Below are 92942 nucleotides of genomic sequence, written 5' to 3' on the forward strand. Positions count from 1 at the left end.
GTAAGCGGTCTTTTAAGGGCGCCCCTTGCGGCCGCCGGCGGTATCCGCTAGACGGTTGAGGGCTTGAGCCTCCAGGGCAGCAGAGCCTCGTAGTCGTCGGCGGTCTGTGCGTGTGGCAACGCCTTGAACAAGGCAACGAGATACTGATACGGATCGACGTCGTTGGCCTTGCAGGTTTCCACCAGCGAGTAAAGACTTGCGCTAGCGTTGGCACCGGCCACGGTGTCGCAGAAGAGGAAGTTTCTCCGTCCGATCACGAATGGCCTAATCGCGTTCTCGCAGGGATTGTTCGAGATCGGCCAGGTTCCGTTCTCGATGTAGCGCACGAGCTTTGGCCACTGCCCATGCAGGTAGTGCAGCGCCTTGCCGAACAGGCTTTGCGGCAGCACGGTATGCAGATGTTGCAGCAGCATCGTTTCGATCTCGGCCAGCAGCGGCTGGCTTTGTTCGGCGCGAACCTGCTGCCGTTGTTCCGGCTTCATCTTGAGCGTGTGGCTTTCGATGGCAAACAGCTTGCCGATGCGCTGCAGGAATCCGGTGACCGGGTGGTCGGGGCGCTTGTCCTTGGGCAAGGCTTGCTCCGCCTCGACCAGGTAGCGGCGCGCGTGTGCCCAGCATCCGAGATGCACCAACTGATAGGTGTTTGCGACGTCGTCGTATGGTGCATAGCCGTCGGTCATCAACACCGCCCCAGGCTTGATGCCGGCATAGAGAGCCGTAGCCTGCTTTGTCTCGCGTGTCGGGCTATAGGCAAACAACCGTACCGGCGGCCCTGTGCCATTCATCTGCGCCCATAGGAAGCTCTTTCTCTGGGCAGGCCTGCCGGGCTCCTTGAGCACCTGTACCGTTGTCTCGTCACCGTACACGACGTCTGCTTCCAGCAGATGGTCACGCAGCAGGTTGATGATTGGCTGCACCGCCTGGCCTACTCGCACTATGCTTGCGGCCAGGGTGCCGCGAGAGAGGTCCCCGCCGAAGCGATGCAGCAGCGCTGCCTGGCGGTACAGCGGCAGGCCATCCTGATACTTCGAGGTGATGCACCAGGCCAGCGCCGATTCGGTAAGGAGTCCCTTGGGAATAATGCGCGCCGGTGCCGGCGTCGTCTTGATGCCGCCGTCGCAGCATGGGCAGGCGTACTTGACCCGCTGGTGCTGGATCACGCGGACCTGCTGCGGCACGATGTCGAGCTGTTCGCTGACCTCGACGCCAATCTCGACCAGAGCCTGGCCATCGAGGGGGCAGACGCGTTCCGATTCGGGTAGTTCGTGACGAACCTCGACACGGGGCAGCGCCGGGTCGAGCGGCTTGCGGCCGCGCTTCTTGCGTTTGTGTCCGGCCACTTCGGTCTCGGGCGTACCTTCTTCTTCCTGCGCCGGCTGCGCGGCCGCCGTCGCCAAGGCCTCGGCCTCATTGAGGAACAAGTCCTTCTGCTCCGAGCCTCGCGCCTCGCTCTTTGCGGCGAACAGCTTACGCTGAAACGCCTTGAGCTGTTCCAAGAGCAGGTCTCGCTGGACCGTCATCACACGCAGTTCGCCCTTGATTGCCTCGCGTTCCGCGAGTATTGCCTTGAGCTCGCGCTCGGCGTCTCGCAACAGTTGCAGCTCGGCGGCGGTAACGGTGACGGGCGTGGATGGCATGGCGGGTTAGACCGCTGCCGCCAAACAGCGTTCACGCAGCGCGATGGTATTCTCGGTGCGGGTGCCGGCGCATCGCCTCGATGTCGATTCCCTCGAGCAGCCAGTGCAACTGTTCGACCGTCAGCGTAGCCACAGCCGCCTCGCGTGGCCAGGCAAACCGGTCCGCCTCCAATCGCTTCAACAATAGCCAGAAGCCGTTGCGATCCCACCCGAGAATCTTGATGCGATCGGCCCGCTGGTTACGGAACACAAATACAGCCGATGCAAACGGATCCAGCCCGAGCGTCTGCTCGACCAGCAGTGCCAGGCCGTTGATGTTCTTACGGAAGTCCACTGCGTCGCGATGCAGATACACCCGCAGCTCAGCGTCGAGCCGAAACATCAACGGTCTCCACTCAGTGCTTCGATCATTGCCTTTACGAGCCCAACGTCTCGCTCGCTGCATTCGAGCTCAAGTGATACACCGTTGGGCAGCTTTGCGCTCAAGAGCGCCAGCGGTTGCGCTTGCCGCGGTGGCGGATCGCCAGTCGCTGATGCCGCTTCGTGACGCGGCACCGCAACCTTTGCAAGTGTCTCGATTGGCCGCGAATCCTGAACCTCCTGGACAACCGGCACGAATGCCGGCAACGCACCTCGCGCCTGCACTGAATCTCGGTAGTCCCGAATCCATTTGCGCAACTGGTTAGCGTTGATACCGGCCTTGAGCGCCGTGCCCGAGACCGATGCTCCCGATTGAAGACAGAACTCAATCAGACGCCGCTTGGCCGCTGGCTCGTAGTCGCGCTTCCCATTGGAGCGGACTCGCACCGCCTGCAGCGGAAATAGGTCAATCTCGTCTTGGATCATGTTTGCGTCCGCAAAGTCTTTGCGGACGCTAGCCTGCCAACGTTCAGCCTTCAATACCAGACGTCGTCAATTGAGCGCTTACGAATCATCCGTTGCTACGAGCCGGACTTGCGCAGTTGCTCGCGCATCCCACCCTTGGCCTGGAGGTCGTCGCCCCGGCATTGCCTGCGGGCATCCCCGGCGAACTGCACGCGTTCGATGAGCGAGCCGATCTGCTCGTCATCGGGCTGGACGAGGCCGAGGGCCCGATCAACGCTGGTCAATTCGCTGCCCAATTGCGCGAGGCCATCGATGCCAGCGAGGCCAGCCGCGTGGTGCTGCTCGCCGCAAGCCTGTCTGCTGAAGAAGCGCACGTCGCCATGACGTGCGGTGTGGACGCCTACTGCGCCAAATCGCAATCGCCCGAAGTCTTGCTGGCCACGCTGCGGCTGGTGCTGGCCGGCGGCCAGTCGTATCCGGCGTTGATGCCGCGTGCGGCGAATGCAGTCATGCCGATGCTCTCGCTGGATGCATCGGAAGCGGCGCAGCGGCTGAATGTTTCGCTGCGACAGTACGAAGTGCTGGTGTTGCTGTCGCGCGGTCACTCCGTCAAGGGTGTCGGCCGCCTGCTGGGCATTTCGGAGGCCACCGTCAAGACGCACGCGTGCACGCTGTATCGACGCCTGAACGTGCGCAACAAGAGCGAAGCGGTGTACGCCGCCATGCGCCTGGGGATTCCACTGGAACTGCAGGGCGGGGCTGCCGCCACCATCAGCGCTGCATCTGCGCACACATCGGTCCAGGTGTCTGGAGATGCGCAAGACGCAGATGTGTTCGTGCAAACCGCTGCACGCACACCGACTCCGCTCCAGGCCGGCGCACCGGCCCGAGACGCGGTGATGGCGTCTTCATCCCCCCAGCCGGGAGCGTCCGAGCGGACCACCACATCGGTGACTGCTTCGGGCGCTGAACTGGGCGCCGAATCGCGCTGGGCCGCCATGACACGGGCCTTTGGGGGCGTGACGCCTGCCAAGCCGATGCGCGCCCCGGTGCGCACCGCCAACGGTACGGCCCGCCTCGGCTGACTCAGCCCGGTCAACTCTTCATGCAATGCGGATGGCGTGCGCCCGCACGCGCCGCCCACTGGACATGACAACAATGACAACCCACGAGCCAATCTCCTGGAGCCTGCCGGCCGAGCGCAACAGCGCGGCCGCGGCATGGCATCCTCGCCGCTGCGCGATTGCTGCCGCCACCGTTGTGGTGGTCGGCACGGTGCCGATGATCGCGCACGCCGCGACCGACGATGCTTCCAACGCGGCCACGCGCCGCTTGATCGATACGCAACTGACCGACGCCGCGGCCAAGGGCCCGGCCACGTTTGCATCCACGACCGTCATCGCCGGCGGTGATGGCGTGCCGGCGTCTCCGGCCAACACGCTCCTTGTTGCGCAACAGGCGGTGCCGCCTGCGGATTCATCCGTCACGACATCGCCCGCGTCAACCGCGCCGGCTGCCACGTCGCCGATGCCTGCTGTTGAGGCGGCGCCCCCGGCGCCACCATCTGCGCCGCCGTCGCCCACGGTGATCCTGCCGCCAGGCGCCCCCGCACCGGATACGGCTGCACAGGCGCCCGCCGTGCCTTCGGGCCCGAGCGCTCAAGGCCCCGGCGCACTCGAACCGCTGCCGGTGTCGCCAGAAGCGGCCAATGCAGCAGCGACCCACGCCGCCGGCAATGCGCCTGACAATGCGCCCGTCGGCCCGATGCCGACCGACCGCCAGGCCTTCCACGATGAGGTCATGCGCGAGTCGCGCGAGGGCGCTGCCACGTTGGCGCAAGAGCACCTGCGCCAGCACCCGGACTGGTTCAAGGAAAGCGAATCGTGGCACGTTGACCATGCCGCCGCCGCGCAGCGCATCCGCTGGGGGCGTCAGCAGTTGAAGGTCATCAACGGGCCGGAACGCTTCGTCATCATCGATCAGGCTGTGGCCGAGATCGAGGCGCTGCTCAAGAAGGTGCCCGATACGCCGGAAAACGCAGAGTTCCGCCAGCAGATCGTGGCGGACGAAGTGGTGGCACTGGCTTCGCGCGGGCGCATGAAAGATGCCGTCAAGCGCTACGAAGCCATGTCGCAGACGGGCAAGGTGCCCGCCTACACGCGCGTGGCCGCGGGGGATGCCTATGCGTATCTCGATACGCCCGACAAGGCCGCAGATGCCTACGCCCGCGCGCTCAAGGATGCCAGCCCTGGCGAGATCGAAACCGGCGACGTTCAGGAAGGCCTGTTCTACGCCATGCTCGACACCGGGCGTTTTGAAGAGGCTCGCGCGCTGCTCGACAAGATGAAGGCCGACAACCCGGAATACGTGCGCCTGGCGCCCGAAGCCGGTACGCCCAATCCCGATTACTCGCGCATCAAACGTCTGGAAGCGCAGTACCTGATCCTGACGGGCCGCACGCACCAGGGCATTGCCGAGCTGGACAAGTGGCGCCACGAAGCACCGTTCGCCGCATCGCTCGTCAGCGCACGTGCCGACGGCGCGATGGTGCAGACCGAGCCGTATCGCTCGCGCGACATGTACAAGACCGCGCTGGCCGAGCACCCGGATGACCTGAGCGTGGTAGCCGGCTATGGCCGTGCATCGCTGGCAGTGGACGACCTGAAGACCGCCAAGGATGTCGCCAACGGGCTGGACGAGCGCTTTCCGGAGAACGGCTCGGTGCGTGCGCTGCGCAGGGATCTGGACGTCTATCAGAGCCCGCAGCTCATCATTCAGTCAACGGCGGACAAGGGCAATTCGGCGTTCGCCAACAACGAGTACGGTATCGACACCAAGGCCTACAGCGGCCCGTTTGCCGATCACTATCGACTGTTCTTCCACAACTTTGCCGGCCGCGCGCAGTTTGACGGCGCATCGCAGAGCCGTGTGCGCAACGGCGCGGGCCTGCAGTGGTTCGACACCGGCGTCGAGGTGAACGGCGAGGTGCACCAATCGGTTGGCGCGGTGGGCAAGACCGGCGGCACCCTGGATGCAGCGTGGATTCCGAGCGACCACTGGAAGGTGTCGGGCATGGTCACCAACGACGACCTGGAAGTGCCCTACAAGGCGTACCAGGTGGGCGTGACCGGCAAGACCGTCAGCGGCAACGTGCGCTACACCTGGGACGAAACGCGCTACGCCTCGCTCACGTATGGCGTGTCGCGCTACACCGACGACAACCTGCGCCAGCGCGTGGGAGCCAACTTCTATCAGCAGGTGTTCACCTCGCCGCGGCACACCATCGGCGTGCTGTTCGGGGCCGATACCAGCCGCAACACGATGACGGGCCTGAACTACTTCAGCCCATCGCGCGACTACAGCGGCCAGGCCACGGCCATCTGGTCGTGGACGCCCTGGCGCTACGCCGACAAGTCGTTCACGCAGCGCGTGTACCTGACCGGCGGCATGTACAACCAGCAGTCGTTCGGCAGCAGCCCGATGTACGAAGCGCGGCTGGAGCACGTGTGGCAAATCAATCGCAAGACGCAGGTGTCTTACGGCATCGGCTTTGGTCGCCATAGCTATGACGGCCAGCCTGAGAACCGCAAGTTCCTGTACCTGAACCTCAACATTCCGCTGTGATGCCCATGCAAGCTCTCCGACAACCGTCATTGCGACGATTCTTCGCCTGGATGGCACCGAGACTGGCGCTGGCCCTGACGTTGGCTTTCCTTGCTGCCGTTCGGCCTGCCGCCGCCGTTCAGGTGGACTTCCTGCCCAAGCCCGATCCGGACGATGGCAAGACGTTCCGCGTGCTGTGCTTTCACGACATCCGCGACAACCTGCGCGCCAGCTTCGAGACGTTGCCCGATGGGTTTGCCGTCGACACCAAGATGCTGACGAACATGTTCAGTTGGATCCAGGCCAACGGCTACCACCCGGTCACGCTCGCGCAGATCGACGAGGCGCGCCATGGCGGCAAGCCGCTGCCCAAGCGCCCGCTCCTGCTGACGTTCGATGACGGCTATGAAAGTCACTACACAAAGGTCTTCCCGCTGCTCAAGCAGTTCCGCTTTCCGGCGGTGTTCGGGCTGGTAACGGAGTGGACCAACGCACCCCAGGGATCGAAGGTCAAGCTGTCGGACAAGCAGATCGTGCCGCGGGACTTCTTCATGAACTGGAACCAGATCCGCGAGATGCAGGCCTCCGGCCTGGCAGAGTTCGCCACCCACACGGCAGATATGCACCACGGCGCGCTGGGCAACCCCCAGGGTAACGAGATGCCGGCGGCGACCACGCATGAATATCTGCGCAATCTGGGCCGCTATGAGACCGATGACGAATACCGCAAGCGTGTGCATGATGACCTGCAGCGCAGCATCGACCTGATCCAGAAGAACACGGGTACCAAGGTGCAGACGGTGGTGTGGCCGTATGGCGCCCACAACCTGATGGCTGACCAGGAGGCCGCCAACGTGGGCCTGAAGTACATGCTCACGCTGGAGCCGGGTCCGAACACGCCGGACGTGCCGCTCACCGCCATCCGCCGAAGCCTGATGGGCTACGACACCAACACCGGCGATCTGGAGCGTTCGCTGCGCGAGCCCGTGACTCATCACGGCGAGATCAACCCCGTGCAGCGCGTGGTGCAGGTTGACATGGATTACATCTACGACCCGGACCCGAAGCAGCAGGAAGCGAACCTCGGCAAGCTGATCGACCGCATCAAGGACTTGGCGCCGCGTGTGGTCTACCTGCAGGCCTTCGCCGATCCGAAGGGCAACGGCGCCGTGGACGCTGTGTACTTCCCGAACCGGCACATGCCGATGCGTGCGGACCTGTTCTCGCGCGTGTCGTGGCAGTTGAAGACGCGAGCAAAGGTGGAGGTGTACGCCTGGCTGCCGATGCTGTCGTACAAGCTGCCGGCCAACAACCCGGCCGCCACGCACCTGGTGCAGTCGTTGCCGGGCGCGCCGCAGAAGCCGGGCACCGTCAAGCCGCCGCGACTGTCGCCGTTCGATCCGCAGGCACGCCAGATGATCCGCGACATCTATGAGGACCTGGCCAAGAACTCGATCATCGACGGCGTGCTCTTCCACGACGACGGCGTGCTCGACGACTACGAAGATGCCAGCCCCGCCGCGCTCAAGGCCTACGAGGCCATGGGCCTGCCCGGCGATATCAACAAGATCCGCCAGTCGCCGGAGTTGATGCAGAAGTGGTCGAAGGCCAAGACCGCTGCGCTGATCTCGTTCTCGAAAGAGCTGATCGCGGTGGCGCAGGGCTATCAGAACGGCCGCGACATGCTGACCGCGCGCAACATCTTTTCGGGGCCGGTGCTTGATCCGAAGGCCGAGGCCTGGACGGCGCAGAACTATGACGACTTCCTGGAGGCGTACGACTACGTGGCGCTCGAAGCCATGCCGTACATGGAGGAAGCCAAGGACCCGAAGGATTGGATGAAGAAGCTGACCGCCGCCGTGGCCAAACACAAGGGTGGGCTGAAGAAGACCATCTTCGAGCTGCAGGCGGTGGACTGGCGCAATCAGGACAAGCCGATCCCGACGACCGAACTGCGTGACCAGATGCGCGCGCTGCGCTCGGCAGGGGCTCTGAATTACGGCTACTACCCGGATGATTTCATTGCCGGCCGGCCCGATACCGAGGTGCTGCGTGATGTGATGTCGCTCAAGACGTATATCGAGACGCGCAAGCCGCCCGGCGGCAATACGCGCAGCGTCGAGAAGCTCGACAGCAGTGCTGCCCCGCAGAGCCAGCCGCCGAAGGCCAGCGCGACGGGCGCAGACAAGCAGCCCGGGACGACCGAAGCGGCAGCGCCGTCCCACACCAACAAGGCGGGAGGCTGACATGGTGGACGCACTCGCCGCTAAGCGCTGGATCTCGGGCTTTGTCTTTTACTACCCGTTCTTCATGTCGTATTTCTGGATGATCGGCGGGCTGCTGCATTACTTCCTGCTCGAGCGGGGCACGCAGAACGTGCGGCATCCGCTGGCACTCCTGGGGGTGAAGAGCTATCCCAAGGTGTCGATCATCGTGCCCTGCTACAACGAAGAGGCCAATGTGCGCGAGGTGATCAGCCACCTCGCACGCATGCGGTATCCGAACTACGACATCATCGCCGTGAACGACGGCAGTTCTGACCGCACCGGTGAACGCCTGAACGAACTGGCGGCGGAATACCCGCAACTCGTGGTGATCCACCAGTCGTCCAACCAGGGCAAGGCGATTGGCCTCACCACCGCGGCGCAGGTGACCGACGCCGAGTACCTGATGTGCATCGATGGCGATTCGATCCTGGATGTGGATGCGATTGCCTGGATGATCCGCCACCTGATGGAGAACCCGACCATTGGCGCGGTGACGGGCAACCCGCGCATCCGCACGCGCTCGACCTTGCTGGGGCGCATGCAGGTGGGCGAGTTCTCGTCGATCGTGGGGCTCATCAAGCGCACGCAGCAGGTCTATGGCCGGCTGCTGACGGTGTCGGGCGTGGTCGTGATGTTCCGCAAGCACGCCATTGAAGATGTCGGCTACTGGAGCAACGACATGCTCACCGAAGACATCGACATCAGCTGGAAGCTGCAGGTGGGCGGCTGGATGATCCGTTACGAGCCGCGCGCGCTGTCATGGATCCTGATGCCCGAGACCTTCCGCGGCCTGTACAAGCAGCGCCTGCGCTGGGCCAAGGGCGGCATCCAGGCGCTGATCAAGTACGCGCCGGCCATGGTGAGCCTACGGCAATCGATGATGTGGCCGATCTTCTTCGAGTACGCACTGTCGGTCGTGTGGGCGTACAACATGCTGATCGTCATCACGTGGTCGGTGCTCGGCTTCTTCATCACCCTGCCACCCGAATGGCGCATGGAAGCCTTCCCGCGCTGGCACGGCACGCTGCTTTTCATCACATGCGTGCTGCAGTTGCTGATCGGCTGCTTTATTGATCGCCGCTACGACGACAACATCCTGCGCTACTTCATCGACACTGTCTGGTATCCGGTTGCGTTCTGGATCCTGAACCTTGTCACCACGGTGGTCGGCTTTCCGGCCGTCGCCTTCCAGCGTACGCGTGCCCGTGCCCGCTGGACCAGCCCTGACCGGGGCATCCAACAACAACAGGGGAATTCGCCATGACCATGCTTGTCATTGATGTTTCGCGAAACTCGATCCGACAGTCGTTCTCAGACAAGGGTGTCGTCGGCACCTTGCACCACGTGCTTTGGTTCCGCATCTTCCGGCCGGTGCTCGTGATTTCGATCTGGGGCCTGCTGGGCCTGTATGTGGGGTACTCCATCAGCAGCGTGGGCCCCAGCGGCCTGCCATTCGAGCAATTGCGCATGTACGGCAACATCATCGCCGGCATGGGCGGGGTGCTCGTGGTGTGGATGATCCTGTCGCGGTTGGACCGCGCCATTCGCCGCAAGCTTGTACGTGCGCCGGCGGTGCCCGCTCCATCCGTCGGGGCTTCCGCCCGCGCGTCGCGGGGGGCGTTGCATGGGCAGCAGCAACCGGCCTGGCAGCGTCCGCGCAACACGCGCCTGCTGGTGGTCGACCACGACGATGACGGCGATATCACCCACGTGCGCTCGTGGCAGGAGTGGGCGGGTCGCCCGGCACCTGCCGGCACCGCCACACCGCCCACGCCGTTCATCCGCAGCCCCGAATACGACCCGGAAGAGCCGGTACTGGGCATGCGCCCCGTCAGCGAGGCGATCGTGCTGGAGAACCTCGACCGCGAAGAGCCTTCGCTGGCACGCGTTGATGCACCTGCACAGCAACCGCGCGACGTGGTGAAGGCCGTGGATGCGGTGACGGCCGATGCCGCCGGCTTTCATCGCTTTGGCTATCGCGGCCGTCTGGGCCGTAACGATTGGGTCGAGCCGCAATCGGCCCAATCGCCAGCCCAGACGTACGCGATGCGGCCCGGTATGGCCCGCCATTACGGCAGCGTGACCGCCGTGGTGCATGGCCGTGCTGCAGTGCACGCAGCGGACCGAGCCACCGAACGCCATCGCGCGCTGCATGCATTTGGTGCGCATGCACAACTGGATGATCCGTACGCGCGACTCCAACGCGTCGAACGCATTGACCCGCTGCACGGCTTCGGCCGCCGTGCCAACATCGTCGACGACGACCTGTAAGGTCGCCCCCCAGCGCAGCACTCAGCGCCCCGGTGATGTGAGTCACCGGGGCGCGTTCTTTTGGGCAATTGATTTAGCGCAAACGGAGGAGGACGGACTTTTCTGTGATGCGCAATCGTTGCCGCCGGTGCGCAATACAGCACGGCAAACGGTTGATGCACCGTCATCGCCCATGCGGCCGCAGGCGCCGACGGAAGAAGGATGGAATTGCCCTCTTGAATGCCGCTGCGAGGGTGCCTATGCTGGCTTCTCCTGCAAGCCCAGCTGCTCTCTCCCGGTGTTCTTGGTGGCTCTTGCAGTGCTCATGGTGTCAGTGAAAACCAAGCCCACCCACCGTCACGCATGCCGTGGCCAACAGACAAGCTGGAGCCAACTGTGCTGAGTCCCCATGAATTTGCCGTCCTGCTTCTCGTCAACGACGGCGCCGAATCCGACGACCTGGATCGCGCCGATGTCGAAGCGCTCATCGAGCGACAGCTCGTGACGCTGGAACGCCGTGGCCCCGACCACAGCTATGCCCGGGTAACCCTCCAGGGCTACGTTTTGCTCAAGGCTTCCGGACACGTTCGCACCAGCGGCCGCCGTTCGATGGCCGCGTCTCACTAGACGATCCTTCCTCATTGCAGTGCAGCAAGTCGTTGCCTGGGCGCAAAGTCCAGGACGGCGAGTGATGTGCCTGCGATCGATACAGACAGAAACGCGCTGTTCGTGGCCCAAGCGCACCCGATGCGAGCTTGGCTACTTCCAGTACGGAGGATCGACGTACTGCATGTTTTTCCAGCCCGGTGTGGTGGATGCCTTCGTCATTCAGCCGCCGTTCTCGCACGACACGCCACCAGTGCGCGTCAACGCCGCACTGGCGCGTGCCCGATAGCGGCGTTGATCAAGCGTCGACCTCTGCCAGTGCCTTGAGACCCACCGACAGCATCGCCAGATCAGCCGAGCCGGCCGCGACCTGATCGGCAATCACGCGGTTGTAGCGCGCCAGCGCCTCCTGTCGCGTGCCGCGCCATGTGTCGATGAGGGCATCCGCGCTCGTGCCGGGCGCCGCATCCTGCAAGACGGATTGCGTGAGCCGCCGCCGCAGTTGCCCCAGTTCTTCGAGCAGCGTTGCGCGCGCCAGCATCTGCCAATGCGTTTGCGTCGGCAGGCCGAGGATGCCGCCTTGCAGCCACCCGTAACCCAGCGGTTGGTCGAGGGCAAAGTACACGCGTGCGGCGAGCCGTGCATCGCAGCCGCCGGCGGTCGCAACCTCGGCGATATCGAGCAATGACACACGCGCCGGCACGCCAGTTGCCACGCGCGCCAGTGCTTCCGGCACGCCGGCATCGGTAAAGACCTGCAGCTGCTGCACCGCAGCTTGCGCAGATTCCTCAGGCTGCAGCGCGTCAATCTCGGGTGCGAGCGCATCGACCGCAGACCTGAAGTGCTCGACTGCGGTTGGTACATCCGCCACGCGCCGCCGCAGGAACCACAACGTCGCGCGCTCATGCAACTGCGCGAGCGCCGTGAACAGGGCAGTTTGCGTTTCGTGCGGCACCTGGGCGTCCAGGGCATCGACTTGTTGCCAGAGCGCGTCGAGCCGGTAGACCGCGCGTGCGACGAGGCTTGCCCACACCACGGCAAGCGGCTCTGCGCCGGTTTCTTCGGCCATCCGGTGCACGAAGGTCACGCCGGCCCGGTTGACGAGCGCGTTGGCGTGCATCGTCGCCAGAATCTCGCGACGCAGCGTGTGCCGGGGGATCGATGTAGCGCAACGCGTGTGCAGCGGCTGCGGAAAATAGTCCGGCAGACCGTCGGCCACGAAAGGCTGGTCGGGCAGATCGCTGCCCAGCAGCACGTCGTACAGCCACATCTTGCTGTAGGCCATCAGCACGGCGCGTTCGGGTGTGGTCAGGCCGCCGCCGCTTGCCCGGCGAGCGTCGATCTCTTCATCGGCAGGTAGGAACTCGATTGCGCGATTCAGGCGCCCGCCGCGCTCCAGATACCGCATCAGCCGCGCCTCGGGGTCGAGCCACAGCGCCGTGCGCGTGCGCGCAAGTGACAGCGCCTGCGTCTGGAAGTAGTTGTCGCGCAGCACCAGTTCGCCCACCTCGTCGGTCATCTCGGCCAGCAGCGTGTTGCGCTGCTTGAGTGTCATCTCGCCGTCGGTCACGACCAGCCCCAGCAGGATCTTGATGTTGACCTCGTGGTCGGAGCAATCCACGCCGGCGGAGTTGTCGATGGCATCGGTGTTGATGCGCCCGCCATGCTGCGCGTACTCGATGCGGCCGAGCTGCGTGCAGCCCAGGTTGCCGCCCTCGGCCACGACCTTGCAGCGCAGCTCGGCGCCGTTCACGCGCAGGCCATCGTTGGCCCGGTCGCCCACCTGTGCATGCGTTTCGGTGCTGGCCTTGATGTAGGTGCCAATGCCGCCGTTGTAGAGCAGATCAGCAGGTGCCTTGAGGATGGCGTGCAGCAGGTCGTTCGGCGCCATCTCGGTGGCCGTCACATCCAGCATGGCGCGCACCTCCGGCGTGAGCGCGATCGACTTGACCGTGCGCGGGAATATGCCGCCGCCGGGGCTGATCAGTGCCCGGTCGTAATCGGCCCAGCTTGAACGCGGCAGGTTGAACAGGCGCTCGCGCTCGGCAAAGCTCGTGGCCGCATCGGGCGACGGGTCGAGAAAAATGTGCCGATGGTCAAACGCCGCGAGCAGGCGGATATGGCGCGAGAGCAGCATGCCGTTGCCGAACACATCGCCCGACATGTCGCCCACGCCCACGACGGTGAAGTCCTGCGTCTGCGTATCGACACCCATCTCGCTGAAGTGACGCTTGACCGATTCCCATGCGCCACGCGCGGTGATGGCCATCTTCTTGTGGTCGTAGCCCACCGAGCCGCCCGAAGCGAAGGCGTCGCCGAGCCAGAAGCCGTATTCGGCCGAGATGGCGTTGGCGTAGTCGGAGAACGTGGCCGTGCCCTTGTCGGCGGCAACGACCAGGTAGGGATCGTCTTCGTCATAGCGCACGACGTCGCGCGGCGGCACGACGCGGCCGTCGACGTAGTTGTCGGTCAGGTCGAGCAGCCCGCGCAGGAAGGTCTGGTAGCACGCCACGCCTTCGGCCAGATACGCGTCACGGTCGCTGGCCGGCGGCGGTTGCTTGACGACAAAGCCGCCCTTGGAGCCCACCGGCACGATGACGGTGTTCTTGACCATTTGCGCCTTGACCAAGCCGAGCACCTCGGTTCGGAAGTCTTCGCGCCGGTCAGACCAGCGCAAACCACCCCGCGCAACCTTGCCGCCGCGCAGGTGCACGCCTTCTACGCGCGGCGAATACACCCAGATCTCGAACATCGGCTTGGGCTCGGGCAGGCCCGGCACGCGCGCTGGGTCGAACTTGAACGACAGATAGGGCTTGGGCTGCCCCTGTCCGGCGTCCGGCAGGCTCTGAAAATAGTTCGTGCGCAACGTGGCTTCCACCACGCCCAGGAACTGCCGCAGGATGCGGTCTTCATCCAGGTTGGGCACGTCTTCGAGCGCCTCGTCGATCTGCTTGCGCAGCGTTTCGCTCGCGCGCGAACGTTCGGCCTCGGCAAGGGCAGGGTCGAATCGCACCAGGAACAGCCGCACCAGCGCCCGTGCAATCGACGGGTTGCCGTTCAGCGCGCTTTCCATATACGTATTGCTGAAGGTCGAACCGATCTGGCGGATGTAGCGCGCGTATGCACGCAGGATGCGGACCTCGCGCCAGGTCAGGCCGGCCTGCAGCACGAGGCGGTTGAGATCATCGTTTTCCAGCTCGCCGCTCCAAATGCGCGCGAAGGCGTCTTCAAAGCGTGCGCGGGCTTCGTCCAGATTGACTTCGCTGCCGTCGATGGTCTCCATGCCGAAGTCGTGCATCCAAATGGGGGCGGTATCGGCAGGTTCGATGCAGTAGGGGCGCTCTTCGTTGACGCGCACGCCCAAGTGTTCAAGCATCGGCAGGCTGTGCGACAGCGATGTTGGCTGGCCGGCGCGGTAGATCTTGAAACGCAGCGCGCCGGGTGGCGCTTCGAGCGGCCGGTAGAGCTGCATGGTCAGCACGTTGTCCGCGGCATTGGCGCCGAGCAGCGGCTCCATCAGTTCGATGTCGCGCACGGCAAGGCGTGCGGCGTAGTCCTCGCGGAAGCCCGCGGGAAACGCGCCGGCATAGCGGCGCAGCAGGCGATTGCCGCGCTCTTCGCCGCCGCGTTCGAGCAGCGCGTCGGCCAGGTCGTCCTGCCAGCGCCGGGCGGCCTGCACGATGCGGTCTTCGAGTTCGGCCACGTCCACGTCGGGCACGTTGCCTGGCTGCGTACGCACGGTGATGTGGATGCGCGCCAGCATCGATTCCGACAGCAATGGCGTGAACTCCACTGCGGTGCCGTGATACGCCGCCTGCAGCAGACCCTGGATGCGCACGCGCAGGTCCGTGTTGAACTTCTCGCGCGGCACGAACACGAGGCACGACACGAAGCGGTCAAACGGATCACGGCGAACGAACAGGCGCGTGCGCTGGCGCTCCTGCAACCGCAGGATGCCGAGTGCGATGTCGTGCAACGCTTCGGCGTCCATCTGGAACAACTCGTCGCGCGGGTATTGCTCCAGGATCGTGACGAGCGTCTTGGCCAGATGCCCGTCGGGAAGGAAGCCCGTGCGTCGGATGACGTCGGCCACCTTGCGGCGCACCAGCGGAATGTCTTCAGCCGGCACCATGTAGACGTTCGACGTGTACATCCCCAGGAAACGCCGCTGCCCACAGACACGGCCCTCGGCGTCAAACAGTTTGATGCCGATGTAGTCGAGATACCCGGGCCGGTGCACGGTGGCCCGCGAGTTGGCCTTGGTGAGGAAGATGGGCTCGGGTGCGTCGATGAACTTGGCCGCGCCCGGTGCCAGGCGCGTCGTGTCCGGCGTGGAGGTGTCGCGCAGCGCTTCACGCAGCACGCCCAGGCCGGTGCCTGGTATGCCGCGCAGGTAATGGCCATCGTCTTGCGTGATCAGTTCGTAATCACGGTAGCCAAGGAAGGTGAAATGCCGCTCGATCATCCAGGTGAGGAAGGCCTGCGTTTCGGCGATCTCGGCACGTTCCACGTCACCGGTGGAGGGCTGCGCGGCGCGTACGGCCAGCGCATCGATGGCGGCCTGGGCGGCCGTTTGCATGGGCTTCCAGTCTTCCACCGTGGCACGCACGTCGCCAAGTACACGCATGAGGCCGTCGTGCAAAGCCTGCAGGCGGTCCGGTTCGGAGAACCGATCGACCTCGATGTGGATGGTCGACTCGAAGCGGGCAACGCCGTGGGTTTCCCTGTCCGCATCGGCGGGTGTATCGGGCATGTCGCCCGCAAGGGCCGCCGGGCGCTGGACACCGCCACCAGCCGAGACCGCCACGCGCATGCCTGCGCCATCGCGCTGTACGCGGTAGACCGGATGGAAGGCGGAATGCAGCGCCAGCCCTTGCCGGTTGATCTCCATGGTCACGGAGTCGAACAGGAACGGCATGTCGTCGTTGACGATTTCAACGACCGTGTGACCGCAGTACCAGCCGTGCTGTTCGAGGCTCGGGTTGTAGACCCGTACGCGCGGTTGGCCCGACACGAATTTCTGGCCCAGTTGCCAGTGCGCCATCGCCGCGCCGTAGAGGTCGGCAACGCTGCGCGAGATCACGTCTTCGGGGTCTGCCAGGCCGTAGTAATGCCGCAGGAACGGCTCGAACAGGTCGGCAATATCGGGCGCACGTTCGCGCGCCAGGGCCACTGCATCCGCCATGTGCTGGCGGACCTTGTCTTCGTGCTGGGCAGGCATGAGGCGGCTCCCGAAGAAGGGCTGCCTCATGCTACGCCGCGTGCCCATGGCTGGCAATCAGCGTGCGCGGCGCGCGGCTTTTCAGATGCCGCTGTGTGCAGTGCAGCGAGAGAACAGGTGGTTCACTCGCTACTTGCCGCGCGCATCAGCGATGCGTCATCCAGCCTTTACGACGTTGATGCGCAGGGCCGGCTCACCCGCCGCGATGGCCAGCAGGCGGTCCACATTCGGGTGGGCGCCGGGGCGGTTGCGTGCATCGATGGTGTGCTCGGCAAACACGGCCAGGCCGTGCTCGGCGGCCTTGGCGTCGAGCTGCCCGAACGTCTGCTGCAGGTAGTGATACACCGCCACCGAACCTTGCTTGCCCGGCTTGTTTTCGATATCGGCCACCACTGCGCCCTGGCCGTCGACCAGATCGATGCGTTCGATGCCGTCAATGGCGGGCAGTTGGGCGAGGTTGTCCTTGAATACGCTGGTCGGTTGAATCACTGCGGTTGCTCCGTTGGTTGATCAGGCGGGCCGTATGTTAACGGCTCCGGCCCGACCCGCACGAGCTTGCGCGTTCTTCAGCGTTTGGCGCCGGCCTTGTTCACGGCAATGGCTGCCTGGATGAGCGCCTTCAACGCCTTCTCGTTCACCTTGTCGCCCTCGCGGAAATCGATGGCGCGGCGGGTGTTGCCGTCCAGGCTGGAATTGAACAGGGCGGAAGGATCAGGCACTGAGGCGCCCTTGGCAAACGTCATCTTCACCGTCTGCTTGTAGGCCTCGCCGGTGCAGATCAGGCCATGGTGCGACCACACGGGCACGCTCCATTTCCATTCCTCCACCACGTCGGGATCGGCCGCGCGGACGATGGCGCGCAGGCGGGCGAGCATCTCGCCGCGCCAGTCGCCCAGCTCTGCAATGCGTGCGTCGATCAGTTCGGATGCGGGTGCGGCGGTGTCCTGCGTGCTCTTCTTCATGTGTCTGCCTCCGTGGTGGGCCCAAGCAGAACATTCTGGCAGGAACATGGGCTGGTAGCCACTCGGCAACGGTGGGCGAGATGCCCCATCTGGCCGCGCGCTGAAAAACCGATAAATGCCGTTTTTTTTGCTTTTGGCATCAACAAAAAAATAATTCGCGAGGTAAAAAGAAAATAAAACGGCGCTCAGTTAACGGCGATGAGAAAAATAACTTGAGCGTTTCTGCGCAATTCCCCACTTGAGTGGGGGTGTAAAACGATTTCGCCGGGAATCCAAGTGCAGCAAGGGTAGGCGCCGCAATGCCTGTGCCACGAAAATTCAATGCCGCAATGCCCGGATGGTTGATGCGACAGTCATCGATTGGTCATCTTTCGACTTCAATAATTGCGCCTCCGGAGTTTAGGAAAACATATTGAGGCACCCTTCTTTCAGGGGGTGGCTGAATCGAGAGAATTTCAAATGACCATTCGTCATCGCATTACATTGCTGGTGGTGCTGATGTTTGCCGCGCTGGCGGCCATCGGCGGATACGCGGTCTACCAGACCCGGGGCAGCGCGGCAGAAGTCCGCCAAGTGACCGAGGGCGTGGTGCCAAGCGCGCTGGCATCGGCTGATCTTGTATCGCTCGTCAAGGATGTCCAGCTTGCGACGATGGTGCTGGTGTATGCCCCTGACGGTAACATCGTTGCGCAAGCCCGGGACGACCTGAAGGCCAAGGAAGCGGCGCTGCGCGCTGCGTTGGACGTGCAAGCCAAGCGCGCCAACAGCCACGCGCAGGAAGGCCTGGTTGCACAGGCCAAGGAAAGCGTCGACAGCTATGTCGAGGCCATCCAGCAGACCACCGACATGAAGCTCGCGGGCAAGGACGAGCTGGCACAGGCCTTCTTGTTTGCCAACGTGGCCAGCTACCGCGACGTGCTGGAAAAGATTGTCGAAACGCTGCGCATCGAGAAAAACCGTGAGAAGGACGAGGCCATCGCCGGCCTGAACGGCAAGCTTGCGAACACAGCCACCACCATCGGCGTGGTGAGCGGCGTGGCCATCGTGCTGCTCACCGCCATCGGCATGCTGCTGTATCGCCAGATCACGCGTCCGCTCACGCGCATGCAGGCTGAGATGAGCGAGATCGCCACCAGCCAGGACTTCACGCGCCGTGTGCCGGTGGGCCGCATGGACGAGATCGGCCATTCTGTTGTCGCGTTCAACCAGATGATCGAGAAGATCCAGGAGAACGCCGCGCTGCTCAAGCAGAAGACGGCCGACATCCAGGCGATGCTGCAGAACATGCAGCAGGGCATCCTGACCGTGGTCGATGGCGGCGTGGTGCACGAGGAATACTCGATCTACCTCGAATCGATTTTTGAGACGCAGGAGATCGCCGGCCGCAAGTTGATGGAGCTGATCTTTGCCGATACCAGCCTTGGCGCCGATACGCTGTCGCAGGTGGAGGCGGCGGTCGATGCCTGCCTCGGGCAGGACATCATCAACTTCGCGTTCAACCAGCATTTGCTGGCGAGCGAGGTGGAAAAGCGCATGCCGGATGGGCGCGTGAAGACGCTCGACCTGTCGTGGTCGGCCATTACCGACGAGAGCGACACCATCCTGCGCCTGATGCTGTGCGTGCGCGATGTAACCGAGCTGCGCAAGCTGGCCGCCGAGGCCAGCGAGCAGCGCCGCAACCTGGAGATGATCGGCGAGATCCTGGCGGTGAGCCAGGAGAAGTTCCAGCACTTCATCGACAGCTCCACGACATTTGTGCACGAGAACGAACGGATCATTCGCCAGTATTCGCAGGCGGACAGCGCGGCCATTGCGGCGCTGTTCCGCAACATGCACACCATCAAGGGCAATGCGCGCACGTACAACCTGCAGCATCTGACCAACGTGGTGCACGAGACCGAGCAGACCTACCACGCGCTGCGCGAACCTGACACCGAACACACATGGGATCAGGACTGGCTGATGGAAGAGCTGACGCGTGTGCGCGAGGCCATCGAAAACTACGCCCGCCTCAATGAGGTGAAGCTCGGCCGCAAGGGCGATGCGGTGTCAGGCCATGCCACGCAAGCCGCTCCCGACGCGATGCTGCGCATTCAAGAAAGCCTGCGCCTGCTGGAATCGGCCAACCCGGGCAGCCTGCACGAACTCGTGGCGATGCGCGATTCGGTCTATCAACTGCTGCGCCTGCTGGGCAGCGAGACGGTGGACGCGCTGTTGTCCGGCGCGTTGCAATCGCTGCCGTCGCTGGCGCAAGAGCTGGGCAAGGAGCCTGTGGCCGTGCGCATCGACGACAACGGCTATCGCGTGCGCACCGAGGCGCGCGGCATCCTGCAGAACGTGTTCATGCACCTGCTTCGCAACTCGATCGACCACGGCATCGAACCGGCGGAAGAGCGTATCGCCCACGGCAAGCCGGCTGCCGGCACGATCGATATCGACGTCGGTGTGGACCAGGGCATGCTCCAGATCACGCTGTGTGACGACGGCCGGGGCCTTGCGCTCGACCGCATCCGCAGCATCGCCATGGAGCGCGGCTGGATCGGCCCAGGCCAACACGCCAGCGACGAAGACATCGCGCAGTGCATCTTCCGTCCGGGCTTCTCGACCGCCGACAAGGTGACAGAAGTGTCCGGACGCGGCGTCGGCATGGACGCCGTGCTGGAGTTCCTTAAGCGCGAGCATGGCCGCATCGAACTGCGCTTTACCGACGACAACAAGGGTGCTGCGTTTCGCCAGTTCCAGACGGTGGTGTGCCTGCCCGAACGTTTTGCAGTCGACAGCGTGAACGCTGCGCTCGGCGCGCAACCGGCAGTGCGCATGGATCTGGATAAGGAAGCATCGTGATGGGGGCGATTGTTCTGGCCGTAATCACCGGCGGCTCCGTGGCTGGTGTGCTGGTGTGGCTGATCCGGCAACGGAAGGTGAGTGCGATGGCGCGCACCTTGGACGATGCCGATGGCCGCATCGCTGATCTGTCGGTCGAGCTTGCAAGGCACGCCGCGCTGGTGGAAACGGGCATGCGTGAGGTTGCCGCACTGGAAACCACCGTCGCCCAGATGCGCGATGCCGCTTCCGATCAACTGGAAGTCATCGAGCAACTGCGTACCGAACTGCAGTCGGCCACGGCAGCGAAGGAACAGTGGGCGAGCCGCGCCACGAAGATTGCTGAAGAAGCCGCACGCCTGCGGGGCCTGGCGCTGACGTTCGAGCGCTGGCATGAGCAGATGATCTCGCTCATGGAGCAGAACCACGACATGCACGCGAAGAACCAGGAGCTGCAGTCCATCGTGCGGCATGTCGTGATCGTCTCGCTCAATGCATCCATCGAGGCGGCGCGTGCGGGCACGGCGGGCCGGGGTTTTGCCGTGGTGGCCAGCGAGGTGCGCGCGCTGGCTGCGCGTTCGGAAGAACTGTCGAAGAGCTACCGGAACAGCCTGCACCTCAACGATCTGACCACCACCGCCACGTTCCAGGACATCCAGGCGGGCGGCAAGATGATCACCGCGTCGCTGTCGAGCGTCGAGGCGCTGGCTAGCCAGTTTCAACACCAGCTTCACTAGGCAGGCCCGACGTGATCCGCAGCAACGCACAAGACAGTTTCGATCGCATCTTCCGTAAGGCCGCACGTACGCGGCTCACGCGGCAGCCGGAAGACACCTGCCATATCAGCACCGCAGCCGAAGGTGACACCCTGAGTGGCGAGGACGCCCTCATCCTCACCATCTCGTCCATCGCCTTTCGCCTGCTGCTGGTGTTGCGCTTTGATGACTCCGACGCCACGCGCGCCTACTTCACTGGTGAAGGCGCGGGCCGTTCTTTTGAAGAGGCGCGTCTGGAAATCGGCAACCTGTGCTGCGGCGCGCTTAACCAGGAACTGCTGCAGGTGTTTCCCGACCTTGGCATGTCCACGCCCTATGTGGTGAGCGCGCGCTGCCTGCCGTATCTGGACGTGCTTAAGCCAGGCTACGTGGCCGCCTATGCGGTCACCATCAACGACACGGTGCGGGTGGACGCTACCGTGTGCGTGTGTGCCCATGCACCGCTGGATTTCGTGGCCGATGTGAGCGGCGAAGTGGAATCCGGCGGCGAGTTGGAATTGTTTTGATTGGATAGATTGAGAACGAGGAAAGCGTCATGAGCAAGATTCTGGTTGTCGACGATTCGAGCACCGTCCGCGATGAGGTGGCCGGTTTTCTGAAGAAGCACGGTCTGGCGGTGGACACCGCCGTGGATGGCAAGGACGGCCTGGCCAAGATCAAGGCCAACCCCGGCGTCAGACTCGTCATCAGTGACGTGAACATGCCCAACATGGACGGCCTGACTATGGTCGAAAAGGTGCGCGGTGAGCTGGGCAACAAGACGGTCAACGTCATCATGCTCACCACCGAAAGCAGCCCTGCCATGAAAGACCGTGGCAAGGCCGCCGGCGTGAAGGGCTGGATCGTCAAGCCGTTCAAAGGCGACGCAGTGCTGGAGACCTTCAAGAAGTTGGCAAGCTGAAAGACGGGGCGGCACGGCCGGGTGCTTCATGATCAACCCGGCGCTGGAGGGCATGGCGCCCGCGCGATTTTGGAGCCAAACTTGCTTGCCTGAAGCTGGTTTGGCCGAGGGAGCCATCATGCAAGAGCTCGCCTTTCGCACGCTGCTGTACCGCTACTTCTTCTTCGGCTGGCTGTTCAAAGACGCCAGCCGCGGCAACCTGTTCGAGCGCTCGGCCGCGTGGCGTTTCAATCAGGCGCACGCGCACTGGCTGCTGGCCTATATGCGGCGCTGGCTCTGGTGCGGGTTGCTTTTCTACGCCCTGGGCGGCGTGCTGGAACTGGGGCTCAACACGCCGGGCCTGTCGGTGCTGTTCTACGTGCCCAGCGCGTTGAGCGTGCCCGTCAACGTAGTCATTGGGGTGCTGTGGATTGGCCTGAAGGCACTGCCCGGCCCGCTGCGCGAGCGGTAGACGCGTGCGCGGCTAGACCGTGGCCACGAGCAGCTCTTCGGCATTGCGCGGCGGGCGCAGGCCGTCGGCGCGGCCTGCAAAATAGCGGTCCGTCAACATGTCTGCCGAAATGTGCTGGGCATCGCGAAAGCCGTTTTCGCGGGCCAGCGCGAATATTTCGGGCGGCGTGAAGAAGCTGATGAACGGCGTGCCGCTCGCGCGTGCACCTTTCTCCGCCATCTCAAGGCCAGGCCGGACGTCCGGGTCTGCCATCTCCAGCGGCAGCAGGAACGTCATCGCCAGCATCGAGCCCGGCGCAAGCGACGCCACCTGCCGCAGCGTGGCCGCATTCGCTTCTTTCGACAGATACATGCTCACGCCCGTGGACACCACAATGGCCGGCCTGCCCGTATCAAACCCGGCGGCGACCAGCGCATCCTGCCAGGATTCGCGCGCCTCAAAATCCACCGGAACGAAGCGCAGCCAATGCGGAACGCCGAAGCCCAGTTCTTCCAGGCGCTGCCGCTTCCAGGCCTGCGGCCCCGGCTGATCGACCTCAAACACCGTCATGCGCGATGCCACATCGGGCCGGCGCTGCGCAAAGCTGTCCAGTCCCGCCCCGAGAATCACGTACTGGCTCAAACCACGGGCTGCTTGTTCGATGACGAGGTCTTCGATAAAGCGTGCGCGCGCCACAATGGACGCGCGAAACGGACGCGTGAACTGCGGGTCCATGTCGCCGCGTTGTTGCCAGCCGGGTTCTGGATCCAGCAACTTCAAGCCCACCTCGTCTTCCAGCACGTGCGGCGGTGCATCGCTGTGCACATGCAAGGCGCGCCACAATGCGACGCGCGCTGCGGTGCTGTCGGGGGATGCTGTCTGTGGTTCGTTCATTGCACACACGCCTCCATCGATGGATCAGTCGATCAGGTGATCAATTCGGATGCTGATACTCGGGAAACACAGCAACGGCCTGCACGGGCTGCTTCGTCATGCAGACCTCGAACAGGCGGCTGCCGAGCCACTCGGCCAGCCAGGCCTGCACTGCCGACAAAGGCTGACCGGCAAACCAGTCCGGCTCTACCGCAGCAAACTGCCGCACGAACGGGAAGATCGCCAGATCCGTTGCGCACGGTGTCGAGCCGCCAAGATAGCGTTGATCCAGCAAGCGTGATTCCAGCGGTATCAGCAGGGCTTCTGTTGCCCGAGCACGGGCCGTCTCGCGGGGCGTGGTCTCGTGCGAATAGCGGTCGGGGTACTTGTAGCGATCGAGCTGGCGTTTGAACTCGCCGTCGTTGGTACGCAGCAGGGCGAGGTTGTCATCGGATTGCGCGCGGCTCCACCAGCCATCGGCGTCGCGTGCGTTGAAGGCCCAGCGCATGATGTCGAGGCTCTCTTCCAGCACGCTGCCGTCTGTCAAATGCAAGACAGGAACAGTGCCCTTGGGAGACAGCGCCAGCAGTTCGGCAGGCTTGTCGCGCATGACGATCTCAAACGTCCGGAAGCGCCGATTGGCCTGCAGCATCGCCAGGCGCGCACGCATGGCGTAGGGGCAGCGGCGATAGCTGTAGAGCAGGGGCAAGTCTTGGCGGTCGGACATCGGTGCGAATGCGAAGTGACGGATTTCAAGCGCGTCAGGGTAGCGGATGCATGGGCGCGGCGTGCTAGGCCACCAGGCGTGTGTGGCCCGATCGTCCCGATCGCCCGGAGCGCCCCGAGCGCCGCACCGATTGCGGCGGCTGCCCGAACACGCGGATGAACGCGCGCCGCATGCGTTCCGGATCGGCAAAGCCCACGGCGCGCGCGACCTGTTCCAGCGATTCATCGCCGGCTTCCACGCGCGGCCGGGCGATTTCTGCACGGAGCTTTTCGATGGCCTTGGCCGGCGTCTGGCCGGTCTCTGCCACAAAGGCGCGGTCGAACTGCCGGCGGCTCAGGTGGGCGACTTCGGCCAGGCGGTCGACATCGAGCGCTTCATGCAGGTGTTCGCGCGCATAGCCCAGCGCACGTGCAATGCGGCTCGATGCCGGGTCCAGCTCCAGCAAGGTCGAGAACTGCGATTGCCCGCCGGGCCGCCGGTGGTAGACCACCAGCTCGCGGGCCACGGCGCGCGATACGTCGACCCCCAGGTCTTCCTCAATGAGCGCCAGCGCCAGGTCGATGCCCGACGAGATGCCGGCCGACGTCCAGACCGGCCCGTCGTGAATGAAGATGTGATCGCTCTGCACCTGCACGCGCGGATAGCGCCGCTGCAGCAGCGCTGCCATGCGCCAGTGTGTGGTTGCGCGCCGGCCATCGAGCAGGCCCGCCGCCGCCAGCGCAAAGGCGCCGGAACACACGCTTGTCATGCGTCGCGAATGCTCGGCCGCTTCCCGCACGAAGGCGATCAGCCGCGGCGAGAACGCGTCTTCGCGCGGGCCGTTGCCGCCCGAGATGATCAACGTATCGAAGACTGGATCGTCCAGGCCCTGCGTCTGCATGACGAGGCCGGGCGCGCTCTGCACCAGCGTGCCGCTTTCGGACAGCACGTCGATGCGATATGCCGGCTGCGGCGCGAGTCGATTCGCCACGTCAAAGGCCGTCAGCGGGCCGGTGAAATCGAGCAGGCTGCAGCCCGGAAACACCAAAAAGCCGATTCTGCGCATGATGTCTTGAAATGAGGGATTAACGTCATTTAGGCCTGATGTTGCTCCGCCAGACTGCTGCTGTCAAACGCATTTCTGGAGAAACGATCATGACAACCGCGATGTGCTTACCGGCCACTTCGACGCCCATGTCGCGCCATCACCGCTGGAAGGTGCTGGGTGTGGGCGTGGCGGCCAATGCGAGCTTTTCGGCAGCGTTCTCAGGCATCCCGACGACTGCCGTGTTTATCCGCTCGGCGTATCACCTGGGCAATGCGGAGCTGGGCGTGGCACTGGGCGCGTTGGGACTGGGCATCGCCATCAGCGAGTTGCCGTGGGGCTTGCTGACCGACCGCTGGGGCGACCGCACGGTGCTGCTGACGGGGCTTGGGTTGACCGCGCTGGCGCTGTTCGTGATGGCATGTTGCGTGGCGCCGCTGCATGGCCACGTGCCGCCGCTGGCGTGGCTGGTGGGCGGCATGCTGAGTGTGGGCCTCTTGGGTGGCAGCGTGAACGGATCAAGCGGGCGCGCCGTCATGGGCTGGTTTCGCGAAGGCGAGCGGGGGCTGGCCATGAGCATCCGCCAGACCGCCGTTCCGCTGGGCGGCGGCATTGGCGCCCTGGTGCTGCCGAGCCTGGCCGCGCACGCCGGGTTTGCCGCCGTGTATGGGGTACTGGCGGCGGCGTGTGCGTTGACTGCGGCGCTGACGTGGTTGTGGGTGCATGACGCACCGGACACGGTGAATGCGGTTGCACACACAGCGGCGCCTGGCGGTACGGGCCCGCTGCGCGATCCGACGCTGTTGCGCATGGCCTTGGCCATTGGGCTGCTGTGCGTGCCGCAAGGGGCGGTTGTCGCCTTCGCCACGGTGTTCCTGCGCGACTTTGCGCACGCCAATGTGCTCACGCTCAGCCTGACCATGGCAGCGGTGCAGGGCGGGGCGGCCGTCATGCGCGTTTGGAGCGGGCGCTGGACCGACCGTCACGGCAATCGCCGCGCCTATCTGCTTACCTGCGCGCGGTTGAGCGCCGGGCTGTTTGTCGTGCTGGCCGGCGTGGCGTGGATGACGTCGGCGCTGTCGATCGATCTGTCGGTCATGCGCGTTGCGCTGGTAGCGGCCGTGGTGGCGGGCGGCATCTGCGTATCGGCGTGGCATGGCGTGGGCTATACCGAACTGGCCACCTTGGCCGGTGCGCAGCGTGCTGGCACGGCGCTGGGTCTGGGCAACACGGGCGCGTTTGCGGCGCTCGGGATCACATCGCTGTGCCTGCCGCAACTGCTGGCGTGGTCGTCGTGGCCCGTGGTGTGGCTGGTGACAGCGGGGAGCGCGCTGATTGCTTGGCGTGTGCTGCCGGCGGACCGTCGGTAGGCGCGCGCCACGCCAATCCCCTTCGTTTCTTCCTATAGTGACCCGCAGGGCGCCGCCCCGCGCGGGCCCGCAGAACGAAGCAACGCAACGAAACGAGGGGGCCGCCATGGCTGGCTTGGATGCAATCGAGCACGTGGTCGTGCTGATGTTGGAGAACCGGTCGTTCGACAACCTGTTCGGCACGCTGTATTCAAAGAGCGCGGAGTTCGACGGCCTGTCGGGCGAAGAGACGAACCCCGACGGCGGCGGCCAGCCCATCCGCGTATGGACATCGCCCGCGCCGCCCAACGTGATGACGCTGCCCAACCCCGACCCGGGCGAGCTGTTCACCGACATCAACCAGCAGCTCTTCGGTCAGCAGATGCCGCTGGGCCAGACGCCCACCATGCAGGGTTTCACCACCAACTACGCCAAGAACGGTGGCGACCCGCGCGACATCATGCATTTCTTCACGTCGGACCAGGTGCCCGCACTCAGCACGCTGGCGCGCAACTACGCCGTGTGCGATGCGTGGTTTGCCTCGGCGCCGTGCCAGACGTGGCCCAATCGGTTCTTTGTGCACACCGGTACCGCGCACGGTTATCCGAACAATTCGCCGGTGCACTTTCCGTATCTCATGCCGACGCTGTTCAATGTGCTCGACGGCGCGGTGCCCGACGATTGGGCCGTCTATTACCACGACTTCGCGCAGTCGCTCACGCTGACGCGGCTGTGGCTGCATCTGGACCACTTTCACCTGTTCGACGATTTTCTCGACGATGCGTCCAGCGGCAAGCTGCCCTCATACAGCTTTATCGAGCCCCGCTACTTTGCCGATCTCGACTGGCCCAACGATATGCATCCGCCGCACGACGTCGGCTACGGCGATGCGCTCGTCGCGCAGGTGTACAACGCGCTGCGCAGCTCGCCGCAGTGGCATCAGACCATGCTCGTCATCACCTTCGACGAGCACGGTGGCTGTTTCGACCACGTGCCTCCGCCCGCCGTGGTGCCGCCCAGCCCGCCGCAACCGGGGCAGCTCTTCGCGTTCGACCGGCTGGGCGTGCGCGTGCCGGCGGTGGTGGTGTCGCCGTGGATTCCCAAAGGCACGATCTTCCGCTCGACGGTGGCGCAGCCGTACGACCACACCGCCATCATCAAGACACTGCGCGTGCGGTACAACATCCGGACGCCGCTCACCGCCCGCGATGCCAGCGCGCCCAACCTGGGGCAGGTGCTGGAGTTGAGCGCGCCCGATGACAACCGCGAGCCCGTCGTCGCGCGTGCCATGGCTGCGAATCCGGCGGGCTTGCAGGCCGCCCGCAACGCGCCGCTCAATGACTTCCAATGGGCCATGCACGAATCGGCGGCGATGCTGGCGCCGCTGGGCACCGGCATCAGCATCGATGACCACGTGCGCAACTTGTCGACCGATCAACAGCCGCCCGTCCCCGCTGCGCAGAATGCCCAGCAGGCGGCACAGCACATCAAGGATGTGCTCGCGTCGATGGACATGCCGCACGCGGGGCAATGATCGTGAAAGCAGCGCGAATGTTTCACCCGTTGAGCGCGCGTACGTGCAGTGTGCGAAGTGCGTTCAGCAGTGCGCTGTATGCGCCGTATATTCAGTACAAACCCGGACATATTGATTAAAGAACGCTGAGTATCTGTCGTTAATTTGGCTAAAGTCGGCGCCCCGTCTGGGCTCGCGACGTTTTGTTCTTAGCAATCCACGGCAGATATGAAGACGCTCTCCATCAAGGCCCGGCTGGCGCTGGTCCTGTTTGTTTTGGCTGTATTCCTGGCGGGCGTCGGCGCGCTCGGGTTGTACGGCAACATGCGCTCCAACAACGCGCTGAAGGAAACCTATTCGAATCAGCTCGCATCCACACGTGCGCTGGGTCAGGCCATTTCGAGGCTGGTGCAAGTCCGTACGGCGCTGGATCGTGCCGTCTATGAAACGGATGACGCGAAGATCGCCGACTTGGTGAAGGCCGCCCGCGAACAGGTCAAGGCAAGCGACGACGGTTGGAATGCCTACAGCGCCCTGCCGTTTGCGACGCCCGAGGAAGAGCAGACCGCCGGCGAGGCCAAGCGCCTGCGCGATGCGTTCTTCAACGACGGCCTGAAGCCGGCTCTGGCGGCGTTCGACCGCCACGATTACGCTGCCGCGCGCCCGCTGGTGCTCGACAAGCTGTACGAACTGTTCGTCCCGTACGCCATCAAGGCCGATCGACTGAGCGCCATTCAAGCTGAGGTGGCCGCTTCGTCCTACGGTAAGGCGCAGTCGTTCTTCGACGGCCTGGTGTGGGCATTCATCATCGTGATTGCCGTGGGTGTGGCGCTGGCGGCTGCGTGCTACCTCGTGCTCTCGCGTGCCATCTCGCGCCCGCTTGAAGAGATGCTGGTGCACTTCCATGAGATCTCGGGCGGCAACCTGACCACCAACGTACGCATCCACTCGCGTGACGAGATGGGCCTGCTGATGGAAGGCCTGCAACAGATGCAAGCCAAGCTGAAGGAGACCGTGGTGACGGTGCGTCGCGGCAGCGAGTCGATCGCCTCGGCCACGCAGCAGATCGCAGCGGGCAACACCAATCTGTCGCAGCGCACGGAAGAGCAGGCCAGCTCGCTGGAAGAAACCGCCTCGAGCATGGAAGAGCTCACGAGCATCGTGAAGCAGAACGCCGACAACGCGCGTCAGGCGAGCACGCTGGCGGTCAGCGCCTCCGAGATTGCCGTGGAGGGCGGTGCCGTCGTGCAGGATGTGGTAACCACCATGGGCGAGATCAGCGAATCGTCGCGCAAGATCACCGACATCATCGCCGTGATCGAAGGCATTGCGTTCCAGACCAACATCCTGGCGCTCAACGCTGCGGTGGAAGCCGCGCGTGCAGGCGAACAGGGCCGCGGCTTTGCCGTGGTGGCCGGTGAAGTGCGCACGCTGGCGCAGCGCAGTGCGGGTGCCGCGAAGGAGATCAAATCGCTGATCGAAGACTCCGCCACGCGTGTGGAGTCGGGCTCGACACTGGTGGCGCGTGCAGGCAAGACGATGGAAGAGATCGTCGTGGCCGTAAAGCGCGTGACCGACATCATGGGCGAGATCAGCGCGGGCTCGGCTGAGCAAAGCACCGGCATCGAGCAGATCAATGAGGCGGTCACGCAGATGGACGACGTGACGCAGCAGAACGCGGCGCTGGTCGAGCAGGCCGCAGCCGCTGCACAGGCACTGGAGGAACAAGCGGACGAGCTGCGCCGCGCTGTGGCGGTGTTCCGCGTGGCGATGTAACGCACGATTCCTGATGGGTTGCCCTGGCAGCGAAATGGCTGCCGCGGCGCTACACTGCGGGGTCGGCCTTCGGGTCGGCCCCGCTTTGTTTTATGCGGTGCACTCAGAAGCCGCTCATGGTCCTGCCACGCCCCCCGAGCCGCTCGCTACGCGCCATGAGCCGGTTCACATAACGATTATCCGGAGGTGTCATGCGTTTCCAGTGTCGTCGTGTTCCCGTTCGCGCCTTGGTGTCTGCAGCTGTGTTGGCATGCAGCGCTGGCGCGTTCGCTCAGACCATCCCCGCCAGCAAGCCCGCGCCCACCACGCTCACGCCCGAGCAGCAGCGCTATCACGACATCTACAAAGAGCTGGTCGAGATCAACACGACGCATTCGGCCGGTGACACAACCAACGCTGCGCATGCGATGGAAAAGCGCCTGCGCGACGCGGGGTTTGCCGCTGCCGACATACAGGTGCTTGAGCCGTTCCCGAAGAAGGGCAACCTGGTGCTGCGCTTCAAGGGCAGCGGCGCCAAGAAGCCGATGCTGCTGCTTGCCCACATTGACGTGGTGGAAGCCAAGCGCGAAGACTGGAAGACCGACCCCTTCAAGCTGCAGGAGACTGACGGCTATTTCACCGCGCGTGGCGCGATTGACGACAAGGCGATGGCCTCGGCCTTCGTGTCGGTGCTGGGGCAGCTTAAACAGGAAGGCTTCAAGCCATCGCGCGACATCATCCTGGCGTTGACCACCGATGAGGAGCGCGGCGATGTGCCGACCAACGGCGCGTACTGGATCGTCAATAACAAGCCCGAGCTGGTGAAGGCCGAGTTCGGCATCAACGAAGGCGGTGGTGGCGAGTTGCGCAATGGCAAGCCGGTGCTCCATCGCATTCAGGTGGCCGAGAAGATGTACACGACGTACGAGCTTGAAGTGCGTGACGTGGGCGGCCACAGCTCGGTGCCGACGAAGACGAACCCGATCTATGCGTTGTCAGCCGCGCTGGATCGGTTGGGGGCGTATCAGTTTCCCGTCAAGCTGGCCGACGTGACGCAGACCTACTTCGCACGCAGCGCGCCGCTGGCCACGGGGCAGCTGGCGGACGACATGCGTTCGGTCGGTACCGGCAAGCCGGACCAGGCTGCGATCGATCGGCTCTCGGCCATTCCGTTCTACAACGCGCAGTTGCGCACCACCTGCGTGGCCACGATGGTCAATGCCGGCCATGCAGAGAATGCGCTGCCGCAATCGGCCAAGGCCACCGTCAATTGCCGCATCCTGCCGCACGATGATCCGGCCGATATTGATCGTCAGTTGAAGCAGGTGATCGGCAACGAGAAGATCAGCGTGCGCTACGTCAACAAGCCGCTTGCGAGCCCCGCGTCGCCGCTCAATGGCGACCTGGTGAAGACGGTGGAGGCGCTGACGCAGCAGATGTGGAATGTGCCGGTGATTCCGGCGATGAGCACGGGGGCGACCGACAGCCGGTTCATGCGCAATGCCGGTATTCCGATGTATGGGGTGTCGGGGCTGTTTACCGAGCCGGCTGACTTGCGCACGCATGGTCTGGATGAGCGCATCGAGATTGCGCGCTTGTATGACGGGCGGGAGTTTCTTTATCGGCTTGTGAGGCAGTTGGCTGAGTGAGTTGTCGGGCGCTGCGCTTGCTTTTTTTGCGGGCGCGGCTGGTTGGTGCTGGTTTGTGTTGGGTTTCGTCCCCTGCCGGGGCCGACCTACTTTCTTTGTCTTGCCAAAGAAAGGTAGGCAAAGAAAGGCGCGCCCGAGATGGCGACCCACTCCTTGAATTTCTGTCGCAGAGAGGGAGAGGAGGCAAACTCGCTGCGCTCAGACAGCCTCCTCTCTTTTTCCTCCCTGCAACAGAAATTCAAGGCGCCATTTAGGGCAGGGTACGGCCACCCCTTCTGGGCGCCGGGGTTGGCGGCGCGGCGAGCGTCTTTAGACGGTTGCTTCTTAGATGAATCCGCCGTCGGTCATCAAGGTGCGGCCGGTGATCCAGCGGGCGTCGTCGGAGGCCAGGAAGGCGATGGCGTCGGCGATGTCGTCCGGCTCTGCCAGACGGCCCATTGGTGTCGATTCGCGCATGCGCGCTTTGACTTCATCGGGAATCGGGGCAGTCATGTCGGTGCGCGTGAGCGCGGGTGCCACGGCGTTGACGGTGATGTTGCGCGAGCCCAGTTCCACCGCAAACGCGTGGGTGAGGGCGCTGACGGCGGCCTTGCTTGCCGCATACACCGCAAGCCCCGATCGGGGCCGGTACACCAGGCTCGACGACACGTTCACGATATGCCCGCCGCGTGCCGGCACATGCGGCAGCACCGCCTGCGTCACGAGAATCGTCGAGAAGGCATTGGTGCGGAACTGCGCGTCGAATGATGCGAGATCGATGCTGCCGACCAACTGGCTTTCCAGGATGCCGGCGTTGTTGACGAGGATGTCGATGGCGCCGAAGGCCTCGCGCACGGTGCTCACCATTGCGTCGACGGACAGGGCATCGCTCACGTCGGCTTGTACGGCAATGGCTTGTGCGCCGGTGCCGCGGATGGCGTTGACCACGGCGTCGGCTTCCGCAGCGTTGCTGCGATAGACCACGGCCACGCGTGCGCCGTCGGCCGCCAGTCGATGCGCCACGGCGGCGCCAATGCCGCGAGAGCCTCCGGTGACGATAGCCGTGCGACCTGCGAGGCGTTGTGCGGGTGTGGATTGAGTTTGAGACATGCTGTTCTCCTGAGGCGCTGAATGTTTCGGGAGAACAGATTACGAACCGGCGGGCTGATGCGCAGCCCGTTTGGCCGCGACGCGGCGTTCCAGCATTGGAACGAGCGAAGTGCGATCAGCCTTGCTGCCGCTTGCGGTATTCGGCCACTTTGTGGCGGTTGCCGCAGACCGCCATGCTGCACCAGCGGCGCTTGTGCGACTTTGTACGGTCGTAAAACCACAGCGTGCATTCGGGGTGTTCGCACACGCGCACGAGCTGGAAATCGCCCTCGGCTAGCAGGTGCGCGGCGGCTTCGGCCAGCGGCGCCAGGCATTGTTCGACTGAATCGGTCGGGCGCACGCGTTCGACACGCGGGGTGCCGCTTTCCCATACCAGCACTGGATGGCTCGGCGCCTGCCGCAGGAACACGTTGAGCGCATCGGCGCTGGCTACACGGCCCGCCTTGCGTGCTTCCACCAATGTGCGAATCACCTCGCGCAGGTGCCGCGCCACAGCCAGCAGCACGCCAGGAGGGTAGCGGCCTGCCACCGGCTCAACGAGCCAGCCCGCGCGCACCAGCCAATCGGAGACATCGGCGTCGTTCTGCCAGAAATCGTGCGGGTGGCCGTTGATGTTGGCCACGGTGTTGAGCATGTCCAGGACCGGGTCGTCGGCGATCAGCAGGGGCTTATCGGCGGCGGGGGCGGGGGCGGCGGCAGGTGAGGACATGGTGGTCTGCAAGCAAACGGACGGTGGAATTGTAACCAATTTAACGTGATATTCCAGTTACTTGTTGCATGCACGTTTCAACGGCCCAATCCGGTGAAAAGCCCGCCGCATTACCATGTGTCGTCCACGTTTCTTGCCGGAGATGATCATGAGCGCATGGCCTGATGCACGCGTGCTGGAGTTGTTCAATATCGAAGTGCCCATCGTGCTGGGGCCGATGGCGGGTGTGGCCGGCGTGGAGTTGGCGATTGCCGTGGCACGTGGCGGCGGCCTTGGTTCGCTGCCTTGCGCGATGCTCAGCGTCGAGCAGATCCGCCAGCAGGTCGAGCAGTTTCGGGCGGCCATGCGCGGCCCCATCAACCTGAATTTCTTCTGCCACACGCCGCCCCAGCCGGACCCCGAGCGCGATGCCAGATGGCGTGCCCATCTGGCGCCCTACTACGCCGAGTTCGGTATCGACTTGAACGCGCAAGCGCCGGCCGTGAACCGCGCGCCGTTCGACGAAGCCACCTGCGCGCTGGTGGAGGAACTGAAGCCGGAGGTGGTGAGCTTCCATTTCGGCCTGCCCTCGCCGGCGTTGCAGGCCCGCGTGAAGGCCGCGGGGGCGAAGGTCATCTCCGCCGCCACCACCGTGGAAGAGGCGCGCTGGCTGGAAGCGCGCGGCGTAGACGCCATCATCGCGATGGGCAACGAGGCGGGCGGCCATCGCGGCATGTTCCTCGCCAAGACGATCGAATCGCAGGTCGGCACGTTCGCGCTGGTGCCGCAGGTGGCGGATGCGGTGAAGGTGCCCATCATCGCAGCGGGTGGCATCGGCGATGCGCGCGGTGTGGTGGCGGCATTGGCGCTGGGGGCATCGGCGGTGCAGATCGGTACCGCCTATATGTTGTCGCCGGAGGCCAAGACTTCGGCCATTCATCGCGCGGCGCTCAAGCAGGCAACGGATGCCGACACCGCCCTCACCAACCTGTTCACCGGACGGCCGGCGCGCGGCATCGTCAACCGGCTGATGCGTGAGATCGGCCCGATGAGCACGTTTGCCCCGGCCTTCCCCACGGCCGGCGGTGCATTGGCGCCGTTGCGCGCCAAGACGGAGCCCACCGGCTCGGGCGATTTCATCAACCTGTGGTCGGGCCAGGCCGGCCGGCTGGCCACGGAAGACTCGGCAGAAGCCATCACGCGGCGCATTGCCGCCCAGGCGCTCGAACGGCTCACCTGAGTTTTTCTGTTGCATCGTCTCCCGCGCGGGCACGCCAGACGGCGTGCCCGTTTTATTTCGCATCACAAATCGGTATGCGAGCGATGGGAAAATTTTATGTAACTTGTGAAATGTAATTTCAAAGGTTACGATGGTTTCGCTGCTGTTTCCCCGAAACCCATCCCGGAGCCTTGCCATGAACGCCCCTGCCCGAACCGCTGATCTGGTTGTCGATGCGTATGCCCCAAGCGCCGTGCGCCACCGCACGGTGGATGTCGAGGGTGTGCGCGTGTTCTATCGGGAGGCCGGCCCCGCCGATGCGCCGACCGTGCTGTTGCTGCACGGTTTTCCCAGCGCGTCGCATATGTTCCGCAACCTCATCCCCCAGTTGGCGGAGCGCTATCACGTGGTGGCGCCGGATTTTCCCGGCTTTGGCCTGACGCAGGTGCCGAGCGGCTTCCGCTACACGTTCGACAACCTGGCGCGCGTGGTAGACGGCTTTACGCAGGCGATCGGTTTGTCGCGTTACGCAATCTACGTGTTCGACTACGGCGCGCCGGTCGGTTGGCGCCTGGCGACGGCGCATCCGGAGCGCATCAGCGCCATCGTCACGCAAAACGGCAACGGCTATGAGGAAGGCCTGGGCGAGGGGCCGTGGGCGCCAGTCAAGGCCTATTGGGACAACCCGGACGAAGCGCATCGCCGTGAGTTGCATGCGATCGTTTCGGATGAGATGACCCAGTGGCAATACCTGAATGGCGTGCCAGACCCGACGCGCGTGGCACCGGATGGCTACCTGCTCGACCAGTATTTTCTGAGCCGCCCGGGCCAGCTCGACATCCAGATGGATCTGTTCCTGGATTACGCGAGCAACGTGGCGCTGTATCCGACACTGCACGCGTACTTTCGCGCGCATCGCCCACCGCTGCTGGCGGTGTGGGGGCGCAATGACACCATCTTCATTCCGCCCGGCGCGGAGGCCTTCAAGCGCGACCTGCCGGAGGCGGAGATCCACTTTGTCGACAGCGGCCACTTTGCGCTGGAGACGCACCATGCGGAAATTGGTGCGCGCATGCTCGACTTTCTTGGTCGCGTGGTGAAGTAACGCGTGGGTTCACGTCATCGGTTGCATGGTGGCTTCCGCGGCAAAGCGCTCGCGCAGGAACGCCACCAGCGCCTTCACCGAAGGCGGCACGCCTGCACGCGATGGATAGAGTGCGTGCAGGTCGGCCGGCTCGGGTGTCCACCCCGGCAGCACCGTGCGCAGGTGGCCACTGTTAAGCGCCGCATGGCAGCAATGCTGCGGCAGGATGGCCAGGCCAAGCCCCGCTATGGCGGCTTCGCGCAGGGCGATGATGTTGTCGCTGGCAAAGCGCGGGCGAATCGGCAGCGCGAGCCGATGGCCGCGCGCATCCTGCAATATCCAATCACGGCTGCGGGCGAGCGAGCCTTGCCCCAGGCACGGGAAATCTTCCAGCGCGGCGGGCGTGTCGGGCTCACCCACACGGGCAATCAACGCGGGGCTGGCCACCAGCACGCGCGGCGAGACCACCAGATGCCGCGCCACCACATCGCGTGAGGGCAGCGGCCCCGTGGCTGCGCGGATCGCCACGTCAATGCGCTGCTCGATCAGGTCGACGTAGGTGTTGGACAAGTCCAGCTCGATGCGCAGCTTCGGATGTGCATCGGCAAATTCGGCCAGCCAGCCGGCCACCAGCGTTTCCGCCAGCAAAGGCGACGTGCCGACGCGCAGCACGCCGGCCGGTTCGCTGCGTGCTGCGCCGGCCAGCGCTTCAATGGCCGCTGACGCATCGGCCATGTCGCGAGCGTGCCGATACACCGCTTCGCCCACCGGCGTGACCGATACGCGATGGCTTGAACGCTGCAGCAGCCGCGTGCCGAGCTGCACCTCCAACTCGGCAATGCGCCGGCTCAGACGTGACTTGGGGATGCCCGTGGCGCGCTCGGCAGCGGAAAAACCGCCGGCTTCCACGACGCGCGTGAAGAGGTACAGGTCGTCGAATCGCTTCATGGTGGTACAGGGTTGCGGTCGAATCGCATTGAAGCATAGGCGCTGCCCGGACGTTGTCGCGGGCAATGGATCAGCGCTGTACAGTGTCGCTGGGCGGGGCTGCGCGCGTCGGAATACCGCGCAGACCGGATCGGAGTCTGGCAAGCCTGCGCCCGGCGCGGGCATCAATGCAAGGAGAAGGCATGGACAGGCAAGGCACGCAAACGCAGGGGATGTCCCGCGATCGGCTCGCACGGGTCGAGCGCTTCATCGATGACGCTTACATTGCGACGGGCAAGCTGCCCGGCGCGCTCGTCCAGGTATGGCGGCGCGGCGAACTGGCCTTGAACTCCGTGCTGGGCCTGGCCGACCGCGAGCGCCAGGTGCCGCTGGCCGAAGACTCGATTTTCCGCATCTACTCGATGACCAAGCCCATCACGTCGGTGGCGTTCATGATGCTGGTGGAGGAATGCAAGGTCGCGCTGGACGATCCGGTCAGCAAGTTCATCCCCGCGTGGGCGAACCTGGGCGTGCACGCCGGCGGCTTCATGGAGGGCTTCCAGTCGCGCCCGGTCAAACGCCCCATGCGCATGGTCGACCTGCTGCGCCACACCTCCGGCCTGACCTATGGCTTCCACCAGAACACGAATATCGACGCGGCGTACCGCCGGCTGAAGCTGGGCGACATCGCCACCGATGGCACGCTCGACGAGATGATCGAAAAGCTGGCCGGCGTGCCGCTGGAGTTCTCTCCGGGCGACGCGTGGAACTACTCCGTCTCCACCGATGTGCTCGGCTACCTGGTCGGCAAGATCAGCGGCATCCCGTTCGAGACGTTCCTGAAGGAGCGGATTTTCGACCCGCTTGGCATGGTCGATACGGCCTTTCATGTGCCGGAAGAGAAGGCGTCGCGCCTCTGCGCATGCTATGCCGTGGGGGCGATGGGGTCGAAGACGGTGTCCGATCGTGGGCCGGTCTTGCAGGACGATCCGCGCGCCAGCCCGTACCTGAAGCCGCTCAGCTTCATTTCTGGCGGTGGCGGTTTGGTTTCTACCGCAGCGGACTACCTGCGCTTCTCACGCATGCTGCTGCAGGGCGGCGAGCTGGATGGCGTGCGCCTGCTGGGGCCGAAAACGCTGGCGTTGATGACGGCCAACCATCTGCCGGGCGGGCGCGACATGTCGAGCCTATCGTCGCCTTCGATGTTCAGCGAGGCAGCCTATGACGGCGTGGGGTTCGGGCTGGGCTTTGCAACCACGATCTCCCAGGCGGCCACGTTGATTCCCGGCAGCACGGGCGATTTCTTCTGGGGCGGCGCGGCTGGCACCTTCTTCTGGGTGGACCCGCAGGAGGATCTGATCGGCCTGTTCCTGACGCAGGTCCTGCCGTCGTCTGCTTACCCCGTGCGTCGGCAATTGCGCACGCTTGTCTATAGCGCGATCACGGATGTAGGTGGCGCGGCGCGTTGAGCCCGCGTTGACCATCAAGGCGGCGGAGCATTCCGCGCCGCCGCCTGATCATCACGTCGATTAAACGCCGATCAAACGTCGAACCGGACGCCCTGCGCCAGCGGCAGCGCGCCGCTGTAGTTGACGGTGTTGGTGGCGCGGCGCATGTAACCCTTCCATGCGTCCGAGCCGGATTCGCGGCCGCCGCCGGTTTCCTTCTCGCCGCCGAATGCACCGCCGATCTCGGCGCCCGATGTGCCGATGTTGACGTTGGCAATGCCGCAGTCGCTGCCCGCCGACGACATGAAGCGCTCGGCATCGCTCAGGTTTGCCGTGAAGATGGCGGACGACAGGCCCTGCGGCACGCCGTTCTGGATGGCGATGGCCTGCTCGGTGTCGCCGTCATACGTCACGACATAGAGGATCGGTGCGAAGGTCTCGCTTTCCATCACCTTCGTCGGCTTCGGCATTTTGACCAGCGCGGGGCGCACGTACCAGGCGTCGGTGCCCAGGTCTTCGCGCACGCGCTCGCCACCCAGTACTTCGCCCCCTTCAGCGCGGGCCTGCGCCAGTGCCTGCTGCATGCCGTCGAAGGCAGCCTGGTCGATCAACGGGCCGACCAGCATGCCGTCCGCCAGCGGGTCGCCAATCGCAATGCTCTGGTAGATCTTTTCCAGACGGGCGAGGAGTGTGTCGGCCACCGAGCGGTGCACGATCAGGCGGCGCAACGACGTGCAGCGTTGGCCCGCCGTGCCAACGGCGGCAAAGGTGATGGCGCGTGCCGCCAGTTCCAGATCCGCCGAAGGCGTGACGATCATCGCGTTGTTGCCGCCCAGCTCCAGGATCGAGCGGCCAAAGCGTTCCGCCACTTTCACGCCCACCTGACGGCCCATGCGCGTCGAGCCCGTGGCGCTGACGATCGGCACAAGGTGGCTGGCAACCAGCGCTTCGCCCACATCGCGCCCGCCGATCAGCAGTTGGCTCAGCCCGGCAGGAATGGCCCCTGGCTTTTCCGCATTGAACGCGTCGACAACCTGCTGCATCAGGTGCTGGCAAGCAATGGCCGTCAGCGGTGTCTTCTCCGACGGCTTCCACACGATGGCGTTGCCGCACACCAGGGCCAGCGCAGCGTTCCACGACCACACCGCCACCGGAAAGTTGAACGCCGAGATGATGCCCACCACCCCCATCGGATGCCAGGTTTCCATCATGCGGTGCCCAGGGCGCTCGCTGGCGATGGTCAAGCCATGCAGTTGCCGCGACAGACCGACGGCAAAGTCGCAGATGTCGATCATCTCCTGCACTTCGCCCAGGCCCTCGGAGGTGATCTTGCCTGCCTCCAGTGAGACCAGTTCGCCAAGCGCTGCCTTGTGCGTGCGCAGGACCTCGCCCAGGCGGCGCACCAGTTCTCCGCGCACGGGTGCCGGCACGGTACGCCATGCCAGATACGCCTGATGCGCGCCCTGGATGGCAGCCTCGGCCTCGCTGGCGGTATGCGATTTCACGGTCGCCAATACCGCGCCATCGCGCGGGGCGCGGCTCGTCCAGTCCGACCCTTCGTAGGCCTTCAGGTCCAGGCCGAGGGCCTTCAGTACGGTCTGCAATCGTGTTCGTGAATCTGACATGGCGCGAATCCTTGCTGTTCTTTCGTGTTCAATCAAAAAACTGTTGCGTTGCGGCAGCGCTCAACTCAACGCTCGACGGTGCGGTTCCAGCGCTTGCTCCACTCGGGGCGTTCGGCGTTGATCACGTCCCAGTCCAGGGCAACGGCCGTCTTCAGGATGTTGTTCATCTTGTTCTGCTCGTCCGCCGCCTTGCCCTTGAGCGGCGCCTTGGGGTTGACTGGATTGTAGGAGCCGTTTTCCATGGCGAGCGCCTGGGCCTCGGGGCTGATCAGGTAGTCCGCCAGCTTCTGCGCCAGATCGGCATCCGGGTTGTTGGCCAGCACGCACTGCGCCGTCAGCAGAACGACGGCGCCTTCCTTGGGGGCGACGAATTCCATCGGGATGCCCTTGGACTTCATCAGCTCGACCTGCGTGAGCGTGTAGGGAAACAGCGCGGCATCGCCGGCCTGCATCATCTCCACCACCTTCGACGAGTTGGGGATGTACTCGACCACGTTCGGGCCGATGGTGGTGGGCCATGCCTTGAAGGCCGGATCGACGTTCTTTTCAGTGCCGCCCTTGAGGCGGTTGAACATCAGGAAGGCATCCAGCCCAAACGACGAAGCCGGCATGGATTGCACGACCACCTTGCCCTTGTATTTCGGGTCAGCCAGATCGCCCCACGAGGTCGGCGGCGTCCAGCCCTTGTCGGCAAAGATCTTGGTGCTGTAGGCCAGGCCGGTCAGCCCCATCGACAGGCCCACGGCGTAGTCCCCCTTGAGGTGGGCAATGGCGGGCACGGCCGACAGGTTGGCCGAAGGCTTGAGCTTTTCGCATAGCCCCATGCCGATGGCGCGGAACATGACGCCGTCGTCCAGCGTCATCACGTGCATCTGCGCCTTGCCCTTGGTCGCCTGGGCCTTGGCGAGGATGTCGGTCGAGGTGCCGGGCACGACGACGACCTTGACGTTGTTGGCCTTCTCGAACGGCGGGAATACGAACTGCGTGTAGGTGCGTTCCATGTTGCCGCCGTTCATGCCGATGTACAGCGTCTTGGTTTCGGCGTGGGCGGCGCCGGCGGCGAGCAGCGCGGTTCCGGCAGCCGCTGCAATGATGGACGTGAACGATGTTTTCGCGTGTTTCACAAGCATGGTGGTCTCCTGGGGCATCAAGTGCATCAAGCTGCGGGTTGCAGAAAGCGTTGGATGGAAAAGGGTTCGATCGGCGTGGTGGTGCGGCCTTCGGCAATCAGCTCGGCCATGACATCGCCCACGCCTGGCCCGAGCTGGAAGCCGGCGCCGGCAAAGCCAAAGGCGTGGAACAGGCCGGGGCGGCGGGCACTGGGCCCAATCACGGGCTGGTCGTCGGGCAGGTTGCCTTCCGTGCCGCTCCACGTGCGGATGATGTGGGCGCCCGTGAGTTGTGGCAGCAGGGCAGCCAACTGCGGCAACTGGCGCAGGATCGCCACGTGCGACGAGCGCGCGCGCTGGTCGTCCAATACGTAGCCGCGCCCGCCGCCGAATACCACATTGCCGCGCCGCACCTGCCGGCAGTAGATGCCGCCGCCTTCCACGCCCAGGCTCCAGGGCAGGAAAAACGGCAGCGGCTCGGTCACGCCCATGGTGGGCGGGATGGTGAACATCGGCACGGGCTCGCCCCACTGCGCTGCAAACTGCGCTGCCCAGGCGCCGGCGCAGTTGACGAGCGCGGAGGCTTTGACCTCCAGATCGCGGTCATGCTGCCGTGCATGAATGACGAAGCGGGCGCCATCGTGCTCGACCGATTGCACCGGCGCGTGCTCGCGCACATCGGCGCCTGCCGCGTGCGCCGCGCGCGCAAATGCGGGCGACAGCAGGCGCGGATTGGCCTGCCCGTCTTCAGGGCACAGCGAGCCGCCGACGATCTGATCGCCGCCCATCGGAAAATATTTCTGCAGCGCAGCCTGGCCTTCAATGAGCTGCAACCCGAGGCCAAAGCCCTCGCTGCGTGCTGCATAGCTGGCCAGCGATTCCATGTCAGCCACGCAACGAGCGATCTTGAAGTGCCCGCTGCGCTCGTACTCGGCCTCGGTGCCGATCAACTCGGTCAGACGCCCCCAGATCTGGTGCGAACGCTGGGCCAGCGGCAATTGCTCAATGGAGCGCCCCTGACGCCGCACACCGCCAAAATTGACGCCGCTTGAGCGCGAACCGCACAGGTCGCGCTCGAGCAACGTGACGGCCAGCCCGCGCCGGCGCAGGAACAGCGCGGTGGCGCTGCCCATGATGCCGCCGCCGATGATGGCCACGTCGCACGCAAGCTGCTCACGCATGGTGGCTCTCCGGTTCGCTTGCCTCGGTCACATCCAGCGGTAGCGGCTTGATCGGTGCCTGGCCGCGCAACCGGCCCACTTGCGCCAGCGGAACGGACTGCGCGTGCGCCAGGATTTCCGCTGCCGCTGCGCCGCACATCCGGCCCTGGCAGCGGCCCATGCCCACCCGGCACAGCGCCTTCAGCCGGTTCAGCTCGTGCACGCCGCATTCCGCTGCCGTCTGGCGCAGAGTGCCTGCGGTGACGTTTTCGCAGCGGCATACGACCAGGTCGTCGCTGGCGTGCGCGGCCCAGTCATCGGGAAAGGGGAAGGCCACTTCCAGCGCGTGGCGGAACCGCTCGATCTTCTGCAGACGCTGGCGCAGCGCAGCCAAGCGATTGGTGTCGACGGTGATTTGCCGATCCTGCAACAGGGCGAGCGCCGCCAATTCGCCCGAGTACTCGGCTGCATCGGCGCCCATGATGCCCGCGCCATCGCCTGCCAGATACACGCCCGCGACCGAGCTGCGCCGCATGGCGTCGATGCGCGGCACATGGCAGCGGTGCAGTGCAGAAAACTCGAACGCGCAGCCCAGCAGATCGGCGAGCTGTGTTTCGGGCCGCAGTGCGTAACCCATGCCCACAGCGGAGCAAGCCGTGCGTTGTTCGCGGCCGGCGCTGTCTTGCCAGACGAGGTGCTCCAATGCCGCATCGCCTTCCGCGCGCAGCAAACGCACGCCGTGATGCATGGGGATGCCGTGCAGCTTGAGCCAGCCCACCAGCGCCATGCCCTTGGCCATGACGCCAGGCTGGCCCAGCATGGCCGGCGCCGCCTTGTAGCGCGCGGTGGCCGGGGCAGTGTCCAGCACCGCCACGACGTTTGCGCCGGCCTTGGCGTACTGGCAGGCCACCAGATACAGCAGCGGGCCGGTGCCTGCAAACACGACGGCATCGCCAATCGCGCAGCCCTGGTACTTGAGCGCGACTTGCGCGCCGCCCAGCGTATAGACGCCCGGCAGTGTCCAACCCGGGATCGGCAGCACACGGTCTGTGGCGCCGGTGGCGACAATCACATCGCGCCAGGGCAGGCTGCTGACCGCGCGCGTAGGCACATGCAGCAGGTCGAGCAGATCGGGCTGGGCATTCCACACCAGGGTCTGCGGGTGGTAATCGATCTGTGGCTGGAGCTGGTCAAAGGCGGCATGTACGGCCTGCGCACGCGCGGCTTCGGTGCCGTACAGATCGGCCGCGCTCCGGGCAAAGCCATCCGGCTGGCGGCGATAGATCTGACCGCCGGCGCGCGGAGCCTCATCCAGCACGATGGGCTTGAGGCCGTGCGCCAGCAGCGTCTGCGCCGCACGCACACCTGCCGGCCCCGCACCGATGATGACTGGCGGCAGATCCGCCTGCGACTGGCGCTGCAGCGTGGGGGCGGGTTGCGTCATCACGCGGCTCCCTCGCTGCCAGCCGGTTGCGTGCAGATGTGCATGCCGGGTTCGATCATGGTCTGGCACGCGCGCAGCGATTTGCCATCGGCCAGACGCACCCAGCAGTCCTGGCACGCGCCCATCAGGCAGAAACCGGCGCGCGGCTGCTGGCTGAATTCGTTCAAGCGCAACTGGCGTGTTTGCGTGAGCACAGCCGTCAGGACGGTGTCGCCGGCAAGCGCTTCGGCGGGGCGGCCATCCAGCACGAAGGGCACCGCGGGGCGGTTGCGCTCTTTGAGGCGCTGGAGCTGCGCGCGGGCCGATGGATTTGCAGGAGCGTTCATCGTGATCTGTGTCTCAATGCTTGCCGATCAGAATGCGGTCCAGGCCGTAGACCTTGTCCAGCAGCAGCATCAGCGCGAGCGTGAGGAAGACGATCAGCGCCGAGACGGCGGCCATCATCGGGTCGAGCGATTCCGTGGCGTACATGTACATGCGCACCGGCAGCGTGACGGTGGCGGGCGACACCACGAAGATCGACATGGTCAGTTCATCAAAGCTGTTGATGAAGGCCAGCAGCCACCCGCCCGTGATGCCCGGCAGGATCATCGGCAACGTCATGCGGCGGAACACCGTGAAGCTGCTCGCACCCAGCGAATAAGCGGCGTGCTCGACCGAGTGGTCAAAGCCCACCAGCGCTGCCATCACCAGCCGCATGGTGTACGGCGTGACGATCAGTGCATGGGCGAAGATCAGCCAGCCGAAGCTGCCTTGCCCGCCCACCAGCGAGAACATGCGCAGCAGCGCCACGCCCAGCACCAGGTGCGGAATGATCAGCGGTGACAGAAACACGCCTTGCAAATACTGCAGCCCCGGCGCGCGGTAGCGGACGATGGCCATGGCGGCCGGCACTGCCAGCGCGGTAGACAGCGTGGCCGCCGCCAGGCCCAGCCACAGACTGTTCCAGAACGATTGCACGAAGTCGGGGTGATGCAGCACCTGATCGAACCAGCGCAGCGAGAAATGATGGGTCGGCAGTGTGAGCGTTTCTTCAGGCGTGAAGGCGACGATGCACACGATCACCAGCGGTGCCAGCATGAAGATGATGACGAGCGCGTTGAAGATGAGCGCGAGCGGTCCGTTCTTTTGCATGTGCGCTCCTTCAGCCCAGCGTTCTTTTGTAGCGCCCTTCAATCATGCGGTTCCAGCCCAGCATGATGACGAGGTTGGCCGCCAGCAGAATCAGCGCGATGGCTGCGCCCAGCGGCCAGTTCAGTTCGTTCAGGTATTCGTCGTAGATGAGCGTGGCGACCATCTTCACGCGGCGCCCGCCCAGCAGGCCCGGAATGGCGAATGAGCTGGCCGCCAGGCCGAACACGATCAGGCTGCCCGACAGAATGCCCGGCATGACCTGCGGCAGCACCACGCGGCGCAAGGTGGTGAAGTGCGATGCGGACAATGACAGCGCGGCGTTTTCCACCCACGGGTCGAGCTTTTGCAGCGAGGTCCACACCGGGATGACCATGAACGGCAGCATCACGTGCACCAGCGCAATCACGACGGCCGTCTCGTTGTACAGCAGCTTGACCGGGCCGATGCCAACGGCCTTGAACGCGGCGTTGATCAGGCCTTCGGGCCCGAGCAGCATGCTCCAGCCGAAGGCGCGCACCACGACCGAGATCAGCAGCGGCGCGAGAATGACGAGCAGAAAGATCGAACGCCACGGCTTGCGCATCCGGCTCAGGATGTAGGCCTCGGGCGCGCCAATCAGGATGCAGACCAGCGTCACGAGTGCCGAGACGCGCAGCGTGCGCCAGAAGATCTCGTAGTAGTACGGGTCTTGCACCACGTGCAGGTAGTGCACGAACGTGAAGGTGCCCGCAATGGGGCCCTTGTCGGCATCGAACACGTTGAACGACAAAATCACGCTCAGCGCGAGCGGCACGAACAGCATCACGGCAAAGAGGGCCAGCGCTGGGCCGGTCATGCTCCATGGCACCCAGGTCGGTCTGCGGCTCATGCTGCATGCCCCTCGGTACCGATCACGCGGACATAGCGGTCCTGCCAATCCACGCCGACGGTCTGGCCCACTTCGCGCGGGGCATCGCCATCGTTGACGGCGGATACCAGCATCGCGCCGAGCGGCGTGTCGACGGTGTACATCCACTGGTTGCCGAGGAAGAAGCGTTCGGTCACGCGGCCTTCACAGCGGCCGGCGCCGTCGGCGGTGCACGTCATCTTTTCCGGGCGCAGCGCCAGCACAACCTTGCTGCCCACCGGCGTGCCCGGCGGCAGCGCGAGTTGCACGGAACCGATCGATGCGCGAAGTTCGCCGTCGGTGCCCGACACCACCGCGGCATGCAGCAGATTGGCCTTGCCGACAAAGGTGGAGATGAACGCATTGCGCGGATGCTCATACACCGCCAGCGGTGTATCCACCTGGGTGATGCGGCCCGCCTCCATGACGACCACGCGATCGCTGATCGACATGGCTTCGGCCTGATCGTGGGTGACCATGATGGTGGTCGTGCCGACCTTGCGCTGGATCTCGCGCAGCTCGAACTGCATCTCTTCGCGCAGCTTGGCGTCCAGGTTCGACAGCGGCTCATCCAGCAGCAGCACCGGCGGCTTGATGACCAGCGCCCGCGCCAGGGCAACGCGCTGGCGCTGGCCGCCCGAGAGTTCGCGCGGGTAGCGATCAACGTGCTTGTCCAGGTGCACCAGCGCCAGCGTCTGCATGGCGCGCTCACGGCGCTCTGCTGCGGGGCACTTGCGCATCTCCAGCCCGAATTCCACGTTCTCGCGCACCGTCATGTGCGGGAACAGCGCGTAGGTCTGGAACACGATCCCCAGGCCGCGCGCGTTGGCCTTGGCACGGGTGATGTCCTTGCCGTCCAGCTCGATCGAGCCTTCCGTCACCTCCGCGAAGCCCGCAATCATCTGCAGGGTCGTGGTCTTGCCGCAGCCCGATGGGCCCAGCAGCGAGACGAACTCGCCCTTGTGCACGTTCAGGTTGAAGTCCTGAACGACCCGCAGGTCGCCGTACTGCTTGGAGACATGGTTGAGGCGCAGAAAACTCATCGGTCATCCTTTGCGACTTGGGGGCGTCGCCAGACGCTTCTGTTTGAACAATATGGCTATGCTATTGCAACACCTGTGCCAAAACATCGTTCCAGCCTAGGTGTATACGCTGTAGTTGGAATTTTTCTCATATTTATTCCGTTCATCGGAATACAATCGATCAACCGAATTCAGTCCGTTCCAGCTTTATGTCCGTAGATTCCGACGACGACGCGCATCAGCGCAGCGCCATGCACCGCACCTTCCAGATCCTGCGCACCATGGCGGAGCAGCAGCACCAAGGTGTGCGCGTCACCTACCTGGCCAAGACGCTGGGAATGACCCCCGCCACCACGCACCGCCTGCTGCAGGGGCTGACGCAAGAAGGCATGGTCGAGCAGGATCAGCAGAACAAGCTGTACCGGCTGAGCCTGGACCTGTTCTGCCTGGCGGCCCAGGCCGGTGCGGTGAACGACTTGCGCTCGGTCGCCCGGCCGGCCCTGCTGCGGCTGAATGCCAGCCTGGGCGACACAGTGTTGCTGCTGGTGCGCTCGGGCTTTGATGCGGTGTGTCTGGATCGCGTGGAAGGCCAATATCCGATTCGCACCTTCACCGGCGACGTGGGCGGCCGGATCGAACTAGGAGTGGGGCAGGGCGCCCTGGTGATCCTGGCGCACCTGCCCGAGGCCGAGCAGGAGGAGGTGCTGCGCTACAACTTGCCGCGCATCCGGCACTACAGCGTGTACGACGAGGTCTATCTGCGCTCCGAGGTCAGAAAGGCGCGCGAACTCGGCTACAGCGCCAAGACGGACGGGTTGCTCGAAGGCATGGCAGGCATTGCCGTGCCGGTGTTCGATCGCAATGGCAATGTCGTCGCCGCGCTTTCTGTGGGGACGCTTGCCAACCGCCTGAGCGCCGAGCGCCTGCCCATCGTCTACGACATGCTGCTGCGCGAGGCCAATCGGCTGACCACGCAGATCAATCCGTTTGACCCGACACTGCGTCGGCCCATGCAATCAATGGCCGTGAGCGATACCTATCGCGCCATCTGATCTGACCAGGCGATCATGCGAGCACGCGACCCGGGTTCAGCAAGCCTTGCGGGTCAAGTGCCTGCTTGATGGTCCGCATCAATTGCAGGGCCACCGGCGCCTTGTAGTGCGAAAGATGATCGCGCTTGAGCGAGCCGATGCCATGTTCGGCTGAGATCGAACCGCCAAATCGGTGGACGGACTGGTACACCGCATCGCCAATCGCAGCCTCATGCGCGGCAACGAACGCTGCAGCATCCGCGCCCGCCGGCGGCTGCACGTTGTAGTGCAGGTTTCCATCGCCCAGGTGCCCGAAATTGATGAGCCGCAGCCCGGGCGCCAGGGCCTGCAGTTGCGCATCGGTCTGCGCCACAAACTCGGGAATGCGCGAGATCGGCACCGAGACATCGTGTTTGATGTTGGGCCCTTCGGCCGCCTGGGCCAGGGTGATGCTCTCGCGGATGTGCCACAGGTCGTGCGCCTGCCGGATGTTCTCGGCGATGATCGCGTCGGTCACGATGCCGTCTTCCATCGCGGTTTCCAGCAGGTGTTCAAACTGCGCCCGGGCGTGCGCCTCTGACTCACTGTCGGAGGCTTCCAGCAAGACGCACCACATCGTGTCGCGCCACATCGGCACGCGCAGATGTGGATAGTGCGAGTCGACCAGCCGGAGCCCTTCCTGGCTCATCACTTCAAAGCCTGTGAGCGCGGCAGACAGATGCCGGTGCGACAAGGCCAGCAACGCCGTGGCTGCTTGCAGCGAAGGCACGGCGGCCCACGCTGTCAACTGCGCGGCCGGTTGCGGATAGAGGCGCAGCGTGGCCGCCGTGATGATGCCCAGCGAGCCCTCGCTGCCGATGAACAGATTGCGCAGGTCATAGCCGGTGTTGTCCTTGCGCAGGCCTTGCAGGCTCTCCCAGATTTGCCCGTCAGCCAGAACAACTTCCAGCCCCAGGCACAGCTCGCGCGCATTGCCATAGCGCAGCACCTGTGTGCCGCCCGCGTTGGTCGCCAGGTTGCCGCCGATCGTGCAACTGCCTTCCGCGCCCAGGCTCAACGGGAACAGCATGCCCGCCTCGCTTGCCACGTCCTGCAGTGACTGGAGTACGCAACCGGCATCCACCGTCATCGTCATGTTGGCCGCGTCGATGGCGCGCACGGTCTGCATGCGGCGCAGGCTCACAACGATCTGCCCGCCGCTGGCATCTGGCACCGAGCCTTCCACCAGGCCCGTATTGCCGCCCTGCGGCACGATGGACGCTCCAGCTTGCGCACACGCGCGCACGACCGCGGCCACTTCCGCCGTACAGCCCGGCCGCACCACGCACAGCGCCTTGCCGCGCACGCGCTGGCGCCAATCGGATTCGTATTCGGCGCAGTCGTCGCCGGTCAGAACATGGGCGGGGCCCACGATGTCGCGCAAGGCCGGAATCAGGTTGTCGGGTGTCATGGCAATGGCGATGAAGGTTGTCTGTTTGAGGGCGCTATCAACGCATGGACAGCGTTACCGCCGCAGCCAGCCGCCGCACGGCCTGCTCGATCTGCGGCACCTCGGGCGCGGCAAACGACAAGCGCATGGTGTTGAGTTGTGCGTTGTCCGGGTAGAACGCCGTGCCCGGCACGTAGAGCACCTGCTGCGACACGGCGGCATCAAAGAGCGCTTGCGGGTCGATCGACTGCGCGAACGTCGCCCAGACAAACATGCCGCCTGCCGGCGCGGCGCATTGCACATGGCCATCCAGCTGCGTGGCGATGCCTTGCACCAGGGCCAACATGCGCCGTTGATACTCGATGCGGGCGCGCTGCACCGTGGCCGGGTAGCGGTCGCTTGCCAGATAGCGGGCCGCCACCATTTGCGTCAGCGGCGACGTGCACAGATCCACCGTCTGTTTGGCGATGGCGCAGCGGCGCAGCAGGCTGCTGTCGGCCAGCATCCAGCCGATCCGCAGCGCGGGAGCAACGGTCTTGGACAGGCTGGAGAGATACACCACCGGGTTCATGCCGTCTGCTGCCAGCCGATCGCCCAAGGCACGCAAGGTTGGAGGCATCGCAGCGGCGTTGCTCTCCGGCGCATCAAAGCGCAGCTCGCCGTAGGGATCGTCTTCCACCACCCAGAAGCCGTGGGTGCAGGCCAACTGGACGAGGGCTTCGCGCCGCTGTGCAGACAGCAGCGTGCCGCGCGGGTTGGAAAAATTCGGCACCGTGTAGAGCAGCTTGGGGCGCTGCGTGGCGGGCAACCGGTGCAGCAGGTCGGCCAGTGCATCGGTCTGCAGGCCGTGTTCGTCCATCGGCACGGGCACGATACGGGCTTGTGCCAGGCGCAAGGCTTGCAGCGTGGCAGGGTAGGCGGGCACTTCCACCAACACCGTATCGCCGGGTTCGATCAACGCCCGCACCAAAAGGTCGAACGCTTGCTGCGAGCCCGTGGTCACCATCATCTGCTCGGCGCTGGCCTGGATGCCCCGTGCACCCATCAGCGCTGCGAGGGCCGTGCGAAGGACGGGCAGCCCTTCAGTGGCGCCGTATTGCAGGGCTTGCGCATCGCCCGCCATGGCCTGGGCGGCGGCCTGCGCCAACCCTTCGGCATCGAACAGACTGGGCGACGGATACCCGCCCGCCAGCGAGATCATCCCCGGCTGGCTGAGGTACGGAAACAGTTCGCGGATGGGCGAGCCGGCGGGGTTTGCAAACGGGGCGGCAAAGCCCGGCATGGCGGCGGGTGTGTGCAGGCCGGTCATGCGGCATCCACGACGGCCGTGCCGCGCAGCACGGCGCGCACCTGATCGATCGAGCGCTGCTGCGCCGCCTCGTACAACGCGATTTCGTCATGCACGCGTGCACCCAGCGCAGCCTCAAACGCTTGCTGTGCGGCGTGGGCTTGGTACTGCTTTTGCTCCTCGCCACCCAGGTTGGATTGGAAGATGCCTGCCGCGCTCACCGGCAAGAAGTCTTCATACGTGATGGGATCGGCTTGTACCCAGCCCTTGGCCAGAAGTTCATCCAACGACGCATCGGCCGCCGCTGCGCTGTCGGCGTGTGCATGGCCCGTTGGCGTGAGGGTGTAGCGATAGAACGCCAGCCCTTGCGCACGCAACGCCTCATGGGTATCCGGAAAGGCGCGGAACGCCTGGGCTAGCCGATCTTCGTAGTTGGGTGCGGCACTGCCGGCATTGCCCATGCTGCGCACCTCGGCCAGCAGTTGGTCGTATAGCGCGCGGCCCTTGCGTGTGAGGGCCACACCGCGCTGCTCGATTTCGCCAAAGCGCGCCGTGTGGGCGCCGGCATCGTCGGTAAAGCGCACGGCTTCCTGCAGCGCCTTGAAGCTGGTCTGGCGCAGCAGGATGGGGCAGTTGCGGGGCGGCGGACCTTCCACCACATCTTTGGCGTCCATGCCGCGTGCGGGCATGGCGGCCTGTGCGGCGTCGATGTCGAGCGTGCGCGGCGTCAGGTGGTTGATGTGGGGGCCGCGGAAGCACACCACGTCGGCCACCAGGCGGTGGGCGGCTTGCAGCGCGCGATACGTCTCGGCATCGACCGTGGCGGTGCTGTGCCAGCGGAAGGTCTCCAGCGCCTCGCGCACAAAGGCGTCCGCATCCGCGTCGGCCAGACCGCCGTCAGCTTCGCGTTGGGCGATCAGTTCCAGCACGCGCGGCGTAAAGATCTGCCGTTGCGTCAGGATGGCAGTGGCCTTGTCGCGCAGGGCAGCGTCGGCAATCAGTTCAAGCCGCAGCAGCGACGTGAACACGCGAAACGGATTGGCCAGCAACGCGGCATCGGCCACCGGGCGAAACGCCGTCGAATGCACGGGCACGCCAGCCACCGAAAGATCGTAGTAACCCACCGGCTCCATCCCCATGACGGCAAACAGCCGGCGCAGCGTGGCCAGTTCGGCTGCCGTGCCGACGCGAATGGCGCCGTGGCGCTCGACGTCCAGCCGCTCCAGTTCGCCCGACTGCGCCATCTGCGCGCGCAGCGCGGGCTGGGCGTCCAGCGTGCGAGCGTTGATGTCGGATACCAGCTCGACCAGAGTGCCGTATTGGGGCACTTCTTCGCGGTACATGGCGGACATGGCGCGCGAAAAGCGGGAGCGGATTTCGTTCGCGTGGATGAAGTTCGACGCCGGAGGTTGATGCGCAGTGCTCATGACTGAATGGGGTTTGGCAGGGACGAGGCCATGCTAGGTTGGCCAAGGAACGCCGGTCAAACGATAATCCGGCCCTAGGTCATTCCAAACTAGAATGATTGAGCGACTTCTGCACCGCACAACTCCTGCGCCCCATGTTCCTGTCCCGCCGCTTTCTGCCGCCGATGTCCCTGCTATGCGCGTTCGAGGCCGCCGCGCGCCACCAGAGCTTCACGGCTGCCGCTGCCGAGCTGCACCTGACGCAGAGCGCCGTCAGCCGCCAGATCCGCGCGCTGGAAGATCGCCTGGGCGCTGAGCTATTCGTGCGTGAACGCCAGACCGTGCGGCTGAGCGCGGCGGGCCAGGCGTATGCGGAGGAAATCCGCGGTGCGTTGATGCGCATCTCCAGCGCCACGGTCGGGTTCCGCGCCAATCCGCAGGGCGGCAGCTTGAATCTGGCCATCCTGCCGACGTTCGGCACCCGCTGGCTGGCACCGCGCCTGCCGGCGTTTTTTGACGCGCACCCCGGCATCACCATCAATCTGACGACGCGGCTGTCGCAGTTCGACTTTCAACTGGAAGCGGTGGACGCGGCCATCCATTTCGGTACACCGCACTGGCCGGGGGCGGAACTGGCCTTGCTGATGAGCGAAACCGTCGTGCCTGCTTGCAGCCCGGCATTGCTGGCCCGCTACGACTTTGCGCAGCCGCGCGATCTGCTGCATGCGCCGCTGTTGCACCTGGCCTCGCGCCCCGATGCCTGGCCGCGTTGGCTGGCCAGCCACCACGTGACGGGTGCCGAACCCCAGGGCATGCTGTTCGACCAATTTGCCACGGCCGCGCAAGCTGCAGTTGCCGGCCTGGGCGTGGCGTTACTGCCGCGTTTTCTGATCACCCACGAGCTGCAGCAAGGCGACCTGGTGCGGGCGTTGCCGCATGTGCCCGAGATGGAAAGCGCCGAGCGTTACTACCTCGCCTGGCCCACGAGCCGCGCGGATTATCCGCCGCTGCAAGCGCTGCGGACATGGCTGGTGAAAGCGGCGCAAGACTTCATGCCCACGCAGTCCGCAGAGTGAGGCGCTGCGCTTTCGCAAAGCGCAAAAACACGCGAGGTGCTCGGCGCCGCGATTTCCTTAACGTGTGGCGGCCGTATAAACAGCCGTATCGGCGCTAATGCCGAGGTCACGGCGGAACGTTTCCGGATCGAACCCCTCCTGAACCTGCTGCGCCTCAATCGCGGATTTGGCGGTCTCCATGGCTTGCAGACTGGCCCATTCGACGATGGACACAACGTTGAACTCGGCGGTGCCAGCGGGGTGCGTCAGCACTGAGCTTTTCAAGCAGCCTGGTTGGGCTGCAAGCAGGTTTCTCGCTTGCTGGATGCGCTCCATGAAAGCCGGCATCGCGGCAGGCGGCACGGCAAAGCGGCTGATGCGGAAAACCGCCGTGTGTGAGTCGTCGGAAGCTTGTGCGGATGTCATGCGGAACCTCGTCATTAGAAATGGCCAGGAGATACCGCCGTACTCTAAAATCTCAAGCAAGGTTGAGGTCAAGAGGTTCGCGCATGAAAAAACATCCCTTGGAAGAAATGGGTATTTCGCTCACGTTGAGCGTGGGAGAGGTATCCCGTCGCAGCGGCGTGCCTGTATCGACACTGCATTTCTACGAAGCCAAGGGCCTCATCGAGAGTCACCGGACGAGCGGCAACCAGCGCCGATATTCGCGCGACGTTTTGCGCCGCGTAGCGTTTGTGCGTGTGGCGCAGCGTGTCGGAATTTCGTTGGCTGAGATAGCGGCCGGGCTGGACAAACTGCCGAAGGGCAGCATTCCGGACCGCGAAGCTTGGTCGCGATTGTCGACGACATGGCGCAGTGATCTCGACGAGCGCATCGCTCAACTCAAGAAGCTGCGCGACACATTGGACGATTGCATCGGCTGTGGCTGCTTGTCGATCGACCGGTGCCGCCTGCGCAATCCCCTGGACAAGTTAGCCCAGGAGGGGGCCGGGCCGCGACGACTGATGATCAAACCTCTGAAATCGTAACGGCGGCAACTTGCAGTGGTGTTCCGCAGGGTGGGTAACGCCGGGCTTTGCTCACGTGGCTGCCGGATGCACGTAATACGGCCGCAGGGGCCTGCCAAGTGGGAACGTTGCACTAACGTTGGTGGCGAGGGACTGCCAAATACGTCCTATCCGTGCGAAGAGCACGAGCGTGAGCGGGGGCGCAATCAGCGTTCAAAACGCCGTGGCAAGTCATTGATTTTATTACCAAGGAAAGCCCTGATCTGGTGGGAAAAAATCTTCCACCTGAGGGGCGCTCTGCATTTAGAATCAACGGCTTACAAAAAAAACTCCACCATGTCCATCCAACACGCACTGCTGACATCCCTGCTGGAAAAGCCCTCGTCGGGCTACGAGCTTGCTCGACGCTTTGACAAGTCGATGGGCTATTTTTGGAGCGCCACGCATCAGCAGATCTACCGCGAGCTTGGCCGCATGGCCGAGGCTGGCTGGGTGAGCGTGGAAGAAGAGGAGGACAGCCGCAAGAAGACGTACACCGTGTTGCCGCCCGGCCGGGACGAACTCGCACGCTGGGTGCTGGAGCCGACCGTGTCGTCGGACAACCGTGAGGAAGTGCTGGTGAAGCTGCGTGCCGAAGCGGTGATCGGCCCCCTCGGTTTTGCCGACGAGATGCAGCGTCTGATCGAGCAGCACCGCACGCGCCTGAACACCTTCCGCGAGATCGAGAAGCGCGATTTTTCGCGGGCTGATCTCACACGTGCGCAGCAGTTGCAGCACGCGGTGCTTCAGCGCGGCATCGTTTACGAAGAAGGCTGGCTCGCGTGGGCAGACGATGTGCTGCCGTTGCTGGAGCCAGCCCCTGTGACGGCCTGATGGCCTGAAGGCCTAACTGCTTACACCGTCGTCTTGTCACCCGCCGGAGCGCGCAGGGCTTCGATATTGTTCAGGCGACGGCGGGCTACCTCGAACTCTTCGGCAAAGCGCTTGACGAGTTCTGCCGCCGGCACCACGCGCTTGACTGCGCCCACGCCCTGGCCGGCGCCCCAGATGTCCTTCCATGCCTTGGCCTTTGCGCCGCCGCCCGAGCCGAAGTTCATCTTGCTTGGGTCCGATTCCGGCAGCGCGTCTGGGTCCAGGCCGGCGCCTTCGATGCTCTTGCGCAGGTAGTTGCCGTGCACGCCAGTGAACAGGTTCGTATAGACGATATCGCTGGCGGTGCTTTCCACGATCGCTTGCTTGTAGCCCTCGATCGCGTTGGCTTCTTCGGTGGCGATGAACGCGGATCCGACATAGGCCAGGTCCGCACCGGCTGCCAATGCCGCCAGGATCGCATTGCCGTTGGCGATGGCGCCCGACAGCAGTAGCGGGCCGTCAAACCATTCGCGTATCTCGTGGATCAGCGCAAAAGGTGAGGTCGTGCCCGCATGGCCGCCCGCGCCCGCCGCCACCGCGATCAGGCCATCCGCGCCTTTCTCGATCGCCTTCTTCGCAAATTTATTGTTGATGACATCGTGCAGGACGATGCCGCCGTAGCTGTGCACCGCCTGGTTCACATCTTCACGCGCGCCCAGCGAGGTGATGACGATGGGCACCTTGTACTTCACGCACAGCGCCAGGTCGTGCTCCAGACGGTCGTTCGACTTGTGCACGATCTGGTTAACGGCAAACGGTGCCGATGGTTTGTCGGGGTGCTGCGCGTCGTATTCGGCCAGCTCCGTCGTGATGCGCTGCAGCCAGGTTTCCAGCAGCTCGGCCGGCCGTGCGTTGAGCGCCGGGAACGAGCCGACCACGCCCGCCTTGCACTGCGCGATCACGAGGTCGGGGTTGGAAATGATGAACAGCGGCGAGCCCACCACGGGCACGGACAGGCGGTTTTGCAGGATCGGGGGCAGCGACATGGCAGTCTCCGTTGGTTTTGGTTGGAATTCGGAATTGGGGGATGGGTATTCAGGCGCCGGCCTTGAGCATGCCGATCTTGTCGCCCAGCTTTGCACCCATGGCAGCGCCGAGTGCCTGCAAGCCGGTGGCGGGGCGGACCATGACTTCGAACTCGACGATCTTGCCTTCAGCGTTGAAGCGCACCATGTCGATGCCCTTGAGCGCCTTGCCGCTCACGTTGGCGCTGAATTCCAGCACCACGCTGGCGCCGTCGTCGGTGGCGAAGCTGCGGTGGTATTCGAAGTCTTCAAAGACGGTGTTGACGGTGCGCAGCACCAGCGTGGTCGCCGTGCGGCCCGGGTAGGGCGTATGCGCCACGGGTGAGCGGAAGACCACGTCGTCGGCGAACAGCCGGTCGAGATCGTCCATGTTGCCGCTGTCGAGCATGGCATGCCAGGCCTCGAGCGTGGCTTGCGCGGGGGCGTTCAATGTCTGGGGAATCGGCTGCGGCATGCTGGCTCCTGAGCAGAAAGTGCAACGGATTGCATCAACGTGGGACGCAACATAGCACAGCCGCGTTTTTCTATGCAACAAGTTGCATAGTGGGGCTATTCGACTTCAGACAAGATCAGCCGGCAGCGTGGTCCGGGTGCTGGGCGCGTACCACGATGACGGTGCGGTGCGACAGGCGCGCCGTGCGCTCGGCCACGCTGCCCAGCAGAAGGCGCGCGAGCCCGTGCTTGCCGTGCGAGCCCACCACGATGGTGTCGGCCTGCCAGCGCTCGGCCTCGTGCTCGAGCGCGTGGCCGATGTCGTCGTCGGTGGAGTCGAGCATCAGCACGCCGGTTTCAGCAGCGGTGCCGTCGGCGTCGAACAGGCGCTGCAATTCGACCAGCGATGCGCTGGCCGTCCGGTGCGCCTCTTCGCGCAACTTGTCGACGCTGTAGATTTCGCGCGACTCCGGCATGGCCGGCGATCCGATCGCCCAGACGACCCGGACCCGGCCGTTGAATGCACGGGCAAGGGCGGCGGCTTCTTCCACCGCCAGGTGGGCTTCATGGGTGCCGTCGAAAGCGGCAAGAATGCGTTGATGCATGGGGCGCTCCGCAGAATCGGAATGGAATGCGTCACTGTAGCAGCGCAGGTGGGCGATGCTGCACCCCGGATGTGCCCGGGTTGCGTCGCATCAAACGGGCGCTGTCGTGCGCGCGGGGTGCGCCAGCAGCAAGTCCAGCAGCCCTTGCGCCGCCACCGACAGGCTGCGTCCGTCGCGCCGGATGACATACAGCGTGCGCACCAGCCCCGGCAGGGGCAGCGGCCGCACCACCAGCTCTGGCAGGCGGAACTGGAACAGCGCCAGCGCGGGAATGACGGTGATGCCCAGGTTGGCCGCCACCAGCGCAGCCGCCGTGGCCAGGTGTTCGACTTCCATGCCGCTGCGCAGCTTGGTCGGGTGCAACGCCGCATCGAGGTATTGCCGGATGCTCGTGTTGCGCGCGAGGTGGATGAACGGCGTATCGACGAGATCGCCCACGGCCAGCGCCTGCTTGCGCGCCAGCGGGTGATCCTGGTGACAGACGAGGTGGAAGTCGTCGGTGCAGAACGGTTGTGCGGCCAGACCCGCCATGTCGGCGCCCATGGCCGCGATGGCGAAGTCCGCCGCGCCGCGCCGGACCATGTCGATGCACGGGTCCGAGAGTTGATCGTGCAGCGCCAGTTGAATGCCCGGATGCTGGGCAGAGAACGCGGCCAGCACGCCCGGCAGAATGCCCGCCGCGATCGACGGCAAGGCGGCCACCGTCACGCGCCCCGTGCGTGCGGCGGCGCGATCGCGCAACTCCGAGAATGTCGCCTCGAAATCAGCCAGCAGGCGCAGCGCCGATTCGGCAAAGGCTTCGCCCTCCGGGGTCAGTTCAACATGGCGCGTGTTGCGGTCGAACAGGCGCACGCCGGCGTCGGCCTCCAGGTTCTGGATCAGCGCGCTGAAGGCCGATTGCGACAAGTGGCACGTCTGTGCCGCCTGCGTGAAGTTCTTGTGCTCGCGCAGCGCGGCAAAGGCGCGGAGCTGCTTGACGGAGAGGTTCATGGCGATGCCGGGCGTGGTGCGCCAGCTTAGCCTGGAATCTCCAGCGTGAGCAGCGCGCTTGCGAGCGACTTGCCATGCGCATCCAGCGCCAGGGATCGCGTCACGCCGCCGGCCAGGGCACCGTGGAGCACGAAGTTGAGCGCGCCAAGCTGCGACAGCACGTAGCGCTCGACATCGCCGCGAACAAGGTCAGCGAAATGCGCGCGCACGCGCTCGGCCGTGACGTGTTGTTCAAGCAAGGCAAATTCTTCCGTGCATTCCGGACGAAGCGCGATGACGGAGATGCACGAGATGTCGCCCTTGTCGCCGGCGCGGGTGTGGGCGAGGTCGCGGAGGGTGCGGGGCATGTCAGCTCTCCAGAATGTGCACGGCGTGCGGTGCGAGGTCAGCGGGAATCAACGTCGATGCGACGGCGATGATCTCGCGCGCGCTCTTGGTCGCGCCTCCGCCGCCGGACGGGCCGCACGTCAGCAGGGTTTCCACTTCGTTGCCGATGCGTACGGCTTCGGCCATCGACTCGGTGCGCGCGGCCACGCGCACGCGCACTTCATACGGTTCGGCATCGGTGCGGGAAAGGGCAGCGCCATGCAGTGCATCCACGCCGATCAGTTCAAAGCGCGTTTCCGTCATCTGCACGCCGGTGAGCGCCAATCGCTCGCGCACGATGTCGAGTGCCAGCTTGCCGCGGGCGACCGCGTTCGGGCCGGCATAGCTGATCTGGCCTTCGCCGATGTAGCTGTCGAGATAGCCGATCGACACCTTCAACTGGCCCGTGCGTGGTGTGCCGGTGGCGCCTTCAATGACGACGCGGTCTTTGCCGCCGCCGTGCATGCGCACGTTGGAGAAGTCCGCCACCACGTCAGGTGTCAGGTACCGCGCCGGGTCATGGATCTCGTACAGCAACTGCTCCTTGCATGTGGCTTCGGTGACGAGGCCGCCGGCCGTGGCGACCTTGGTGATGAGCACCGAGCCGTCTTCACCGACTTCGCCAATGGGGAAGCCCAGACGTGCGAGGTCGGGTACGTCCTTGATGCCGGGGTCGGCAAAGTAGCCGCCGGTGATTTGCCCCGCGCATTCGAGCAGATGCCCGGCGAGCGTGCCGCAGCCCAGGCGATGCCAGTCGTCCATGCGCCATCCAAACGCATGGATGAGCGGCCCGAGCGCGAGCGCCGGATCGGCCACGCGCCCGGTGATGACGATGTCCGCGCCTTGCGCCAGCGCATCGACAATGCCCTGCGCGCCGAGGTACGCATTGGCCGACACCATGCGTGCCTGCAGCGATGCGACCGGTGCGCCGCCATCCATCAGCGTGAAATCCTGGCCGCGGGCCTGCAGCAGATCGAACACATCGTCGCCGGTGACGGCCGCCACGCGCAGCTTGAGGCCCAGCTCGCGTGCGATGTCGCGCGTACGCTCGGCAGCCGCCTGCGGGTTGGCCGCGCCCATGTTGGTGACGATGCGGATGCCGCGGGCCGCGCAGGCGGGCAGCACGGCGCGCATGCGCGCTTCGAGCAGCGGGTCGTAGCCGTGCGATGGGTCTTTGCGGCGCACCTGCTGCGCGAGCGCGATGGTGCGCTCGGCCAGGCATTCGAACATCAGCACGTCGATGTCGCCGTGCTCTGCCAGTTCCAGCGCCGGTTCGATGCGGTCGCCCGAATAACCGGCGCCGCCGCCGATGCGGAATGTCTTCAACTCGGTCTTCATGCCATCACCATGGAAGCACGCCCAGCACCACGGCCACTGCGGTCATCAGCAGCGAGGCACCGAACAGGAAGGGGATCGAGAATTTCTGGTGGTCCGCCAGCTCGATACCGCACAGGCCGACCACGAGAAAGGTGGCGGGTGTGAGCGGGCTGACGGGGAAGCCGGTGGTCATCTGGCCGAGCACGGCGGCCTGCGCCACATGCACCGGCGCAACCCCCAGCATCTTCGATGCTTCGGCTACAACGGGCAGCACACCGAAGTAGAACGAATCCGGATCGAACAGCAGCGACAGCGGCATCGACAACACGCCCAGCACCACCGGAATGTGGTGCGCCATGCCGGGCGGAATGAAATCGACCGCCGTCTTCGCCATTGCCGTGAGCATGCCCGACTTGCTCATGATGCCGGTGAACACCCCCGCCGCCAGCAGGATGCTCGCCATCATCAGGGCGGCCTTGGCGTGGGCGTCCACCCGCTGGCGTTGCTCGTCGACGTTCGGGTAGTTGATCAGCAGTGCGGCGACCACGCCCAGCATGAACATCACCACCGGATCGACCTTGCCGCTCACCATCACGCCCATCACCACGACGGTGAGGATGAGGTTGATCCAGAAATTGCGTGGGCGGCGCAGCGCTTGTTCCGCGTCCGACAGCGGGCGCGCAACGACTTGCGCGCCGCCGGCGTGGTTGGCCAAGCCCAGGCGTTTTTCCTCATGCTTGCCCAGCAGCCATGCGCACGCGAACACGAAAACGAGCCCCGCAATCTGCACTGGAATCAACGGATTGAAGATGTCCGTGACGGGCATATGCAGCGATGCGGATGCGCGGATCATCGGCCCCGTCCACGGCAGGAAGTTCACGCCGCACGCCATCGACGTCACGCACGCAAGGATGCGGCGGTCCATGCCGAGCCGGTCGTACAGCGGCAGCATGGCGGGAATGGTGATCAGAAACGCCACCGCGCCCGAGCCATCCAGGTGAATGAGCAGCGCCAGCAGCGCCGAGCCCACCACGATGCGCGGCGGGCGGCTGCCCACGGTGCGCAGGATGCGGTCGATGATCGGGTCCAGCATGCCGGCGTCGGTGACGATGCCGAAATACAGGATGGCGAAGATGAACATCCCCGCCACGGGCGCGACGTCCTTGATGCCGCCGATGATGAACTTGCTGGTGTTGAGCCCGAAGCCGCCCACAAGCGCGGCGATGACGGGAATGGCGATGAGCGCGACCAGCGGCGACATGCGTTTGGTCAGGATGACGACAAACAGCGCAACGATGGTCAGCAGCCCGAGCAGTGCGAGCATGGTCTCCTCCGAGTGAGGGGTCGATGGACCCTAGGATTCGGAATCCCTGTTGGCGGGATTTAGGAGCGACTGTAGAAGTTGGTGATCTGCCTGTGAAACAGAATATTTGGATCGATTGTGCGGATTCGCCGATCAGTGCCGCCGACGCCGCGCACCAAATCCCGGCAGAATGTCTCGCATCCCCAATTCCACCCATCCCTGCCGGAGACACCGTGAGCGCTACCCCGACCGTCCTGATCCTCCCCGGCTGGCAGAACTCCGGACCCGAGCATTGGCAATCGCGCTGGGAACGCCTGCATGGTGATCGCCGTGTCGAACAGCGCGACTGGTTTGCCCCCAAGCGTGCGGATTGGGTGGCCGCGCTGGAAGCCGAAGTCAGCGCGGCGCCCGGCGACGTCATTTTGGTGGCGCACAGCCTGGGCTGCGTGCTGACGGCGCATTGGGCGGCCACGTCGGCTCGTGCTGTGCGGGTGCGCGGGGCCTTGCTGGTTGCTCCGCCGCAGCTCGATCGCGCCGACATGCCGCCGGAGCTGGCCGACTTCAGGCCCATTCCGCAACAGCGTTTGCCATTTCCCGCTGTGCTCGTCTTCAGCACCGACGACCCGTTCAGCGACGCAGCGTGGAGCCACAGCCAAGCCGAAACGTGGGGTGCGGAGCCCGTCAACCTGGGCGCGCGCGGCCATATCAATGCCGAATCGGGTCTCGGTGACTGGCCGGAAGCCCGCGCCATCGTCGCCAAGTGGATGAAGGATCTCATCTGAAATCAGCGGAATGGGGGGGCTTGACCCTGAAGCTTCTTCAGGGTTTTGAATGGAGGCATGAAACCCGATCTCGCCTCCACCCTGCCTGTCGACGACCACGCCACGCCGGAAGCCTCTGGCTGTGGCGGTTGCTGCGGTCATGCGCAACCGGTCGCAAGGGACGCCGCCCAACATGCGCATGATCATGGCCACGATCATCACGGTCACGGTCACGGTCACGGTCACGGTCACGACCACGACCACGACCACGACGATCATGATCATGATCACGCGCCCGAAGCCGCGGCCCCCGTCGATGTCGAGGCACGCGCAGCCGCCACTGGCCGCACCGTCGTGCGCATCGAGCAGATGGATTGCCCGACTGAAGAGCGCATGATCCGCGCCAAGCTCGGCAGCGCCGACGGCGTTGTCGCGCTGGATTTCAACTTGCTGGAGCGTCATCTCACCATCCACCACACCGTTGACGATGTGGCGCCCTTCCTGGAGGCGCTGCGTGCCATCGGCATGGATGGCGAGGTGCTTGAACAGCACGATCGCCTGGCCGCAGCACCTGCGGAACCGGCCCGCATCTCGCGCCGGACGTGGCTGCTCGGTATCGGCGGCGTGACCGCGTTCGGGGCGGAGGCCATCGCCTGGTCGCTTGGCGATCACGCCTGGCCTGTGCTGGCGCTGGCGCTTGCCTCCATCGCGTTGGCGGGTGGGCCGACGCTGCGCAAGGGCTGGATTGCCTTGCGCGCGCTCACGTTCAATATCAACTTCCTGATGGCGGTGGCCGTCATCGGCGCGCTGCTGATCGGCAAGTGGGCCGAAGCCGCCATGGTGATCTTTCTGTTTGCCGTGGCAGAAGCCATTGAAGCGCGCGCGCTGGTGCGTGCTCGCGACGCTGTGCGCGCTCTCACCGCCATCGCGCCAGACACCGCGGAGTTGGCCGATGGCGCGGGCGGCTGGCGCGAAGTGGCTGTCGACACCGTTGCCGTTGGCGCGCGCCTGCGTGTGCGCACCGGCAGCCGCGTGCCTGTCGACGCGCGCATCGTCAGCGGTCGCGCGGCGCTGGACGAATCGCCCGTCACGGGGGAAAGCCTGCCGGTGGAAAAAGCCGTTGGGGACACCATTCTCGCCGGCACCATCGTGACCGACGGCGTGGTCGAGGCGCAAGCCACGGCGGTGGCTGCGGACAGCACGCTCGCGCGTATCGCCGGGGCCATCCAGCAAGCGCAATCGCAGCGCGCGCCCACGCAGCGCTTTGTCGACAAGTTCTCTTCGATCTACACGCCCGCAATGATGTTGTTGGCGCTCGCGGTGGCCGTTATTGGCCCGCTGGTCACGGCCGACGGTTGGCTGGCGTGGACGTATCGCGCGCTGGTGCTGCTGGTGATCGCCTGCCCGTGCGCGCTGGTGATCTCCACCCCGGTCACGGTGGTCAGTGGCCTGGCCGCTGCTGCGCGCCGCGGCATCGTCGTGAAGGGCGGTGTGTATCTGGAAAGCGGCCGGCGCCTGCGCGCGCTGGCGCTGGACAAGACCGGCACGCTCACCGCCGGCCGCCCGGTGTTGGATACGGTGATGTTGCCCGACGGCACACGCCGCGCCGTCGCAGATCTGAACGCCGCACCCGACGCCACGCAGTTGCATGCGCTGGCAGTGGCCGCAGCGTTGGATGCCAACACCACGCACCCGATTGCCGTGGCCATCGTGCAGGCCGCTGCGGCGCACGGTGCGGTCGATGCGAATGCGGTGGAAGACCTGTCGGTGCTGCCGGGCCGTGGCGTGGCGGGCACGCTCAACGGTGTGCGCTGGCATCTTGGCAACGCGGCGCTTGTCGCAGAGCGTGGCTTCGACACGTCGGCCTGGCGTGCTGCTGCCGAGTCGTTGCAAGCGGTGGGCATGTCCGCTGTCACGCTGTGCGATGCGAACGGTGTCGTGGCGCTGTTCGGCGTGCGTGACCGCGAGCGCGCCGAAAGCGCCGAAGCCATCGCCGCATTGCGCGCACTGGACGTGACGCCCGTCATGCTCACCGGCGACGACCGCCGCGCCGCACGGGCCATCGCCAAGACGGTCGGCATCGACAACGTGCACGCAGAGCAGCTCCCCGTCGACAAGCAACGCGTGGTGGGCGAGCTGGCCGCACAACACGGCTTCGTCGGCATGGTCGGCGACGGCATCAACGATGCCCCGGCACTTGCGCGTGCCGATATCGGCTTCGCCATGGGCGCCGCCGGTACCGCCACCGCGCTGGAAGCGGCCGACGTGGCCATCATGGACGACGACCCGCGCAAGCTCGCCAGCTTCATCCGCATCAGCCGTCGCACGGTGGCCGTGCTGCGTCAGAACATTGTGCTGGCGCTGGGCATCAAGGCGGTGTTTCTGGCGCTGGCCGTGATGGGCGACGCGACGCTGTGGATGGCGATCTTCGCCGATGTGGGCGCAAGCCTGCTGGTGGTGTTCAACGGCCTGCGGGTGATGCGCACGCGCGCCTGATTTGCCGGCGCGCGCGGGGCAACGCGATCAGCGCAAGCCGGTGATGCGCGCGTCTTTCGGGTAGGTGATCAGGTAGTCGGCCGAAAAGCGCGCGCTTTCGCCGGCCGGGATCGTCTGCTCCCATGCGATCACGCCGCGGCGGCGTTCCCAGTTGCGCTTGGCGGGCTCCGGCGAGAAGGTGGAGCGCACCTTGATGTCGTCGGACTGGCTGACCGGCGTAGCTTCCAGGATCTGCACGTCGATCGCGTCACGGTGCCGGTTGCGCACCGTGTAGAGCGCCGCCAGCTGGCGCTCGTTGCGGTTGTCGAGCAGGCCCACGCTTCGCTGGAAGGTCTTCGGCGTTTCCACCACTACGTTCACGAGATCGTCACGGCCGAAGGGCAGCGTGACCTTCTGGTCCTCGCCAGCCGGATTCCACTGTGTGCTGCCAACTACCGCGCCATCGCGGCGCAACTGCATGTTGCCTGCGGGCCAGATGCCCTCTGGGCGGTCCACCGTCGCAACGAGGTACGCAGTGGTATCCATGCGCGGGGTGCTGCGTGCCGCCAGTTTGGCGGGCAGCGTTTCGCTGGCCAGCGTGAGGGTGATCTTCTGCGCGTCGGATGGCAGTTCGGCTGCGCCCGGCACATCGAACTCGGTGGCAAACGCGGTCTGGACGGCGTTCACTTCGAACAGCGGTTCGCCATCGGCCTCGCGTTGCTCATTGTTCCGGCTGAATCTGGCCTTAGGCGCTGGCGCCATCGCCGCTGCAGGTGCAGCGGGGTAGGGCATCGCCTGCGGCGGCGGTTGAATATCCAATTGCCACGCGTACGGTTCCGGCCCGCGCGGAGTGTTGCGCGGCTGGCCCGTTGACAGGCGCAGATGCACGCCGCGCCAGTCTTCGCCGGTGGATTGCGCAAGCGTGGCCTGCCGCTCGACAACGACATTCGAGCGCACAGAATCCACACTCGCCTGATACGCCGGACGCCAGCCTGCACGCGAGGTCTGATAGCTGACGCGCAACTCACCGCCGCGCGGTGCCGCCACCGCAATGCGCACCGTGCGCAGCGTGCTGGATGCCGAGCCGTGTGTGCGTTGCAGCGCGTCGAGCTGCGCCTTCAATTCGGCATCGCGCTTCTTCAGTTGTTCCTGGCGGGTAAAGATGTCTTGCGCGTTGCGTGCCAGTGCGTCGGTCGCGCGGCCGAGCGTGGAAAAATCCGTGGCCGGTGCGCGGCCATCGCCGCCCGTGCGTTCGCTCACGGCTTTCAGATAGCTGGCTGACAGTGCATTCGCCTGGATCTGCACGCCAAGCGCGGCGCGCTGGTCTTCAAGCGTGCGGATTTGTGTGTCCAGTGCAGTTCTGGCGCAGCCGCTGCCTTCGCTGGGAATGCTCTCCACGCGCACATCGCCCACGCGGATGCTGCTGTCGCTTTCCACACGCAGGCTGTCTGCGTCGAATGTCATCGGCAGGCAGGTCAGTTCTACGGTGCGGGCGCCTGCGGCCACCGTGGCCGTGCGCACGACGGTGGCGCTATCCGGATACAACGTGACATCTGTGATGCGCGAAGGCGTCGCTGCCTGCGCCGTGACAGCCGCGGCAGACGCAATCGCGCCAAGCGCCGCGCAGGCTGCGCGTTGTCGATGCTGGAATCGTGCCGCTGCAGCCGGTTTCGTCTTCATCCGCCTCACCCACGTGTCGTGAAATGCGGCGAGTATCGCACGTCAAAGCGCACGTCAAAGCGCACGTCAAAGTGATGTGCCCGGCATGGGAAAAGACAGCTCAGCGATGCACGCCGCGAATATGCCGGTGCGCGTGTTCGCCCTCGCCATGTTCGTGGCTGAGGCCGTGATGATTGGCGGCGACGGGCTCTTCGTGCAGCGATTGCAGCACGCCGCACTCAGCCACCGATGCGGCCGTCGTGCAGCGTTGCCCGATCGCCTCGATCTGGCCTTTGAGATCGGTCAGCTCGGCGATGCGCGCTTCAACGTGACGCAGGTGTTCGTCCAGCAGGTTGTTGATCTCTTCGCACGAGGCCTGCGGATTGGCCTGCAACTCGAGCAAGCGGCGGATTTCCGTGTGTGCCATGTCGAGCGACCGACACTTCGCAATGAAGGCCAGCAGCTCGACATGCTCGGGCGTGTAGACGCGGTAATTGTTGGCGGCGCGCGCCGGCGGGGGCAGCAGGCCCTGGGCTTCGTAGAAGCGGATGGTCTCGATGCTGATGCCCGTGCGCTGGGCGAGTTCGCCAATTTTCATACGCGTTGAAAAAAGAATCAGAAAACAGTCGGCTCGGCAGTGACCGCTTCAACGCCCGCGACTTTCAGGCAGGCGTCCAGGCAGGCGCGGCAGGCAGTTGCACAGGCGCTGCAATGGCCTTGGCCGTGATGATCGCATTCTTCCGCGCATTGAGAGCAGATCTCGGCGCAGTCTTCCAGCAGCAGCTCTGCGAATTCACTGTTGCGCTCAAGGAATTTGCGCGTGAGGGCGCAGTATTCCGCGCAATCCGTGCACAAGCTGATGCAGCGGGCCATGGCTTCGGCGTGGCCATTCTTGCTGCATTCCGTCGCGCAATGAGTGCAAGCGGCCTCGCATGCCTGCAGCGCCTGGATCACACTGGCAAAACGCTTGGCATTCTCTTTCGCGGTCGGACGAGTGGTCATGTCGGTTCTCCTGTGGCAGTGGATGTGCACGCTGGCGCGCTTGGGAAGGGATGAGCCCGGGCAGGGCCCGAGACCCATCTCTCCAATTTAGCAACTCGCGCTCCACAGCGTGAGCCCGACTTGTGCGTTACACCGCTTGCGCCTCGCTTTTGCCGCTGCGCAGCATGCCGTTACCGGCCCGTGCGATCAGGCGATTGACGCCGCCCACCACGGCGCGAATCGATGCCGTTGTCAGGTTGGCATCCACGCCCACGCCGAATACGCTGCCCGCCACGCCCGGCGCGGCCATTTCTGCAAATGCGATGGCATCGGCATTGGCACCCTGGCCCAGCGCGCGTTCCTCGTAATGGTGGATCGACACGGGGGCCGCCAGCACGTGCGACAGCGCATGCACCAGCGCGTCCAGCGGCCCGTTGCCGGTGCCTTCGCAGATGTGCTCGTGGTCGTCAATGTTGACCACCAGACGGATGTGCTGGCTGCCGTCATCGCGCTCGGTCAGGCGGTGCGATACGTAGCCGATCGCGCCGTCGCCGCGCAGATAGGTCTGCTGGAACAGCGCCCAGATGTCGGCGCCCGTGGCTTCGCGGCCGCTCTCATCGGTCAGCTGTTGCACGGTGCTGCTGAATTCCACCTGCAGTCGGCGCGGCATGGCAACGCCATAGCCGGATTCCAGCAGATACGCGATGCCGCCCTTACCCGACTGGCTGTTCACGCGAATGATCGAGTCATACGTGCGGCCCACGTCGGCCGGGTCGATGGGCAGGTAGGGCATTTCCCACAGTGCATCGGGCTTCTGCACCGCAAAACCCTTCTTGATTGCGTCCTGGTGCGAGCCCGAGAACGCCGTGAATACCAAGTCGCCCACGTACGGATGACGCGGATGCACCGGCAGTTGCGTGCACTCTTCGCAGGTACGTGCCACGTCATTGATGTGCGAGAAATCCAGCTCCGGATCCACGCCCTGCGAGTACAGGTTCAACGCAAGCGTGACGAGATCCACGTTGCCGGTGCGCTCGCCATTGCCGAACAGGCAACCTTCCACGCGGTCGGCACCGGCCATCACGGCCAGTTCAGCCGCTGCCACGGCCGTACCGCGGTCATTGTGCGGATGCACGGAGAGGATGATTGAATCGCGACGCGCCAGGTTGCGGTGCATCCATTCGATCTGGTCGGCGTAGATGTTTGGCGTAGCCATCTCCACCGTGGCCGGCAGGTTGAAGATGATCTTGTGCTCGGGCGTCGGCTCCCATACTTCGGTTACCGCGTTGCAAACCTCCAGCGCGAAATCCAGTTCGGTGCCGCTGAACACTTCCGGGCTGTATTGGTACGTCCACTGCGTCTCGGGCATCGTTTCCGCAATCTCGCGGATCAGCTTGGCGCTTTGCACGGCAATGCGCTTGACGCCCTCGCGGTCAGTGTTGAACACCGTGCGGCGAAACACCGGCGCGGTTGCGTTGTAGACGTGGATGATGGCGCGCTTGGCGCCGCGCAGCGATTCCATCGTGCGGCGGATGAGGTCTTCGCGCGCCTGCGTGAGCACTTCGATGGCAACGCCGTCGGGGATGTGTCCACCCTCGATCAGCTCGCGCACAAAATCAAAATCGGTTTGGGAGGCGGCGGGGAAAGCGGCTTCGATTTCCTTGAAGCCGATCTGCACGAGCATCTTGAACATGCGCATCTTGCGCTCGGCGTTCATTGGCTCAAACAGGGCCTGGTTGCCATCGCGCAAATCCGTGCTCATCCAGATTGGTGCACGGGTGATGGTCTTGTTGGGCCAGGTGCGATCGGCGAGGGCGATGGCGGGGAAGGGGCGGTATTTGGTGTTGGGGTTCTTCAACATGGTCTGTGCGTCCTAGGAGATCGAGATCGGTTTCGTACAACGGGGACGGTCGCGCGGGCAGCGTCCAGGGTGGCCGGAATCGGGTTTGGGATGTGGCGGCCAGACAGCCACGGGCGCGTGGTCTGGCAACCGATCGGTAGTCGTAGCGAAAGCGGGATCGAGGCAGGCATGAGAGGCTCCAACGATTCGGCGCACAGACTGCGCCACACACAAGGTCCGTCGCCGGTTACGGCACGGACCGGTCAAATACCGGAACGAGGGGGAAGAGAGATCTACGCGCTTACACGCGTAGTAGAGAAGCGGATAGCAGACCGCGCACGCACGAGAGGGTGCGGGCAGGAGCGGTTGGGAGGGTGGTCTGCTGGAAGTGCATGCGACGATACTGATGGGGAAGGCGGGGTGTTGTCAAGCTGGCTGGGCGGGTTCTGGACGGTTTTTTGGGGCAGATGAAACGCCGGGTCCAGTGCCGACGAAAACGTGTGCCACCCGCTAGGAACCATGTGACGTGGGCGCCAGCAGAACCCATCCGAACCTGCTTTAATACACCCCGTCCATGCCGCCAGCCCGCTATATCAAAGGGGCTATAACGGCAAGACTCCCTCACGCCCCACAAGGAGAAACCCCCAATGGTCACGTTGAACATCAACGGCAAACCAGTGGAAGTTGATGCTGATCCGTCGACGCCGCTGCTCTGGGCGCTGCGCGACAACCTCGGTCTGACTGGCACGAAGTTCGGTTGCGGTGTTGCCTCGTGCGGCGCCTGCACGGTGCACCTGAACGGCCAGCCCACGCGCAGTTGCGTGCTGCCGATCTCTGCGGTGGCTGGCCAGCAGATCACCACGTCTGAACACATCGCCGATGACAAGGTCGGCAAGGCCGTGCTCGATGCGTGGGTCAAGCACGATGTGGCGCAATGCGGCTACTGCCAGAGCGGCCAGATGATGAGCGCGGTGGGTTTGCTGCGCACCAAGAAGAAGCCGACCGACGCCGATATCGATAGCGCGATGGCCGGTAACCTGTGCCGCTGCGCGACGTACCAACGCATTCGCGCGGCCATTCACGATGCAGCGAAATCGCTGGCCTGAGCCCCACCGGAGAATTCACGATGCGTATTCGAAATCTTGAAGCGCTGGCCGGTGGCGGCGCGCAACATCAACCGGCGTCTGCGGATGCTGGTTCGGCAACGTTTGATCGCCGCAGCTTTCTGAAACTCACGACGCTGGCCGGCAGCGGCCTGGCGCTGGGTGTGGCTCCGATGCTGGCCGGCGCGCAGGACGCCAAGGCCAAGCCGCCTTCACCGCCGCAGGCGTTCATCATCATCGCGCCGGATAACACAGTCACCGTGGCGGTCAACCGGCTTGAGTTCGGTCAGGGCGTGCACACGGCATTGCCGATGGCGCTGGCCGAAGAGCTCGACGTGGACTGGCGCAACGTGCGCGGCATGCTGGCGCCTGCAGCCGACGCGTACAAGGACCCGGGCTTCGGTATTCAGATGACGGGCGGTTCGACCGCGCTGAACCACTCGTTCCAGCAATACCGCGAGTTGGGCGGCCGGGCACGTGCGATGTTGATCTCGGCGGCGGCGGAACGCTGGAAGGTTGATCCGTCGACATGCCGCACGGCCAATGGCGTGGTCACATCTGGCAGCCACCGCGCCACGTATGGCGAACTGGCCCAGGCGGCGATGGCGCTGCCCGTGCCCGCGCAGGTCACGCTGAAGAACCCGTCGCAGTTCCGCATTGTCGGCAAGCCGACGCCACGTCTGGATGCACGTGCGAAGCTCGACAGCTCGCTCAAATTTGGCCTCGACACGCGCCTGCCCAACATGAAGGTCGCCGTGTTGGCCCGCCCGCCGCGCTTTGGCGGCAAGGTGGCCAAGTACGACGTGGCTGCGGCCAAGTCGGTGAAGGGCGTGGTCGATGTGCTTCAGATCCCGACCGATCGGGGCGGCACGGGCGTGGCCGTCATTGCTGACGGGTACTGGCCCGCCAAGCAGGGCCGTGACGCGCTGCAAGTCACGTGGGAAGACGCAGGCTCGACGGTGTCCACGCCCGCGCTGATGGCGGAGTACAAGAAGCTCGCCGGCCAACCCGGCACGGTGGCCAAGGCTGCCGACATGAGCGCAATCCAATCTGCCGCCACGCGCATCCAGGCCGATTACGAATTCCCGTACCTCGCGCACGCGCCGATGGAGCCGCTGAACTGCACGATCGATCTGCAGAAAGACGGTGGCAAGACCACGGGCGCGAAGGTGTGGGTCGGCTCGCAGTTCCAGACCATCGACCAGGGCGCAATCGCCAAGGTGCTCGGCGTATCGCCCGAGAAGATCGAGCTGAACACGATGATGGCGGGCGGCGGTTTTGGTCGGCGCGCGATCACCACGTCGGACTACGTAGTGGAAGCGGCCAACGTGGCGAAGGCCTATGCGGCGGCCGGGCACAACGGCCCCGTCAAGGTGATCTGGAGCCGCGAAGACGACATCCGCGGTGGCTACTACCGCCCGATGCATCTGCACCGCGTCAACGTGGGCGTGGACAACAGCGGCAAGGTCGTCGGCTGGGACCACGTGATCGTCGGTCAGTCGATCCTCAAGGGCACGCCGTTCGAGGCCTTCATGGTCAAGAACGGTGTGGATGAAACCATGGTCGAGGGCGTGGTCGAAAACGACTACGGCTTCCCGATGCAATTGACGGTGCATCACCCGGACGTGAACGTGCCGGTGCTGTGGTGGCGTTCCGTGGGCCACACGCATACGGCCTACGTGATGGAAACGATGGTCGACGAGGTTGCGCACGCGGCCAAGCAAGACCCCGTGGCCTTCCGCCTTGCGCGCTTTACCGGCAAAGAACACGAACGCCATCGTGCGGCGCTGCAACTCGCCGTCGACAAGTCCGGCTACGGCAAGCGCAAGCTGCCCAAGGGCCAGGCCTGGGGCGTGGCGGTGCATGCGTCGTTCGAATCGGTGGTGGCGTATGTGGTTGAGGTGTCGGTCGACCAGGGCAAGCCGCGCGTGCATCGCGTCACGGCCGGCGTGCATGCCAACCGCGTGGTCAACCCGATGGGCGCGGAAGCGCAGATCCAGGGTGCGTGCGTGTTCGGTCTGGCGATGATTCAACCCGGCTTTGCCATCGACATCGAGAACGGCGCCACCAAGAACAGCAACTTCACCGATTTCCCGCCCGTGCGCATGCCGGACGCGCCGCCGGTGAACGTGTTCTTCGTGCCGTCGGAAGACAACCCGACCGGTCTGGGCGAGCCCGGCACGCCGCCGATTGCACCGGCGGTAGCCAACGCGTTGTTCACCCTGACCGGCAAGCGTCAGCGCAAGCTGCCGTTCGACACGGTCTAGTTGTCATCATCGCGTGATGTGATGGAAGCCGGCATGCAGTCATGTGTGCCGGCTTTCTTGTTCTTGCAGCCGTATCCGCTCAGTTTTGCGGACCGATTCTTGCGTCCGCGATTGCGTTGTTCACCCTCCGGAGGAGCATGTCATGGCATTGAATATCCTGTACACCGCCCACGCCAAAGCCACAGGCGGCCGCAACGGCCACACACAGACCGAAGATGGCCAGGTCTCGCACGACTTGTCGGTGCCCAAGGCCATGGGCGGCCCCGGCAAGCCCAACACCACCACGCCTGAAGACCTGTTTGCCGCCGGCTATGCCGCCTGCTTTGGCTCGGCGTGCGACTTCGTTGCGAAGAGCATGCTCAAGCTCAATCCGAGCAACATCGAGATCCACTGTGATGTGGGTATCGGTACGCGGGAGGAAGGCGGTTTCGGTCTGAAGGTGGGCCTGATCGCACGGATCAGCGGTCTGTCGCAAGCCGATGCCGAGAAACTGGTGGCCCAGGCGCATCAGGTGTGCCCGTATTCGAACGCCACGCGTAACAACGTGGAAGTCACCCTCAAGACCGAGGTGGTCTGATGCAGCGGCGGCCTGTTGTTGGCGTGTTGCTGGCCGCAGGCCGCGGCAGCCGTTTTGATGCGGCGGGCGTGGCCAACAAGCTGCTTGCCCCGCTGCCCGACGGAACCCCCGTGGCGGTCCAGGCCGCGCGCCATCTGAAGCAGGCGTTGGGTGACGTGGTGGCAGTAGTGCCCGCCGCTGCTACGCATGGCGCGCAGGTCGATCAGTTGGCCGCGCTATTGGGCGAAGCAGGCTGCGAAGTCCTGCGCTGTGCCGATGCTGCTCGTGGCATGGGCGCCAGCCTGGCAGGCGGTGTGGCCGCGCGCCCGCAAGCCGGCGGGTGGATCATCGCCCTGGCCGACATGCCGTGGATTGCACCCGAGACCATCACTCAAGTTGCCAACGCACTTGACTCGCACTCTTGTGTGGCGCCCTTTCACGCCGGGCAGCGGGGCCACCCCATCGGCTTCGGCGCCGACTTCTTCGCTGGCCTGACGTCGCTCGACGGCGACGAGGGCGCTCGGCGGCTGATCGATCCCGCCAAGCTCGTCCGCATTGACTCCGATGACGCGGGCATCCTGCGCGATGTCGACACGCCCGCCGATCTGGCTCCGTGATCGAATGGGGTTGACTTACAACGAAGCGCCGCCGTACTCGCCTGCCAGAAATGCTCCATACAGCGCGCACGCACGGCGCATGTCGGTCCAATGCATGCGGCGATCGCCCCTCGGCTGAGTGCCGCAGTTTTCGGCGCGTGTGTCGATCTCAAACATTCGATTTCGACAGTGTGAGGGCCGGGTTTTGAGGCCGGTGCATGTGGTGCTGCTGCGATTGGTCAACAAACTCTGAGACGCTTGATTCGCTCCCGATACCGGCTTGTCCAGTGTCTTTGGACGTTGAGCAGCGGTACCCCGACAGCGCCAGAGAATTGATACTTTGCGCCTGCAGTGGCGGCGTGTAAGGTATCGATTGGTTTCGGATACAGCGACCACAGCAAGACTTCTCGCGCGAGCTGAATCGAGAACAACAATACGGATGGCGCCTTCCACCCATGACACGCGATTTGCGCGCCGCACACGCTAACTCCCACCGCGAGATGCTCAAGGTCGTCATTGCGACGTCGCTGGTCACCTGTCTTGAGCTGTTCGACTTCACGGTGTTCAGCTACTTCGCTGTGATGATCGGAGACCAGTTCTTTCCGGCCACCGATCCGATGACGTCGCTGTTGCTGGCAGTCGGTACCTTTGGCGTCGGCTTCTTCATGCGACCGCTCGGTGCCATGGTGATCGGCGCTTACGCCGACCGGGTCAGCCGCCGAGCCGCCATGACGATCACCATCTGGCTGACTGCCATCGGGACGGCCGCGATTGCCGTATGTCCGCCGTTTGCAGTGATTGGCGTGGCGGCACCGTTCATCATCATCGTCGGGCGGTTGCTGCAAGGCTTTGCCGCCGGCGGTGAAGTGGGGACGGCCGTGACGTTCGCGATGGAAGCTGCACCACCATCACGAAGCGGGATTCTGGTCAGTTGGCAATACGCCAGTCAGGCTGCGGCCGCGTTGCTTGGCGCGTTGCTCGGCACACTGCTCACGAGCACGATGTCGCCGGCAAGCCTGACGCAGTGGGGTTGGCGCATCCCTTTTCTGATCGGGTTGTCGATCGTGCCCGCTGGTCTGTACCTGCGTCGTCGGCTTGTCGATAGCCCCGTTCCTGCCGCCTCCAATCGCGGCACTGCCATACCGTTTGTCGAACTGTGCCGGGAGCACGGCGGCACGCTGGCGCTGGCCACATTGGCGAAAATCTGGAGCACGGTACCGGTCTACGCGGTCATTACGTATATGCCGAGCTACGTGACGCGGGTGTTGCACATGCCCCCCATCATCGGGTTCATGTCGTCGACGTTATCTACGTTGCTGTTGGTGGTGGTGTCGCCGCTGTCGGGCCTGCTGGCAGACCGGTTACCACGCCGCAAGCCAATGGTGCTCATCACATCGGGCACGACGGCGGTCCTGGCGTACTCGGTCTTCGCGATGATGACGCATGCACAGAGCCCGCGGGCCGTCCTGCTCGGCTCTGCGGTGATCAGCGTCTTGCTGGCGCTTGGCACCAGCATCGGCGCGTTGCTTGTTCTTGAGGCGTTTCCGGCGCGGGTGCGTGCCAGCGGCTTTGCGATTTCGCATGCCCTGGGCGTCACGCTGTTTGGCGGCACCGCGCAATTCATCATCACCGGGCTGATCAAGTGGACGGGTGACCCGGTATCCGCTGCCTGGTATGTGGCGCCCGCATGCCTGGTGAGCTTCGTTGCCGTGCTCGCGTTCAAGGAGCGCCGCGCTGCGGCCTGAAACCGCTGCTTATGTACTGATTGCAGTCGGCTCGTTGCGCGAAACCTTTGGCCGCGCGTAAGACGTTTTGCCGGACAGCGCCCGGAAGTCTTGCGGTGCCATGTCGTATGCACGACGGAACGCGCGCGTGAAATCGGACGAACTCTTGAAGCCAAGCCCGAACGCGATGTCTGTCACGGTCAGGTAGGGGTGCCGGACCAGTTCGCTTGCCGCCTCGCGCAGACGCAGGTGGCGGATGTAGGCACCCAGGCCGCCCTCGTGCTGAAACAGGCGATACAACGTCTGGCGAGGCAGTTGTAGCGCCTGCAGCACGCTCTCTGGAGAAAGGTCTTCCTGACGCAGATGGGCTTGAATGTAGCGCCGCACGCGACCGAACATGGCAGCGCGCGCTGCCGCGCGCGCATTGCCGCTCAGTTGGGCTTGCTTGCCGAATGCAGAGACCATGAGTTGCGTGCTCGTGCGAATGGCATTGCCCGCCGCGTGTGCGCTCATGTCTGCAATGTTCTGACTGAGTGCGATCACGTTCTCGAAGATCAGTTGCGTGAGCGGCGTCGTGTTCGCGATCACGCGGCCGTGGATGGCTTCGGGGTCGGGAAAGATCTCTCCGACCAGTGCGCCCGGCACAAAGATGGTGGCGACCCGGCAAGCGCTGCGCTGCATGCGCACAGGCTGGCCCATGTGCAGTGTGAGGATGCTGCCAGCCGTCGGCATGTTGCCGCGCGACGAAGACGAACGCACGGCGACATCAGTGACACCGCCTTCCAGAAATACGTGGAACGCGTAGTCGCGGATCGGGTCGGTCGAGATGCGCGCGAGCGAACGGTCCAGCACCATCGCATCGGACCGGCAATCGGTGAACACCAGATCGTCGACCTTGTAGCGATCGATGGCAGCGTGAAACGGCCTCTCAAGATCGGCGCGCGACGGGAGGACGTCGATGACGTGGCCGACCCGCTCTCGCCACGCCAGCAGCGGCTGCTGATGCGTTTGCGTCCGCACGTCGAAGTGGCTGTGAACGATGGAAGATTCACCCGGCGGGCGAACGTCAGGCGTGAGCGTGCACTGTTCCATGCAAGAGAGTTCCGCCCCGTGAGAATTTTGTGGTGCTGCTTTTATGTACGGCTTTTTATGGTTGGGACTGTATCGAAGAAACCGCGCGCAGCGCGGCGCCCCCCACCAAAGGGTGAGGCTCAGGACCAACACCTTGGGCGCAAAGTGACCTTGCAGGCGTTTTATGGCACTGACGATGCTTCTATATGAAGCGCGTTTGTTGTGTGTGATCGCGCCGGAGCAACGGTGCGTATTCGTGCAATTCGCGCGGCGCGATGTCGAACGCGCGACGGAATGCACGCGTAAAGCTCGACGCATCGTTGAACCCCAATCCCGAGGCAACGTCCTGTATGCCCCGGTGCGGCAGGCGCACCAACTCGTCGGCCGCCATCCGCAGCCTGCGATTGCGGATATACGCGGCCAGGCCGCCTTCATGCTCGAAGAGTCGATAGACGCTGGCGCGTGAGAAATGCAGCGATGCCAACACGCTTTCAGGCGACAGATTCGGATCACGCAGATGCATTTCCACATGCCGCCGCACCTTGCCATAGACGGCAGCGCGTACCGCCGCGCGGGCGTTGCCGGCAAAGCCCGCCTGCTGGGCGAAGGCCGCAAGGATCAGCTCCACCGCCGTGAGAAAAGACTGATGCGCTTCTTCCTTATTCAGCCCAACGATTTGCCGCCTGAGCGCGATGACATGCTCGATCAGCAGGCGCGTCAGCGGGGTGGCGGCGTGAATCCAGCGGCCATGTAGCGACGCCGCATCAGGAAACAACTGTTCCACCAGCGCGCGCGGCACAAAAAGAAGAAGGAGCCGGCCCTCAAAGCTTCGGATGGTGCAGGGCTGATCCATGTCCAGTGCGAGGATGCTTGGCACGCCCGGAACGGGCTGCGTTTCAGTGCGCGGCTTGTTGCCCAGAAACTGCGACGGCGGCCCTTCAAGAAAGATGCTGAACGTGACATCGCGAACGCTCTCGGTCGAGACCCGACCCAACGATCGCACGGCCAGATTTGGCGCGGTGAGAAAGTCGATGAGGCTCAGGTTGTCGATCGTGTAGCGGGACAGTGATGCATCAAACGTATCCTCGGCTTGCTTGCCCGGAGGCCGTATGTCGTAGACCGGGCTCATCCGCTCCTGCCAGGCCAGAAAGCTTTTTCGTGCGTCGCCTTGAACGCTGAAATCGCTGTGCACGATGCCGGGCGCGAGCGTCGGTTGCCCGGGCAACAACAGGCGGCTGAGTAGTGGCGCAGTGTGGAGCGCATCGTCGTTCAATGCAGTGCGCATCGCGGAGTCTCGAAATCGGCCCACCATGGCGGCGCGTCACACGGCAGGCGAACGTCAGCCGTGAGCGGGCAGTGTTTCATGCAAGAGCGTCCCCGTCCCGTGAGTATTTTATGGTGCTGCTTTTATGTACCGCTTTTTATCGCTGGGACTGTATCGAATAAATCGCGTGCGACGCGGCGCTCCCCCACAAAGGGTGAGGCACGGGACCAACACTCCGCAGTGCTTGGCGGCACCTAACGGCGCTGCACCAGCGCATCCTCCATCAATCCGGTCACCTCTTCCAAGGTGCGATCGCGCGGCAAGTTGTGGTAGCGCACCGCAATGGTGCGTGCTGCGTCACGGTATTTTGGATTGCCCAACAGATCGTGGAGCACCGCGCGGAATCCGGTCTCCACATACGCTGGCAGGATGCCAAGGCCGGCGCCCATGGCGGCCACGCGCTCGGTGACCATCAGTTGCTCGATGTGCTGCGGGAGCAGCAGCATCGGCGCACCGGCCAGCAAGCAGTTCAATGCCGTGCCGTGGCCCGCGTGGGTGATGGCCAGCGTGCAGCCGGCAAGCAAGGGGAGCAGCCGTACGGGCTGCCGATAGAGCCGCAGGCCGCGGTGGCGGTTTGCCGTCTCCCAGCTGAGGTCGGGGATGACCGCAATCACTTCGGCGCCGGAGGCTTCCAGCGCTGTCAGCACGGTATCGAGCCAGGGCTGCACTTGCAGATACACGAAGACGTGCGGCTTGTCGGGTTGCTGCCATTGCACGCGTTCGCCCGTGTCCGGCTCGGGTATCGGGCCGAGAAAGGTGGTGCCAGGCGGCCGCAACAGGGCGTAGTGGTCCAGCTCCGGTAGCGTCAACAGCCGGGTGTGGTCAGCAGTGAGTAACGTCGTGAGCGGTTGTGGCAAATCGAACAACGCTTGGATGTTGCGCTCCACCGCAGCCTGCGTTTGCGCGCGCGCTTCAGCGTTGCTCGCTTCCCAGGGGCGGAAACACGGTGCCGGAGAGAGCGTGGGCGGGATGGTAAAGCCAGTGCCGACCTGGACAGTGCCGATGCCTGCGCGCTTGGCGGCCAGGAGCGCAAGCGGCGCGTGGTCGATCACGACCAGATCCGGTTGGAGCATGGCATACAGGTGCTGCCAGGCTTGCACCATGCCCCCCAGCAGATCGGGCTGCGTGGCGCCATGGGTGGCGAGAATGTCGGCGTAGGTCGCAATCTCGCGGCCCAGCGTTGTGACGTTCGTCGGCGTTGGGCAGGCAAACCAGCGAATGCCGTGAGGCGCCAGATAGCGCTGGGCCGAGGCCATCGATTTCAGCCCGAACACCACCTCGTGGCCACGCGCTTGTAGCGCCAGGGCAATCGGCAGCAGGCGCCACAAATGCCCGTGGTTCTCACCCAACTCCCACGCAAAAATGATCCGGCTCATGCACGGTCTCGGTGCGTGATGGTGCGCGTTGGCGTCGCGGGAGTGCGTGGGTGCATGCAAAGGGTTCCGGGCGATGGCGCTCGGATCTTATCGATATTTCCACGCCGCGCGGAACTTTTCAAAAACTGAGACGCACGGTCAAGACTGGCCCAAAAAAAATCGTCACTATCGGGTCCGACACACATGTGTCAGCAGTCCGGGGGGAGTCGGTAGCGGCTCAGGGCTGTCGGTCAAACGCTCGCGTGCGGCATCCGGTGCCGCGTCAGAACAGAGCCAGCCGGCAGGTTTGCCTGATCCAAGAACGTGGCTTGCAGAGGCGCGCAGAACATAACAGCGCCATTTGCCGGAACGTACCGGATTGCGAAACGGGGAAGTCGTTCGACGCAAGCAAACCGCACAGTGTTGAGGCTCGGGGGAAACCGACAGGCAGACCTTGAGCCTCAACACCTGTGGCGGGGCGCCGCTCGAATTGGCCGTTCAACCGCCTATCTCAGGTACGAAAACAATGGCTCAACGCAATCAGTTTCCTAAACAGAGCACCTTGACGCTGGCAATCGCGGCAGCGCTCTCCAGCATGGTCCCGGCCATCGCTGCGGCCGATACGACCGTCAGCACTGCGCTCACCACCTCGCAGTTCTGGGGCGCCGGCAACTACACGGTAACCAGCAGCGGCAGCGTTTCGAGCGCTGGCACTGCGCTGGGGACCGATGGCACGCTCGGCACGCTCAGCAACAGCGGCTCGATCGTCGGGAGCAATGCCGGAATTTCCTCTTACGGTGGCTCGATCGATACGTTGAACAACGCGGCCGGCGGCGTTATCGGTGCGATCGGCCAGGCGGGTGGCAACGGCAAGGCCGGCGGAATCATAATGCCGCCTCCCATGCCGCCAATGCCGGGGCCCGGCGGGGCAGGGAGTGGGGGCGAAAACGCGTTTGGCCTGGCGGCAAGCAACATCACGACGCTGAACAACAACGGCACGATCATGGGCGTCGGCGGTAACGGCGGCGCCGGCGGTTCTGGCGTGCCCGGCGGTGTAGGCGGCGCTGGCGGTAGCGGCACGGGCCTGATCAACAGCGCGCTGATCACGACGCTGAACAACGGTGGCACCATCCTTGGCCAGGGTGGCAACGGTGGCGCTGGCGGCACGGGCGCTGCCGGCGGCGGCGGCGGCAACGGCTTCGGCATTCAGAACCAAGGGACCATCGTCTCGCTCAGCAACACCGGCATCATCGGCGGAACCGGCGGCACCAACGGAACCGGCACCAATGGCGCGGGTACGGGTAGCGGCTTAGGCATTTCCAACAGCGGTGCGATCACCACGCTGAACAACGCTGCGAGCGGCATTATCCAAGGTGGTGTGAACGGCATCCTCAACGGTGCCGCGATCGGTACGTTGACGAACAGCGGCACCATCAGTGGTACCAGTGCCAACTCCGTTGGCGTCGCAAACTACGGCGGTACGATCATCGGGTTGACCAACAACGCGAGCGGCCTCATTAGCGGTGGCATCGAAGGTATCAACAATTTCGGCACGATCCAGACGCTGAGCAACAGCGGCACCATTCTTGGTCTCCCCTCGGGCACTGGTCCCCAGAATGCCGGCGTTTTCAACGGGGGCTCGATCGGTTCGCTCACCAATAGCGGCAGCATCAGTGGTGGCGGTGTCGGCGTCAGCAACGAAGGAACGATCAACTCGCTGACCAACAGCGGTGTGATCAGCGGTCGCGCCCCAGGCCTCTACAACACACGCACGATCGGCGCGCTGGTCAACCGCGGAACGATCAGCGGTGGCACAGTGGGCACCATGCCCTTTGTCGCCGGCATTCTCAACGGCGGGACGATCGGCGCGCTGGACAACAGCGGCACCATCACCGGCGCTGGCAATGCCATCAACAACGCCGGGTCGATCGGCCCGATCACCAACTCAGGCGTGATTGCCGGCAATATCACGAACGGGAGCCCTCAAGATCTGAACATCAATGGTGGAACGGGCACGACATTCGGCACCCTGACCGGCTTTGGCGGAACGATCGGTAGCATCGTCAGCCCCAGCGCGGGCGTCGTATTCGGCTCGGGCAACCTGGTGCTGAATGACAACATCGGTGTCGTGCTCCCCTCTCCCATCAACCCGGCCAGCGTTCGCACGGCCCGTGCCGCCTCCACCGGTTCGGTGGCGGTGAGCAACACGGGCGCGGTCCTGCAAGTCAACAACCCGATCACCATTACCGGCACCTACAGCCAGAGTGCGGCCGGTACGCTGCAGATTGGCGTGAACACTGGTGCGGTGACCAACGGCTCGCTCACCGGCGACAGTGGCTACGGTCGACTGGTGGTTTCGGGTGCAGTGAATCTTGCCGCGGGTTCGGCCGTTTCGTTTGCGCAGGTCAATCCGTATCCGTTTGCCGCGGGTCAGCGTTATGTGATCGTCGATGCGTCCAGCACCGGCACCAACTACAACGAAGGCACGCTGCGGTATGGGATTCGCGGCTACAACAGTGTCCTGACAGGCACCAACGTTACAGCCAACGGCCGCAGCGATCTGGTGGTGACCGTGGTCAGCGCAGATCTGATCCCGACCACGAGCCCCACGCCGGCACCTGCGCCGGCACCTGCTCCGGCTCCCGCGCCTGCACCGGTCCCCAGCCTGGCGACTGTGCCGAACGCCCAAGCGGCGCTCACGGGTCTGTCGCAGTACACGGGCATCAGCGATCCGGGTCTGCTGAACCTGTACAACGCCTCGATGGCGCTGAACCTGGGCAGCAGCGACGCCGCCAACCACGCCGGCAAGCAACTGAACCCGGTGTCGCAGGGGTCGACGGCCCAGGCCGCACTGGCACCGACGCTGGATGTGCTCAACATCATCTCCACGCATGCCGACAGCATGCGCCTTGCCCAGTCCGGTGGCCTGAGCGGTGTTTCGACCGGTGAAGCGGCTCCGGCATGGGGCGTGTGGGGCCAGGCATTTGGCGGCCACGCACACCAGGGCCAGCGTGATCAGGTGGACGGCTACAGCGCCAACTTCGGCGGCTTGCTGTTCGGCGTCGATCACGCGGTCAGCGACGCATGGCGTGCGGGCGGTGTGTTCAGCTACAGCAACGCCAAGATCAGCAACACGGGCGACACCGATGGCAACTCGACGCGTGTGAATTCGTTCGGCCTGATGGGCTACGCCAGCTACACGGGCAGCCCGTGGTATGCAAACTTGTCGGCGGGTGCCGTGCAGCAGCACTACGACACCACCCGCGCCGTCAACTTTGCAGGCTTCTCGGGCAACGCCAATGGCAGCTTCAGCGGCACGCAGTACGTGGCGCGAGCAGAAGCCGGTTACCCGTTCGCCACGGCTGTTGCCACGGTTACGCCGCTGGCAAGCCTGACGTATGGTTACCTGCGCCAGAACGGCTACACCGAATCGGGGGGCAATGGCGCGGCGCTATCGGTGGGCGCGTCGCACACGACGTCGGTTACCAGCGACCTTGGCGTGAAGTTCTCGCGCGAGCTCGCAACCTCGTACGGCACGCTCGTGCCGGAACTGCAGGTCGCATGGCGCCATGAGTACAACAACACGCGCACTCAGACGCAGGCCAGCTTTGCGGCAGACCCGACGGGCCAGACCAGCTTCACGTCGTTGGGTGCCAGCCCAGTGACGGATTCGGCTGTGCTCTCTGCCGGTGTCAAGTTGCTGCGTGCGAACAACCTGAGCATCAGCGCGCGCTACTCGCTGCAAGTGGGTAGCGGGTACGTGTCGCATGCCGGCAGCCTGCAACTGCGTCAGTTGTTCTAACGACTTGAAGTGATACGCCAATGGCGCGCCTCCCGAAAGGGAGAGCGCGCTCATTGCTTTATGGGGTGGTAGACGCGTCCCCCATCAAACAATGAGCACCCGGTTGCATCAACGCTCTCGCTCGGTGGGCGCGGACTCTTTCCGGTAACCAACTGAGCGCGCGCTATGCGCTGCAGGCGGGCAGGGGTTTTCGTTTCGCAGACGGGCAGCGTGCGTCTGCGCCAGTTGTTCTAAGCAGGGAAAAGAGGTACCGAAGAGCGCGTTTTCTTGCGGGAAGGCGCGCCTTTCCTTCTAGTACGATCACGCTCTTACTCTCATCGAGTGAGCCCTTGGAGTCCCGCATGTCGAGCGCGCCCAATACAGATCCAATCAGCATTCCCGAAGCGCTCAACCGTGCACATGCGCACTGGAACGCAGGCCAGGCGGCGGAAGCGGAAATCTATTGCCAGCATGTGCTGGCCGCATGGCCGGGCCAGGCCGATGCCCTGCATCTGCTCGGGCTCATGGCGCATGCCTACGGCAACCTGGATCTGGCCATTGCCCACCTGCGCCAGGCTTGCATGGCACCACGTGCGCCCGCCATCTACGCAAGCAACCTCGCAGAGATGTATCGCCAGAAGGGCATGCTGGCTGAAGGACAGGAAGCCGCCGAACGCGCGGTGGCACTGGACCCATCGGTCGTTCCGGGCTGGAGCAATCTCGGCATCCTGTTGCAGGAAGCAGGCAAGCTGGAGCAGAGCCTCGCATGTCTGGAACGGGTTGTGAAGCTCACGCCTGATGCACCCGAGGCGCACAACAATCTGGCCAATACGTATCGACGGCTGGACAGGCTCGGCCAAGCCGAGCAGCACTACCGCCGGGCGTTGGCGCTGAACCCGCACTATGCCGAGGCACACAGCAATCTCGCTTTCCTGCTGACCGCGCAAGGACAGTACGACCAGGCTGCCGCAGAAGCGCGCCTGGCCATCGAGCTCAACCCGCGTCTGATCGATGCCTACTTGAACCTGGCCGATGTGGAGGTGACGCGCCATCGGCATGCCGCAGCGCTCCAGGTGCTGGACGCGTTGCAGGCCTTCGCGCCACAGCATCCCGCCGGTTTGACCGCCCGTGCGAAAGCGTTGATGCAACTTGAGCGCCTGGACGCCGCCCTCGCTTGCGCGCAGCAAGCCATGACATTGGCGCCGCGCAGTGCCGAAGCCCATCACGCACTGGCGCAGGTGCTTCAGGCGCAGGGCAAAACCGACGAGGCGCTCGCGCATTTCGAGCAGGCCGCAACGTTGCCAGGCACGGTGGCCGAAGAGGCGTTGGTGGGAAGCGCCACGCTTTGGATGGAATCCGGTCAGAAGGAGGCCGCTCGGGCAGCCTTCGATCGGGCGCTGTCGATGTATCCCGGTTCCATACGGGTGCTCACGGCTCGCGCCGAGGCTAAGACATTCCGTGCTGACGATCCGGATGTCGAGGCCATTGAAGGCTGGCTTGCCAACGAAACATCGAAGCCGATGAACGAACGCATCTCGGCGCATTTTGCGTTGGGCAAGGCCTATCTCGACCTGCACGACGCGCCGCGCGCCTTCGCGCATCTGCATACCGCGAACCAGCGAAAGCGTGCGACGTTTAGCTACGACGCCAGGGCGACCCGGCAATGGATGCAGCGCATCTCTGAAGTCTTCACCGCCGAACGGATGGAGCGCCTGGCTCCCGCTGGCACGCAGTCTGACCTGCCGGTATTCATCATCGGCATGCCGCGCTCTGGTACCACGCTGGTCGAGCAGATCCTGTCGTCGCACTCGCAGGTCATGGGTGCGGGCGAGCTTTCAGCGCTGCGGCAGGTGGTGGAGGGCGCCGGTCTGTTTCCCGACATCGCGCAGGTGCTGACCCCGGAGGACACGCAGCGGCTGGGCCGAACCTACCTGAACCGTATCGAACCGTTGGCACAAGGTCGGCGACGCCTGATCGACAAGATGCCGGGCAATTTCATCTATGCAGGGCTGATTCCGCTGATCCTGCCGGGCGCGCGCATCATCCATTGCCGGCGCGATCCGGTGGACACGTGCCTATCGTGCTACACGAAGCAATTCGGCGGTGAACAGCCGTTCGCCTACGATCTGGCGGAGCTTGGTGCGTTCTACACCGACTATCAGAAGCTGATGGCCCATTGGGCCCAGGTCCTGCCAACCGATCGATTCATCGAAGTGGACTATGAGCACGTGGTGGATGACCTGGAAGGCGAGGCAAAGCGCCTGGTCAGCTTCCTCAGGCTGCCTTGGGAAGACGCTTGCTTGCAGTTCCACGCAAATGACCGCGTAGTGCGCACCGCCAGCGTCAACCAGGTGCGCCAACCGATCTACACCACATCCAAGGGACGCTGGCAGAAGTACGCCGATCATCTTGGCCCGTTGCTCGCCGCACTCGGGATGAGCGCGCCGTGAATGACGTCGATGTCGCCACGGTGGAACGCCAAGGCCGCGCCCTGCTGGCCGACGGACGCCTGAACGAGGCCGAGGCGCTGGTGCGGCCATGGCTGGCATCCGGCACCGGGCCGTTGATCTTGTGGCAGGTGCTGGCCGACACGATTCGCCCGCAAGGCAAGATTGCCGAGACGCAGGCCATTCAAGAGATGCTGGTGGCCAACATGCCAGGCAATCTCACCGCGCGCTTCAATCTGGCCGAAACGCTGCTGCTGCAAGGCGACTTTGAGCGCGGCTGGCGCGAGTACCACCATCGCTACGGCATGCCGCACACCGCGGCCATCGAGCGCAAAGTCCAACGTCCGCGCTGGGACGGTCGCCCCATTCCCGGCAAGACGCTGCTCATCCATGACGAGCAGGGCTACGGCGATACGTTCCAGTTCCTGCGCATGGTGCGCTGGGCAAAGGAGCGCAGCGGCGCGCGCGTCATCCTGGAGGTGAACGCGGAAAGCGCATCGCTGGCCAGCCGTTACGAAGGCTTTGATGCACTGACGGCGCGCGGCCAATTGCCGCCCGCATTCGACGTGCATTGCGAGCTGATGAGCCTGCCGATGGTGATGGGCCTGAAGCTGTCTGATTTGCCCGGTGCCACCCCGTATCTGTCGGCGGACCCGCAACGCGTTGCCAAGTGGCAGGCGCGCCTGGCCGGGTTGCCGCGCCCGCTGGTGGCGCTGGTCTGGGCCGGGCGCCCCACGCACGTCAACGATGCGAATCGCTCGATGAAGCTGGCGGACCTCGCACCGTTGGGCAGGCCCGATGTCACGTTCCTTGCCATCCAGAAAGGTCCGGCCGCACAACAGGCCGCGTCGCCACCGCCCGGTATGTCGATGGTGTCGCTCAGCGACGAGATCCAGGACTTTGAAGACACTGCCGCCATTCTCGCCGTGGCCGATCTGCTGATCTCGGTGGATTCGTCGCCGGTGCATCTGGCAGGCGCCCTCGGTCGCCCCGCATGGGTGATGCTGCCGCTCGTGCCGGACTGGCGCTGGCTGCTCGAACGCAACGACACGCCGTGGTACCCGAGCGTGCGCCTGTTCCGCCAGCCGTCTCGCGGCGATTGGGGCAGCGTCATGGGCGCCATGGCGCAGGCGCTGGCACAACTCGCGGGCGTACACGCATGACTGCTCTGTCGCCTCTCACATCAAAGGTTTTGACGGCGATGTTCGCTGTGCTTCTGGTTGTGCTTTGCAGCCTGCTGTCCGACTGCACGACGCTGGACCGCGATGCCCACGCCGATGCGCTGGCGGCTCCGTTCCAACTGCATCGTGAGCAAGTGAAGACGGAGCACTTCGTATTGACTGCTTTCGTGCGCATGACGCGCGCAGACCAGCCGCTCACTGTCTACATCGAGGGCGATGGCCTAGCCTGGATTTCCCGCACGGAGCCATCGGCCGATCCGACCCCGCGCATGGCCACTGCTCTTGCGCTGGCAGCAGCGGACCCGACACCGAACGTCGTGTATCTCGCCCGCCCCTGCCAGTTCACCCCGATGGCGTTGAACCCGCTGTGTGCTGTGCCGTACTGGACCAGCAAGCGGTTCGCACCGGAAATCGTGGCATCCATGGACGAGGCCGTGAGCCAGTTCGCAGCGAAGGTGCCTGGCCAGCCCGTTCACCTCGTCGGCTATTCGGGTGGCGGCGCGGTGGCTGTGCTGGTTGCTGCACGGCGCGCGGACATCGCATCCATCCGCACTGTGGCAGGCAACCTCGATACAGAGTTCGTCAACCGCCTGCACGACGTCTCGGCGATGCCGGAATCGCTGAACCCGATCGATGCGGCGTCGCGTGTGGCAATGGTCCCACAGGTGCATTTCAGCGGCGCGGACGACACCGTGGTGCCACCGGAAGTGGCGCAGCGTTTTGTGCGGGCGACCGGCGGCCGATGTGCACAGGCCAACATCGTGCCGGGCCTGGACCACAGCGGCGACTGGGCCGGGCAATGGCCGGCGATGCTGCCGTTGGCACCCGTCTGCAAAGCACGCTAAGGAGCAATGCATGCAACCGGTTCCATCCACGCTCTGGCTGACGGGGCTCAGCGCCGCCGGCAAGACCACGGTGGCCCTGGCCGTGGCCGAGTCGCTCACAGCACGAGGCGTGCCGTGCCGCGTGCTCGACGGTGATGCCGTGCGTAAGCAGCTCTGCTCGGATCTTGGATTCTCCCGGGCCGATCGCAGCGAAAACGTGCGCCGTGTGGCGCAATGGTGTGCGCAGATCAACAACACCGGCACGTGGGCAATTGCCGCCCTGATCTCGCCCTACCGCGATGACCGCGAGCGTGCCCGACAGATTGTCGGCGCATCGCGTTTTCATGAGGTGCATGTCGCGACACCGCTGTCCGTGTGCGAAGCGCGTGACCCGAAAGGGCTATACAGGAGTGCGCGCGCTGGAGCGATCTCCAACTTTACCGGCATCAGCGATATCTATGAGCCGCCCCAGGCTCCGGCGTTGTCGATTGATACCGGTCGGCAGTCGATGCAGGCATGTGTCGCAGCCACACTGGCGTTGCTTGGGATGACCATCGCGAGCGCCAGGCCCGCGGCGCGCCTCGCGTAGGGGCGCAACCTTGTTTGGCGGACGAGTTGCCCATGCCGTGAGGAACTGATTCCGGTGTAGGGTCAAACTTGGTCCGTCTCGTCGTCGATAGACAAGCCCTGGCGGCGCATCGTACTGGGCGCCACGCCATACCAGCGCTTGAAGGCCTGCGAGAAGGTGGACAAGTCGGCGAAGCCAAGCCGCTCCGCGATCTCACCGAGCGCCAGTTCACCCTCCCTGAGCAGCGCCTCGGCCATCGCACCGCGTGATTCGGCCAGCAACGCTCTGAAGGTTGTGCCTTCATCGTGCAGCCGACGCTTGAGCGTGCGTTCGCTGGTGTTCATCAGGCGGGCCATGCTGCTTAGCGTGGAGAGCGTGGTGCCGGGCGCGGCGCCCAAGTAATGGCGGATCATCGCCGCCGTGCCCACACGTAAGCGCCGCTCTTCAATGAGACGACTGCACATCTGCTCGCACATCGAAGCCGTGATGGGGTTGGCGTGTGGCAGCGGCCGGCTCAGAAATGATCGGTCGAACGCAAGACTGTTGACGTGCGCTGAATATTCCGGCTCCGCGGCGAAGAGCGTCCTGCGCACCGGAGAAGGCCCACGCGCGAGCGGGGGCCTGGCCCTGAGCGTAAAGCGAGACAGTGCGAAGTCATCTCCCCCGATTTCCTGCAGCAAGACCGCGGCGGCGGCCATGTCGCGCTCCACAACAAAACGCTTCACCTCATCGGCAAGTTCCGGCTCGCCAAAACTCAGCACGGCGAGACGGCCTTCTTCGTGATACGTGATCACGGTAAATGCGTAGGTGAGCGGCAGGAAACGCAACGCCAACGCCATGGCATCGCCTGCCGTGGCGCTGCTGATCAGGCCGTAGCCCCACACCCCATACGCCGAAAAGTGGTAGCGCAGCCCCAGCTCCAGTCCGAGCCCTGGCGGATGCTTCAACAGGCGCAGCAGGTTGCCGACCACGCGCAGCTCCTGCGCAGCGGTCAGCTCCACATTCGGGTCGGACAGTTGGGCCAGCGACAGTTGCGTGCCGGCCAGCAGCTTTGCCGGCGAAAGCCCGCGCTCCTGCCCGAAATCGACCAGTAAGCGTGCGCTGGCTGGGCTCCGAGTGAACTCCCAGAAACGCATACGGAGAAACCCTTGGGACGTGTCATTTGGCCCAAATACTAAAACAGTTGTCCCCGCGCGCCATTGGTGTTTTCCCATGCCGGAAGCAACATCAAGCGCATCCGATATGCCGCCCCGGTGGCGTTGCAACACCCGCTCCCAGGAAGACCCGGATCTTTCCGAGCCCGCGGGCGCCAGCCTTGCACGTCGGATCGCCAAGCGGCTGGCGGCTCACAGCGCTTGGCTCAAAAGACATTGTGGAGACAACAACATGGGCAACATCTTCGACTACGTCATTGTGGGCGGCGGGTCCGCCGGCAGCGTCGTGGCAGGGCGACTTACTGAAGACCCGCAGGTGACGGTCTGCGTTTTGGAGGCGGGCGGTGGCGGCAGCGAACTCGTCATCAACGTCCCGACCGGCGCCGTTGCGATGCTGCCGACCAAGCTCAACAACTGGGCATTCGAGACCGTGCCCCAGCCCGGACTGGGCGGGCGCAGGGGATATCAACCGCGAGGTAAGGCATTGGGTGGCTCATCGGCGATCAACGCGATGGTCTACATACGCGGGCATCGCAATGACTACGACGACTGGGCCGCGCGCGGCAATGTCGGCTGGTCTTATGAAGACGTGCTGCCGTATTTCCGGCTCAGCGAGCACAACGAGCGGCTCGACAACGCATGGCATGGCCGGGACGGCCCGCTCTGGGTCAGCGACCTGCGCTCCGACAACCCCTTCCAGGCACGCTACCTGGAAGCCGCACGCCAAGCAGGGCTTCCGCTGACGGATGACTTCAACGGTGCAGAACAGGAAGGCGTCGGCATTTACCAGGTGACGCAAAAGCACGGTGAGCGGTGGAGCGCAGCACGCGCCTACCTGTTGCCGCACATCGGGCGGCGAGACAACCTGAGCGTCAAGACGTACGCCCAAGTCCAGCGCATCCTGTTCGAGGGCAAGCGGGCCGTGGGCGTTGAAATCCTGCAAGGCGGCCAGCTTCACACCGTGCGGGCACGCCGCGAAGTGGTGATGGCCGCCGGCGCTTTCCAGACCCCCCAGTTGCTGATGCTCTCCGGCATCGGCCCTTCTGATGAACTGGATCGTCTCGGCATTCAGACGCGCGCGCATCTGCCGGGGGTGGGCAAGAACTTGCAAGACCATCCGGACTTCATCTTCGGTTACCGGGCGCGCAGCCTCGACACGATGGGCGTGTCGCTCGGTGGCGGCCTGCGCATGCTGAAAGAGATCCGACGATTCCGCCAGGAACGGCGAGGCGCGCTCACGTCAAACTTTGCCGAAGGCGGTGGCTTTCTCAAGACCCGTGCCGGGCTCGCGATGCCCGACGTCCAGCTCCATTTTGTCGTCGCGCTGGTGGACGACCATGCGCGGTCGTTTCATCTGGGTCATGGGCTGTCTTGCCATGTCTGCCTGCTGCGTCCGCGCAGCCGCGGCTCCGTCACCCTGCAGAGCAACAACCCCCAGGACGCGCCGCTGATCGACCCCGCGTTCTTTCAGGATCCGCAGGATATCCAAGACATGGTGGCGGGCTTCAAGCTCACGCGCAGGCTGATGCAGGCACCCGCGCTGGCTGAATGGATCACGAAGGATGTATTCACCGCCAACGTGAACACCGACGACGAGATTCGCGAGGTCCTGCGGCAGCGCACTGACACCGTCTACCACCCGGTCGGCACATGCCGGATGGGCAACGACCCGCACGCCGTCGTGGACCCTCAACTACGCGTGCGCGGTGTGGAGGGCCTACGCATCGTTGATGCCTCCGTCATGCCCACGCTCATCGGCGGCAACACCAACGCGCCGACGATCATGATTGCCGAGAAGGCGGTCGACATGATGCGGGGCCGCAGCCGGGTGCAGCCGACGCCCCGCGAAGCGGTCTCCATGCCCGCGCAGTTCCAATTCGATGCCTCGAAGGAAGCCAGCCATGCGTTCAGCTAACCCCACCCGCCCTTCCGACGCGGCAACACCGCATGCAGCCATCATCATCGGATCGGGCTTTGCCGGCATTGGCATGGCCGTGGCGTTCAAGCAGGCAGGGCTGCACGACTTCGTCATCCTTGAGCGGGCGCATGACGTTGGCGGCGTCTGGCGCGACAACAGTTATCCGGGGGCGGCGTGCGACGTTCCCTCACACCTGTATTCCTTCTCTTTCGAGCCCAACCCGAACTGGTCGCGCACCTTTGCGCCCCAAGCGGAAATCCATGCGTACCTGCAGCATTGCGCGCGCAAATACGCCGTCGAGCCGCACATCAGATTTGGCGCCGAAGTCGCGTGTGCGCAGTATGACGAACAGCATTCGGTCTGGCGGGTCACGCTACGGGATGGGACAACGCTCAGCGCGAACCGCCTCGTCAGCGGCACTGGGCAGTTGAGCCGTCCCGCCTTCCCGCAATTGCCGGGCATGGAAACCTTCAAGGGGCACACCTTCCACTCCGCGCACTGGGATCACGGCTATGCGCTGTCAGGCAAGCGCGTCGCGGTGGTGGGAACGGGCGCTTCGGCTATCCAGTTCGTGCCGGCCATCGCAGATGCCGTGCAGCAACTCGCGGTCTTCCAGCGCTCGCCGGCCTACATCATGCCCCGCCCCGATCGCGCTTATCGGCCTTGGGAGAAAGCAGTGTTCCGGGCGCTGCCATGGGCGATGAAGCTGCACCGCGCCATGATCTACACGCGCTATGAATCTCGCGCCCTGGCGTTCACGCGCTTCAAGGGGCTTATGCGACTGGCGGTGGGCGTGCCGTTCCGGCGGCTGCTCTCAAAACAGGTTCCCGACGCCGCGCTGCGCGCCAAGCTCAAGCCCGACTATCCGATCGGCTGCAAGCGCATCCTGCTCTCAAGCGAATACCTCGCGGCCATGAGCAAGCCGAACGTTCACCTGGTGACCGACGGCATCCGCAGGGTGACCCCAGAGGGCATCGAAACCGTTGACGGCACGCACCACCAGGTCGATGCCATCATCTACGGCACAGGCTTTGCCGCCACCGAATTCCTCTCGCCCATGCGAATCACCGGACGCGCGGGTCTGGACCTGAACGATGCCTGGCGACGCGGGGCAGAGGCGTACCTCGGCTTGACCGTGCCGGGCTTTCCAAACTTCTTCATGCTGTACGGCCCGAACACGAATCTTGGGCACAACTCCATCGTCTACATGCTGGAGAGCCAGATCGCTCACGTCATCCGCTGCTGCAAGGCGATGACGGCCACCCATACGACCAGCATCGAAACGGATGCGCGCCGCTACCGGCGTTTCAATGCCCGCATTCAGCAGCGCCTGGCCAAATCCGTCTGGAGCGGGTGCAAGAGCTGGTACTTGGATGCCAGCGGGCACAACAGCACCAATTGGCCCGGCTTCACGTTGACCTACCGCTGGCTGACCCGGTTTTCCAGCCTGCAGGCATACCGCCTGACGCGAGCACTGCCGGGACCGATGGGCCTGACCGCTGGCGTTGCCGTAGCCGTAGCCGAACCACCAGGGTGGTGGGAAGCGGCCAACGCATGGTTCCTGCGTAACTTCCTGCGCATCGGTTTTCGCTCGCTCATCGGCCCGCCTTTTGGTGTCACCGTGCAGCGCAGCTTCGTGCGCCTGCTTGCCCCGCTCATGCCGGGTGCGAGCGGGGTGATCCGCTACCGGAACTTGGTCAGCAACGTGCCGGTAGAAGTTGTTGCGCCCAAGCGCGGTGAAACCGAGGGCGCCATGCTCTACCTGCATGGCGGCGCTTTTTGCCTGGGAAGCCCGGGCACGCACCGCAGCATCACGACCCTCCTGGCGGTCGAATCGGGCATGCCGGTCTGCGTGCCCAACTACCGGCTTGCGCCCGAGCACCCGTACCCTGCCGCGCTGCACGATGCGCTCGCGTGCTACGACGCGCTGCGCAGCCAGGGCTATGCCGCAGAGAAGATTGTCGTCGCGGGCGATTCTGCCGGTGGCGCACTGGCCCTGGCACTGGCGCTTGCACTGCGGGAGCGCGGCGATGCCGCTCCTGTAGGCCTGCTGCTGATCTCACCCGTGACCGATGCCACGTTGAGCGGCGACACGCTGGTGTCTCAGCGGACCCGCGATCCAATGATCCGCCGCGGTTGGCTCGAACAAGGATTGCGCTGGTACCAGGCACCCGCCGGAGCGGCTGAGCACACGCCGCTCAAGGTGGATTTGCGTGGCCTCCCGCCCATGCTGATTCAAGTTGGCGAACACGAAGTGCTGCGCTCGGATGCCACCCGGCTGGCAGACCACGCTGCGGGCTGCGGTGTGCCGTGCCGCATCGAGGTCCACGCTGCGCGCTGGCATGTCTTTCACCTTCAATCGTTTTATCTGCGCTCCGCAGTTGATGCACTGCGCACGCTCGCAGATTTTGCCCGCGAGCGGATAGCGAGCGGGGCAAGCGTCGCACGTGCCGATGTGCCGCCGCTTGGATGACCAGGCATGGGGCGTATCACACCGAAGCCGCGACACGGCGTACTGATTTCCGGCGACCAGGCAAGCCAGACACGCGAGCGGATCGTGGCTTACGCCTTGAAGGCCTTTAACGAGGTCGGCGTGGCGGGCGTTACAACAACGGGCCTCTGTGCGGGGCTCGGCATGAGCCCCGGCCATTTTTACTACTACTTTCGCGGTAAGGAAGCGGTCGTGCTGCATCTCTTCGGTCGCTTCAAGCGCGATATGCAGGCGCAGCTGTTTGTTCGTCCAGGTGGCCCGTTGTCGGGCGAGTACTTAGCCGAACGCCTTCTCAAGGTTCTCGATTGCGTCTGGGAATATCGTTTTCTTTACCGGGACATGAACGGACTGATTGCATCAAGCCGGACGCTTGAGCAAGGATTCAAGGAACTGGTCGACCAAAGCGTGCACGCTCTGAGCGGCGCGCTTTGCGTAGACCGATCTGAGCATCAGGGTGGGCCGCGCCTGGCTCAACTGGAAACTGCTTGCCGCTGCGCGGTCATCGTGGCGACGTATTGGCTGTCATTCCAGTTCTTGCAGAACGCCGGGCAATTCAATGACCGGAGCGTCATGACGCGCTCGTTTCACGCGGCACGTGACCAAATATTGGCATTGCTGCGGCCGTTTCTGCCGACAAAGCTGGACGGCGCCTGCGGTGCGGGCTTGAAAGAGGCGCCCTCTATGCTACGTAACGGCATTGCTTGATATGGACT

At 64.6% G+C, this 92942-nt stretch carries 76 protein-coding genes; 37 read left to right on the forward strand and 39 right to left on the reverse strand.

From position 1 onward, the window contains the following. Nucleotides 1-47 precede the first annotated feature (47 nt). Genes tnpC through tnpA form a run of 3 tightly spaced genes read right to left on the reverse strand, consistent with a single transcriptional unit; the run spans nucleotide 48 to nucleotide 2483 of the window. On the reverse strand, nucleotides 48-1637 hold the full coding sequence (gene tnpC / locus BG83_RS0114840) for an IS66 family transposase (protein ID WP_008652249.1): 1590 nt from the start codon (nucleotides 1635-1637) through the stop codon (nucleotides 48-50). 31 nt (nucleotides 1638-1668) lie between these two features. After that, nucleotides 1669-2019: an IS66 family insertion sequence element accessory protein TnpB gene (gene tnpB / locus BG83_RS0114845; protein ID WP_008652247.1), complete on the reverse strand. Its 351-nt coding sequence runs from the start codon at nucleotides 2017-2019 to the stop codon at nucleotides 1669-1671. Next, nucleotides 2019-2483 (reverse strand): IS66-like element accessory protein TnpA, encoded by a 465-nt coding sequence (gene tnpA / locus BG83_RS0114850; RefSeq protein WP_008652244.1) that lies wholly within the window; start codon nucleotides 2481-2483, stop codon nucleotides 2019-2021. The genes tnpB and tnpA overlap by 1 nt, the downstream gene beginning before the upstream one ends. A 92-nt stretch (nucleotides 2484-2575) precedes the next feature. On the opposite strand from tnpA, the gene BG83_RS0114855 reads away from it, so the two are divergent. The 6 genes from BG83_RS0114855 (at nucleotide 2576) to BG83_RS28810 (ending at nucleotide 11209) form a co-directional block, all read left to right on the forward strand. Next, a complete protein-coding gene (locus BG83_RS0114855) occupies nucleotides 2576-3547 on the forward strand; it encodes a LuxR C-terminal-related transcriptional regulator (protein ID WP_037031941.1) in 972 nt (323 codons plus the stop codon). Nucleotides 3548-3620: 73 nt separating this feature from the next. Continuing rightward, on the forward strand, nucleotides 3621-6086 hold the full coding sequence (gene pgaA / locus BG83_RS0114860) for a poly-beta-1,6 N-acetyl-D-glucosamine export porin PgaA (protein WP_024977487.1): 2466 nt from the start codon (nucleotides 3621-3623) through the stop codon (nucleotides 6084-6086). A 50-nt stretch (nucleotides 6087-6136) separates the two neighbouring features. Beyond that, complete coding sequence (pgaB, locus tag BG83_RS0114865; RefSeq protein ID WP_235193201.1) at nucleotides 6137-8311, forward strand: poly-beta-1,6-N-acetyl-D-glucosamine N-deacetylase PgaB; 2175 nt, start codon at nucleotides 6137-6139, stop codon at nucleotides 8309-8311. Between the two features lies 1 nt (nucleotide 8312). Further along, entirely contained in the window at nucleotides 8313-9596 is a 1284-nt protein-coding gene (pgaC, locus tag BG83_RS0114870; RefSeq protein ID WP_024977489.1) for a poly-beta-1,6-N-acetyl-D-glucosamine synthase, read from the forward strand. After that, complete coding sequence (locus BG83_RS0114875) at nucleotides 9593-10603, forward strand: PgaD family protein (protein ID WP_024977490.1); 1011 nt, start codon at nucleotides 9593-9595, stop codon at nucleotides 10601-10603. The genes pgaC and BG83_RS0114875 overlap by 4 nt, the downstream gene beginning before the upstream one ends. 375 nt (nucleotides 10604-10978) lie before the next feature. Further along, a complete protein-coding gene (locus BG83_RS28810; protein WP_024977491.1) occupies nucleotides 10979-11209 on the forward strand; it encodes a hypothetical protein in 231 nt (76 codons plus the stop codon). A gap of 277 nt (nucleotides 11210-11486) precedes the next feature. On the opposite strand, the gene BG83_RS0114890 is transcribed toward BG83_RS28810, so the two are convergent. The 3 genes from BG83_RS0114890 to BG83_RS0114900 form a co-directional block, all read right to left on the reverse strand. Next, nucleotides 11487-16409: an NAD-glutamate dehydrogenase gene (locus tag BG83_RS0114890; protein WP_024977492.1), complete on the reverse strand. Its 4923-nt coding sequence runs from the start codon at nucleotides 16407-16409 to the stop codon at nucleotides 11487-11489. 156 nt (nucleotides 16410-16565) lie between these two features. Further along, complete coding sequence (locus BG83_RS0114895; protein WP_024977493.1) at nucleotides 16566-16898, reverse strand: DUF2322 family protein; 333 nt, start codon at nucleotides 16896-16898, stop codon at nucleotides 16566-16568. A gap of 77 nt (nucleotides 16899-16975) precedes the next feature. Then, a complete protein-coding gene (locus BG83_RS0114900) occupies nucleotides 16976-17371 on the reverse strand; it encodes a DUF1801 domain-containing protein (protein WP_024977494.1) in 396 nt (131 codons plus the stop codon). Between the two features lie 459 nt (nucleotides 17372-17830). Here BG83_RS0114900 and BG83_RS0114905 point away from each other — a divergent pair, with 459 nt between their 5' ends. The 5 genes from BG83_RS0114905 (at nucleotide 17831) to BG83_RS0114925 (ending at nucleotide 22322) form a co-directional block, all read left to right on the forward strand. Beyond that, the gene (locus tag BG83_RS0114905) at nucleotides 17831-20215 is read left to right on the forward strand and encodes a HAMP domain-containing protein (RefSeq protein WP_024977495.1); all 2385 of its coding nucleotides are present in this window, start codon (nucleotides 17831-17833) and stop codon (nucleotides 20213-20215) included. After that, on the forward strand, nucleotides 20215-20931 hold the full coding sequence (locus tag BG83_RS0114910) for a methyl-accepting chemotaxis protein (protein ID WP_037031944.1): 717 nt from the start codon (nucleotides 20215-20217) through the stop codon (nucleotides 20929-20931). The genes BG83_RS0114905 and BG83_RS0114910 overlap by 1 nt, the downstream gene beginning before the upstream one ends. A gap of 11 nt (nucleotides 20932-20942) precedes the next feature. Then, nucleotides 20943-21476, forward strand: a complete 534-nt coding sequence (locus tag BG83_RS0114915; RefSeq protein WP_024977497.1) for a hypothetical protein — start codon at nucleotides 20943-20945, stop codon at nucleotides 21474-21476. Between the two features lie 29 nt (nucleotides 21477-21505). Continuing rightward, complete coding sequence (locus BG83_RS0114920) at nucleotides 21506-21871, forward strand: response regulator (RefSeq protein WP_024977498.1); 366 nt, start codon at nucleotides 21506-21508, stop codon at nucleotides 21869-21871. A 118-nt stretch (nucleotides 21872-21989) separates the two neighbouring features. After that, nucleotides 21990-22322, forward strand: a complete 333-nt coding sequence (locus tag BG83_RS0114925; protein ID WP_024977499.1) for a hypothetical protein — start codon at nucleotides 21990-21992, stop codon at nucleotides 22320-22322. Nucleotides 22323-22334: 12 nt separating this feature from the next. On the opposite strand, the gene BG83_RS0114930 is transcribed toward BG83_RS0114925, so the two are convergent. The 3 genes from BG83_RS0114930 to BG83_RS0114940 form a co-directional block, all read right to left on the reverse strand. Beyond that, the gene (locus BG83_RS0114930) at nucleotides 22335-23195 is read right to left on the reverse strand and encodes a class I SAM-dependent methyltransferase (RefSeq protein WP_024977500.1); all 861 of its coding nucleotides are present in this window, start codon (nucleotides 23193-23195) and stop codon (nucleotides 22335-22337) included. 40 nt (nucleotides 23196-23235) lie between these two features. Then, nucleotides 23236-23901 carry a glutathione S-transferase gene (locus BG83_RS0114935; protein ID WP_024977501.1) on the reverse strand — a complete coding sequence of 222 codons (666 nt, stop codon included), beginning with the start codon at nucleotides 23899-23901 and terminating at the stop codon, nucleotides 23236-23238. Nucleotides 23902-23965: 64 nt separating this feature from the next. Beyond that, the gene (locus tag BG83_RS0114940) at nucleotides 23966-24946 is read right to left on the reverse strand and encodes a GlxA family transcriptional regulator (RefSeq protein WP_024977502.1); all 981 of its coding nucleotides are present in this window, start codon (nucleotides 24944-24946) and stop codon (nucleotides 23966-23968) included. 89 nt (nucleotides 24947-25035) lie between these two features. Between BG83_RS0114940 and BG83_RS0114945 the strand changes: the two genes are divergently transcribed. The 4 genes from BG83_RS0114945 to BG83_RS0114960 all read left to right on the forward strand — a co-directional run bounded on the left by BG83_RS0114945 (nucleotide 25036) and on the right by BG83_RS0114960 (nucleotide 31191). Then, the gene (locus tag BG83_RS0114945) at nucleotides 25036-26295 is read left to right on the forward strand and encodes an MFS transporter (RefSeq protein ID WP_024977503.1); all 1260 of its coding nucleotides are present in this window, start codon (nucleotides 25036-25038) and stop codon (nucleotides 26293-26295) included. A gap of 106 nt (nucleotides 26296-26401) precedes the next feature. Beyond that, the gene (locus tag BG83_RS0114950; RefSeq protein ID WP_024977504.1) at nucleotides 26402-27808 is read left to right on the forward strand and encodes an alkaline phosphatase family protein; all 1407 of its coding nucleotides are present in this window, start codon (nucleotides 26402-26404) and stop codon (nucleotides 27806-27808) included. Between the two features lie 207 nt (nucleotides 27809-28015). Further along, nucleotides 28016-29563 (forward strand): methyl-accepting chemotaxis protein, encoded by a 1548-nt coding sequence (locus tag BG83_RS0114955; protein WP_024977505.1) that lies wholly within the window; start codon nucleotides 28016-28018, stop codon nucleotides 29561-29563. A 191-nt stretch (nucleotides 29564-29754) separates the two neighbouring features. Further along, the gene (locus BG83_RS0114960; protein ID WP_024977506.1) at nucleotides 29755-31191 is read left to right on the forward strand and encodes a M20/M25/M40 family metallo-hydrolase; all 1437 of its coding nucleotides are present in this window, start codon (nucleotides 29755-29757) and stop codon (nucleotides 31189-31191) included. A gap of 324 nt (nucleotides 31192-31515) precedes the next feature. On the opposite strand, the gene BG83_RS0114965 is transcribed toward BG83_RS0114960, so the two are convergent. Continuing rightward, nucleotides 31516-32280, reverse strand: coding sequence for an SDR family NAD(P)-dependent oxidoreductase (locus BG83_RS0114965; RefSeq protein WP_024977507.1), 765 nt, complete (start codon nucleotides 32278-32280; stop codon nucleotides 31516-31518). Nucleotides 32281-32395: 115 nt separating this feature from the next. Continuing rightward, on the reverse strand, nucleotides 32396-32989 hold the full coding sequence (locus tag BG83_RS0114970) for a CGNR zinc finger domain-containing protein (RefSeq protein WP_024977508.1): 594 nt from the start codon (nucleotides 32987-32989) through the stop codon (nucleotides 32396-32398). A gap of 148 nt (nucleotides 32990-33137) precedes the next feature. Here BG83_RS0114970 and BG83_RS0114975 point away from each other — a divergent pair, with 148 nt between their 5' ends. Continuing rightward, on the forward strand, nucleotides 33138-34208 hold the full coding sequence (locus BG83_RS0114975; RefSeq protein ID WP_024977509.1) for an NAD(P)H-dependent flavin oxidoreductase: 1071 nt from the start codon (nucleotides 33138-33140) through the stop codon (nucleotides 34206-34208). Nucleotides 34209-34383: 175 nt separating this feature from the next. Then, a complete protein-coding gene (locus tag BG83_RS0114980) occupies nucleotides 34384-35292 on the forward strand; it encodes an alpha/beta fold hydrolase (protein WP_024977510.1) in 909 nt (302 codons plus the stop codon). Between the two features lie 9 nt (nucleotides 35293-35301). On the opposite strand, the gene BG83_RS0114985 is transcribed toward BG83_RS0114980, so the two are convergent. Further along, nucleotides 35302-36219, reverse strand: a complete 918-nt coding sequence (locus BG83_RS0114985) for a LysR family transcriptional regulator (protein ID WP_024977511.1) — start codon at nucleotides 36217-36219, stop codon at nucleotides 35302-35304. A gap of 182 nt (nucleotides 36220-36401) precedes the next feature. Here BG83_RS0114985 and BG83_RS0114990 point away from each other — a divergent pair, with 182 nt between their 5' ends. Continuing rightward, on the forward strand, nucleotides 36402-37667 hold the full coding sequence (locus BG83_RS0114990; protein WP_024977512.1) for a serine hydrolase domain-containing protein: 1266 nt from the start codon (nucleotides 36402-36404) through the stop codon (nucleotides 37665-37667). 71 nt (nucleotides 37668-37738) lie between these two features. Here the strand turns inward: BG83_RS0114990 and BG83_RS0114995 are convergent, their stop codons facing one another. The 8 genes from BG83_RS0114995 to BG83_RS0115030 form a co-directional block, all read right to left on the reverse strand. Further along, nucleotides 37739-39271, reverse strand: coding sequence for an aldehyde dehydrogenase family protein (locus BG83_RS0114995; RefSeq protein ID WP_037031946.1), 1533 nt, complete (start codon nucleotides 39269-39271; stop codon nucleotides 37739-37741). 65 nt (nucleotides 39272-39336) lie between these two features. After that, nucleotides 39337-40401 carry an ABC transporter substrate-binding protein gene (locus BG83_RS0115000; RefSeq protein ID WP_024977514.1) on the reverse strand — a complete coding sequence of 355 codons (1065 nt, stop codon included), beginning with the start codon at nucleotides 40399-40401 and terminating at the stop codon, nucleotides 39337-39339. 26 nt (nucleotides 40402-40427) lie between these two features. Further along, entirely contained in the window at nucleotides 40428-41561 is a 1134-nt protein-coding gene (locus BG83_RS0115005) for an NAD(P)/FAD-dependent oxidoreductase (RefSeq protein WP_024977515.1), read from the reverse strand. Then, complete coding sequence (locus BG83_RS0115010) at nucleotides 41554-42984, reverse strand: NAD(P)/FAD-dependent oxidoreductase (protein ID WP_024977516.1); 1431 nt, start codon at nucleotides 42982-42984, stop codon at nucleotides 41554-41556. The genes BG83_RS0115005 and BG83_RS0115010 overlap by 8 nt, the downstream gene beginning before the upstream one ends. After that, a complete protein-coding gene (locus BG83_RS0115015; RefSeq protein ID WP_024977517.1) occupies nucleotides 42984-43310 on the reverse strand; it encodes a (2Fe-2S)-binding protein in 327 nt (108 codons plus the stop codon). Before BG83_RS0115015 ends, BG83_RS0115010 begins: the two co-directional genes overlap by 1 nt. A gap of 13 nt (nucleotides 43311-43323) precedes the next feature. Beyond that, on the reverse strand, nucleotides 43324-44118 hold the full coding sequence (locus BG83_RS0115020; RefSeq protein WP_024977518.1) for an ABC transporter permease: 795 nt from the start codon (nucleotides 44116-44118) through the stop codon (nucleotides 43324-43326). A 10-nt stretch (nucleotides 44119-44128) separates the two neighbouring features. Further along, nucleotides 44129-44986, reverse strand: a complete 858-nt coding sequence (locus tag BG83_RS0115025) for an ABC transporter permease (protein ID WP_024977519.1) — start codon at nucleotides 44984-44986, stop codon at nucleotides 44129-44131. Next, entirely contained in the window at nucleotides 44983-46047 is a 1065-nt protein-coding gene (locus BG83_RS0115030) for an ABC transporter ATP-binding protein (protein WP_024977520.1), read from the reverse strand. The genes BG83_RS0115025 and BG83_RS0115030 overlap by 4 nt, the downstream gene beginning before the upstream one ends. A gap of 188 nt (nucleotides 46048-46235) precedes the next feature. Here BG83_RS0115030 and BG83_RS0115035 point away from each other — a divergent pair, with 188 nt between their 5' ends. Beyond that, nucleotides 46236-47078, forward strand: a complete 843-nt coding sequence (locus tag BG83_RS0115035) for an IclR family transcriptional regulator (RefSeq protein ID WP_024977521.1) — start codon at nucleotides 46236-46238, stop codon at nucleotides 47076-47078. Between the two features lie 13 nt (nucleotides 47079-47091). On the opposite strand, the gene BG83_RS0115040 is transcribed toward BG83_RS0115035, so the two are convergent. The 3 genes from BG83_RS0115040 to BG83_RS0115050 are packed head-to-tail and all read right to left on the reverse strand — an operon-like array spanning nucleotide 47092 to nucleotide 51201. Continuing rightward, nucleotides 47092-48507, reverse strand: coding sequence for an FAD-binding oxidoreductase (locus BG83_RS0115040; protein WP_024977522.1), 1416 nt, complete (start codon nucleotides 48505-48507; stop codon nucleotides 47092-47094). Nucleotides 48508-48544: 37 nt separating this feature from the next. Further along, nucleotides 48545-49795, reverse strand: a complete 1251-nt coding sequence (locus BG83_RS0115045; RefSeq protein ID WP_037031948.1) for a PLP-dependent aminotransferase family protein — start codon at nucleotides 49793-49795, stop codon at nucleotides 48545-48547. Then, nucleotides 49792-51201: a VOC family protein gene (locus BG83_RS0115050; protein ID WP_024977524.1), complete on the reverse strand. Its 1410-nt coding sequence runs from the start codon at nucleotides 51199-51201 to the stop codon at nucleotides 49792-49794. The genes BG83_RS0115045 and BG83_RS0115050 overlap by 4 nt, the downstream gene beginning before the upstream one ends. A gap of 134 nt (nucleotides 51202-51335) precedes the next feature. Here BG83_RS0115050 and gcvA point away from each other — a divergent pair, with 134 nt between their 5' ends. Beyond that, nucleotides 51336-52256, forward strand: a complete 921-nt coding sequence (gene gcvA / locus BG83_RS0115055) for a transcriptional regulator GcvA (protein ID WP_024977525.1) — start codon at nucleotides 51336-51338, stop codon at nucleotides 52254-52256. A 57-nt stretch (nucleotides 52257-52313) separates the two neighbouring features. Here the strand turns inward: gcvA and BG83_RS0115060 are convergent, their stop codons facing one another. Further along, nucleotides 52314-52733 carry an antibiotic biosynthesis monooxygenase family protein gene (locus tag BG83_RS0115060; protein WP_152543710.1) on the reverse strand — a complete coding sequence of 140 codons (420 nt, stop codon included), beginning with the start codon at nucleotides 52731-52733 and terminating at the stop codon, nucleotides 52314-52316. Between the two features lie 11 nt (nucleotides 52734-52744). On the opposite strand from BG83_RS0115060, the gene soxR reads away from it, so the two are divergent. Continuing rightward, a complete protein-coding gene (gene soxR / locus BG83_RS0115065; protein ID WP_024977527.1) occupies nucleotides 52745-53224 on the forward strand; it encodes a redox-sensitive transcriptional activator SoxR in 480 nt (159 codons plus the stop codon). A gap of 315 nt (nucleotides 53225-53539) precedes the next feature. Next, a complete protein-coding gene (locus BG83_RS0115070) occupies nucleotides 53540-54076 on the forward strand; it encodes a PadR family transcriptional regulator (protein ID WP_024977528.1) in 537 nt (178 codons plus the stop codon). 20 nt (nucleotides 54077-54096) lie between these two features. Here the strand turns inward: BG83_RS0115070 and BG83_RS0115075 are convergent, their stop codons facing one another. From BG83_RS0115075 to BG83_RS0115105, 7 genes are all read right to left on the reverse strand, one after another. Continuing rightward, nucleotides 54097-55101 (reverse strand): NAD(P)H-dependent flavin oxidoreductase, encoded by a 1005-nt coding sequence (locus BG83_RS0115075; protein ID WP_024977529.1) that lies wholly within the window; start codon nucleotides 55099-55101, stop codon nucleotides 54097-54099. 49 nt (nucleotides 55102-55150) lie between these two features. Further along, nucleotides 55151-55594, reverse strand: a complete 444-nt coding sequence (locus tag BG83_RS0115080; protein WP_024977530.1) for a nuclear transport factor 2 family protein — start codon at nucleotides 55592-55594, stop codon at nucleotides 55151-55153. Between the two features lie 115 nt (nucleotides 55595-55709). Then, nucleotides 55710-56177, reverse strand: coding sequence for a universal stress protein (locus tag BG83_RS0115085; RefSeq protein WP_024977531.1), 468 nt, complete (start codon nucleotides 56175-56177; stop codon nucleotides 55710-55712). Between the two features lie 90 nt (nucleotides 56178-56267). Then, entirely contained in the window at nucleotides 56268-57167 is a 900-nt protein-coding gene (locus tag BG83_RS0115090) for a LysR family transcriptional regulator (protein ID WP_024977532.1), read from the reverse strand. 26 nt (nucleotides 57168-57193) lie between these two features. After that, nucleotides 57194-57514, reverse strand: a complete 321-nt coding sequence (locus BG83_RS0115095) for a hypothetical protein (RefSeq protein WP_024977533.1) — start codon at nucleotides 57512-57514, stop codon at nucleotides 57194-57196. Nucleotide 57515: 1 nt separating this feature from the next. Beyond that, complete coding sequence (locus tag BG83_RS0115100) at nucleotides 57516-58871, reverse strand: acyclic terpene utilization AtuA family protein (RefSeq protein WP_024977534.1); 1356 nt, start codon at nucleotides 58869-58871, stop codon at nucleotides 57516-57518. Between the two features lie 4 nt (nucleotides 58872-58875). Continuing rightward, nucleotides 58876-60174, reverse strand: coding sequence for a CitMHS family transporter (locus BG83_RS0115105; protein WP_024977535.1), 1299 nt, complete (start codon nucleotides 60172-60174; stop codon nucleotides 58876-58878). 212 nt (nucleotides 60175-60386) lie between these two features. Here BG83_RS0115105 and BG83_RS0115110 point away from each other — a divergent pair, with 212 nt between their 5' ends. After that, a complete protein-coding gene (locus BG83_RS0115110) occupies nucleotides 60387-60935 on the forward strand; it encodes an RBBP9/YdeN family alpha/beta hydrolase (protein WP_024977536.1) in 549 nt (182 codons plus the stop codon). A 57-nt stretch (nucleotides 60936-60992) separates the two neighbouring features. Continuing rightward, nucleotides 60993-63410: a heavy metal translocating P-type ATPase gene (locus BG83_RS0115115; RefSeq protein WP_024977537.1), complete on the forward strand. Its 2418-nt coding sequence runs from the start codon at nucleotides 60993-60995 to the stop codon at nucleotides 63408-63410. Nucleotides 63411-63437: 27 nt separating this feature from the next. Here the strand turns inward: BG83_RS0115115 and BG83_RS0115120 are convergent, their stop codons facing one another. From BG83_RS0115120 to leuA, 4 genes are all read right to left on the reverse strand, one after another. After that, the gene (locus BG83_RS0115120; protein ID WP_024977538.1) at nucleotides 63438-65069 is read right to left on the reverse strand and encodes a DUF4139 domain-containing protein; all 1632 of its coding nucleotides are present in this window, start codon (nucleotides 65067-65069) and stop codon (nucleotides 63438-63440) included. Between the two features lie 100 nt (nucleotides 65070-65169). After that, a complete protein-coding gene (cadR, locus tag BG83_RS0115125; protein WP_024977539.1) occupies nucleotides 65170-65646 on the reverse strand; it encodes a Cd(II)/Pb(II)-responsive transcriptional regulator in 477 nt (158 codons plus the stop codon). Nucleotides 65647-65663: 17 nt separating this feature from the next. Beyond that, entirely contained in the window at nucleotides 65664-66050 is a 387-nt protein-coding gene (locus BG83_RS0115130) for a four-helix bundle copper-binding protein (RefSeq protein ID WP_024977540.1), read from the reverse strand. Between the two features lie 127 nt (nucleotides 66051-66177). Next, on the reverse strand, nucleotides 66178-67890 hold the full coding sequence (leuA, locus tag BG83_RS0115135) for a 2-isopropylmalate synthase (protein WP_024977541.1): 1713 nt from the start codon (nucleotides 67888-67890) through the stop codon (nucleotides 66178-66180). A 626-nt stretch (nucleotides 67891-68516) separates the two neighbouring features. Here leuA and BG83_RS0115140 point away from each other — a divergent pair. From BG83_RS0115140 to BG83_RS0115165, 5 genes are all read left to right on the forward strand, one after another. Further along, on the forward strand, nucleotides 68517-68975 hold the full coding sequence (locus tag BG83_RS0115140) for a (2Fe-2S)-binding protein (RefSeq protein ID WP_004631388.1): 459 nt from the start codon (nucleotides 68517-68519) through the stop codon (nucleotides 68973-68975). 20 nt (nucleotides 68976-68995) lie between these two features. Further along, nucleotides 68996-71239 carry a xanthine dehydrogenase family protein molybdopterin-binding subunit gene (locus tag BG83_RS0115145; RefSeq protein WP_024977542.1) on the forward strand — a complete coding sequence of 748 codons (2244 nt, stop codon included), beginning with the start codon at nucleotides 68996-68998 and terminating at the stop codon, nucleotides 71237-71239. 142 nt (nucleotides 71240-71381) lie between these two features. After that, the gene (locus BG83_RS0115150; protein WP_024977543.1) at nucleotides 71382-71816 is read left to right on the forward strand and encodes an organic hydroperoxide resistance protein; all 435 of its coding nucleotides are present in this window, start codon (nucleotides 71382-71384) and stop codon (nucleotides 71814-71816) included. Beyond that, nucleotides 71816-72412: a nucleotidyltransferase family protein gene (locus BG83_RS0115155; RefSeq protein WP_024977544.1), complete on the forward strand. Its 597-nt coding sequence runs from the start codon at nucleotides 71816-71818 to the stop codon at nucleotides 72410-72412. Before BG83_RS0115150 ends, BG83_RS0115155 begins: the two co-directional genes overlap by 1 nt. 434 nt (nucleotides 72413-72846) lie before the next feature. Continuing rightward, nucleotides 72847-74136: an MFS transporter gene (locus BG83_RS0115165; protein ID WP_024977545.1), complete on the forward strand. Its 1290-nt coding sequence runs from the start codon at nucleotides 72847-72849 to the stop codon at nucleotides 74134-74136. 9 nt (nucleotides 74137-74145) lie between these two features. On the opposite strand, the gene BG83_RS0115170 is transcribed toward BG83_RS0115165, so the two are convergent. From BG83_RS0115170 to BG83_RS0115180, 3 genes are all read right to left on the reverse strand, one after another. After that, nucleotides 74146-75207: a helix-turn-helix transcriptional regulator gene (locus BG83_RS0115170; RefSeq protein WP_024977546.1), complete on the reverse strand. Its 1062-nt coding sequence runs from the start codon at nucleotides 75205-75207 to the stop codon at nucleotides 74146-74148. A 181-nt stretch (nucleotides 75208-75388) separates the two neighbouring features. After that, a complete protein-coding gene (locus tag BG83_RS0115175; protein WP_024977547.1) occupies nucleotides 75389-76471 on the reverse strand; it encodes a helix-turn-helix domain-containing protein in 1083 nt (360 codons plus the stop codon). Nucleotides 76472-76704: 233 nt separating this feature from the next. Beyond that, nucleotides 76705-77886 carry a glycosyltransferase gene (locus BG83_RS0115180; RefSeq protein ID WP_024977548.1) on the reverse strand — a complete coding sequence of 394 codons (1182 nt, stop codon included), beginning with the start codon at nucleotides 77884-77886 and terminating at the stop codon, nucleotides 76705-76707. A 541-nt stretch (nucleotides 77887-78427) separates the two neighbouring features. On the opposite strand from BG83_RS0115180, the gene BG83_RS0115185 reads away from it, so the two are divergent. The 5 genes from BG83_RS0115185 (at nucleotide 78428) to cysC (ending at nucleotide 86687) form a co-directional block, all read left to right on the forward strand. After that, nucleotides 78428-81667: an autotransporter outer membrane beta-barrel domain-containing protein gene (locus BG83_RS0115185; RefSeq protein WP_327204837.1), complete on the forward strand. Its 3240-nt coding sequence runs from the start codon at nucleotides 78428-78430 to the stop codon at nucleotides 81665-81667. A 341-nt stretch (nucleotides 81668-82008) separates the two neighbouring features. Further along, nucleotides 82009-84096 carry a tetratricopeptide repeat-containing sulfotransferase family protein gene (locus BG83_RS0115190; protein WP_024977550.1) on the forward strand — a complete coding sequence of 696 codons (2088 nt, stop codon included), beginning with the start codon at nucleotides 82009-82011 and terminating at the stop codon, nucleotides 84094-84096. Further along, a complete protein-coding gene (locus BG83_RS0115195) occupies nucleotides 84093-85256 on the forward strand; it encodes a glycosyltransferase family 9 protein (RefSeq protein ID WP_024977551.1) in 1164 nt (387 codons plus the stop codon). Before BG83_RS0115190 ends, BG83_RS0115195 begins: the two co-directional genes overlap by 4 nt. A gap of 38 nt (nucleotides 85257-85294) precedes the next feature. Then, nucleotides 85295-86119 (forward strand): alpha/beta hydrolase, encoded by an 825-nt coding sequence (locus tag BG83_RS0115200; RefSeq protein ID WP_235193202.1) that lies wholly within the window; start codon nucleotides 85295-85297, stop codon nucleotides 86117-86119. A 10-nt stretch (nucleotides 86120-86129) separates the two neighbouring features. Next, nucleotides 86130-86687 (forward strand): adenylyl-sulfate kinase, encoded by a 558-nt coding sequence (gene cysC / locus BG83_RS0115205; RefSeq protein WP_024977553.1) that lies wholly within the window; start codon nucleotides 86130-86132, stop codon nucleotides 86685-86687. Between the two features lie 62 nt (nucleotides 86688-86749). On the opposite strand, the gene BG83_RS0115210 is transcribed toward cysC, so the two are convergent. Continuing rightward, nucleotides 86750-87802 carry an AraC family transcriptional regulator gene (locus BG83_RS0115210; protein ID WP_024977554.1) on the reverse strand — a complete coding sequence of 351 codons (1053 nt, stop codon included), beginning with the start codon at nucleotides 87800-87802 and terminating at the stop codon, nucleotides 86750-86752. A gap of 250 nt (nucleotides 87803-88052) precedes the next feature. Between BG83_RS0115210 and BG83_RS0115215 the strand changes: the two genes are divergently transcribed. Genes BG83_RS0115215 through BG83_RS0115225 form a run of 3 tightly spaced genes read left to right on the forward strand, consistent with a single transcriptional unit; the run spans nucleotide 88053 to nucleotide 92934 of the window. After that, nucleotides 88053-89735 carry a GMC family oxidoreductase gene (locus BG83_RS0115215; RefSeq protein ID WP_024977555.1) on the forward strand — a complete coding sequence of 561 codons (1683 nt, stop codon included), beginning with the start codon at nucleotides 88053-88055 and terminating at the stop codon, nucleotides 89733-89735. Next, nucleotides 89722-92211 (forward strand): flavin-containing monooxygenase, encoded by a 2490-nt coding sequence (locus BG83_RS0115220; RefSeq protein ID WP_024977556.1) that lies wholly within the window; start codon nucleotides 89722-89724, stop codon nucleotides 92209-92211. The genes BG83_RS0115215 and BG83_RS0115220 overlap by 14 nt, the downstream gene beginning before the upstream one ends. 6 nt (nucleotides 92212-92217) lie before the next feature. Continuing rightward, a complete protein-coding gene (locus BG83_RS0115225) occupies nucleotides 92218-92934 on the forward strand; it encodes a TetR/AcrR family transcriptional regulator (RefSeq protein WP_024977557.1) in 717 nt (238 codons plus the stop codon). The last annotated feature ends 8 nt before the right edge of the window (nucleotides 92935-92942 follow it).

The sequence above is a fragment of the Ralstonia pickettii genome, assembly GCF_000607165.1.
Classification (GTDB): Bacteria; Pseudomonadota; Gammaproteobacteria; order Burkholderiales; family Burkholderiaceae; genus Ralstonia; species Ralstonia holmesii.

What these genes read in the sequence shown, in the direction of transcription:
- tnpC (WP_008652249.1), bottom strand. Translation starts at nt 1,637, where the DNA reads ATGCCATCCACGCCCGTCACCGTTACCGCCGCCGAGCTGCAACTGTTG.
- tnpB (WP_008652247.1), bottom strand. Translation starts at nt 2,019, where the DNA reads ATGTTTCGGCTCGACGCTGAGCTGCGGGTGTATCTGCATCGCGACGCA.
- tnpA (WP_008652244.1), bottom strand. Translation starts at nt 2,483, where the DNA reads ATGATCCAAGACGAGATTGACCTATTTCCGCTGCAGGCGGTGCGAGTC.
- pgaA (WP_024977487.1), top strand. Translation starts at nt 3,621, where the DNA reads ATGACAACCCACGAGCCAATCTCCTGGAGCCTGCCGGCCGAGCGCAAC.
- pgaB (WP_235193201.1), top strand. Translation starts at nt 6,137, where the DNA reads ATGGCACCGAGACTGGCGCTGGCCCTGACGTTGGCTTTCCTTGCTGCC.
- pgaC (WP_024977489.1), top strand. Translation starts at nt 8,313, where the DNA reads ATGGTGGACGCACTCGCCGCTAAGCGCTGGATCTCGGGCTTTGTCTTT.
- BG83_RS0114875 (WP_024977490.1), top strand. Translation starts at nt 9,593, where the DNA reads ATGACCATGCTTGTCATTGATGTTTCGCGAAACTCGATCCGACAGTCG.
- BG83_RS0114890 (WP_024977492.1), bottom strand. Translation starts at nt 16,409, where the DNA reads ATGCCTGCCCAGCACGAAGACAAGGTCCGCCAGCACATGGCGGATGCA.
- BG83_RS0114900 (WP_024977494.1), bottom strand. Translation starts at nt 17,371, where the DNA reads ATGAAGAAGAGCACGCAGGACACCGCCGCACCCGCATCCGAACTGATC.
- BG83_RS0114905 (WP_024977495.1), top strand. Translation starts at nt 17,831, where the DNA reads ATGACCATTCGTCATCGCATTACATTGCTGGTGGTGCTGATGTTTGCC.
- BG83_RS0114910 (WP_037031944.1), top strand. Translation starts at nt 20,215, where the DNA reads ATGGGGGCGATTGTTCTGGCCGTAATCACCGGCGGCTCCGTGGCTGGT.
- BG83_RS0114920 (WP_024977498.1), top strand. Translation starts at nt 21,506, where the DNA reads ATGAGCAAGATTCTGGTTGTCGACGATTCGAGCACCGTCCGCGATGAG.
- BG83_RS0114925 (WP_024977499.1), top strand. Translation starts at nt 21,990, where the DNA reads ATGCAAGAGCTCGCCTTTCGCACGCTGCTGTACCGCTACTTCTTCTTC.
- BG83_RS0114930 (WP_024977500.1), bottom strand. Translation starts at nt 23,195, where the DNA reads ATGAACGAACCACAGACAGCATCCCCCGACAGCACCGCAGCGCGCGTC.
- BG83_RS0114935 (WP_024977501.1), bottom strand. Translation starts at nt 23,901, where the DNA reads ATGTCCGACCGCCAAGACTTGCCCCTGCTCTACAGCTATCGCCGCTGC.
- BG83_RS0114940 (WP_024977502.1), bottom strand. Translation starts at nt 24,946, where the DNA reads ATGCGCAGAATCGGCTTTTTGGTGTTTCCGGGCTGCAGCCTGCTCGAT.
- BG83_RS0114945 (WP_024977503.1), top strand. Translation starts at nt 25,036, where the DNA reads ATGACAACCGCGATGTGCTTACCGGCCACTTCGACGCCCATGTCGCGC.
- BG83_RS0114950 (WP_024977504.1), top strand. Translation starts at nt 26,402, where the DNA reads ATGGCTGGCTTGGATGCAATCGAGCACGTGGTCGTGCTGATGTTGGAG.
- BG83_RS0114955 (WP_024977505.1), top strand. Translation starts at nt 28,016, where the DNA reads ATGAAGACGCTCTCCATCAAGGCCCGGCTGGCGCTGGTCCTGTTTGTT.
- BG83_RS0114960 (WP_024977506.1), top strand. Translation starts at nt 29,755, where the DNA reads ATGCGTTTCCAGTGTCGTCGTGTTCCCGTTCGCGCCTTGGTGTCTGCA.
- BG83_RS0114965 (WP_024977507.1), bottom strand. Translation starts at nt 32,280, where the DNA reads ATGTCTCAAACTCAATCCACACCCGCACAACGCCTCGCAGGTCGCACG.
- BG83_RS0114970 (WP_024977508.1), bottom strand. Translation starts at nt 32,989, where the DNA reads ATGTCCTCACCTGCCGCCGCCCCCGCCCCCGCCGCCGATAAGCCCCTG.
- BG83_RS0114975 (WP_024977509.1), top strand. Translation starts at nt 33,138, where the DNA reads ATGAGCGCATGGCCTGATGCACGCGTGCTGGAGTTGTTCAATATCGAA.
- BG83_RS0114980 (WP_024977510.1), top strand. Translation starts at nt 34,384, where the DNA reads ATGAACGCCCCTGCCCGAACCGCTGATCTGGTTGTCGATGCGTATGCC.
- BG83_RS0114985 (WP_024977511.1), bottom strand. Translation starts at nt 36,219, where the DNA reads ATGAAGCGATTCGACGACCTGTACCTCTTCACGCGCGTCGTGGAAGCC.
- BG83_RS0114990 (WP_024977512.1), top strand. Translation starts at nt 36,402, where the DNA reads ATGGACAGGCAAGGCACGCAAACGCAGGGGATGTCCCGCGATCGGCTC.
- BG83_RS0114995 (WP_037031946.1), bottom strand. Translation starts at nt 39,271, where the DNA reads ATGTCAGATTCACGAACACGATTGCAGACCGTACTGAAGGCCCTCGGC.
- BG83_RS0115000 (WP_024977514.1), bottom strand. Translation starts at nt 40,401, where the DNA reads ATGCTTGTGAAACACGCGAAAACATCGTTCACGTCCATCATTGCAGCG.
- BG83_RS0115005 (WP_024977515.1), bottom strand. Translation starts at nt 41,561, where the DNA reads ATGCGTGAGCAGCTTGCGTGCGACGTGGCCATCATCGGCGGCGGCATC.
- BG83_RS0115010 (WP_024977516.1), bottom strand. Translation starts at nt 42,984, where the DNA reads ATGACGCAACCCGCCCCCACGCTGCAGCGCCAGTCGCAGGCGGATCTG.
- BG83_RS0115015 (WP_024977517.1), bottom strand. Translation starts at nt 43,310, where the DNA reads ATGAACGCTCCTGCAAATCCATCGGCCCGCGCGCAGCTCCAGCGCCTC.
- BG83_RS0115020 (WP_024977518.1), bottom strand. Translation starts at nt 44,118, where the DNA reads ATGCAAAAGAACGGACCGCTCGCGCTCATCTTCAACGCGCTCGTCATC.
- BG83_RS0115025 (WP_024977519.1), bottom strand. Translation starts at nt 44,986, where the DNA reads ATGAGCCGCAGACCGACCTGGGTGCCATGGAGCATGACCGGCCCAGCG.
- BG83_RS0115030 (WP_024977520.1), bottom strand. Translation starts at nt 46,047, where the DNA reads ATGAGTTTTCTGCGCCTCAACCATGTCTCCAAGCAGTACGGCGACCTG.
- BG83_RS0115035 (WP_024977521.1), top strand. Translation starts at nt 46,236, where the DNA reads ATGTCCGTAGATTCCGACGACGACGCGCATCAGCGCAGCGCCATGCAC.
- BG83_RS0115040 (WP_024977522.1), bottom strand. Translation starts at nt 48,507, where the DNA reads ATGACACCCGACAACCTGATTCCGGCCTTGCGCGACATCGTGGGCCCC.
- BG83_RS0115045 (WP_037031948.1), bottom strand. Translation starts at nt 49,795, where the DNA reads ATGACCGGCCTGCACACACCCGCCGCCATGCCGGGCTTTGCCGCCCCG.
- BG83_RS0115050 (WP_024977524.1), bottom strand. Translation starts at nt 51,201, where the DNA reads ATGAGCACTGCGCATCAACCTCCGGCGTCGAACTTCATCCACGCGAAC.
- gcvA (WP_024977525.1), top strand. Translation starts at nt 51,336, where the DNA reads ATGTTCCTGTCCCGCCGCTTTCTGCCGCCGATGTCCCTGCTATGCGCG.
- soxR (WP_024977527.1), top strand. Translation starts at nt 52,745, where the DNA reads ATGAAAAAACATCCCTTGGAAGAAATGGGTATTTCGCTCACGTTGAGC.
- BG83_RS0115070 (WP_024977528.1), top strand. Translation starts at nt 53,540, where the DNA reads ATGTCCATCCAACACGCACTGCTGACATCCCTGCTGGAAAAGCCCTCG.
- BG83_RS0115075 (WP_024977529.1), bottom strand. Translation starts at nt 55,101, where the DNA reads ATGTCGCTGCCCCCGATCCTGCAAAACCGCCTGTCCGTGCCCGTGGTG.
- BG83_RS0115080 (WP_024977530.1), bottom strand. Translation starts at nt 55,594, where the DNA reads ATGCCGCAGCCGATTCCCCAGACATTGAACGCCCCCGCGCAAGCCACG.
- BG83_RS0115085 (WP_024977531.1), bottom strand. Translation starts at nt 56,177, where the DNA reads ATGCATCAACGCATTCTTGCCGCTTTCGACGGCACCCATGAAGCCCAC.
- BG83_RS0115090 (WP_024977532.1), bottom strand. Translation starts at nt 57,167, where the DNA reads ATGAACCTCTCCGTCAAGCAGCTCCGCGCCTTTGCCGCGCTGCGCGAG.
- BG83_RS0115095 (WP_024977533.1), bottom strand. Translation starts at nt 57,514, where the DNA reads ATGCCCCGCACCCTCCGCGACCTCGCCCACACCCGCGCCGGCGACAAG.
- BG83_RS0115100 (WP_024977534.1), bottom strand. Translation starts at nt 58,871, where the DNA reads ATGAAGACCGAGTTGAAGACATTCCGCATCGGCGGCGGCGCCGGTTAT.
- BG83_RS0115105 (WP_024977535.1), bottom strand. Translation starts at nt 60,174, where the DNA reads ATGCTCGCACTGCTCGGGCTGCTGACCATCGTTGCGCTGTTTGTCGTC.
- BG83_RS0115115 (WP_024977537.1), top strand. Translation starts at nt 60,993, where the DNA reads ATGAAACCCGATCTCGCCTCCACCCTGCCTGTCGACGACCACGCCACG.
- BG83_RS0115120 (WP_024977538.1), bottom strand. Translation starts at nt 65,069, where the DNA reads ATGAAGACGAAACCGGCTGCAGCGGCACGATTCCAGCATCGACAACGC.
- cadR (WP_024977539.1), bottom strand. Translation starts at nt 65,646, where the DNA reads ATGAAAATTGGCGAACTCGCCCAGCGCACGGGCATCAGCATCGAGACC.
- BG83_RS0115130 (WP_024977540.1), bottom strand. Translation starts at nt 66,050, where the DNA reads ATGACCACTCGTCCGACCGCGAAAGAGAATGCCAAGCGTTTTGCCAGT.
- leuA (WP_024977541.1), bottom strand. Translation starts at nt 67,890, where the DNA reads ATGTTGAAGAACCCCAACACCAAATACCGCCCCTTCCCCGCCATCGCC.
- BG83_RS0115140 (WP_004631388.1), top strand. Translation starts at nt 68,517, where the DNA reads ATGGTCACGTTGAACATCAACGGCAAACCAGTGGAAGTTGATGCTGAT.
- BG83_RS0115145 (WP_024977542.1), top strand. Translation starts at nt 68,996, where the DNA reads ATGCGTATTCGAAATCTTGAAGCGCTGGCCGGTGGCGGCGCGCAACAT.
- BG83_RS0115150 (WP_024977543.1), top strand. Translation starts at nt 71,382, where the DNA reads ATGGCATTGAATATCCTGTACACCGCCCACGCCAAAGCCACAGGCGGC.
- BG83_RS0115155 (WP_024977544.1), top strand. Translation starts at nt 71,816, where the DNA reads ATGCAGCGGCGGCCTGTTGTTGGCGTGTTGCTGGCCGCAGGCCGCGGC.
- BG83_RS0115165 (WP_024977545.1), top strand. Translation starts at nt 72,847, where the DNA reads ATGACACGCGATTTGCGCGCCGCACACGCTAACTCCCACCGCGAGATG.
- BG83_RS0115170 (WP_024977546.1), bottom strand. Translation starts at nt 75,207, where the DNA reads ATGGAACAGTGCACGCTCACGCCTGACGTTCGCCCGCCGGGTGAATCT.
- BG83_RS0115175 (WP_024977547.1), bottom strand. Translation starts at nt 76,471, where the DNA reads ATGCGCACTGCATTGAACGACGATGCGCTCCACACTGCGCCACTACTC.
- BG83_RS0115180 (WP_024977548.1), bottom strand. Translation starts at nt 77,886, where the DNA reads ATGAGCCGGATCATTTTTGCGTGGGAGTTGGGTGAGAACCACGGGCAT.
- BG83_RS0115190 (WP_024977550.1), top strand. Translation starts at nt 82,009, where the DNA reads ATGTCGAGCGCGCCCAATACAGATCCAATCAGCATTCCCGAAGCGCTC.
- BG83_RS0115200 (WP_235193202.1), top strand. Translation starts at nt 85,295, where the DNA reads ATGTTCGCTGTGCTTCTGGTTGTGCTTTGCAGCCTGCTGTCCGACTGC.
- cysC (WP_024977553.1), top strand. Translation starts at nt 86,130, where the DNA reads ATGCAACCGGTTCCATCCACGCTCTGGCTGACGGGGCTCAGCGCCGCC.
- BG83_RS0115210 (WP_024977554.1), bottom strand. Translation starts at nt 87,802, where the DNA reads ATGCGTTTCTGGGAGTTCACTCGGAGCCCAGCCAGCGCACGCTTACTG.
- BG83_RS0115215 (WP_024977555.1), top strand. Translation starts at nt 88,053, where the DNA reads ATGGGCAACATCTTCGACTACGTCATTGTGGGCGGCGGGTCCGCCGGC.
- BG83_RS0115220 (WP_024977556.1), top strand. Translation starts at nt 89,722, where the DNA reads ATGCGTTCAGCTAACCCCACCCGCCCTTCCGACGCGGCAACACCGCAT.
- BG83_RS0115225 (WP_024977557.1), top strand. Translation starts at nt 92,218, where the DNA reads ATGGGGCGTATCACACCGAAGCCGCGACACGGCGTACTGATTTCCGGC.